Below are 112,036 nucleotides of genomic sequence, written 5' to 3' on the forward strand. Positions count from 1 at the left end.
AAGCGGCGCTTGTCGTTCTGGGCGACGGCCTCGTCGAGCTCCTGCCTGGTGATCGGGAAGTTGTGGGCCGCGGCGGCGGCCAGGAACGTGCCGATATCTGTCCAGCCGTGGGGGTCGAGCTCCAGGCCGATCCGGCCGGGCTCGTGCCGCAGGTGCTTGGACAGGTACTTCGAGACGCGCACCAGCCGCCGCTCGTCCATCAGCGCAGCCCGGCGAACAGGTCGTCCTCGTGGTCGGGGGCCTCGACCGTGGAGCTGACGCGGATGAAGGCCTCGTGGGAGAAGGCCATCCTCTGCGCCTCGTCGGGCATCTGCAGGACGAAGATGCTGTCGCCCTGGCTGGCGTGCGCGCGCAGCGCCTTCAGCTTGCGCTCCACCACCGCGGAGGCGTCCACGACGGAGGTGATGAGCTCGTCGGGGGTGCCGAAGTCGGCGTCGGGGTCGAAGTCCTCGCCGAAGTCGACGCCGGCCGCCTTCATCTGCTCGAACATCGCGCGCATCCGCGCGCGGGGGATGGCGGTGTAGTAGAACTTCGCCGGGATGCCGGTGCTCTTCGCCGCGGCGACCGCGACGCGGTGGGCCTGGATGTGGTCGGGGTGGCCGTAGCCGCCGTTCTCGTCGTAGGTGACGACGACCTGCGGGCGGTACCGCTCGATCAGCGCGCTCAGCTTGGCCGCGGCCTCCTCGACCGGCACGTTGGCGAAGGAGGAGGCGTCATGGTTGGCGTCCCAGCCGTCCATGCCGGAGTCCTGGTAACCGAGCAGCTCGACGTGGGTGATGCCCAGGTGCCCGGCCGACTCGCGCAGCTCGGCCAGCCGCTGCTGGGCCACGGCGGCGGCGTCGTGGCCGTCCTGGCCCGGCTTCACCCCGCCCACGCCGTCGCCCTGCTCACCGTTGGTGCAGGTCACGAGGACGGTGCGGATGCCCTCGTCGGCATAGCGGGCGAGGATGCCACCGGTGCTCAGGACCTCGTCGTCGGGGTGGGCGTGTACGGCCATCAGCGTCAGTTGGTCCATGAGGGTGGAGCCTACTCGGCAAGCCCGACAAATCCCGCGCCGGTCTCACACGGCGGCCGGTACGGCAGGCCGGGGAAGTGCACCGCCCATTCCGCCGTGGTGATCCGGGGGAAGGCGGCTTCGCACAACCGGGCGGCCAGCCGTACCGTGCCGGTCTCCCAGAGCAGCGCCGTGCGGTCGTGACTGCCGGTCGCCAGGGTGTGCCCGTCGGGGCCGAACGCGACGGAGGAGACTCCGTCGGCGTGCGCGCCCAGCGAGGCCGTCTCCACGGGACGGCGGCGGTCGGCGAGATCCCACAGGCGCAGCGAGCGGTCGTTGCCCGAGGTGGCGAGCGTGCGGCCGTCCGGGCTGAAGGCGACCATGGAGACGCTGCCGGTGTGACCGCCGAGGGTGGCCAGCGCGCGGGCGTGCGCGGGGTCGGCGACGTCCCAGAGGCGCGCGGTGCGGTCGAAGCTCGCCGTGGCGAGCGTGCGGCCGTCGGGGCTGTAGGCGAGGGAGTTGATGCCGTCGGCGTGGCCGGTCAGCGTGGACAGGGGGATGGGGCGGCTCAGGTCGGTGACGTTCCACAGCCGGGCGTCGTGGTCCCAGCCGGCGGTGGCCAGGATGCGGCCGTCGGGGCTGTAGGCGAGTGTGTTGACGCCTTCCGCGTCGGCCGTGAAGGCGCCCGCGCGGCGGGGGCGGCGGGGGTCGCGTACGTCCGTGAACCGCACGGTGGTGTCGAGGCTCGCGCTGGCCAGGGTGGTGCCGTCGGGGGAGAAGGCGACGGCGTTGACGTTGGCGGTGTGGCCGGTGAGCGTCGCGAGGGGGCCGGGGCGGGCGGCGGCGACGTCCCAGAGCCGGACGGTGCGGTCGTAGGCGGCGGTGGCCGCGACGGCGCCGCCGGGGCTGAACGTCACCGCCCAGACGGCGGCGTCGTGGCCGGTCAGGACGGCGCGCTGCCGGGTGCGGCCGGGCTCGGAGACGTCCCACAGGCGCAGCGCGCGGTCCTCGCCGACCGTCGCGAGCGTGCGGCCGTCGGGGCTGAAGGCCAGCCAGTGGACGCCGCCGGTGTGCCCGGTCAGCGCGGGATGGGGCAGGTCCCAGAGCCGGACGGTGTAGTCGTCGCTGGCCGAGGCCAGCGTGCGCCCGCCGGGGGCGAACACGGCCGAGACCGCGTTGCCGGTGTGGCCGGTGAACGCGGTCAGGGCCCGGGGCTCGTCCGGGTCGGTGACGTCGGTCAGGCGCACGGTGTCGTCGTGCCCGGCGCTGACGAGCGTGCGGCCGTCGGCGCTGAAGGCGACCGAGCGCACGATCTCCTGGTGGTCGCCGGCCCGCGCCCGCGCCCGTGCGCGAGTCCCGTCGACCTGCCAGAGGCGGACGTCGCCGTCGTTGCCCGCCGTGGCGAGCAGGCGCCCGTCCGGCCGGTACGCCACCCAGGCCACGGGCCCGGTGTGCCCGCGCAGGGAGGAAGCCGGCCGGCCGGGGCCGGCCAGATCCCACAGCCGGGCGGTGCGGTCGAAGCTGCCGGTGGCCAGCGTGCGCCCGTCCGGGCTGAATGCCACCGACACGACGGCGGCGCCGTGACCCCGCAGGCTCGCCGCGACCCGCGGCCCGGCGACGTCCCACACCCGGGCGACGCGGTCGTCGCCCGCCGTGGCCAGGAGCCGGCCGTCGGGGCTGAAGGCGACCGCGTTCACGTTGGCGTCGTGCGGCAGGACGGCCGGCGCCCGCCCGGGATCGGCGAGGTTCCACAGGCGTACCGTGTGGTCCCAGCTCGCCGTGGCGGCCAGCCGGCCGTCGGGGCTGAAGGCGGCGGCGTTGACGTTGCCGCGGTGCCCGGTCAGCACGGCCAGCCGGCGCGGCCGGTGCGGGTGGGTGATGTCCCAGAGCTGCGCGGTCCGGTCGCGGCTCGCGCTGATCAGGCTGCGGCCGTCCGGGCTCACCGCGACCGAGTTGACCCGGTCGCTGTGGCCGGTGAGGCGGGTGGCGTACGGGGTGGCGAAGACGCGCAGCAGGCTGTTGCGCGCGTCCTCGGTGGGCGACAGGCGGTAGGCGGCCAGGCTGAGCTGCGCGGACAGCGCCGGGTCCGTCTGGCGGAGCCGGTCGGCCGCTGCGGCGACCTTCTGCGACAGGGCGAGGTCGCGCTGGCGCGTGGCGGCCTGCTCGGAGCGGACGGCATAGATCGTGGTGGCCGTGGTCAGCATCACCAGTACGGCCAGCAGCGCCGTGAGCCGCCGCAGGCGCCGGGCCCGTCGCCGCGCCGCGGCCTGGTCCTCGGCCGCCGCGGTGGCGCTGACGGCCAGGAAGTCGCGTTCTCCCGGCGACAGGAGCGGACGGTGCGCGGCGGCCCATTCCAGGGCGACGGCCAGGCGGGTGCCGCGGTGCAGCGCGGCGTGGTCCCTGGACTCCTCCTCCCACGCCTCGGCCGCCTCGGTGATCTGGCGGTGGACGCGCAGGCCGTCGCGGTCCTCGGTGAGCCAGGCGCGCAGGCGGGGCCACGACTTGATCAGCGCTTCGTGCGCGATCTCGACGGCGTCGCCGTGCAGGGTGACGAGCCGGGCGCGGGCCAGCGCTTCGAGCACCTCGGCGGCCTTCGGGTGGTCGAGCTCGCCGCGCGAGATGCGGCGTCTGGTGTCCTCGGTGCCCTCGCCGAGCGCGGTGAGCCGGAGGAAGATCTGCCGGACCAGCGCCTGCCCGTCAGGGCCGAGCGCGTTGTAGACGGCCTCCGAGCTCTGGGCGACGGCGCGTTCGATGCCGCCGGTGGCCTCGTACCCGGTCAGGCTGACGGTGTTGCCGCGCCGGCGCCGCCAGGTCTCCAGCAGCGTGTGGGACAGCAGCGGCAGCATGCCCGCCTGGCCGGTGGCGTCGGCGACCAGCCGGGAGACCAGCGCGGTCTCGACCCGGTAGCCCAGGTCGACGGCCGGTTGCGTGATCGCCCGGTGGAGCTCTTCCGCCGTCATGGGGCCGACCAGGACCTGCGCGTCCTGCAGCACCTCGGCCAGGCTGGGGTGCTGGGCGCAATGATGGTAGAAGTCGGTGCGCACGCCGATGACCACGCGGGTGCGGTTGCCGGGATCGCCCGCCGCGGCCACCAGCGCCGCGATGAAGGCGGCACGCTCCGCGGGATCCTGGCACAGGGTGAACACCTCTTCGAACTGGTCGGCGACCAGCACGAAGTCCTGCTCCGAGCCCTCCTTGGCCACGACCTGCCGGGTCAGCAGGCCGAGGCCGGCGGGCCGTTCGCCCAGGTCCTTGTGCGGATCGCCGGGCGCGACGCCGAGCATCGCGCCCAGCCCGGTCGCGCACTCGCGCAGCGGATGGGCGCCCGGGGTCAGCACCAGCGCGGGCCGCCCGGCGAGCGCGGGCAGCAGTCCGGCGCGCAGCAGCGACGACTTGCCCGATCCGGACGCCCCGAGCACCGCGACGAACCGCCGCTCCGACACCATCGTCCGCACCCGCTCCACGAGCCGCTCCCGGCCGTGGAAGCGCTCGGCGTCCTGCTGCCTGAAGGCGGCCAGTCCGAGGTACGGCGCCGCCGCCTCGTCGGCCGGCTCCTGCGGGGTCAGCTCGTCGGCCAGCCCATGCCATCGGGCCTGCCATTCCTGGAGGTCCCCGCCACACGAGGCGACATAAGCCAGCGTCACCGACAAACTCGGAAGTTTACGGCCCCCGGCGGCCTCAGAAAGGGTGCTGGCCGAATAATGCGCGCGTCCGGCGAGTTCCCGGTACGACGGCGTCCCGGCCTTTTCCCTGAGTTTCCGCAGATCCGCCGCGAACCGCGATAACCCATTGTCAGCCGGGCCCAGCGGACGCTCCTGGCGAGGTATCGTCGCCCCCCTTGTCGATGGGCCAGCGGCATTCATTGTTCAGCGGTTGATGTTCGGTGTCCAGCGTGTGAGACCGAACAAGCCCTTTACTCCTATACAGGGAGGCGTCCGCGAAAGCCGGAACACCGAATCCGGAAAACGAGGGGAAACGATCATGAAGAGACTCGCGGTGGCACTCGTCGCCTTCGCCGCGCTGCTGGGGCTCGCCGCCCCGGCCCAGGCGGCCCCCGTCCGCGCGGCCGAGGTGTCGGCCGCCGCCCTGCCCACGAAGTGCGACAACATCGGCTGGGGCCCGAGCCTGGTGTGCATCGACATCAATGCCGGGGAGCGGTGGATCACCGTCTGGTACGACCGCAGGGACGGGGTCGGCCGCCAGTGGGTGCACGGCCTGTCGTACACGGGACCCGATGGAAACCACCAGGACGAGGGCGGTTTCTCCATCAACCCCGGTGAGCTCAAGGGATACCGCTGGTACAACGTGCCCACCGGCTCCGGTGGCTACGTGGGTTTCGTGCGCACGGACGCCGGCACGGACGACACCGGCACGCTCTGGATCTAGCGGCCAGGGGGCGGGGTTCCAGGAGGGGCCCCGCCCCGCGCGGTCAGCGGGCGCCGACCGTGGCGGCGAGCACCAGGCAGGCCGCGCCGATGGCGTGCGCGCTGTCGTCCCACGGCCGCACCGAGATCTCCAGGCCCGACAGGACTCCGCCCTCCACCGCGGGGCGGAACCCCGGCTCCAGATAGGGCCACAGCACATGGCTCTCACCGATGACCGTGAGGGCCCGTACCGCCAGCACGTTCACTATCCCGGCCGCCGCCCTGCCCAGCGTGGATCCCGCCTCGGCCATCAGGTCGCGGATGCCGGGCGTGTCGGCCAGCGCGAGCGCGTGCAGCTCGTCCACGGCCACCGCCCGTGAGGTCAGCCCCCGCTCCAGCGCCCGCGCGGCCAGCGCGTAGTCCGCGGCGTAGGTCTCCACGCAGCCGCGCCGCCCGCACACGCACGGCGGGCCGAACGGGTCGACGGGCACGTGCCCGAACTCCCCGGCCACGCCGTCCGGTCCCCGGTGCACCCGCCGGCCGAGCACGATGCCCATGCCGACGCCGCCGCCGACGGCCAGCACGAGGAAGTCGTCGTGGTCGCGCCCGGTGCCGAACAGCAGTTCCGCCGTGGTGCTGGCGCGCGTGTCGTTGTCGATCAGCACGGGCACCGGCAGCAGCTCGGCCAGGCGGGGGCGCAGCGCCAGGTCCGACCAGCCGAGGTGGGGCGAGAGCCGTACCACGCCCTTGGCGGGGTCGATCACGCCGGGCACGGCGAGCCCGACGCCGCGTACGCGCTCGCCCATGCCCGGCTCGCCGAGCACCTCCAGGCACATCTTGGCCAGCTGCTCCACGGGCTCGTGGCGCGGGTCGAAGGGCTGGGTGAAGCGGCGCACCTCGCTGCCGTTGAGCCGCATGAGCACGCCCACCACGTGGGTGTGGTGCACGCGCAGCCCGAGCGTGTACGCGGCGTCCGGCAGCACCTCCAGCGGCACCCGGGGCCGGCCGCGCCCGCTCACCTGGGGAGCGAGTTCTCGCAGGTAGCCTAGGTCGATGAGCCTCCGCGTGTGCTCGGTGACGGTGGCCGCACCGAGCCCAAGGCGGGCCGCGATCTCCGAGCGGTTGAGCGGCTCCCGCCCGAGCATGGCCAGGATCTCCGCCCTGACCAGATCTTCGCGCAATGTTCCTCCTGCCCCTTGACGTCCTCGGCCGACCAAGCCTAGGGTCCACGACCATAATAATTTCGTCGCCGAAATTAAGGAAACCACACATGAAGGGCTTTCTGGCAGCGGGGCTCGCGCTCGTCCTCGGAGCCACCGCCTGTGGCGGTGGCGGTGCATCTGGTACGGCGGGCGGCGCCAAGCAGGACGACGGCACGATCACCCTCGACTGGGAGATGTGGGCGGGCAGCGAGGACGAGAAGGCCCAGCTGGACCACCTCGCCAAGCTCGTCACGCAGCAGAACCCCAAGGTCAAGATCGCGCTGCGCACCGCGCCGTTCAACGACTACTTCACCAAGCTCCAGACGGAGTTCGCCGCCGGCAAGCAGGCGTGCATCGTCTCCATGCAGAGCCTGCGCCTCGGCGCCTACGCCGACCTCATGGAGCCGCTGACCGCTCCCGACGGGTTCGCGCCGGCCTCGCTGGAGGCGCTCAAGATGGGCGGCAAGCAGCTCGCCCTGCCGTACGACCTGGCCTCGATGCTCGTCTATTACAACAAGGACGCCTTCGCGAAGGCCGGGCTGCCCGAGCCGAAGGCGGGCTGGACGGTCGCCGACTTCGAGAAGGCCGCGAAGACCCTGTCGAGCGGCGGCAAGGCCGGGTTCGGCATGTCGTTCTCCGACCTGCACACGCTGTCGCTGCTGTTGTCCTACAACGGGGCCGCGCCGGTCACCCAGGACGTCAAGCTGCAGCTGGACAGCCAGCCGATGGCCGACGCCCTCACCTGGTACGCGGGCCTGGCCAAGAGCAAGGCCGGCAGCGTGCCCGCCTCCTCGGCCGAAGGCGGCTGGGGCGAGACGCAGTTCGTCAACGGCAACGCGATGATGGCCGTGGACGGCTCCTGGAACCTCGGCTCCCACATCAAGGACGCCAAGTTCGCCGTCGGCCTCGCGCCGCTGCCCGCCGGGCCGGGCGGCTCCAAGACCTATGTCGCCGGCTCCGGCTTCGGCGTGGCCAAGAGCTGCCCCTACAAGGCCGAGGCGATCAAGGCGGTCGAGACGCTGACCGGCAAGGACGCCCAGGCCTACCTCGCCGGTGTCGGGCGCGGCTTCCCCTCCCGCACCGAGCAGCAGGCCGGCTACGAGGAGTTCCTGGTCAAGCAGGACGCCGGCAAGGCCGCCGACGTCAAGGCCGCCATGGGCGCGGTCAGGGAGGGCCTGGCCGGCGGCACCCCGCTGTTCACCACCAAGAACTGGGACAACGTCAACAAGCTCATGGCCCAGTACTTCCTGCAGGTCTACACCGGGGCCCAGGCGCCCAAGGACGCCCTGGCCACCATCCAGCAGCAGGGAGCGCGCGGCCAGTGAGGACACGGGAGACGTGGAGCGCGCTCGGGTTCGCCACCCCGAGCGTGCTCGGCCTCGGGCTGTTCACGCTGTTCCCCGTCGGCATGGCCGTGGTCATGAGCTTCTTCGACTGGCCGATGCTGGGCGGCAGCGAGTTCATCGGGCTCGACAACTTCCGCTACCTGTTCGGCGAGGACCCCGACTTCCTGGCCGCGTTGCGGAACACGTTCGTCTTCACCGGCCTGTACGTGCCGCTGAACATCCTCCTCGCGCTCGGCCTGGCCTTCTGGATCAGCAACTCGCGCTGGCAGAACCTGTGGCGGGTGCTGTTCTTCATCCCGGCGATCACCCCGATGGTGGCCAACGCGGTCATCTTCAAGCTGCTCTTCCAGCTCGTCGGGACCGAGCCGAACCTGCTGGCCGACGGCCGTACGGCGCTGCTGTCGGTGGTCGCGATGAGCGTGTGGCAGGGCTTCGGCTACAACATGATCGTGTTCTCGGCGGCGATCAACGAGATGCCCAAGCCGGTGCTGGAGGCGGCCTCGCTGGACGGCGCCACCGGCCTGCGCCGCCTGGTGAGCGTGCAGCTGCCGCTGATCTCGCCCGCGCTGTTCTTCGCCACCACGATGACGGTGATCACCGCGCTGCAGGTGTTCACGCAGCCGTACATCCTCACGGCCGGCGGTCCCGGCAACGCCACCGAGACCCTCGTCATGAACGTCTACCAGGCCGGCTTCCAGTCGCGTGACCTGGGCCTGGCCGCCGCGGCGGCGTGGGTGCTGTTCGCGATCATCCTGGCCGTCACGTTCGTGCAGTTCCTCGGCCAGAAGCGGTGGGTGCACTATGAGAGTTAAGAGCCCCCTGAAGAGCGCCGTCTCGCACGCCCTGCTGGCCGCGGTCACGCTGGCCTTCCTCTACCCGCTGATCTTCGCGGTCGCCACCGCGCTGAAGCCGGCCGGGGAGACCTTCTCCGACCCCGGCTCGCTCGTGGGCTCCTCGATCCGCTGGCAGAACTTCGCCGACGTCTTCACCTACGTGCCCTTCCAGCGCTACATCCTCAACGGGGTGCTGGTCGCCGGCGTCGGCACGCTCGTGGTGCTGACCGCCTCGGCGCTGTCGGCCTACGCCTTCGCCGCGCTGCGCTGGCGCGGGCGCGACGGCGTCTTCCTGATCTTCCTTGCCACGCTGATGGTGCCGCAGGAAGTGCTGGTCGTGCCCATGTTCATCCTCATGCAGTCGCTCGGCTGGGTGGACACCTACCAGGCGCTGATCTTCCCGTGGGCGTTCACCGCGTTCGGCACGTTCCTGCTGCGCCAGTTCTTCCGCTCGGTGCCGCGCGAGATGCAGGAGGCCGCCCGCATCGACAGCGCCGGAGAGCTCCGCATCTTCACCCAGATCATGCTGCCGATGGCCCGGCCGGCGCTCGGCGTGCTCGCCGTCTTCACCTTCATCAACTACTGGAACAGCTTCCTCTGGCCGCTCATCATGATCAACGACGTGAGCGCGCGGGGCACGGTCCCGCTCGGCCTGCAGCTGTTCTTCGGGCAGAACGGCAACCAGTGGCACCTGGTCATGGCCGCCTCCATCGTCTCCATCCTGCCGACCCTGCTGCTGCTCATCGCCCTGCAGAAGCACCTGGTCAAGGGCATCGCCACCGCCGGCCTGGCCGGCCGCTGAAAGGATCGGTCTTGCTGCAGTTCGACCGCCGTGTCGGGCCCGACCTGGGCGTCACCTACCCGTCGCGGGAGGTTCCCGCGTGGTTCAGGGACGCCAAGTTCGGGGTGTTCGTCCACTGGGGCCTGTATTCGGTGCCCGGATGGGCCAGCCCCCGGCTGCCGGGGCAGAACGTGCCGGCGGAACTCGAATACAGCCATCACCAGTACGCCGAGTGGTACGCCAACACCGTCCGCATCCCCGGCTCGCCCGCGCAGGACTTCCACGAGCGCAGGTACGGCGTGGGCGTCTCCTACGAGGACCTCGCCGACGTCTGGACCACGGAGGCGTTCGACCCGGCCGGATGGATGCGCCTGTTCGCCGAGTGCGGCGCCCGCTACGTCGTGCCCACGGCCAAGCACCACGACGGCTTCTGCCTGTGGGACACCGCCACCACCCCGTTCAACAGCGCCCGCCGCGGCCCGCGCCGCGACCTCATGGCCGCCATGGCCGAGCAGGCCAGGGCCGCCGGGCTGCGGCTCGGCTTCTACTACTCCGGCGCGCTCGACTGGCACGTCTCCCACTTCCCGCCGATCCGCTCGCTCACCGACCTGTTCACGCTGCGGCGCAACGACGAGGCCTTCGCCCGCCACTCCTTCGAGCAGGTGGCGGAACTGGTCGAGCGGCACGCCCCCGACCTGCTGTGGAACGACATCGACTGGCCTGACTCGGCCAAGGCGGGCGGGCCGTACGGGCTGAGCGAGCTTTTCGAGCGCTACTACGCGCGCGTGCCCGACGGCGTGGTCAACGACCGCTGGGGGGTGGCGCACCTCGGCTACCGCACGCGCGAGTACCAGTCGGAGTCGCGCACCTCGCCGTGGGTGTGGGAGGCGACGCGCGGGCTGGGCCAGTCGTTCGGCTACAACCGGGCCGAGGACGAGCGGCACCTGCTCGGGCGCGAGGAACTCGTGCACCTGCTGGCCGACACCGTCTCCAAGAACGGCAACCTGCTGCTCAACATCGGGCCGCACGCCGACGGGTCGCTGCCGGGGGATCAGGTGGAGCGGCTGCGGTTCCTGGGGGAGTGGCTGCGGGTCTTCGGGGCCGCGGTCTACGGCACCCGTCCTTGGGTACGGCACGCCGAACCGGCCGGTCAGCCGGTGCGCTACACGCTGCGGCCCGATGGCACGCTCAACGTGATCGTCCTGGACCCGGGGGCCGGGGTGCTCACCCTGGCCGGGGACCTGGTGGAGACGGCGCGGGCCACGGGGTCGTGGGGGGAGGGGCCGGTCAAGGTGGACTCATCCGGAAATATCGAGATCCCCGGGGGTTTGCGGGGGTTGCCGGCGGCCGTTCTCACCGTGCGGGCGCCCTGACGTCAGGCCTGCCGTACCAGCTGCTCGGCCTTGAGGCGGGCGGCGGCCGCGGCGGCGCGCTCGCCGAGCTGCTCGGCCAGCGCGCCCTGCTTGAGCCAGTTGAACGGGCTGCACGGACGCACCCCGATGCGCTCGCTCAGCAGCACCCTGGCCACGTCCCTGCGGCCGCCGCGCAGCGCCGCCTCCAGCAGGGTCTTCTGCACGGCGTCACGCTGCGCGTGGCTGCCGCCGAACTCGTTGATCCGGTGCCGGATCGGATACAGCAGGTCCACCACCGTCTCGTACGCGCCGCGGCCGAAGGCGGCGATCGCCCGGCAGACCGGCAGGCCCACCCGGGCGGTCATCTCCTGGTTGGTGACCCCCGGGCGCGGCTCGGCGAGGTAGCGCTGCCGGTCGGCGATCAGCTGGTCAGCCTCCCGATAGCGGCCCGAGCCGGTGTAGGCCATGACGGCGTGCATGTCGTTGAAGGCGTAGAAGGCCTCGCCGGCCTTGGGCGTCCAGGCGTCGGCGAGGGCCTGCCAGCGCTCGTGCCGTACGTCGCCTTCGAGGTAGAGGCGCCACAGCAGCGCCGCCGCGTCCAGCAACTCCATCGCGCCCTGGCCGCCGGCGAGCACGGCGTCGTAGATCTCCAGGGCCCGCCCGGTGTCTCCTGCCTCCAGCGCGTACAGGGAGTAGTGCCACCAGTTGTGCACGTTGAAGAACGTGCCGGTGGACCAGTCGTCCAGCCGGGCGTCCATGTAGCGCACGCCCTGGCCGAAGCGGCCCTGCATCTCGTAGGTGTGCACGACCGCGTGGATGCCCCAGACGTCGCGGGCGTTGAGCTCGACCGCGCGCAGGCCCACCTCCTCCGAGCGGTCGTAGTGGCCCGCCTCCTCCAGCCCGAAGGCGTACATGCCCAGCACGTGCCCGTAGTGCCGGTCGTCCTCCGACCAGCCGGTCAGCGCGCCGCCGATCCGGTCGCGCAGCGAGCGGGCGTCGCCGGTGAAGAAGTCGACCTGATGACCGGCGGCCAGGGCGAGCGCGTCGCGCGGGTGCGCCTCGGTGATCGCCTGCAGCCGGGCCCCGCAGGTGCGGAAGTCGCCGTCCAGCAGGGCCTGCACCGCCTCCACGTGGGCCCGCTCGCGGGGGAGCAGGAGGCCCTCTCCGGCCCGCGCGCGGAAGGACGCGAAGCGCTCGCGGGCCGCCCTGGCGTCGTCCGCCTCGGTGGTGAGCAGCCCGAGGTAGGCCTGGAGCACGTGGCCCATCGCGAACCCGGGCTCCGCCTCGACGGCGGCCGCCGCGTGCCCGTCCACCTCGATCTGGAAGTGGAGCAGCGCGTCGACGGCCTGGTCGTAGTGCCGGACGGCGGCGCCGGAGCCCGTCGTCGCCAGTCCATGCTGATCCGTGGTCATGTCCCCTAAACTAGTGGGTATTACGGCGGGCAGAGCGCCAGGCCCGCGCCGATGTCGGCGAGGTCGGCGTCCGGCACGAACCCCGCGCCGGTGGCCGCGGCCAGCAGCCGGTTGGCGACCATCGAGGCGCGCGCGACGGAGGCGGGCGGCAGCGCGTCGCGCAGTTCCTCCCACCACAGCGCCGCGACCCCCGCCACGTGCGGAGCCGCCATGCTGGTCCCGTTCTTGGCCGACAGCCCGCCGCCCAGCCGGGCCGAGAACACGTCCTTGCCCGGCGCGCACACGTCGGCGAAGGTGTTGGAGAACCGGGTCACGTCCAGCAGCCCGTCCACCTTCTGCAACGCGCCCACGGCCAGCACCCCGTCGGCCGCCGACGGCAGCTCGGCCCCCACCTCGAACGCCGGGTTCACCTCCCGCATGCTCGAGTTGCCGGAGGCCGCGATGACCAGCGTGCCCTTGTCCACGGCCGAACGCTCGGCCAGCATCCGCATCAGCGAGTCGAACAACCGCAGGTTGGCCCGGTAGGCCTCCAGCGCCCGCGCCGTGGCCAGGAAGACCGGCAGCCCCTCGGCCACGTCCTCCTCGACGGCCTTGGTGAACGCGAACGACACCGACATCGTGATCACGTCCGCGCCCTCCCGCGCCGCCCACAGAATGGCCTCGAGCAGCGCGTCCGTGGTCCCGCCCCCGGAGTCCCTGATGACCTTCCCGATGAGCGCCCTCCCGATGCCCGGGGCGACGCCGATCCTGATGCCCTCCACCGGCCGTCCGAACACGGTGCCCGCCACGTGCGTACCGTGGCCGCGTTTGTCGCCGTTCCCGTCGCCGGTGAAGTCCTTCTGCACGAACTCCATCCCCGCGAACGCCGTGTGCCCCGCGTCGATGCCCGAGTCCAGCACCGCGACCAGCGACCCCTCGCCGGTCCTGCTGGAGCCCGGCGCCCCGACCGCCGCGACACCCCACGTGACATCGGTGGGGGCGGGCGGCTCGTCGCCGTCCACGTCGATCGGCAGGCCGATCGGCATCGTCGGGGCCAGAGCCGCCACACCCGGTTCCGCCGCCAGCGCGCGGGCCTCCCGCTTGCTGAGGTCGAGCGTCTCCAGATGCGGCTCACCGGGCCCGCCACCGGTCCGCCGCGCCTCCAGCGGACCCGCGGTGAACGTCCGGGTCAGGTCGCGCAGCACCGTGTATCTGTCGCCCATCACTTCCGCCTTTCCGAAGGTATGGGCACAGCCTGGGCGAGGACGGCGGTGGCGGCATGAGTAGCCCCTACTCAGCCCTCGTCAGGGGGGTTGCGCCGGTTTTCCGCCTACCTCGACGTCACGCGGGTGCTCAGGTCGGTGACCAGGCTGGTCACGCCCAGGGAGCCGAGTGCCTCCTCCACCGATCCGGCCGGGCGCAGGTCCCGCAGGTGTTCGCGCCACACCCGCAGGTCCTCGCGCCAGGCGTCCAGGTAGCGCACGCACAGCTCCGGCGTGATGCGGGTCAGCCGGCCGAGCGCCGCGCGCAGCGACTCCTCCATGGGCGCCCGCTTGGCCGCGTCCGCCTGGTCCAGGCGGGCGTGGATGTGCTCGATGAAGCTTCTGCGCCTGCGCAGGAACGTCCGCCAGTGCTCCAGGTCCGCCTCGCTCACCGGACGCCGGTCGTCCAGGAGCCAGAAGATGCCCTCGGCCAGCACGTCCCCGAACTCCTCGTCGCGGGCGCGCTCGGGGCTCTCGTAAGGATCGTACGGCGCCTGCCACATCTGGCCCGTCACCCCCAGCCGGGGCACTTCGAGGACGAAGAACCAGTCCTCGTTGTACACGTCGGGAAAGAAGGACCGCGCCCGCGCGGTGTCCACGACCAGCGCGCCGCTGCCGACGAAGGTGTCCTGGTCGCCGCCGACGTCGCGGTAGGCGTGGCAGACCACCGAGTTGTCCGGGTAGCCGGAGACCGACAGCGCCACCGCGCCGTGCTCGTCCAGCAGGGCGGCGGCCGAGCGCAGGTCGCCGGGGGAGGAGACCACGATGTCGTCGTCGAGGAAGGCGAGGTTGCGCCAGCCCATCATCCTGGCCAGCAGCAGCCCCGCGTTCCGCTTGGCCGCCAGGTCGCCGGAGCGCTGGAAGGAGTGGGGCAGGACGCGGGAGGTGGCGAAGTCGGGCAGCCGGAGCTGTTCCGGTCCGGGGAAGTCGGCGGCGATCACCCAGGGCAGGCGGCGGCGTACCGGGGCGGCGCCGGTGCGGGGGCCGCTGCACAGGGCGACCACGGGGCAGCCGAGCCGGCGGCCCAGGTCGGCGGCGTGGTCGAGGAAGGCGGGCGGGCGCGCCGTCGGGATGACGATGGCGTCGATCCGCCCCGTACGCGCGGGAGCGGTTGGGGAGGAGAGCAGCTTGCGATGTGAGCCGTGATGATCAGGTGACAAAGAAGCCTCTTTCCCACGAAGCTCCCATCATCGCAATGATGACGGGAACGGAGAAAGAGTCTTGAAGAGAATGTGACATCTGTCTGGTTTGCGCTCGCTTGTCCCGTCCTCGTGGAGGATCTCTTCGGTCGTCGGCAGCGGGGAGTGCTTCCACTTGCGGTAACCCAGGCGCAGATACAGCCGGTACGCCTGCTGGTTGTCCGGATCGACGCCGAGCGCGACGGTGGAGTGGCCGCGTTCGATGAGCTTCTGCTCGGCCACGTAGACGAGCATGGTGCCGAACCCGGTGTCGCGGTATTCGGGCAACAGGTCGAGGTGCATGAGCAAGGGCGTACCCGGAAGTCTGCGCCGCAGCCGCTTCTCCTCCGCCTTGTCCAGCCAGATGTAGACGGTGCCCACGGCCCGCTTCCGGTCCCAGGCGATCAGCAGGATGCCGTGGCCGCTCTCCTGCCTGGCCAGGGCGCGCTCGAAGTAGGGCCGCTGCCCGAAGGAGTCCACGAGGGCGGGGACGCCGGCCTCGGTGAGCGGCTCGAACCTGACCAGCCCGCCCTCGGGACGGGGGATGCGGACCGCGTACGGCGCGGCCGTACCGGGAGGGCCGCCGAGCTTGTAGGCGGCCGGACGCCGCTCGTGGTGGTGCACGGTCAGCTCCGGATGGCGCTCCCGCAACCGCTCGCACGCCCGCGCCGTCGTCAGCCCGGTCGGCAGCGTGCCGAGGTGGGCCTGCCAGCTTTTCCTGGCGTCGGCCCAGTCCTCCACGAAGCGGTGGCAGGCGCGCGCCTTGATGTTCTTGAGCTGCTCGCGGGCGGCCAGGAGCGCGGCCCGCGCCGCCGTCCTGCGCTCCCTGTGCAGGAGGTCCTCGACGAGCCTGCGGCGCCGGCGCAGCACCTCCCGCCAGTGGTCCACGTCCGCGGCCTGCCAGGAGATGCCCGAGTCGAGCAGCCACATCAGGCCCTCGCCGAGCACGTCGCCGAACTCCTCGCGCCTGGCCCGCTCCGGCGTGCCGTAGGGGTCGTACTCCCGCTGCAGCGCGGCGCCGACGCTCGCCGTGGGCCGGAGCGCGCCGTCGTCGCCGAGCAGATCGAACCAGTCCTCGTTGTAGACGGCCGGGTAGTAGGCCGGAGCCTTGGCCGCCGCCACGGCCATCGCGCCCGCCCCGGCGAAGGCGGCCTGGTCGGCGCCGCCGTTGTCGCGGTAGGCGTGGCACACCACCGAGTTGTCGGCAAAGCCGCCGAGCGTCAGCGCCACCCGGTCGAAGGAGCCCAGCAGCGCGGCCGCCACGGACAGGTCGGCCGGATCGGGCACCACGACGTCGTCGTCCAGGAAGACGACATTCTCCCAGCCGGTCATGGTGGCCAGCGCCATGCCGACGTTGCGCTTGGCGGCGGTGTCGGCGCGGCAGTCGAGCGGGGTGGAACGCAGGAACTCCGGGCCGTGGAAGGGAGAGGGCAGCGGCTTGTGCCGCGACAGCTCGATGGCGACCAGTTCCACGCCCATCTCGCCCAGCCCGCGCATGGTCCGCGCCGCCGAGGTGTAGCGCCCGCTCGACAACGTGACCAGCGGGCAGCCGAGCCGCTCCGCCACCGCCGCCGCGTCCCGCAGATACGCCGGCGGCCGCACGGTCGGCACGATGATCGCATCGACCCGCGCGGTCCCGGCGGGCCGCGGGGGAGACGCCAGGAGGTGCCGGTGTGAGCCGTGGTGGTGACGGCTCACCCCGCGTCCTCCGGCCACTCGTGGAGCACGTTGCCGGACAGGCGCCAGTCGGGGGTGAGCACGGCGCCGCCCATGACGAGGACCCGGGTGATCAGGCTGAAGCTCTCCTGCCCGGCGAAGCGGGTGTTGAGGTACTCGCTGTTGGCCTCGGCCAGGGCCGGATCGGTCAGCGCGCGCACCGCGCCGAGGGTGCCGCGCCCGAACATGCCGTTGCACATGGTCAGCGTGCCGCTCTGGTAGAGCGGGTTGGGGCCGCGGTAGAAGTGGGCCACGTCCTCGAGCAGGATCTCCCGCCCGTCGGCCCCCCGCTCCAGCGTCGGCGGGTAGTGCTCCTCGCCGACCTCGAAGTAGACGCGGCCCGCGTCCCACTCGGCCACCTGCTTGACCGGCATCGCGGGGTCGGCCAGCACGTCGGCGGTGCGCGGGTTGAAGTCGACGCCGCCGAGCAGCACGACGTGCCCGGCGAAGTCCTCGGTCGGCGAGACGGTGTCGACCCTGCGGCGGCGGACCGTGCTGGCCGGGTTGAGCGCGCGCAGGTGGCCGTGGAGCTCGAACAGGGCGTCGATGTCGGCGTAGGTGTAGAGGTCCATGTAGTCGGGATCGTCGGGGTCGACGTACTTGCTCAGGCTCGCGGTCAGGTCGGCCGGCAGGCTGCCGCAGATGATGGTGATCGGCCGCTCGTCGCGGAAGTCCCACGGGTTGGCGGTTGCGCCGGCCGGCTCGTGCACCGCGTCGTTGCGCAGGCTGAGCAGGTCGGCCCGGATACGCCCGCGCTCGGCGAGCTCCTCGGCGGTCAGCTCGGAGACCGGCAGCAGGCGCAGCGCGCCGTCCTTGATCGAACGCGGGGTGCAGAACAGGGTGGCGTAGTCGTCCAGGCGCGCCAGCGGAGGCGTCTTCGGCGTCGTGCCCGACTCCCAGGAGCTGATCAGCCCGGAGCTGAGCGGCCGTCCGCCCTTGGCCAGGGCCTCGCCCAGCATCGGCTGCGTGATCTTCACCTCCGGCCAGCGCCGGGTGCGGAGCGACTTCAGCCGTTGCGCCAGAACCCGGACGGCGTCGTCCATCGGTTCCATCAGGAAACACCCTTCATCTGAACTTCAGTCTCCAAGTAAACATCTACTGGCGTCCAGATGCGAGTAGTTCGTTTGGGCAGTTCACTGGCGTGCGCGTCATCGTAGAGCCATCGACCCCGCACGCGCAGGTTTTTCGCGCCGTCAGCAGGGGAATTCTCCCTTCAGGAGAAGAAGTGAAGATTAGGTAAAGGTTAACCATGAACACGTCACGCGCACCGCCCCGCATCGGTCAGACGCGGGCACAGCACCCCCTGCGATCACGCAGGCACTCCCGGGCCGGGGCAGACGATCTCCAGGAGTGCCCGCACTCGTAAGGCCCCATCGGCGCGTCAACCACCGGGGAACTCCATGACAACCGTAATCCTCCTCACCACCGCCAGCCCAGAGGGAGTGGCAGCGGCCCGCGGTCTGCTCTCACTCCTCGCGATAGCGTCCGTCTGGGCGATGCTCTTCGCCGTCCGCCAGGTGGCGAAGGCAGTCTCCTTCCTCCTGCGCATCGTTCTCGTCCTCATCGCCGCCGTCGCGCTGGGCGCGCTGGCCGTGGTGCTCCTCGCGCAGGTAGCCCTGGCCCTCGGGCCGTGAACCAAGGAGATGGGCGCGACCCCGCAGCGCCCATCTCGGGTGACGCCTACAGGCGCGCCAGCCTCGTATAGGAGTCGAGACGCTCGTCCAGGTCGTAGGTGTTCATCGTGACCAGCACCTCATCGGCCCCCGACCGCTCCACCAGGTCGTCGAGGGCCAGCGCCACCTCCCCGGCCGTCCCGTGGATCTGCCCGGCCCGCGCCTCCTCCAGATACCCCCGCTCCCGCTCGCTCATCTCCGAGGCGAGGATCTCCGCCGCCGGGGCAAGGGGCGGGAACGCGCCGCGCGTCCGTGACACCGCCGTCGCCCAGGCCTCCGGCACCTGCAGGTACGCCGCCGCTGCCGCCGTCTCGCCGACCGCCACGTTCGCCGCCACCATCACGTACGGCCGCGCCGCCCACTCCGACGCCCGGAACGCGGCCCGGTAACGCCCGGCCGCCTCCGTCATCCGCGCGCCGTTCCCGATCACCATGGGCAGTCCGTGCTCGGCGGCGATGTCGGCGCCGGCCCCCATCGCCAGCACGAACACCTCCGGCCGCAGCCCCTCCGCCGGCTGCGCGTGCACGCCGGGATGGACCTGCTGCTTGCCGGTGAAGAAGCCGAGCAGTTCCTCCAGTCGCTCGCCGAAGTCGCCGGCGTCGGCCAGGCCGTGCCCCAGCGCCCTGCGGATGCCGCCGGTGAACCCCACGGAACGGCCGAGCCCCATGTCGACGCGCCCCGGATACAGCGACTCCAGCACGCCGAACTGCTCGGCCACGACCAGCGGCCGGTGGTTGGGCAGCATGACGCCGCCGGTGCCGACCCTGATGCGCGAGGTCGCCGCCGCGACGGCGGCGGCCAGCACGGTCGGCGCGGAACCGGCCACTCCGGGCACGCTGTGGTGCTCGGAGACCCAGAAACGGTGGTAGCCCAGCTCCTCCGCCTGCCGGGCGAACTCGATGGTGTCCCGCAGCGCCCGCGCCGGTTCCTGTCCGGCGCGGACGAGCGAGCGGTCGAGGATCGAGTAACGAGTCACCCTTGCTGTAACACCTGACGGCCGGAAAGATTTCCTACTTGCCGTACACGCCCACCGACCAGCGGACGGGCCGGTTGGGGTGGGAGCCGCCGTCCATGTGCAGCTTGAGCGTGACGGTCGAGGTCTTGCCCTTCGGCAGCGTGTGCAGCCCCATCGCCCAGGGGAAGTCACCCTGCTTCCAGACGGCGCAGCTGCCGTTGACGCCGGGGTCCTTGCCGTTGACGGACACGCTGAACCTGAGCCGTGAGGCCAGATCGCCGGTGCAGATCTTCTCCAGGCCGATCGCGCCGCTCGTGCGGAAGGTGACGGTGTCCTGCTCCGGCCAGGTTCCCGACTCGGTCTTTCTCAGCTTCATCTCGCCCAGTCGTCCGGGCAGGGCGCGCGGCTCTTCGGGGATCACCGGACGCGCGGGCGGGATCCACTCGTAGAAGGCGAGCGACCAGACGCTCCGCTCGATCTTCGGCTGGTCACACGGCCCGTTCTTCTTCGTCTGGACGCAGCCCTTGCCGGCGACCACGGGATCGATGACGACCTCGGCCTTGCCGGTGCCCTTCGGGACCTGGAGGCCGAGCACCTGCATCTCCTTGGAGCAGGCCACCAGGTCGTGCTGCGCGGGCAGGCCGGCGGCGGCGACCGACGGCGTGATGCTCCCCCGGACCGCGCCCGTGCAACTGGCGGCCAGGTCGATGGGGTTGCCGGTCAGCGGGACGGTCACGGTGACCTTCTTCTTGCCCGGGGTGACCACGGTCGTGGCGGCCACCTTGCGGTACTCGGTGCCGTCGGCGGCGACGAAGGTGCCGGGCAGCGTGGGCTTGGTGGCCGCCGTCTGGTCGGGCGGTTGCGCCGTACCCGGGAGAAGGGTGGCCGCGAGCACGACGGCGGCCGCGATCGCGCCGCCCGCCACCGCGGTCCTGCGCAGCCGCCTGCGGCGGATGCGGGCCTCGACCTGGGTACGGCGGGCCGGGTTGGGCGGGGGCGCGGCGGCACCGCGCTCCCGCAGCACCTTGCGCAGGTCCTGCACGGTCATCGCTGCAACTCCTTCACGATCGATTCGTCCACCCGCAACTTGGCCAGGGCCTTGGCCGTCTGGCTCTTGACCGTGCCCGGTTCGCAGCCGAGGGCCCGGGCCGTCTCGGCGACCGGCAGGTCCTCGTAGAAGCGCAGCACGATCACCGCCCGCTGCCTGGCCGGCAGCCGCCCGATCGCCCGCCACAGCGAGTCGTGCTCGTCGAAGCCGCCGGTGGCGTCGGGGTGCGCGGTCTCGGGCAGGTCGTGGCTGGGCAGCTCGCGCCGCCAGCGCCGCCGCCACCAGGAGGTGAAGGTGGTGACGATGACGCGGCGCACGTACGGCTCCGGCTCCTCCACCCTCGGCCAGGCGAACCACGCCTTGGCCAGCGCCTCCTGCAGCAGGTCCTCGGCCAGCGCCCAGTCGTGGGTCAGCAGGTAGGCGGTGCGGAGGAGGTGGTCCGAGCGCGCGGCCACGAAATCATGAAATAACGATCTGTCTGCCACCTGATGGCCTCTCGGGTCGTCGCCTGTCGACCGTACTGACGCATCGGGCGGCGGGCCCGGTTGCCCTGGGGCAGGATGGAGTTCATGGCGGTTCCGGCACGGCTGACATGGGCGGTGGACACCCTCGACGTGCGCCCGGGGGAGCGGATCCTCGAGATCGGGTGCGGCCGCGGCGTGGCCGCCGAGCTGCTCTGCGACCGGGGCGCGCGGGTGACCGCGCTCGACCGCTCCGCGACCGCGATCAAGGCGGCCGAGCGGCGCAACCGGCGCCACCTCGACGCCGGCCTGGCCGTCTTCCGCCTCGGGGCGCTCGAGGACGGCATCGGCGACGGCGGCTACGACAAGGTGTTCGCGGTCAACGTCAACCTCTTCTGGACCCGCTCACCGGCAGGCGAGCTCGGCCTCATCGGGAACGCCCTCACCGGGCGGGGCGCGCTCTACGTCTTCTACGAGCCGCCGGGACGCGCGGAGGAACTGGCGGAGAAGGTGGGCGGCGCGCTGGCCGCGGGCGGCTTCTACGTCACGACGATGCGCGAGGGCGACCTGCTGTGCGTGAAGGGCGAGGTCACAGCGCCCGCTTGACGGTGAACGGCACCAGCTCGCCCAGCCCGCGCACCGTGAGCCGGTCGACCGGGACCAGCCGGAAGGCGCGGTCGCCGGTCAGCTCCTCGGCGATGTCCGGGTCGGCGAGGATCGTCCCGGGGTGCGCCAGGGCGGTCAGCCTGCTGGCGAGGTTGACCGTGGTGCCGAACACGTCGCCCATGCGGCCGATGACCGGCCCCACCGCCAGGCCCACGCGCAGCTCCGGCATGCCGCGTACCTTGGCGTGGGCGGCCAGCAGCCGCAGCGCGATCTCCGCGGCGTCGTGCGCCTTGCCCGAGACGAACAGCACCGAGTCGCCCAGCGTCTTGATCACCCGGCCGCCGGTCGAGGTGACCACGTCGGCCGACCTGCCCTCGAACTCGTCGACCAGCGCGGCCAGCTCGATCTCGGAGATCTGCCTGCTCAGCCGGGTGAACCCGACGAGGTCGGCGAAGCCCACCGCCAGGCGTACCGCGGTCTTCTCCTGCTCGACCATGCGGCCGGCCGCGGCGGCGAGCTGCCTGCGCCAGGCGTAGACCAGCAGTTTCTCCAGGTCGGGCACCACCCGCCGGGCGCGGCGCGTCCACGCCCGGGGCCGGTCGGCCAGCGGGACGCCCGCCTGGTCGAGTTCCTCGGCGCCCAGCTCGGCCTGCGACTCGGCCAGCCGCGCGGTCGCCCGGCCCAGCGAACGGGCCATGAGCAGCACGTGGCCCTCGTCATACAGGCCCCTGCTCACCATGCCGAGCAGCGTGCGCAGGGCCTCGACGTCGGAGTCGGTGAACTCGACCGCGTCGTCGGCGACGTTGGCGAAGCCGAGCGCGCGCCAGAACTTGCGCGCACGATAGACGGGCACCCCGGCCATCTCGGCGACCTGGTGGCTGGTGTAACGACGGTGCTCGCGGAGGAACGCCTCCGTCAGCCCGTCCTCACTCGTCACGGCTGCAACCTAACACCCTGCCGGGCCGCTGGTCAGTCCAGGAGCGCGCGCAGGGCGGCGCGTTCCGCGGCGGGCACATAGCCGACGTAGTAGTCGTACATGGTCTGCCGCGACAGGCGGGCCGCCAGCGGTCCGTCGCCCGCCCGCACCGCGGCCAGGACCTCCTCGTGGTGGCCGATGCTCTGGCGCATCAGCCCGTCCTGGTCGGGCGCGGCGGCGATCTTCTCCTCGATCAGGTTCAGCACGATGGAGCGCACCACGTCGGTGCAGATCTGGATGAGCTTGTTGCCGCTGGCTCTGGTCACGGCGTCGTGGAAGGCGACGTCGGCCGCGCTGAACGCGTCGTAGCCGGTCTCGGCGGCGGCCCGCATCGCGGTGATCGCCGCGTCCATCTCCGCCAGCTGCGCCTCGGTACGCAGCCGCGCGGCCAGCAGGTTGGCCGCGGAGTCGAGCGTCATGCGGAACCCGACCAGCTCGCCCAGCGACAGCTGGTCCACCCGGGCCAGCGTGGTCATCGACTTGTGGAGCGCGGCCGGGGTGAACGGCAGCACCTCGGCCCCGTTGGGGTCCCCGGGCCGGGAGCGGACCAGCCCGCGGGCCTGCAGCACGCGCAGCGCCTCGCGCACGGTCGAGCGGCTGACGGAGAACTGCGCCATCAGGTCCCGCTCGCTGGGCAGCCGGTGTCCCGGGGTGAGCGTGCCGGTCTCGACGGCCTCCTCGATCTGCTCGACGACGCGCTCGTACGCGCGGACGGTGCGCACCGGTTCAAACCGCGGTCCGCCCATGGAAGAGCCCCCTTGACCCGAGCAGTTGAGGACTGGCAGTGTGCGTAGCCTACTGGTCCGACCAGTGCACTAGCCAGGAGGCTGTTGAACATGAGGCGAATCGGGACCATGATCGCCGCCGGCGGTCTCCTGCTGGCCACTGCCTGCGGAGGCGGCGGCCAGACGGGCGGGAACACGGCGGCGAAGCAGGAGTCGCTGTCGGTCGGGTTCGTGGCGGAACCGGCCAACCTCGACTTCACCGCGACCGAGGGCGCCGCGATCCCGCAGGCCCTGCTGGTCAACGTCTACGAGGGCCTGGTCAAGCTCGACCAGGACGGCAAGATCGTCCCCCTCCTCGCGGAGAAGTGGGAGATCTCCCCGGACCGCAAGACCTACACCTTCACCCTGCGCAAGGGCGTCACCTTCACCGGCGGCGCCCCCTTCACCGCCGACGACGTCGTCTTCTCCTTCGACCGCGTGAAGTCCGACTGGAAGCTGAAGATCAAGGCCCAGCTCGACGTCATCGACAAGGTGGAGAAGAAGGACGACACCACCGCCGTCGTCACGCTCAAGCAGCCGAGCAACGGCTTCCTCTACGCGCTGGCCACCCGCCTCGGCGCCATGTTCAGCAGGACGGGCGTCGCCGACCTCGCCAACAAGCCCGTCGGCACCGGCCCCTACCAGCTCGGCAGCTGGAAGCGCGGCGACTCCATCCAGCTCACCGCCAACGGCACGTACTGGGGCACCAAGCCCGCCATCCCCGGCGTCACGCTGAAGTACTTCAAGGACGCCACGGCGATGAACAACGCGCTGCTGACCGGCGGCATCGACGTCATCTCCAGCGTCCAGGCCCCCGAGTCGCTGCAGCAGTTCGCCGATCCCAACCGGTTCCAGACGGTCGAGGGCACCACCAACGGGGAGGTCGTGCTCTCCCTCAACAACGGCCGCCCGCCGTTCAACGACAAGAAGGTACGGCAGGCCGTACGCCACGCCATCGACCACAAGGCGCTCCTGGACACCGCCTGGGCCGGAAGAGGCCAGCTCATCGGCACCATGGTCCCGCCCACGGACCCGTGGTACGAGGACCGCACCGGCGACTACCCGTACGACGTGAACAAGGCCAAGGAACTGCTCGGCGGCAAGACCCACAACGTCAAGATGCGCATCCCCAACCTGCCGTACGCGGTGGCCGCCGCCCAGGTGGTCAAGTCGCAGCTCGCGCAGGTGGGCATCAACGCCGACATCGAGCCGCTGGAGTTCCCGGCCCGCTGGCTGGACGTGGTGTTCAAGCAGGGCGACTACCACCTGTCCATCATCAACCACGTCGAACCCCGTGACATGGGCATCTTCGCCGACAAGTCGTACTACTTCCGCTACGACAATCCCGAGTTCGGCAAGCTGCTCGCCGAGGCCGACAAGGGCACCGAGCAGGAGCAGAGCGACAAGCTCAAGCAGGCGGCCAAGCTGCTGTCCGACGACGCCGCCGCCGACTGGCTCTTCCTCTTCCCGAACCTCATCGTCGCGAAGAAGGGCGTCACCGGCCTGCCGAAGAACGCCATCGCCGAGTCCTTCGACTTCACCGGACTCGCCAAGCAGTGATCGTCTACCTGGTCAAGCGGCTGGCGGTGCTCCTGGCGAGCACCGCCGTCGCCGGCGTGGTCGTCTTCGCCTTCATGGCGCTGCTGCCCGGAGACCCGGCCGAGATCGCGCTCGGCGTCAACGCCACCCCGCAGGCCGTGGCCGAGCTGCGCGAGCAGTACGGCACCGACCGGCCGCCCGTCACCCAGTTCCTCGACTGGTTCGGCGGCCTGGTCACCGGCGACTTCGGCACCTCCTACGTGACCAGCTCGCCCATCGGCCCGCAGATCGGCGAGCGGCTGGCGGTCACCGCGGTGCTCGTGACCGGCGGCATGGTCATCGCGCTGCTGGTGGCGGTCCCGGCCGGCACCTTCGCCGCCGTGCACCACCGCAACCCGCTCGGCGCCGCGATCAGCGCCTTCAGCCAGGTCGGCATCGCCATCCCGGCGTTCCTGGCCGGCATCCTGCTGGTGTTCGTCTTCGCGGTGAAGGCCCAGGCGCTGCCCTCGGGCGGCTACGTGCCCATGGCGGAGGATCCCACGCGATGGCTGCTCGGCCTGCTGCTGCCATGGTTGTCGCTGGGCCTGGTGCAGGGCGCCGTCCTGACCCGCTACGTCCGCTCGTCGGTGCTCGACGTCATGCGCGAGGACTACCTGCGCACCGCCCGAGCCAAGGGCCGCGGCCGTATGGGCGCCTTGTGGCGGCACGGCCTGCGCAACGCCTCCATCCCCGTCGTCACCGTGCTCGGCCTCCAGCTGGCGACGCTGCTGATCGGCGCCGTGGTCGTCGAGCGCGTCTTCGTCATCCCCGGTCTCGGCGACCTGCTCCTGAACGGCGTGGCCGGCCGCGACCTCCTGCTCGTCCAGGGCGTGGTCATGGTGCTCGTGGTCGCGGTGCTGCTCATCAACTTCGTCGTCGATCTGGCCTACGCCGTCCTCGACCCCCGGCTGCGAGGCGCACGATGAGGGGCAGGATGAACGCCGGGCTGATCGTCGGCGGCACGCTGGTCGCCCTCGTGGTGCTCGCCGCGCTCGTCTCGTTCGTGTGGACGCCCCACGACCCGACCCTGGTCGACGCCGCCAAGAAGCTACGGGAGCCCGGCGGCGGCCACCTGCTCGGCGCCGACAAGTTCGGCCGCGACACCTTCAGCCAGCTCATGGTCGGCGCCCGCACCACCCTGTACGTCGGCATCGTGGCCGTCGGCATCGCCGCGCTGATCGGCGCCCCGCTCGGCATGGTCGCCGGGATGACCCCGCGCGGCTGGCTGTCGGAGCTGGTCATGCGGGTCAACGACCTCGTCTTCGCCTTCCCCGCGCTGCTGCTCGCGGTCATGCTCGGCGCCGTCTACGGGGCCGGCACGCTCACCGCGATGATCGCCATCGGCGTGGCCACCGTGCCCGCCTTCGCCCGCGTCGCCCGCGCCGCGACCATGCAGGTCATGGTCACCGACTACATCCTGGCCGCGCGGGCCGCCGGGCGTGGCCGGATGGCGATCGCCGGGCGGCACGTGCTGCCGAACATCGCCTCGATGCTGATCGTGCAGGCGTCGGTGTCGTTCGCCATCGCGATCCTGGCCGAGGCGGCCCTGTCGTTCCTCGGCTTCGGCACCCGCCCCCCGACCCCGTCGTGGGGGCGCATGCTCCAGGAGTCGCAGGAACTCCTCTTCTCCACGCCCCGCCTGGCCCTGTGGCCGGGCCTGGCGATCGCGCTGGCCGTCCTCGGCTTCAACCTCCTCGGCGACGGCCTGCGCGACTACCTCGACCCGAAGCTGAGGAGGATCAGGGAGCGGTGAGCGACCCAGTGAAACTGCTGAGCGTTGAGCGGCTCTCCGTGCGCGCCGGGGACCTCGAACTCGTGCGGGAGGTCTCCTTCGACATCGCGCCAGGCGAGCGGGTCGGGCTCATCGGCGAGTCGGGCTCGGGCAAGTCGCTCACCGCGCTGTCGCTCATGGGACTGCTCCCGGAGGGCGTCAGCGCCTCCGGCACCGCGGTCCTGGGCGGGCACCGGCTGCTCGGCGTGCCGGAGAAGCGGCTCAAGGGGCTGCGCGGCCGTACCGTGTCGATGGTCTTCCAGGAGCCGATGACCGCGCTCAACCCGCTCATGCGGGTCGGCGCGCAGGTGGCGGAGGTGATGACGCTGCACGGCCGCGACCGCGCGGCCGCCCGCGCCCGCACGCTCGACCTCCTGGACCGGGTACGGCTCCCGCACCCCGCCCAGATCGCCCGCGCCTACCCCCACCAGCTCTCCGGCGGCCAGCGCCAGCGCGTCATGCTGGCCATCGCCCTCGCCAACGAGCCCGGCCTGCTCATCTGCGACGAGCCGACCACCGCGCTGGACGTGACGGTGCAGAAGCAGATGCTGGACCTGATCGCCGAGGTGGCCCCGGCGCTGCTGTTCATCACCCACGACCTGGCCGTGGTGGCGGCGATGTGCGAGCGCGTCCTGGTCATGTACGGCGGCCGCGTCGTCGAGTCCGGCCCCATGCGCGAGGTCTTCACCCGCCCCCGCCACCGCTACACCGAGGGCCTGCTCGACGCCTCCCGCCTGACCCCGCGCGGCACCCGGCTGCCCACGATCAAGGGCAGCGTGCCGTCGGCCGGGGCGTTCCCCGAAGGCTGCGTCTTCCGCAACCGCTGCCCCTACGCCGACCCTCGGTGCGAGACCGAACCGGCGTTGACAGGAGAGGCCCATGGCTATGCCTGCTGGCACCCCGGTGATTGAGGCCCGCGACCTCACCCGCGTCTACCGCCGCCCGCGGACCTCGCTCACCAGGCCGGGCGAGGCCGTGCACGCGCTGAAGGGCGTCTCGCTGAGCGTCGCCCGCGGCGAGCGCTACGGGATCGTCGGCGAGTCCGGTTCCGGCAAGTCGACGCTGCTGCGGCTGCTGTGCGGGCTCGACCGGCCCACCAGCGGCTCGATCAGGTTCGCCGGGCAGGAGATCGTGGGCCGCCGCGACCTGCGCTTCCTGCGCAACGACCTGCAGATCGTCTTCCAGGACCCGATGAGCTCCCTCGACCCCCGCATGCGGGTCCACGACATCGTCGCCGAGCCGCTGGTCGCGCAGGGACTGCCGGTCGGCGCCCGGGTCGCCGAACTGCTGGAGGAGGTCGGGCTCCCCGCCGGTGCGGCCGAGCGCTACCCGCACCAGTTCTCCGGCGGCCAGCGCCAGCGCGTCGCCATCGCCCGCGCGCTCGCGCCCGCCCCGAAGGTGCTGGTCGCCGACGAGGCGGTCAGCGCGCTCGACGTCTCGGTACGCGGCCAGATCCTCAACCTGCTCGCCGACCTCATCGACGCGCACGGCCTCACGCTGGTCTTCGTCTCCCACGACCTGTCCGTGGTCAGGCACGTCTGCGAGAGCGTCGCGGTGATGAGCGAGGGGGAGATCGTGGAGAGCGGGGCCGTGGACGAGATCTGGGCCGGGCCCAAGCACCCCTACACACGCACGTTGTTGCAGGCCGTACCCACCTTGGAGGGACTTCTGTGATCGAGATCGACTCTGCGGGCGTGGTGGAGTTCACCCAGGCGCTGGTACGCGTGCCCAGCACCAACGACCCGGCGCGCGGGCGCAACGAGCTGCCCGCCGCCGAACTCGTCGCCGCGAAGATGCGCTCGTGGGGCTGGGAGCCGCAGATCTCCGAGGCCGCGCCCGGCCGCCCCAACGTGGTCGCCGTGGTCGAGGGCGGGCTGCCCGGACCGACACTCATGTTCGAGGGCCACACCGACGTGGTGACCGAGGGCGACCTGGCCGAATGGACCGTCGACCCGTTCGGCGGCGAGATCCGCGACGGCCGGCTGTGGGGGCGCGGCAGCGCCGACATGAAGTCCGGCCTGGCCGCCACCCTCTACGCGGTCCGCGCGCTGCAGCTCGCTGGACCGTTCCCGGGCCGGGTGAAGGTGTGCGCGCTGGCCGACGAGGAGGGGCTGATGCTCGGCGTCCACCACTTCGTGGACTCCGGCCTGGCCGCCGACGTGGACGGGGCGATCGTGGCCGAGCCCGAGGCAGGCGAGATCTGCGCCGTGGCCAAGGGCGCGCTGCGCCTGCGGGTGGACTTCACCGGCAAGATGGCGCACGGCGCGATGCCCCAGCACGGCCGCAACCCGATCCCGGCCGCCGGCGCGCTCATCGTCGCCCTCGGGGCCTACCAGGACGAACTGCAGAAACGTTTCCCGGAGCACGAGCACCTCGGCCAGGTGTACGTCACGCCCACCGTGGCCCGCGCGGGCAGCGAGGAGCAGGTCAACGTCATCCCGGTGGCGGCCGCGGTCTTCGTGGACGTACGGACCCTGCCGGGCATGTCGCACGCCGAGATCGCCGCCCGGGTCGGTGAGCTGGCCGCGTTCACCGGGATCGCCGCGGAGGTCGCCATCCTGGTGGACCGGCCCGCGGTCGAGGTCCCCGTGGACGACCCCGTCGTGGCCGCCCTCGCCGCGGCCCACCGCGCCGTCACCGGGCAGGAGCCGGTCTACGGCGGCGTGCCCGGCTCCACCGACGGCACCGTCCTGACCCACTGGGGCGGCGTCCCCTCGGTGGTGTACGGCCCCGGCGGCAAGTGGATCGCCCACCAGGCCGACGAGTTCGTCGAGGTGGCGGAGATCGTCCGGTGCGCCCGTGTGTTCGCCGAGGCCGCCCGCCGCTTCCTGACCCGGGAAACCGCGTGAAGCCGCTCACCTGGGAGACCCGCGTGAAGCCGGGGCTCGCCTGGGAGACCCGCGTGAAGCCGGGGCTCGCCTGGGAGACTCGCGTGAAGCCGGGGCTCGCCTGGGGGGTGGCGTGAAGCCGGGGCCGCTCAACGCGCTCACCGACGTTCCGGGCATCCGGGTCGGGCACGCGCAGCGCGTCGGCGGCGGTTATCGCACCGGGACCACCGTGATCCTGCCGCCGGTCGAGGGCGCGGTGGCCGGGGTGGACGTGCGCGGCGCCGCCCCCGGCACCCGCGAGACCGAGCTGCTCGACCCCCGCAACCTGGTCGAGCGGGTCCACGCCGTCGTCCTGACCGGCGGCAGCGCGTACGGGCTCAGCGCGGCCTGCGGCGTCATGGACCGCCTGGCCGACGCCGGGACCGGCTTCCCGGTGGAGGGCGGCGTCGTCCCGATCGTCCCCTCCGCCGTCATCTACGACCTGGGCCGGGGCGGCCGCTTCCGCGCCACCCCCGCCGCCGAGCTGGGCGCCGCCGCCTACGACGCCGCCTCGGCGGAGGAGGCGCGCAACGGCTCCATCGGCGCGGGCACCGGCGCGGTGGCCGGCGGGCTGGCCGGTGGCGTCGGCACCGCCAGCGCCGTCCTCGGCTCCGGCGTCACCGTGGCCGCCCTGGCCGTGGTGAACGCGGCCGGATCGGTCCTCGACCCCTCCGGCGGCCTGCTGGCGGGCGCCCGCTACGGCCTGCCCGGCGAGTTCGGCGGCCTCGGGCCGCCGTCCGCGCGGGAGGCGGAGGCCTGGCGGCCGGTGAAGGTCACCAGCTTCAACACCACCATCGGCGTCGTGGCCACCGACACCGCGCTGTCGAAGGCGCAGTGCGGCAAGCTCGCCGGAGTGGCCCACGACGGGCTGGCCCGCGCGATCCGCCCCGCCCACACCATGGTCGACGGCGACACCATCTTCGGCCTGTCCACCGTCGTCCGATCAGAACCGTCGAGCGCGGAGCTGCAGGACGTCCTGGCCGCCGGGGCCGACGTCTTCAGCCGCGCCGTGGCCCACGCCGTCCTGGCCGCCACCGGCCGCCCGGAGGCGCCCGCCTACCTCGACGTCTTTCCCAGTGCCCGGCTCGCGCAGGAGGAACGACCATGAACTGGCCGAGCGGACTGCCGGTGGGGGCGGGCTGGGCGCCCGTCCGGGACACCACCGAGATCGTCTTCCCCTACGACGGCAGCGTCGTGGCCGCCGCGCCGCTGGGCACGGCCGAGCTGGCCGCGCGCGCGGTGGAGGAGGCGCTGGCCGTGGCGCCCGCCATGGCCCGGATGCCCTCGCACGCCCGCCGTAGCGCGTTGACGGGCGCGCACGACGCGCTGGTGGCGCGGCGCGCGGAGTTCGAGCGGCTGCTCGTGCTGGAGACCGGCAAGCCACTGGTCGACTGCCGGGTCGAGGTGGCGCGGACGATCGTCACGCTGGCCACCGCCGCCGAGGAGGTGGCCAGGCTGCACGGCGAGACCGTCCCGCTGGACCTGCTGCCCTCCGGCGAGGGGCTCACGGGGTTCTGGACCCGGCGCCCGATCGGCGTCGTGGTCGGCATCACCGGCTTCAACTATCCGCTGCTCCTGGCCGCCCACAAGATCGCCCCGGCGGTCGCGGCGGGCTGCCCGGTGATCGTCAAACCGGCGCCCGCCACCCCGCTGGCCACGCTCTGGCTGGTCCACCTGCTGCGGGAGACCGGCGCGCTGCCCGCGGCCGCGGTTCAGCTGGTCACGGGTGACGTCGAGGTCGGCCGTACGCTCGTCGAGGACCGCAGGATCGGCGCGGTCTCCTTCACCGGCTCGGCGGCGGCCGGGCACGCCATCGCCCGCAACGCCGCACCGACCAAGGTCGTGCTCGAACTCGGCTCCAACGCCGCCCTGGTGGTGGCGGCCGACGCCGATCTGGAGGCGGCGGCGGACGCGGTGGTGCGCGGCGGCTACTACGCCTCGGGGCAGGCGTGCATCTCGGTGCAGCGGGTGCTCGTCGAGGAGCGGGTCAGGGACCGGTTCCTGCCCCTGCTGGCCGAACGCATGAAGAACGTGGTCACCGGCGACCCCCGCGAGCCGGAGACGCGGGTGGCGCCGCTGATCGACGAGCGTTCGACGGCGCGCGTGCTGGAGTGGGTGCGGGCGGCCGTGGACGCGGGCGCGAGCCTGGTGACCGGCGGGCGGCGCGCGGGCCTGGAGATCGTGCCGACGCTGCTGGCCGACGTTCCCGATGGTGTGGCCGCCTGGGAGGAGGAGATCTTCGGCCCCGTGGTGTGCGTACGCGCGGTGGCGGACCTGGACGAGGCCTTCGCCACCGTCAACCGCTCACGCTACGGGCTGCACGCCTCCGTCTTCACCACCTCCCTGGCCACGGCGTTCGCCGCGATCGACCGGATCGAGGCGGGCGGCGTCGTGGTCAACGAGGTGCCGGGCTTCCGCGCGGACAACATGCCCTACGGCGGCGTCAAGGACTCCGGCATCGGCCGGGAGGGCCCGCGCTTCGCGATCGAGGAGTTCACCGTCACCCGGATGGCGATCATCCGCCCCTGACCGTGCGGGCCGGGGGAGAACCCGGCCCGCACGGCTCCAGCCGTGTTCTAGCCGTGGGAGTCGGGGGAGGTGCGGGCCAGGCCGAAGCAGGAGGGCCCGTTGGGTCCGTCGAACCTGACGGAGTTGAAGAAGTCGCGGAAGGTGCTGAAGAAGTTCCCCTTGTCGCGGGGCCGGGTGACCGCGGAGCAGCCGCCGTAGCCGTCCTCGGAGTAGAGGTGGATCCACGAGTCGGTGCGGTTCCAGTCGGACTTGCCCCTGCTGCCCATGCCGAGGGCGGCGAGGCTGGGGGTGTCGCCCTGGATCTCGATGATGTCGCCGGTGCCGTCGAGCCCGGAGAACATGCAGTAGTAGCCGTCGCGGCAGCGGTCGTAACCGTCGGCCGCCTGGGCGGGGGTGCTGGTCAGGGCGGCCATGGCCACGGCCGCGATCGGGAGCGCCAACAGGTGAAGCTTCTTGCCCACTGTCCCTCCATACCTGAAACTTTCCTTCGACCCTACAGGCTGCGATCTTGGCGGTGAAGAGGGATCTTGCGGCGGGTAAGGAATTCCTGTCTAGGCTGGCGCATGATCACTCACGCGGTCTTAGCCGTGGCCCTGACGGCCACCCTCGTCCCCGCCGGCGGCGCGCCCGGCCCCCGCCTGTTCCGCAACCGCGACTCCGGGCTCTGCCTGACCTGGGGCACCCAGGTCTCGACCGGCAAGACGGTCGCCGCCACCGGCGACTGTGACCCCCGCTCCCGGTACACGCTGTGGAAGCGCACCGCACGCTCCCAGCTCGCCAACCGCACGACCTGCCTGTCCTCGCCGACCGGGCCCCAGGACGACCGCAGAGTCCTGGTACGGCGCTGCGGCAAGGCCGACCGGCTCGCCTTCACCCGCGTCCGCCAGGGCATGGACGGCGAGCACCTGCGGATCTCCTGGAAGAACGGCATGTGCCTGGCGAGCAACTACAAGGGCCACGTCTACCCCGGCCCCTGCTCGACCACCGCCGCCGAATGGGTCGTCGTCCGCTGGTCCATGGACTAGCGGACCGGGTCACCTGGTGCACTGGTCGGACCAGTCACTAGAGTGCTGACCATGACGAGCTACGAGAGGTTGTTCCGCCTGGACGGACGGCGGGCGGTCGTGATCGGCGCCGGCAGCGGGATCGGCAGGGAGTCGGCGCTGGCCCTGGCCGCCCAGGGCGCCGAGGTCGTCTGCGCGGACCGGGACCTGCCGGCCGCCGAGCGGACCGCCGAGCTGTGCGGCGCGAGCGCGTACGAGGTGGACGTGCTCGACGCCGCGGCCGTGTGGACGCTGGCCGCCCGGGCGCCCGCCGACGTGCTCGTCTTCACCGCCGCCACCAACGTGCGCAAGCGGCTGCTCGACTACTCCGGTGAGGAGTTCGCCCGCGTGGTGGACCTCAACCTGCGCGCCTCCTTCGAGGTGGTGCGGGCCTTCGGCGCCGGCATGGTGGAGCGCGGGCGCGGCTCGATCATCGGCTTCGCCTCCATCCGCGCCGCGGTCACCGAACCCGGCCAGGGCGTCTACTCGGCCACGAAAGCCGGGCTCGTGCAGCTTCTGCGCACCGCGGCGGCCGAGTTCGGGCCCTCGGGGGTACGGGTCAACGCGGTCGCGCCCGGCGTGGTCGAGACCCCGCTGACCCGCCAGATCAAGGAGAACCCGGCCTGGTACGACGCCTACGCCGCCAAGTCGGCCCTGGGCCGCTGGGCCCGCCCCGAGGAGATGGCCGGCGCCGTCGTCTACCTGGCCGGTGACGCCGCGAGCTTCGTCACCGGCTCCGTCCTGTACGTGGACGGCGGCTGGACCGCCGTCGACGGCCGCTTCGACCCGCCCACCTGAACCCTCGGACCCGCTCCGGTCAGACCCGTTCCAGCCGGGCCTGCAGCGGCCGCCCGTGCACGGTCTCGAACTCGACCACCGTGCGCGCTCCCGCCGGCCGCACGCGGCACGGCTGCCCGCCGGAGGCGCGCCAGCGGCCCGACAGCGTCACCCGCAGCAGGTGCGGATGGCTCGGATCGTCCAGCCAGCGGCGCGACCACGGGCTGTAGTGGCCGACGTAGCGGCCCCGCTCGTACTGGTCGGGGTCGATGCCGCCGTACAACCGCAGGTCGGGGTCGCACACGGCGAGCACGAGGCCATCCGCCTCCTGCCTGGTCAGCAGCATGGACGGTGTGTCGACCGCGCGCACCAGCCCCTCCCCGGCCGTCAGCCGCTCGAACAACGCGTACCCGGTGATGCCGCTCGCGCGGTCCGTCACGATGTGGGCGCCCTCGTCCGCCCGGTGCACGGTGTACGGCGCGCGCCCAGGATCGGCCATCTCGGCGGCGAAGGCGGCCATGCGCCCGGCGGTGGTGTCGACGACCATCGCGTACTCGTAGCGGGCGCCCCTGGGCGCGGTGCCGTGCCTGATCCAGGCGGTGGAGAAGTCACCGCTGGTCGGCGCCTCGGTGGCGTTGTGCCGGGAGGACTGGGTGGTGCGGGTGAGCGCGACCCGCTGGCCGGGGGCGAGGTAGTAGCCCACCCCCTTGTCGTCCAGCAGCCAGCGCGGCGACAGGTCGCGGGCGTCGTGGCCCCAGGGAACCTCGGCCCCGTCCATGAGCAGGGCGCCGGTGGTGCGGGTGGTCTGGAAGAGCGTGGTCTCGGTCTCGTCGCGGGCCTCGTCGTTGCCGATGCCGGTGCCGATCGCCACGATCCGGTCGCCGAACAGGAAGACGGACTTCCTGGCCCGGTGCGAGCCCTCGTACTTCGGATGCTCGCGCAGGTCCATCGCGAACATCCCGTCGCGGTCGTCGATGCTGTGCGCCCCCGCGAAGCGGGCGTCGGTGAGGAGCATCTCCTCGATCGCGCCGGTCAGGTCGCCCTTGAGGTCGTCCCAGGACCTGTGGATCGTGGTGGTGCCGGGGCGGCGGTTCCAGTCGTAGCCGTTGTGCGCGTAGCCGCTGGCGAGGTTGGTGCCCTTGTTCACCACCTGGATCTGGCCGTAGGTGTTGTAGCGGCCGTACCAGTTCGCGCCGACGTAGATCTCGGTGCTCCACAGGTAGCGGTTGTGGCCGCGTACCGTCACCTGCCACTCCTCGCGCCGGTGCACGGCCAGCGCGGCGTAGTTGAGCGCCCACGTTCCCGTGGGCGCCGCCTCGGGCTTGACGCCGCGCGCGGCCAGCCGTTCGGCGATCGCCTTCTGCTGCGGCGTCGGTACGGCCGGCAGCAACCGCAGGAACGCGGCGCCGATCTCGTCGTCCACCTGGGCCAGCCACTGGAAGGGCACCACCGACAACGCGGTCAGCCCGCTGGGGTTGCGGCCGCTGCACGAGATGGGCCACTGGGTCCTGCCCGCGTGGACGCGCTGGGCCAGCAGGGCTTTCTTGAGCCAGCCGTACGCCTGCGCGGACAGGCGGAAAACGCCGCCGTGCAGCAGGTAGACGATGGGCGCCAGGCCCGCGAAGCCGTCGCGCACGTAGTCGGGGAAGAAGCCGACGTGGTGGAAGGCGGTGCCGTCGACCTTGATGCCGTCCTGGATGCCGTCGGTGGGCAGGAGGGTGGCGCTGAGCCAGTCGCGCAGGACGCGGAGGTAGGCGACCTGTTCGGTGTCGCCGTCGCGCAGCAGGATGGTGGCGAGCATGCCGCGCACGGTCGTGTTGTAGAGGTCCATCATGCTGCCGCGGGCCATCCGGAAGCCGAAGCCGCGAAACATCCGGCCGAGCCCGGTCAGCCAGTCGAGGTCGGCGCGGATCTCCTCCAGCAGTCCGGCCTCGCGCAGGGCGTCGCGCATGAGGTAGGCGGAGTCGTAGTAGCCGCGCACGTCGTAGCCGAGGTGGTGGATGGTGCCCTGGCAGCTGCCCCGGGTCCAGCCCTGCTCGCGCAGGTGGCGCAGCAGCTTGACGTACAGGGCGGCGAGGGCGGGGCGGTCGGGCGGGCTGGCGTGGTGGGCCAGGGCGACGGCGCGCAGCAGGTCGGTGACGGCGCGCAGGGTCGCCGGGTTGACGAACGCCTTCAGCTCGGCGGCGATCTCGGCCGGGTAGATCTGCGCCTGGTAGGCGTGGACGGGCCGGCCGAGCAGGGCGGTGGCCTGGGCGGTCAGGCCGGGCACGTCGACGGTGACCGGGGCGACCAGGTACTCGTCGAGGTAGCGGGCGCGCAGGGCGTGGAGGTCGGCGGTCTCGGCGGCGGACGGCGGCGACATGTCCGGCTTTTTCGTCTTCAGTAGCTGGTCGAAGCGGTAGAGCGCCTGCCAGTGCTGGTTGTCGTACTCGTCGCCCTCGGGGGCGATCTCCGGCAGCTGGTGGTCGCGGCAGGGCGCGTCCGGGCGCAGCGGTACGTTGAGCATGAGCTGGTCGAGGTGCAGCACCCCGCTGCGCCGGGGCGCGACGATCCGCAGCGTGTCCATGTCCGGGTGCGGGCGGCCGCGCATGTCGTAGGCGTGGCGCAGCCAGGCGGTACGCCAGCCGGTGAACCCGAGCCGGAACTCGAACCAGACGTCGGTGCGCGCCCCCCGCCCGAACTCGAAGCGCACCACGTCGTCGGCCGGTTCCGTGTTGTGGATCCAGACGCAGAAGGCGTCCACGAGCCCCTGCCAGGCCTGGTCGTCGCCGAGCCGGTAGGGGTCGGGCCGCCAGCGCAGCGGGGCGCTGACCGTGATCACGTCCCGGCTGCCGTGCTCCCAGCGCAGGGAACGTGTGCCGCAGACCGCCACCTCGCCCGACAGGCTGAGCCCGGCTCCGGACAGCTGCGGCGGCACCGCCGTCTCCAGCAGGAACACCGGCGGGTCCATGGCCAGGGCGCGCTGTTCCAGATCCTGGAGCCCGGTGCCCGTCCGGGCGGCGGCGGGGAGGTGGGGGAGGAGTAAGGCGCTTGCCGCACCGGCCGCGATGGCGGATCGGCGGGTGATCTCGGGTGCCATGCGCGTATCCAATGCGAAATTTTTCTTCACGTAAAGCCCTGGCGGCGGCACATTCTGCCGCCGCGTGGCCGGGTAGTTGGGACCCCAAGTCGGGGACGAATTGACGGTGAGTTGGGACCTGTGGTCGGCTCGTTACTTATGTTTCTGATGGGATGATGAGAACCGTTTCCGGGGGATAGCTCTTCGATGTCGTGGCGTGTCCACACCACTACCGCGTTCCTGGCCGTCTGCGCGCTGGTCGTCGTACCGGTTCCGCCTCCGGCTTCCGCGCAGGTCAAACCGGTGATCACGCCGGTGCCCGAGGTGGTCCCGCCTCAGGACGCGGGCGGGAACGCCGTGAAGCGGCAGCCGTCCCCGGCCGTCGCGGCGGTTCCCGGACGGCCCGTGGGACCGGCGGCCCCCGAGGTGACCACACCTGCCGGGCCCGCGCTCATCGACGAGCTCAGCGCCGCCGCCGACCGGCGCCGCCATGCCGTACCGGATCTGATCCCGGACACCCGCCAGGCCGGGACGCTCACGCTGTCGCGCCCGCTCGCCTCGGTCACGAAGCTGTTCGACGGGCTCGATCCGCTCAAGGGCGTCCCGCTGCTCACCTACCGGCTGTGCGTGAAGACCGCCGAGATCGCCTGCTCGGCCACGCAGCCGCTGGTCAAGCCCGTGGTCGCCGACGTCACCGGCGACGGCGCGCCCGACCTGGCCGCGAACCTGGTGCCCACCGCCGGCGCCGAGGGCACGGTCGGGCTCGGCTTCACGACGCGGCGGCTCGGCGAGGAGCCGCTGGAGGCGACGGTCTGGGCGGAGTACGACGGCCGCGTGGCCATCGGCTTCTCCGGCGACCTCTCGCGCGCCGACCAGGGCACGTTCAGCGTCGACCTGGACGGCAAGAGCGTCAGGGCGAGCGTCAAGCGCACCGAGCCCGGCGACCGCGTCGCCACCATCGCCGGGTTGCCCGGCAAGAGCGCGGTCCGACTCACCCAGACGCCCGCCGCCACCCGCTTCACCGCCACCGCGCGGCTCGACCGCCCGCGCCTGGAGGTGACCAGCTCGGCCCCGGCCAAGCTGGAGGCGCTGGCCGTCAGCGGCGGCCAGACCACCCAGGTGGTCCTGGACGAGCTGCGCTCCCGCACCACCGTCGAGCTCGCCAGGGGCGCCGCCACCGAGGCGCGCTTCCGCTCCGGCGCCGCCATCGGCCGCGCCGAGCTGCGCACCTACGCCTACCGCGACGGCCGCCTGGCCCGCCTGGCCGAGATCGCCGTCGACCGCGTGCCGCCCACCTTCACCGCCCGCTACGGCAAGCAGCGCCTGTCCGTCGCCTCCGGCACGCCGCGGGCCCGCTCGGCGACGATCACCTACTTCGACCGCGCCGCCGACAAGACCGTGCTGAAGGCGGCGCTGCGCGGGCTGCCCGCGAGCGTCACACTCCAGCACGACCTCGCCGCCCACCGCGTCACCCACACCTCCAGCTCGGCGCTCGGCCGCTTCGAGGTCCTGCTGCAGCGCAACGAGGGTGCGATCGCCACCCCGCGCGGCGGCCACGTCACCATGATCAAGAACGGCGCCGCCGTCGGGGTGTCGGCCCTGATGAGCGGCCTGTCCGGCTTCGACGTCACCTACGGCGCCGCCCCCCGTGCCCACCTGAAGACCGGAGCGGGCGGCAACTCCTTCACCGGCGCCGCGAGCATCGACGGCACCCACCTGGCCCGCCTGGAGATCTCCAACACGCCCGCCGAGGTGGACGTCGCCCTCGACCCCGCCGCGCGGACCGCCGAATACACCGCGAAAGGCGTCATCGAGACGCTGCGGGCCGCGTACACGAACGTGAAGACCGGCCCGACCGTCGAGGGGACCGTGCGCGGCATCCGGGACCGGGTGAAGGCCACGTGGGAGCTGGGCGAACGATCGAAGGTCGAGGTCGGCACCGCCTCCAGCCTGCGCGGCATCACCCTGTACGCCAACCGGGCGCACGTCACCAAGACCCTGTCCCCGGACCAGAGCGCGAAGGGCGGAGCCGAACTGCGCGCGGCGGTCGCCGGGCTGCGCAAGCGGGTGACGCTGACGGCCGGCCCCACGTCCCTCACCTGGGACGCCGACGCCTCCGTCCGATCCGTCTCCGCGAGCGCCAGGGCCGCGGTGGGCGGACGGGACTTCCGCGCCGCCGCCGAGGTCAAGGACATGCCCGCCCGGTTCGAGGCGTCCTGGGGCCCGGACGGCTACCGCTTCGACGGCACCAGCGGTCCCGTCGGCGAGGCCGCCCTGGCGGTCACCAACCACGACGGCGCGCAGGCGCCCTCGGGACCCCACCTGGCCGCCCACTACGACCAGGCCACCGGCGACCTGGACGCCAGCGTGCGGATCAAGGGACTGCGGACGGCCACGTTCGCCCCCTCGGGCGAGGGCTTCGCCGCCGAGGTGCGCGGCGCGCCCCAGACCCTGGCCCTGGACGCCGACCTGTCCGTGGCCGACCTCCGCTACGGCGCCCTGGGCACCGTGGGCCCGTTCCCCGGCCGGCTGGCGGTCTCGGCGGGCGGCGGCAAGATCACCTACGCGGGCACCCGCCTGGACGTGAAGGGCCAGGTCTGGCTCGGCAAGTCCGCCGCCCTGCGCGCCCTCCGCCCCGCCCCCGTGCTCAAGGACGGACTCTCCCTGACCGCCGCCGGCGCCACCGGGGACGGGGCGTTCTGCGTGCCGGGCAAGGGGTGCTTCGGGGTGCGGGCGCATCTGGACCTGACCGGGCTGCCCGAGCAGGTCACCGTGGACACCGCCGCCAAGACGTTCGCCTTCTCCGGGTACCGTCCCAAGAGCCGCACCCTGCGCCTCTACCTCCACAGCACCGCCCTGGCCCAGGTCACGGCGTCGGCCACCCTGCGCGGCCTGCCGGAGCGGATCACGAAGCTGGACCTGGGCCCGTTCGAGGCGGGCAACGCGGCCTACCGGATCGAGCCCGCGGCCACGCTGGGCTCGCTCGACCTGCGGGCCGAGTCGGGTGACCTCAGGGGGAGCCTGTCGATCGATCCGGTGCCCGCGGCGGTGGCCGTACAGGGGACCTATGGGGCGCAGACCCGCGTCCGCGTGCGGAACTCCGCGGCCGTGCGGCGGCTCGCGGCCAAGGTGACGGTCAAGGGCAAGGGCAGCGGCGAGCTGCGGCTGGGCGACGTGCCGAAGACCTTCTCCGTGGACGCCGACGCGTCGGCCGCCGGGCTCAAGGTTCCCGCGGTCACCTACAAGGCGGACGCGGGGACGCTGGACGGCTTCATCGGGGTGGAGCGCGGGCTGGCCGATCCGAGCGGGAAGCTGGGTGACGTGTCGCTGTCCGTCAAGGACCTGGCGGCGGACACGACCGTCCGGCTGAACCCGGACCAGTCGCTCGACCTGGTGTCGCGGCCGAAGCCGACCGGGCTGCTGAAGGTGCGTGCCGGGCTCACCGTCGAGGCCGTGGCGCCGCAGCGGATCGCCGTCAGCAAGGAGGTGCCGCACGCGGCCGGGTTCCTCAGCTACCACGTCGGCGGCGCCTTCGGGCTGGGGCGCAGCACGGTCGACGACCTGTCGCTGGGCGTCAGGGGCCTGTCGTGGCTGAAGATCCGGCCGGGGAAGGTCCCGTTCGGGCTCAAGGCGCCGCCCGCGCTCGGGTACGTGACGCCGGGCTTCGAGGGCCAGTACGCCCGCCTGGACCTGCGGGCCGACGGCGTCGACCTGCGCCCGGACGTACGGCTGGACGTCAGGCTGAGCCGGAAGATCGGCGAGGACCTGTTCAAGGAGAGCGTGCGCCTCGTCCCGACCGGCGACCTGGCGCTGCGCCGCTACGACCAGCGCATGCGCCGCATCGGCGCCAAGCAGCGCATCAGCACCGCCGGGGTCCAGCTGGCCTGCCTGACCCTGGACGCCAAGCCGGGCTTCGCCGCGGGCGGCGCCAACGCCATCACGCTGCGCGGCGCCGACGGCCCGCAGATGGTCTCCCTGCTCGACCCCGGAGGCCGCGCGCCCGACTACGCGGTGGACCTGCTCACCCATTTCATGTCGCCGTTCCCGGGCGCGGACTGGCAGGTGGCCGGGGTGAAAGCCGGGAAGTGTGGCTGAGGAATGCCGGTATCTGACTTACTAGAGGGGGATGTGTCGCTGAGTCGCGGGAGCTGACCGATGAGCGAGCCGCTGCGCGTGGCCGGACGGGTCGTGCACGTGCTCCTGGACAAGCAGAAGGTACGGCTGGCGCGCGAGCTCGTCTCCGGCTTCGTGGCCGAGATCCCCTTCTACCGCGAGTTACCCGCGGAAGAGCTCAGCGACGACATCTTCCGCATCACCGAGGAGAACCTGCGCCTGGTGTCCAGACTGTTTCGCGAGCGGCGCCTGCCCAGGCCGGAGGAACTGGAGCCGTCCTGCGCCTCGGCCGCCCGCCGGGCCCAGGAAGGGGTGCCGCTGGAGGCCATCCTGGCCGCCTACCACCTCGGCGCCGGCCGCATATGGGACCTGGTGACGACCGACGCGCGGCCGGAGGAGGTGTCCGACGCGCTGGCCGCCGGCCGGATCATGCTCGGCTACACCGAGGCGGTGACCACCGCCGTCTGCGCCGCCTACCAGCAGGAACGCGAGAGCATGGTGAGCCAGGACCAGCACGCCCGGCACGCCGCCATCACCGCGCTGCTCAGCGGCGAGACCCAGGCAGGGGCCGGCATCCGGCTGGCCGCCCGCTACCTGGTGCTGGCGGTGACGCTCGGCGCCCATCCCGACGAGCGGTTCGGCGCGGTGGCCGGGCGGCGCAAGCTGCACCGCGTGCGCGACGCCGTCCAGAAGCACGCGGCCGAGCCGGTGCTGTCGCTGCTCGAACCCGCCGGCGGGCTCATCCTGGTGCCCGACCTCGACTGGTGCGCCGCGGCCGCGCTGGTCGCGGCGATGGCGCAGGCGGCCGGGGTCGAAGTGCGGGCGGCGGCCGAGGTCGCCGCGCCCGAGGGCGTGGCCGCGGCGGCGCGGCTGGCGCAGGAGGTGCTCGACGTGGTCCACCTCTTCCACCACCCGGCCGGGCTCTACCGGCTGGCCGACGTGCTGCTGGAATACCAGCTGACCCGGCCGAGCGAGGCGATGAGCGGGCTGGCCACCCTGCTCGACCCGCTCACCGACAACCCCGACCTCCTGCAGACGCTCACCGTCTACCTGGAGACCGGCCTGGACCGCAGGCGCACCGCCGAGCGGCTGCACGTGCACCCCAACACCGTCGACTACCGGCTGCGCCGGGCGGTCACCCTGACCGGTCTCGACCCGGTGGACCCGGCGCAGCTGCAGAGCATCGGGGCGGCGCTGGCCGCCCGGCGCGTCACGAACCGGCCGGGACCTCTGCCGGACTCCGCCGCCTGAGCAGGAAGCCCGCCGCGGCCGCGGTGAAGAACATGATCACCCCGTAGGTGGCCGAGGGGACGGCCATCTGCGGGATGGCCAGCAGCCCCATCGCCACCGTGATCGACAGGGTGGCGTTGTGGATGCCGATCTCCATGCAGGACGCGATCGCCTGCTCACGCCCCACCTTGAACAGGCGCGGCGCCCAGTAGCCGATCGCCAGGCTGAGCACGCTGAAGACCAGGGTGATGAGCCCGACGTCGCGGATGTAGCCGCCGATGTTGGCGCGCTCCTGCAGGACCACGCCGACGACGACCAGGAAGAGGATGATCGCCGAGGCGATCTTGACGGGCTTGTGCATGCGCTCGGCGAACACGCTGAACCGCGCCCGCACGAGCATGCCGATCGCCACCGGCACCAGCACCAGCGCGAAGACCTGCAGGCTCTTGTCGAACTGCAGGCCCAGCGCGCCCGATTCCGCGCCGAAGTAGCCGATGGCCAGGTTCGTCACCAGCGGCATCGTGAACACCGCGAGCACCGAGTTGATGGCGGTCAGCGTCACGTTGAGCGCGACGTCGCCGCCGAACAGATGGCTGTAGAGATTGGCGGTCGTCCCGCCGGGGGAAGCGGCCAGCAGCATCATGCCCACCGCCAGCACGGGCGGCAGGTCGAACAGCAGCACCAGGCCGAGGCACAGGGCCGGGAGCAGGAGGATCTGGCACACGAGCGCGATCACGCTCGCCTTCGGATAGGCCAGCACGCGGCGGAAGTCCGCCACGGTCAGGCCGAGCCCCAGGCCGAGCATGATGATGGCCAGGGCGATGGGCAGGAAGACGCTGGCAAGGCTCATAGAAGCGGGGTCCTGACTGTACGGGTGACGATGGCCGCGAAGTTCCGCATGCCGAGGGCGTTCGGATGGAACGGCGTGGCCGCCGACGCGGGGACGTAGGGCTCGATCCAGCGGACGCTGGATGACTTGCAGGGATCGTGGCCCTCACTCGGTGTCTGGAAGTCGACGAAACCGACTCCCTGTGCCGCCGCCTGCTCCCGGAGGGCCTGGTTGAAGTAGGCGATGGTGGCGCGGATGTAGTTGGCGTCGACGGCCAGCACCGGGACCCGGGGCCAGCAGCCGTTCCTGGGGGCGTAGGTGCCGTAGCCTACGACGAAGATCCGGGCTTGGGGAGCGCGGGCGCGGATGTCGCGGATCAGCTGGTCGAGGCGGGGGCGCAGGGCGTCGGTGCCGTCGCGGAAGCGGTCGCGGCCGTTGTCCTGGTACTCGTCGTGGCAGGGGTCGCCGGGCAGCAGGCTCAGGCAGTCCTCGATGAAGCCGGTCAGGTCGAGGTCGTTGGCGCCGATCTGGACCGTGACCAGGGTGGCGTCCGGGCCGACGGCGTCGAGCTGGGGCGGCACGCTGCCCAGGTCGGTGCGCTGCGACTCGTACATGTCCTGGATATCGGCGCCGGAGCACGTGACGTCACGCAGGGAGCCGCCGAGATCGCGCGATGACAGGTGGGCGTAGTTGCGGTCGGAGCGGAAACAGCCGAGCTGGGGCAGGATCTGGTTCGGGATGAGCGGGCCGGAGGCGGCCGAGTCGCCGAGCGCCACGTACACCTCGGCGGCCGCGTGCGCGGGCGGCGCCACGGTGAGGACGAGGGCGGCGGCCGTGCACAGGGTGAGTAATCGACGGATCATCGTGCGCTCCCTAGCGTCGGAACGGACCGGTGACTTCGTAGGTGATGCCGCCCGTGCCCGCCGTCTCGCCGCTGGTGCCGCGCTGGGAGGAGAAGTACAGGCGGCTGCCGTCCGGGGAGAAGGCGGGGCCGGTGATCTCCGAGCGCGACTGGCCGTCCAGGCGCATGATCGGGGCCACGACCCGGTCGGGCGTGATGACGTTGATCTCCATGTTGCCGCCGTCCTCGGCGACGTACAGGTCTCCGGCGCTGCTGCCGGTGATGTTGTCGATGCCGTCGAGCGAGCCGCCGCCTTCGTAGACGGTGCCGAGCACGTTGCGGCCGGCGTCGTAGAACCACACCTTGCGGTCGCCCTTGGCGGTGAAATAGCAGACGCCGCCCGCGTAGTGGCAGCCTTCGCCGCCGTTGAAGTGCAGGGCGTCGCTCACCTGGTGCCTGGTCTGACGCTCCAGTACGGCAGGGCCGGGATCGGGCACCCGCTTCCAGGCCGGCCCGGCGCAGAGCACGTCGAGACGGCCGCTCGACAGGTCGCCCCAGGTGTTGGGGACGAACCGGTAGAAGCAGCCGTCCGACTCGTCTTCGGTCAGGTAGATGACCCCGTGGTCGGGGTCGCAGGCGGCCGCCTCGTGCTTGAAGCGGCCCATGGCGTTGCGCGGCTGGGCGGAGCGCACGCCGTACGGGTCGGTCTCGTAGACCCTGCCGCGGAAGATCTCTTCACACGACAGCCACGTGTTCCACGGCGTGGCCCCGCCGGCGCAGTTGAGGTTGGTGCCGGACAGGATGCGGTAGGCGCGCTCCACCGACCCGTCGGCTCGGAACTTGAGGGCCGAGGCGCCGCCGGCGAGCGGGATCTCGGAGTTGGAGACGTAGATCCAGCCGGTGGCGTCGGGGAAGCAGGCGCCGCCGTCGGGCGCGGGATGCCATCGGGCGCCGCCGACGGTCTGGCCGGAGCGGGCGATGATCCGGCCGGCGAACCCGGCGGGCAGCGCCATGCCGTTGGCGTCGGGCGGGCCCAGCGGGCCGTAAGGACTCAGCCCCGCGGAGGCGTGGGCGGCTTGTTGCCAGAGTGATCCGGAGAAGGCGGCGGCGGAGACGGCGAGGAGGAACGTGCGTCGCTGCATGGCACACACCATGAGGCGGGCTCGCGGATCTGTGAATTGGGTGGGGCGGCAAACCTGGGGCGGGTTTCCTGTGACCCATCACAAAGGCCCTTGACGCCGGTGAAGGCCGCCTGGTCAGTCGACGCCGGGCGCGAAGAACCCCATCGACATCTCCTTGCCCGCCGCGACCTCTTCCGGGGTGGCCGTGCCGGACGCCGTGATGGCCGTCTCCCAGGCCAGCACCGACGCGAGGGAGTAGCGCTGGGCCTCCTCGGAGTTCGCCGCCTCGACCGGGTCGTCGCTCTCCTTGACCTCCCCGGCCAGGAACAGGGCGAGGCCGAGCAGGGCGCCGTCCCAGCCGGGGCCGACGGTGAACGCGCCGGCGCCGCTCTGGGCCATGGCCAGCGGGACGGTGTGCTCCAGGACCAGGTCGGTGCGCTCGTCGCCCGCGGGGCTGAGCCGTACCTCGATGACGCTGGTGGCGTCGCCGAAGGTGACCTTGTAGCGGGCGGGCGGCTCGCACTCCAGGATCTCGCCTCCCGCGTTGCCCTCCAGCTGGAACGTTCCGCCGACGCGCAGGTCGCCGCTGATCGGCATGAGCCAGCGCTTGATGCGGTCGGGGTCGGTCAGGGCCTCCCAGACGTCGTCCACGGCGGCGTCGTAGGTGCGGCCCATGATGACGGACACGCTCTCCTCGTCGCGGGTGACGTCGCGGCGGGTGGCGTTGATGTGGGCGGCGATGTCGATCATGATTCTCTCTTCTCGTCGGTTTCTTCCGCGGTCTTGCGGCGCTCCCGCTTGCCGCGGGCGAGTTCGGTGGCCAGGGCGTCGAGGTGCTGGGCCCAGAACCTGCGAAACGGCTGCAACCACACGTCGACCTCCTGCAGGGGGGCGGCGTTGACGGCGTAGAGCCGCCGCACGCCTTCTGCCCGCACGGTCGCGAACCCCGACTCCCGCAGCACCCGCAGATGCTGGGACACGGCCGGCTGCGAGATGCCGAACTCCGCCTGGATGACGGCGGTCAGCGAGCCGGAGGTCTGCTCGCCGCCGGCGAGCAGCTCCAGGATCCGGCGCCTGACCGGGTCGCCGAGGACGTCGAATGCGTGCACGCCCCCACTGTTGCAGCAACCGCTTATATTAGTCAACTCTTATATAAGCGGGTTAATTCGGTGGCGCCGCGCCCGTCCGCCGCGTACCGTCGATCACCTCCCCACCTACCACACGACCCGGACGGAACCGTGTCTCGTCGCCGTCCGATGGCTGCCCGGTCGCCGATCCACGTCGGCTCGACCGGCAGGGCCCGTGGGCTTTCGCCGCGACGGGCACTTTTGCCGTTCAGCCGGTCAGCAGCCGCCTGATCGCCTCGGGCGGCTGCACGCCGGAGACCGGCCGGGCGCCGTCGATCACCAGGGACGGCACGCCGGTGACCCCCTGGGCGGCGGCCCTGCGCTCGTCGTCGCGCACCTCCTCGGCGTAGGCGCCGCCGGGCAGGGGCACGCCGGGCAGCACCTCCTCGCGCAGCGCGTCCAGCACGCCGGGGTCGGCGACGTTCGCGCCCTCGGTGTGGTACGCGCGCAGCAGGCGCTCCACCATCTCCTCGCCCTTGCCGTGATCCTGGCCGAGCTTCCAGAGCCGATGGGCGTCGAAGGTGCTCACCGGCCTGGCCAGGTGCAGGTTGAGCTCCAGCCCGTCGGCCGCGCCGGTCGTCCTGATCAGCTCGGCCCGGGACGCGGCGCGCTCGCCCCACCACTCCCGCAACGCCTCCTCGGCCGTGGGCCCGGGAGTACGGCCCGCCCCGGGGTCGAGCTCGAAGCTACGCCACACGATCTCCGGCGGATCGGCCGGCCCCTCCAGCGCCCGGGACAGGCGGCGCTTGCCGATGTAGCACCAGGGGCAAAGGATGTCGGCGTAGATCTCAAGTTTCATGACGGCATCCTGCAACCTCAAGTGCGGTTGAGTTCAAGCCGGGCCGAGGTAGCCGGGCGGCGGCCGGTCACCGGCGGGCGTACCCGTCCGCCGCCCGGCCAGGAAGGAACGCAGCGCCTTCAGGTACGGCCCCGGCCGATCGGCGTAGACCGCGTGCCCGGCGCCCTCGACGTAGACCAGCCCGCCCGGCGGATAGTCCCGGATCGACGACCACGGCTGGAAGTCGCACGACCCCTTGACCACCAGCACCGGAACGCCGCTCGCGCCCGGCGGCTCGACGTCGCGCGGCGCCAGGCTCGCGTACCCGCCCGACCCGCCCGATCCGTGTGGCCGCGCCGCGGGCTTGACTCCGGGGCAGTGGTGGGAGGCGGCGGCCAGCGCGCGGGCGCGGTCCAGGCGGGCGTCCAGCTCGCCGTCGCCCGCGAAGGAGAGCGCGGCCCTGGGCTCCACGCGCAGCAGCGCGTGGGTGACCAGCATGCGGGCGTCGACGTCCGCCATCCGCAGCGACTCGCCGGGGGCCGGGAAGCCCAGCACGGTCGGCGCGGGACGCAGTGGGGCGGGGGAGGAGAAGACCACGCGCTCCACCCGGCCGGGGAAGGCGCCCAGATAGGCCGCTGCCAGCCGGGCGCCCTCGCCGTGGCCCACCAGCACGAGGCGCTCGGCGCCCAGCTCCTCGCGGATCGCCTCCAGGTCGGAGACGTCGCGCGGCAGGCCGTACCCGCGAGGGTCGAGCAGGTGCTCCGAGCGCCCGGTGCCGAGCGCGTCGTAGACGTAGACCTCGCGCCCGCCGCCCGCCAGCCGCCCGAAGAACGCGGCGTCCCCGGCCAGGTCGCCGCGTCCCTGCAGCACGACCACCGGCGCCGCGTCCGCCTTCCCGGCCGCCACCCGCACGTACGCCAGCCGCGAGCCGGTCGGCAGCTCCCACTCCCGCTGGCCCTCCACCCGGGCGGCGGGCGGCGGCGTGCCCGGCGGCTCGGTCAGCACCTGCGCGCAGACGTGCCAGACGACCACCGCCTCCACCGCGAGCAGCGCCACCGCCCGCACCCACCGCGCCCATCTGTGCGCCGGTCGCGGCACGCACAGCAGCAGCCCGAGGTAGAACACCGAGGCGAAGACGGCCAGGCCCGTGACGCTGAACACCTGCGGCCCGGCCATCACCGTCGCCATCCCGGCCAGCGTGGCCAGGCCGAGGACCGGTGACAGCAGCAGCACGGCCAGCCCGCAGACCAGCCGTCCCGCCACGCGTAACAAGCGCCTCACACCAGCCGAAACTACCGACTCGCGGCCGCTGTGGTGGGTGGGATAGCGGTTTCCGGGGTGAATGCGGTGAAATATCGGGAAACTCTACGAGAGGTTTGGTGACCCCCCATGCCGCTGTTCGACCTGCCGCTGGAACGCCTGCGCGACTACCGCCCCGAGCGCGACGAGCCCGCCGACTTCGCCGGCTTCTGGACCCGGACCCTGGAGGAGGCCCGCGCCTTCCCCGCCGATCCCGTCTACACGCCCTATGACCTCCCGCTCGCCGGAGTGGAGGTGTTCGACGTCCAGTTCTCCGGCTGGGGCGGGGACCGGATCAACGGCTGGTTCATCGTGCCGCGCGGCGCCGAGGGGCCGCTGCCGTGCGTCATGCACTACATCGGCTACAGCGGCGGGCGCGGCTTCCCCCACGACCATCTCCTGTGGCCGAACGCGGGCTACGCGGTGTTCGTCGTGGAGACCCGTGGCCAGGGCGGCGCCAGCCTCGGAAGTCCGGGCGCCACGCCCGACCCGCGCGGCGGCGCCTCCGCGCAGGCGCCCGGCATGATGACCCGTGGCATCCTCGACCCGGACGACTACTACTACCGCCGCGTCTTCACCGACGCCGTCCGCGCCGTCGACGTGGCGCTCGCCCACCCTCTCGTGGACGGCGCCCGCGTCGTGGCCTCCGGCGGCAGCCAGGGCGGCGGCATCGCGCAGGCGGTCACCGGGCTGCGCGACGACGTGGCCGGGGCCCTGATCGACGTGCCGTTCCTGACCCACTTCCGGCGCGCCCTGGAGATCACCGGCCGCGACCCGTACCAGGAGATCGTCCGCTATCTGGCCAGCCTGCGCGGCAACGCCGACCAGGTCTTCCGCACGCTCTCCTACTTCGACGGACTCAACTTCGCCGCCCGGGGGAACGCTCCGGCCCTGTACTCGGTGGCGCTCATGGACGACGTCTGCCCGCCGTCCACCGTCTTCGCCGCCTACAACCACTGGCAGGGCCCCAAGGAGATCACCGTCTGGCCCTGGAACCAGCACGAGGGCGGCGGCGGCTTCCAGCGCGAGGAGCAGGTGCGCTACCTGTCCAAGCTCTTCACGTCCTGAGGACGGGTGGGGCCCCGGCGGGCGGGGCCCCGCCCGCGGATCAGGCGGGCTTCTCCATCACGACGAAGGAGACGCCGCCCTGGTCGTCGGCGCCCGCGTCCAGGGACTTGTCCTCCAGGACACTCGCGGCCACCGGGTCGAGGTAGACGCGGGCGCCCTCGGTCTCGACCACCTCGTCCAGCGGCTCGGGCGCCGAGGCCAGCGTCAGGGTCAGCGATCCCGCGCTCTCGCCCTTCGACGAGATGCGGACGCCGCTCTGCGCCGGCTCCGGCGTGGTCGCGGTGAGATCCCGGATGGCCTGGGCTGCGGTAGGTGTCAGGGTGAGCACGACGGCTCCTCCTCGTTCTCGGCGTGCATGAGTTGCCTGCCCTTCCCGTTATCGCGCGGCCCAATCATCCTGACGAAAATTCTTTGCGGGTTGTGACTTCCGGGATCACGGCCGCTCAGCGGCCCCGTAGGAGATCAGCAACCGGGTGTCGCGCTTGTCGATCACCAGGCGGCCGGCGGGCGGCGCGGCGGCCGACGGCAGGTCCCAGGCCTCGACGCGCAGGCCGTCCGCGGCGGGGCGGCCCGCCTCCTGCCAGGCGGCGACGTGCGCGGCCAGGCCGTCGGCGAGCTCGGGCCCGCGCGGCCCGAAGCCGAGCGCGGCCAGCTCGTCGGTGAGCACCGCCAGCCCGCCGTCCACGGCCAGGCCCGAGGTCATCCTGACGCCCCCGTGGGCGACCGGCGCGGACGGCAGCAGCTTGGAGTCGCCGTAGAGCGTGCACCAGCGGGGATCGCGGATCGCCAGCCAGAGGCTCAGCCCGACGCTGACCTCGCCCATCCCGGCGCGCACGCCGGTGCTCACCTCGGCGACGGGCTCCGCCGCCAGGGTGCGTGCCACGTCGCCCACCTCGCGCGGCTGGGGCAGGAACAACGTGAGCCCGTCGGCCACCTGCCACAGCCGCTCCGGTCCCGCCGCGGCCCCACGCATCCGCATGAACCCGGCCGGCACCACCGAGACGCTGCTCCAGTGGCCCGGCGCGCGCTCGAACGCCGCGGAGACCTGCACCCCGCGCAGGTCGAGCGGGGCGACCAGCCGCCCGTCCGGCGCGAGCTGCGCCGCCCACGCGGGCGCGAGGTCCCAGACGCCGACGGTCGCGATGATCCGGTCGTACGGCGCGCCGCCGGGGAAGCCGGCCGCCCCGTCCGCGCACTCCACGCGGACCTCGGGGAATCCGGCCCCGGCCAGGTGGTCGCGGGCCCGCCGTACCAGATCGTCGTCGATGTCGACGGTGATCACCTGGCCGCTCGGCGCGGTCAGCGACCACAGCAGGGCGGCGTTGTAGCCGGTGCCCGCGCCGATCTCCAGCACCCGGTGGCCGGGCTGCACGCCGAGCTGGTCGAGCATCGTGGCCATGATGGCGGGCTGGGAGGAGGAGCTGATCGGCAGGCCGTTCTCGTCGCGCTTGGTGACGATGGGCTCGTCGCGGTAGGCCTCACGCGGGTCCACCTCCGGCAGGAACAGGTGCCGCGGCACCGTGCGCAGGACCCCGGCCACCCGCTCGCTCATCTCCACATGCTGCAGCAACTGCCGGACCATGGCCTCCCGCGCCTGCCTCATGGCTTGATTATCACGCCTGTCGCCCCTTCTGCTAGGAATGCGCTCGTGCTTACCGGAGACCGCGTGCGCATGCGCGCCATCGAACCGTCGGATGCCGTCTTCCTGCTGCGCTGGCACACCGATCTCGAGGTGATGCGCTGGCTGGAGGACCCGTACCCGCCCTCGCTTGCCGCGCTGACCCGGCAGCTTGAGGAGCGCAAGCCCGACTCCTACGAGAGCCTCACCCTGATGATCGACGACCTGGACGGGCGGACGGTCGGCATCTGCGCGCTGCGCGGCGCCGAACCCGAGACCGGCAACGCCACCCTGGACATCTACCTGGGCGAGAAGGACACCTGGGGGCAGGGTTACGCGACCGACGCGATGCGGGTGATCTGCCGCTACGGCTTCCAGAAGATGCGCCTGCACCGGATCGGCCTGACCGTCGTCGCCGAGAACACCGCGGCCCGGCGCGTCTACGAGAAGGTGGGCTTCGTCGAGGAGGGGCGCCGGCGCGAGTCGTTCCGGCGCGACGGAAAGTGGCACGACCAGGTCGTCATGGGGCTGCTGGAGGGCGAGCTGCGCTGAGCCCGAACGCGGCGGCGTTCTGCCGGGCCCAGGTGGCGAAGGAGCGCGGCGCCCGGCCGAGCACCCGCTCGACGTCCGGGCTGACCTTCTGCTCCTCGGCCGTCGGCTCGCCGAGGATGTCCAGCGTGCCGTCGGCCACCGCCTCGGGCATGAACGCGAGCATGCGGGCCCTGGCCTCGGCGCGGGTCAGCTCGGTGAAGGCCAGCTCCTCGCCCAGCGCGTCGCCCAGGGCCGCGGCCATCTGACGGGGCGTGATCAGCTCCGGCCCGGTCAGCACGTACGTCCGCCCGTCGTGGGCCGCGTCGCGCAGCGCGGCGGCCCCCACCTCGGCGATGTCGTCCGGATGGACGACGGGCAGTGGCACGTCGGCGAACGGCGCGAAGACCTCCCGCCGCGCGCGCACCGTCTCGGCCCAGGCATAGGCGTTGGAGGCGAAGCCGCCGGGCCTGATCACCGTCCAGCCGAGGCCAAGGGCCATGGCCTGGTCCTCGAAGTGCCGCATCCGCAGGCCGTGGCCGGGCGACTCGGGCCGGGTGGCGGCCGACTGCGAGGTCAGGACCACGATCCGGTCTACGCCCGCCGCCTTGACCGCCGCCATCACCGCGGCGTCGGCCTCCGGCGCGAGCACCGGCGGCGCCAGGAGGAACGCCGCCCGCGCGCCCCGCAGCGCCGGGCCGAGCGTGGCCGGGTCGGTCAGGTCGGCGGCGACCGTGCGGACACCCTGGGGCGCGTCGGCGGCGGTGATCCGGCGGGCGACGGCGGTGACCTCCGCACCCGACTCGCGCAGCGTGCGTACCAGCGCGCGGCCGACGTTCCCGGTGGCTCCCGTGACAACGAACATGAGGTTCTCCAGTGAGTTAGTTGGCTGACTGAAAAGAACCGTAGCACAGGCTCGCCGCTATAGTGAGTCAGGTGACTGACTCGAAAGGTTCCACGCGGGTGCGGGCCGCCGGCGCCAAGCGGCAGCGGCTCATGAGCGCCGCCGCCGAGGTCGTGCACCGGCAGGGCGCCGAGCGGACCACGATCGCCGACATCGCCCGCGCCGCCGACGTCCCCGTGGGCAACGTGTACTACTACTTCAAGACCAAGGACGAACTCGTCGCCGCCGCGCTGTCGGAGCACGCCAGGCGGCTGGGCGAGCTCACCGGCCGCCTGGACGAGCTGCCCGATCCGCGGGCCCGGCTCAAAGGGCTGGTCGAGGCCTGGGTGAGCCAGCGCGAGCTCGCCGCCCGCTACGGCTGCCCCACCGGCACCCTCGCCGCCGAGCTCGACAAGCGCGCGGAGGGCGGGCTCGACGCCGAGGCGGGGCGGGTGATCCGGCTGCTGCTCGACTGGGCGGAACACCGGTTCCGCGAGCTCGGCCTGCCTGAGCCGGACGGCCTCGCCCTCACGCTCGTCGGCGCCTACCAGGGCATGTCGCTCCTGGCCAACGCCCTGCGCGAACCCGCCGTCATGGACCGCGAAGGCGCGCGACTGCTGGCCTGGCTGGACTCCCTGTAGCCCTGGAGGCCCCGCCGTACCCTGCCCTCCACGGTACGGCGGGGCGCCGGCCTCAGCTCTCGAAGGCGGGCATGATCCGGTCGTGGATCAGCCGGAGCTGGGTGTCCACGTCGGCCACGTCCGGCAGGTCGCGGCCCATGAACTGCTTGACCAGCGTCGCGTCGGTCACCGCGAGGATCATGTGGTTGACCCCGGCCGGCTCGATCTCCCGCTTGATCTTGGCCACGCACTCCTCGGGCGTCCCGGCGATGGACAGGCGCTCGCCGATCTCCGGGGTGGTGAGCTCGATGGCGCGGGCCAGGTCCCCGGCGCCGAGCGCCTCCACCACGGGCTTCATCGCGTTGGGGTTGACGCCGTTGCGCTCCAGTTGCTCGGCCGGCATCGACGAGGCGTACAGGCCGACCATGCTGCGGGCGGCCTCCTTGGCGACGGCCGAGTCGGGGCCGGTGGCGAAGACGACCCAGGCGCCGATGTCCAGCGTGGACGGGTCCTTGCCCGCCTTCGCGGCGCCGGCGCCGAACTGCTCGACCAGGTAGTCGTAGGCCTCGCGGGTGTAGCTGAGGGCGTGGTGGACGCCGTCGGACAACTCGCCCGCCGCCTGGAAGGAGCGCGGGCCGCGCATGGCGCCGAACTTGACCGGCACCCGCTCCTGCACCGGCCGGGCGAAGGTGAACAGGCCGTTGTAGGTGAAGAACTCGCCCTGGTGGGTGATGGCGCCGGTGTCGAGCAGGGTGCGGACCACGTGGGCCGCCTCCTTGACCCGCGACAGGGGCTTGGAGACGGTCCAGTCGATGCCGTACTGGGCGAGGAGCCCGAAGTTTCCGCAGCTCAGCACCACTTCGGCGCGCCCGTCGCTGAGCTCGTCGAGCGTGGCGGCGGCCTGGGCGATGAGGGACGGCTCGCGCAGCACGACCGAGGAGACGCTCGGCCCGAACCGGATGCGCGAGGTCTGCCCGGCGGCGGCGGCGAACAGCAGCCACAGGTCCTTGTGCCAGGTCTCGTCGGCCGCGTAGCAGGCGTGGAAGCCCAGGTCGTCGGCGAGCTTGATCGAACGCAGGGAGTCGGTCAGCGGGTAGTCGGGGAGCATCACGTAGCTGAACTTCATGGGGAACCTGCCTTCTGGGGGATGGCGTCGCCGGCGGGGGCGGCGCCGTGCTCGTACGGCCGGGCGGCCACCAGATAGACCAGCCCGGCGGCGACGACCGCCACGCCGGACAGCAGCACGAGGTAGTCGTCGTACCAGGGCGCCCCGGGTGTGCGTGGCCAGACCATGTTGAGGATGGCCAGCGCGCCGTACACCAGGGCCGCGATGTTGACCGCGAGCCCGGCGGCGCCCAGCGTGAAGGGCCCGGACGGACGCCAGCCGCGCAGCCGCGCCCGCAGCGCGGCGAGGACGACCATCTGGAAGCCCAGGTAGATGCCGAGGACCGCGAATGAAATGATCTTCACCAGCGCGTCGGCGGAGATGACGGAGCCGAGCACCACGAGCGCGGGCACGACGGCCGCCACCAGCAGCGCGTAGGGCGGGATGTGGCGGACGGGGGAGAAGCGCTTGAAGATCCGGCTGCCGGCGATCATGTCGTCGCGGGCGTAGGAGTAGAGCAGGCGGCCGGCGGCGGCCTGAAGGCTGAGCGCGCACGACAGGAACGACAGCAGCACCACGCCGAGCACCACCCGCAGCCCGCCCTCGCCGAACGCGGCGGTGAGCACGCCGGTCACCGGGTCCGTGCTCGTGCCGCCGATCACCGCGGCGAAGTCCGGCACGGCCAGCAGCAGCGCCAGGCAGACGAAGGTGGCCGCGGCGCCGCCCACGTAGATGGTCATGCGCATGGCCTTGGGGATGCGCCGGGTGGGGTCGGGCACCTCCTCCGCGACGTCACCGCAGGCCTCGAACCCGTAGTACTGGAAGATCCCGATCAGCCCGGCGGCCAGGAAAGCCGTGAAATATCCTGACCCGCTGCCCGCCCCGAACGTGTCGAACAGCACCCCCAGCCCGTGATGGCGCTGCGTCAGCAGCAGCCAGCCGCCCACGGCCAGCGCCCCGGCCAGTTCCGCCGCGAATCCCACGATGGCCGCGACCGCCAGCGCCCGCGTCCCGGCCAGGTTGATCGCCAGCGCCACGCCGATGATCACCACCGCGCCCAGGATCGTGTTCCAGGTGCTCACCCCGACGCCGAGGAAGGCCGACAGGTACGGCCCCGCCCCGTAGGCCACGCTGGCGATCGTCACCAGGAGCGCCACGAGGTAGACCCACCCGGTCATCCACGCCCACCGCCGCCCCCACAGCCGCCGTGCCCACGGGTAGATGCCGCCGGTCAGCGGGTACTGCGAGACGATCTCCCCGAAGACCAGCGCCACGAGGAACTGCCCGGCGCCCACGAGCACCAGGCTCCAGATCATCGGCGGCCCGCCCGCCGCCAGCGAGGTGGCGAAGAGCGTGTAGATCCCGACGACGGGGGAGAGATAGGTGAACCCGAGCGAGAAGTTCGCCCACAGGCTCATCTCCCTGCGGAACTCCGAGGTGTAGCCGAGGTCGGCCAGGCGCCGGTCATCCGTCGAGCTCATGGAGCAGCTCCTCGCCCGATACCACCGTGTGCGCGAAGTGGCGGTGCATCCAGGCCAGGTGGCCGGCCCGGGAGTGGACCAGCCGCAGGGTGTCCCAGTTGGGGAACTCCTGCTGGAGGACGTGCTCGGTCATCAGCTCCGGCGCGACCTCGTAGACGTGCTCGAACCGGGTGATCGCCACATCGGTCGCCGGTACGGCAGGCGGTGGCGACATTTCATCCGACCGGCGATATTTCATGATGGTGCTCCGTATGCCTGGTCGAGCAGGTACTTGCCCGGGTTCATGATGTTGTTGGGGTCCAGCGCCCGCTTGATCTGGAGCATCACCTCGAAACCGCCGCCGAGCTCCTGTGGCACCAGGTCCACCTCGCCCTCGCGGCACGAGCCGTGGCAGGCGCTGATCGACCCGCCGTGGGCCAGGGCCACCGCCGCCAGGTCCCGCTTGGCGCGTACCCAGGCCGCCCACGCCCGGTCGTCCAGGCGCTGCTCCCAGATGCCGATGTCGATCTCGGTCAGGTAGTCGGCGCCGGTCGCGCCGTTGGTGTAGGCGAACATGCCCCAGTCGTCGAAGACGTCGCTCTCGCGCCGCAGCCGGTCGGCGATCTCGTGCCAGGCCAGGCGGACCGAGGGGAGGTTGGTGTAGTTGATCGAGGCGTCCTCGCAGTGCCAGCTCATCGGCGCCACCTGGCCGGACTTCGTGCGGCCGTGCAGCGGGGTGGCGTAGCGGTCGTGGCGGGCCGCCCAGTCGCCCTGGGAGATCTCGTCGCCCAGGTAGCGGGCGCCGGCGTCGCGGGCGATGCGCATGAGCCGCCTGCCGCCCGCTTCCACCTCGTCGGCGTAGCCGTACAGGGCGGCGCAGACCAGGGCCTTCACCGACGACGGCTGCGGGATGTAGGCCTCGTCGTCGCGGCGCAGGTAGGCGACCTTCCACTCGTCGAACAGCACCGCTCCGGCGAACGTGGCCACCCCGGCGCGGGCCAGCAGGCCGACGCAGCGGTAGGCGTCGGCGTAGTCCGCGAAGGCCCAGAAGGGGGAGAACTCGGCCTCCGGCTTGGGGAAGAGCTTGAGCGTCGCCTCGGTGGCGATGCCGAGCGTGCCCTGATGGCCCATGAAAAGGTGTTTGAGCTGGTAGCCGCTAGACGATTTCGTGATTTTTCGGCCTATGCCATCCCCTACGTGGATGACCTGTCCGCTCGGCAGCACGTGGTCGAAGCTCAGGACCAGGTCGCGCGTGTGCCCGTAGCGGGAGCCGATGAGCGACCAGCCGCTCGTGCCGATCCGGCCGCCCACCAGTGAGCACGGGTAGGAGGCCGGGTCATCCGGATAGATCAGATCGTGGACGGCCAGCCGTTCGTTGAGCTTGAGGGCGTTGATGCCGGTGCCGACCGTGCAGGTGCGGTTGTCCAGATCAAGATCCTTGATGTGGTTGATCCGCTTCACGTCCACGAGGATGCCGCCCCGCAGCGGCACCGCCCCGTCCGTCAGCCCGGTGCCGCCGTCGCGCGGCACCACCGGGATCCGCAGGCGGCTGGCCAGCTTGAGCACCTCGGCCACCTCCTCGGTGCTGCCGGGCAGGACGACCAGGTCGGGCAGCCGCTCCGCCCAGCGGTGCACGGGGAACGGCGCCGGCACGCGAGCCCGGTTCAGCCGGTCGGCCTTCCCGGTGAGCACATGCCCGTCGCCGAGGATCTGGCGCAGCTCGCCGAGCACAGGGTCGCTGAGCGCGGTGACGGTCATGACGGCACCGCCCGCCGTACCGGAAAGAGGGTGATCACGGCGCCACCCCCAGGGAGAGCGCGAGCAGCTCGAACAGGTCCACCACGTCGATCGAGCGGGCCCTGCCCGCCTCCGACAGCGGCCGCTCCGACCACGGGCAGGCGCTCACCAGCGTGTCCACCCCCAGCTCGGCGGCCTTGTCGATGCGGCTCGCGCTGATCCGCGCGGTCAGCTCCGGCTTCTCGATCGGCAGCCCGCCGCCCGCGCCCGAGCAGTACGACCATTGGGTGACCCGGTCCACGTCGGTGAAGGTCAGCCCGGGGATCGCCCGTAGCAGCTCACGCGGCTCCCGCCAGACGCCCTTGCGCTTGTTGAGGCGGCAGGGGTCGTGGTAGGTGACGCTGCGCTCGACGGGGACGTGCGGCGTGAGCCGTCCCTCCCGGACCAGCTCCGCGAGCAGCTCCACGACCAGCACGATCTCGATGTCGTAGTCGTCGCCGAAGTACGTGGGGTAGTCCTCGGTGAAGGTGATGTAGTCGTGCGGGTCGAGCACCAGCACCCGCCGCACGCCCGAGGCCCGCCAGTCGTCGAGGTTGTGGCAGGCGAAGCGTCTGGCCTGCTCCTCGTAGCCCATCTCGGCGGCCGGTCCGCCGCAGCACCACTGCTCGTTCATCAGCCCGAACTTGTATCCGGCCAGGTTGAGCATGCGGGCCACGGCGCGCGGCACGCTCGTCCGGTGGAAGGCGGCCTCGCAGTCGACGAACAGGATCGTCTCCCCGCCGATGGCCAGCTCCAGGCCCTCGGCCCAGTCGCGCACGCGCTCCTGCCCGGCGGCCTCGGTGACGGGCTCGTGGGAGCGCTCGTCGGTCTCGGTGTTCCAGCGTCGCCAGGCGTCCTGGTGGACGTCCTGCGAGACGGCCAGCGCCCGCGCCGCCTTGACCAGGTCGACGGTCCGGGTGCGGAAGCGGTAGAAGTCGCCGGTGAACAGGGAGTTGGGGCAGCGCAGCTCGCAGGCTCCGCAGCCGGTGCAGTTGACGTAGTCCGCCGCCACGTCGGAGATCTCCAGCTCGCCCTTCTCCATCGCGACCACGTTGGCGTGGAAGGCGGTGGGGCTCCAGGACTCGTTCCGCGTGACCTGCATGACCGGGCAGACCTCGCGGCAGAACTTGTGGCCGGAGGAGAAGCAGTTGTAGGCGGCGTCACGCCACTCTTCCGCAAACCTCTTGTCGGGGAACCTCTTGTCGGCGTCGGGCACGGGGGCCTCCCAACGATTCGGGGTTGCGCTTAAAACTATGAGTTCATATTTCAAAAGGCAATATGCTGGTGCCCGTGACCCAGCTGCCGGTGTCGGCCGTCTTCGCCCCGCTCGACGACGGATCGGGCCGCGTGGAGGTCGTCGTGCGCCGCCTGGCCGAGGCCATCGCCCTCGGCCTCGTCGCCGACGGTGACCAGCTCCCCTCGGAGCTGGAGCTGGCCGGAGCGCTCAACGTCTCCACCGTCACCCTGCGCGCCGCCCTGGCCGCCCTGCGCGAGCGCGGCCTGGTCGAGACGCGGCGGGGCAGGGGCGGCGGCACGTTCGTCCGCGGCCCCGCCGACCCGTCCGCCGCCCGCCTGCGCCAGCGCCTGCGCGAGCTGAGCAGCTCCGAACTCCGCGAGATCGGCGACTACCGCGCCGCCATCGCCGGAACCGCCGCCCGCCTGGCCGCGCTGCGCGCCTCAGGGGAGAACGTCCAGCGCCTGCGCCAGGTCGTCGTCAAGCTGGAGGAGGCCACCACGATGGGCGAGCGCCGCCGCGCCGACGGCCGCTTCCACATCGAACTCGCCGCCGCCGCCCAGTCCGTCCGGCTCACCCGCGCCGAGATCGACATCCAGGCCGAGGCGGGCGAACTGCTCTGGCTCCCGTACGGCGAGGCCGTCGACCCCGCCGAGGTCGTGCACAGCCACACCGCGGTCATCGACGCCGTCGCCGCCCGTGACGCCGAGAGCGCCAGACGCCTCACCGAAGCGCACATCGACAAGGGCGTCCAGCGTCTGATGGAGTTCCATTGGCGGCTCGTCGCGACAGCGGGAGGTGACGATGGAGGATCCACGCGTTGACCGGGTGGCCGACCGGGTTCACACGATCATCGAAGACATCTTCAGCTCCCTGGAGGAGATCAGGACGGCCGCCGTCGCCTGCTACCGGCCGGAGCTGTCCACCTCCGACCTGGTCGCGATCCGGCCGCAGATCTTCGGCTGCCTGCGCCGTTCACCGGACGTGCTGGCCGGAGCCGGGCTCATCCTGGCCCCCGGCGTGCTGGCCGACCGGCCGCGCTGGCTGGAGTGGTGGCAGGCGCCCGACCCGACCTTCCTCGACGTCGATCTCAACCCCGACAGCCTCGACTTCTACGACTACACCGCCGCCGAGTGGTTCGCGGTGCCCGAGCGCACCCGCCGCCGCCACGTCGTCGGCCCGTACGTCGACTACGGCGGCACCGACACCTACATGCTCACGCTCACCACGCCCGTCGAGGTCGAGCGGCGCTTCCTCGGTGTGGTCGGCGCCGACGTGCGAGCGGCCCGCTTCGAGGAACTGCTGCTCGGCGTGCTGAGCGCCTGCTCGGCCGAGGTGGCCCTGGTCAACGCGGAAGGCCGTGTCGTGGCCGCCAACTCCCCGCGCCGCCCGTCCGGCTCGCTGCTGCCGGTGACCGGCGGCGACCCTCTGCCCAGCCTGCCCTGGCGGCTGATGTCCCTGGAGACGATCACGCACGCGGGGTAGCAGAGATTACACCTGGAGGGAGATTATCGCTCCGGTACATAAAAAATAGACGTTAGCGGTTTTCGGGTTTTACCGCCGCTGCGTACCATTGCCGTTGGAAGGGCCTCCTGCCTGCAGACGTGTGCACCGCTCGGCCGACAGGAGGCCCGACCACCGCTAGAGGGAATGGATCACCCAGACGATCCAGACGACCGCTCGGGCCGTAGACCAGGTGATCCGGCCGATGGCGAGAATGTCCTTATATCTCGACGGGCGACCGTGACGTCCCATTTTCCACCTCCCTTCAGGATAAGAGCACACTCAAGGGAGATGGTAATGCCATCTAGGCGGGTTTGAATGCCTCTCGGGTGAGGATTAATCCACCCCAATAAAGTGGCTTTCTGATGGGCGTGGTGAATGCGCTCAATTCCCGCGAGAATCGTGAAACGCGGCATATATCCACAATTCCGCCATCAGACCCCGGACGCCCGGCACCGTCCTCGAAGCCAGGGCGCGGCGGATCACCTGGCGAAGGGTCACCGAGGCGGTAGGCATGGGCGGACGCGCGTCCGCCGGGCGGCGGGCCGGGCGGTTCGTGCTCAGGACCGGCGGCTAGGGCGCAACTTCCAGGTAGTCGAGGTTGGGGCCGCCGTTGGGTGTGGTGGCGGTGGCTCGGATGACGTTGGAACCCGCGTTCAGGGGCAGCGTGAGCGTCTTCGTCTGCCAGGTGGTCCACGCGCCGGTGCCGGGGAAGTCGTGCACCGTGCCGGCCACGTTCATGCGGCGGTTGGCGGTGGTGCCGTTGGCGTAGCGCAGGCGGACCGTGGCCGGGCCCGTCGTGGCGGCGGTGACGGTGAACTCGACATAGCCACCGGTGGCGTTGTCGTAGTTGACGAACCCGGTGCCCGAGTATCCGGCGTGGTTGGACTCGACCACGCCACGCGAGATCACCGCGTTCTCGGCCTCGTGGCGGCCCTGCGGCGGGGTGCTCGCCCACGAGACCTGGGGCGAGCGGTAGAAGCCGACGCCCATGACCGCCCAGCGTGGCGCCTGCGCGCCCAGGCGGGCGCGGAAGGCGGTCCAGCTGTGCGTCGACCAGGGCGACCAGCCCAGCTCGGCGATGGCGGGCAGGCGCGGGAAGGCCATGTACTCGATGTGCTCCTCGGTGACCAGCGTCTCGGTCCACAGCGGCGCCTCGACGCCGAGCACGGCGGAGGCGGGCACGCCGCTGAGGTGGCTGCCGGGGTTCCACTCATAGGCGGTCTTCACCTCGATGAGCGCCGCCCAGTCCTGCCCGAGCGGCGTCGAGGCGGTGTACTTCATGTCCAGGTACGCCTTGTTGGCCGGAGACATGATCACCTTGGCGCCCTTGGCCACGGCGTTCGTGATCAGGGAGTCCGACGTCGTCGTCCCCCAGTACTGGGCCACCCGGCCGGGAGAGTGCTGCACCGCCGGCGCGCCGATCTGGTGCCAGCCCACAACCGCCTTGCCGCGCCCGGCCACCATCGGCTGCACCCGGTTCATGAACGTCGCGTACTGCGCGTCCGGCGTCGCGTCCGCCTCGTCGCCCCCGATGTGCAGGTACGGCCCCGGCGTCAGCTCGGCCAGCTCCCTGACGAGGTCGGCCACGAAGGTGTAGGTGACCTCCTTCGTGGCGCACAGCGAGCTGAAGCCCACGCCCGTCCCGGTGTACAGCGGCGGCGCGACGCCATCGCAGTTGAGCTCGGCGTAGGAGGCCAGCGCGGCGTTGGTGTGGCCGGGGACGTCGATCTCCGGCACGACCGTGATGTGCCGCTGGGCGGCGTAGGCGACGATCTCCCGGTACTGGGCCTTGGTGTAGTAGCCGCCGGGCCCGCCGCCGACCTGGGTGCTGCCGCCGTACGTCGCCAGGCGCGGCCAGGAGTCGACGACGATGCGCCAGCCCTGGTCGTCGGACAGGTGCAGATGCAGATAGTTGATCTTGTAGAGCGCGATCCTGTCGATGTGCCGCTTGACGGTGGCGACCGGGTGGAAGTGCCGGGCGACGTCGAGCATGGTGCCCCGGTAGGCGAAGCGGGGATGGTCCACGATGCGCCCGCCCGGCACCGTCCACGGCCCCGGCCGAACGCTCGCGCTCTCCACCTGGGGCGGCAGGAGTTGCCGCAGCGTCTGCACGCCGTTGAACAGCCCCGCCGCCGTCCGTGCCCGGATCGTGACGCCGCTCGTGGCGACGTCGAGCTGGTAGCCCTGCTCGCCGACGCTCGGGTCCGCGCCGGACAGCAGCAGCGACACGCTGCCCTGGCCGCCGCTGCGCAGCGGCAGCGCGTACCCCGTGGAAGGCCGTAGCAGCCCCGCGAGGTAGCCGCCCACGCCCGCGTCGTCGCTGGCGATCGTCGCGTCCGCGGCCAGCGTGTACGGCGTGGCCGCCGCCTGGACCGACACCGGCGCCGGGATCACGTCCCCGAGCGCCTGGGCCGCGCTCACCGAGGCGACCAGGCCGCCCGTTCCGGCGGAACCGGTCGGCAACGTCCCCAGCGCGGCCAGCAGCACCCCCGCCAGCAGGGTGCGCGTGGCCAGCGTGCCGATCCTGGAACGGCCCATGACGGTCCTCCGCGGATGCTCCCGGTTAATTGTTAGTAAGCTTTACTTCCCCGAGTCGTCCGGTCAAGACACGAACCCGCGCCCGGCACGGTCGGCCCGCAGCGCGTCCAGCCGCTCGAAGTCCATGACCCGCACGCCGGCGCCCCGGGCGTAGTACTCCGCCGGCCGCGCCGGATACGGATCGGCGAACCCCGTCACCCCCGCGCACGGCGCCCCGTGGTAGCTGGCGCCGTGCTGCCAGTCGCTCACCGCCACGTACGTCATGAACTCATACGCCCTGGCCACGCTCATGTGCTGCCACAGCGCCCGCGAGGGGTCCGGCGAGCCCCACTGCGTCACCGAGAAGGCCGGCACCAGCACCGCGTCCACCGGCGCGGCCAGCCGGGCCGAGTACCACAGGTCCGCGCACACCAGCACCCGCACCCGCCGCCCCGCCAGCTCGAACGTCTGCGACGGCCGCCCCGGCAGCACTCCCGCCCGATGCTCGACCCCGTAGGGATGCGCCTTCTCGTACTCGGCCACGACCCGCCCGGCCGGATCGGCCACCACACCCCGGTTGACGCTCCCGCCCTCGACGGCGTCGTAGTGCGACCCGCCCACCACGTACGCCCCCGCCCGCCGCGCCAGCCCGGACACCCGCTCCAGATACTCCGCCCTCGGTAACCGCGACCCGGCCAGTTCCGGCAGCACCACCAGGTCGCTCTCCTCCAGCAGCTCGTCCGCGGCGTCGAAGTTGTCGTGCCCGTCGGGCGACCAGGCGGCGGGCGCGATCATCAAGACCTTCACCCCGTCATCGTCGCAGCCACCCACACCACGGGTGCCGCGGGGTGGCGTCTGGGAAGCTGGGCGCATGACGGAATTTCAGGAAGTGGTACGGCGACGGCGCATGGTCCGCAACTACGACCCCGGCCGCCCCGTTCCGGCCGAGATCCGCGAGCGCATCCTCGGCAACGCGCTGCACGCGCCCTCCGCCGGGTTCAGCCAGGGCTGGGCGTTCCTGGTGCTGGAGGAGCCGCAGGACATCGAGCGGTTCTGGAAGCTGTCCAGCGACGAGGCCGACGAATGGGGCAAGGGGCTGCGCCGCGCCCCGCTCCTGATCATCCCGCTCTCGCACAAGCAGGCCTACCTCGACCGCTACGCCGCCCCCGACAAGGGCTGGACGGACAAGGACGAGAACCGCTGGCCGGTGCCGTACTGGGACATCGACACCGGCATGGCCTCTCTGCTCATGCTTCTCACCGCCGTGGACGAGGGACTCGGCGCCTGCTTCTTCGGGGTCCCGCCGGGTGAGCGGACGGCGCTGCTGAAGGAGTCGTTCGGCGTGCCCGACGCGTACACCCCGATCGGTGTGATCAGCGTCGGCTACCGGGCACAGGACAAGGCCTCGCCGTCCTTGAAGCGCGGTCGCAAGCCCACCGGCGAGGTGGTGCACCGCGGCGCCTGGGGCCGCCACTGACCCGGGTGCCCTCCCCGGGCCCGCCCGGGGAGGGCACCGGAGAGCTTTCAGCGCTTACGGCGGCGCTTCACGAGCGCCCGGATGGTCAGCAGCAGCACGACGGCCACGATCTGGCCGCCGAGCACGATGCGGTTGACGTCGACGACCGGCTGCCAGCGCACCTCGCCGTCCTTGATCACGAAGACGCCCGCCGGGGCGGCCCCGAAGCCGAAGCCCCCGCCGGAGCCCTGGCCGGGGTGCTCGCCGCCCTCGGAGGTGCCGGATCCGCCGCCCCCGCCCTGGCCGACCTTGGCGACGGGGATGACGGTGACGTCGCCGTGCCGGACCGGCTCGCCGAAGACCCGCTTGACGGTCGCCGCGTCCTTCGTCCTCTCCACCAGTTCCATGATGTCCATCCGCCCAGACTCTCACCCGGTCGCGGAAGGTCAATCGAAGGTGGTGGAGATCTCGTGCCAGCGCACCATGCCGGCCGCCGCCGCGGGACCCCACGTGCCCTTCTCGTACGGCAGCGGCGCCTGCGGCAGGTCGAGCACCGGCTGCACGATCCGCCACGACTCCTCGGCCAGGTCGAAGCGGACGAAGCGCCGGGGGTCACCCGACACCGCGTCGGTGAGGATGCGCTGGTAGGCGGCCTCCATGGGCCCGAGCACCTTGGTGAAGTCGACGCTCACCGGCACCTGCCGGGTGGCGTCGCGGCCCGGCTCCTTGGCCAGCAGGTCGAAGGTGACTCCCGCGTCGGGCTGCAGCCGGAACCTGATCAGGTTGGGCTTGACCTCGCCGTGGAACAGCGTGACCGGCGGCATGCGCAGCTCGGCGACGATCTCCAGGTCGGTGGTGGGCAGCGCCTTGCCGGAGCGGATGTAGAAGGGCACGCCGGCCCAGCGCCAGTTGTCGATGGCGGCGCGCATGGCCACGAACGTCTCGGTGGTGGAGCCGGGACGCACGCCTTCGGTGGCGAGGTAGCCGGTGTACTGGCCGCGTACGACGTCGGCGGGCTGGATGTCCTGCACGGCGCGCAGCACGCGCCACTTCTCGTCGATGAGCGCGCGGGCGTCCTTCGAGGGCGGCGCGTCCATCGCGAGGATGGCCAGCAGTTGCATCAGGTGGTTCTGGACGACGTCGCGGATGGTGCCGTTGGCGTCGTAGAAGGCGCCGCGGTCGGACACGTCGAAGCTCTCGGCCATGGTGATCTGGACGTTGCGCACGTAGTTGCGGTTCCAGATGGGCTCGAGCAGCATGTTGCCGAGCCGGAAGACGAGCAGGTCCTCCACCGGCTCCTTGCCGAGGAAGTGGTCGACGCGGCGCAGGTGGTCCTCGTCGAAGTACTTGAGCAGCTCGGCGTTGAGCTCACGGGCCGAGGCCTGGTCGTGGCCGAACGGTTTCTCCACCACGAGCCGCGCGTCGCGGTGGAGCCCGACGCCGGCCAGGCCCTGCGCGACGGCGCCGAACAGCGCCGGCGGCACCGCCAGGTAGTGCACGAGGAAGCCCGCGCCGTCCACCTCGTCGCGGATGGCCGCGAACGTGGACTCCTCGCGGTAGTCGCCCGCCACCAGCCGCAGGTTGCCGGCGAACTTCTCGAAGGCCGCGTCGCTCGCCCCGCCGCAGGCCTGGCGGGCCCGCTCGCGCAGGCCCGCCAGGTCGAGGTCGGTCTTGGCGACGCCGACGATGGGCAGGTCGAGCACCCCGTCGGCGGTCAGCCGGTAGAGCGCGGGCAGCAACATCTTGTAGGCCAGATCACCGGTGATCCCGAACAGGACCATCGCGCCCGCACGCGTCATGTCAAATGCGCCTTCCTCTAAGTTCCCGGTACTTCTTTACCAGCTGGGCGGTGGAAGCGTCGGGGAACGCCACAGGCGGCTCCTCCGAGGTCAGAAGGGGCTCCAGGCCGAGCGCCATCTTCTTGCCCAGCTCGACGCCCCACTGGTCGAAGGAGTCGACGCCCCAGATGACGCCCTCGACGAAGACGATGTGCTCGTAGAGGGCGACGAGCTGACCGAGGGTGTACGGGGTGAGCTTCGGCGCCAGGATCGTCGAGGTGGGGCGGTTGCCCGGCATCACCTTGTGCGGGACGACCTCGGCCGCGGTGCCCTCCGCGGCGATCTCCTCGGCGGTCTTGCCGAAGGCCAGCGCGGTGGTCTGGGCCAGGAGGTTGGCCGTGAGGATGTCGTGCATGCCCGCGGCGTCCTCGAACGGCTCGGCGAAGCCGATGAAGTCGGCGGGCACGAGCCGGGTTCCCTGGTGCAGGAGCTGGTAGAAGGCGTGCTGGCCGTTGGTGCCCGGCTCGCCCCAGAAGATCTCGCCGGTGTCGGTGGTGACCGGCGTGCCGTCGGCGCGCACGGACTTGCCGTTGGACTCCATCGTCAGCTGCTGCAGGTAGGCGGGGAAGCGGTGCAGCCGCTGGCTGTAGGGCAGCACGGCCCGGGTCTGGGCGTCGAAGAAGTCGTTGTACCAGATGCCGAGCAGCCCCATCAGCACCGGCATGTTCCGCTCGAACGGCGCGGTGCGGAAGTGCTCGTCGATCGCGTGGAAGCCGGCCAGCATCTCGCGGAAGCGCTCGGGCCCGACCGCGATCATCAGTGACAGGCCGATGGCGCCGTCGTAGGAGTAGCGGCCGCCGACCCAGTCCCAGAAGCCGAACATGTTGGCGGTGTCGATGCCGAACTCGGCCACCTTCTCCGCGTTGGTGGAGACGGCCACGAAGTGCTTGCCGACCGCGTCCTCGCCCAGTGCCGAGACCAGCCAGTCGCGCGCCACGCGGGCGTTGGTCAGCGTCTCCAGCGTCGTGAACGTCTTCGAGCTGATCACGAACAGCGTCGTGGCCGGGTCCAGGCCGCGCAGGTTGCCGTGGATGTCGGCCGGGTCGATGTTGGAGACGAACCGGGCCGTGATCCCGGCGTCGGCGTAGTCCTTCAGCGCCTCGTAGGCCATCGCCGGGCCCAGGTCGGAACCGCCGATGCCGATGTTGACCACGGTGGCGATGGGCTCGCCGCTCGCGCCGCGCCACTCCTTCGCGCGCACCCGGCCGGCGAAGGCGCTCATCTTGTCCAGGACGGCGTGCACGTCGGCCACCACGTCCTGGCCGTCGACCACCAGCTCCGCGTCCGCGGGCAGGCGCAGCGCCGTGTGCAGCACCGCCCGGTCCTCGCTGACGTTGATGTGCTCGCCGCGGAACATCGCCTCGATGCGCTCGCTCAGCCCGGCGCGCTCGGCCAGCCGTAGCAGGAGGTCGAAGGTCTCGTCGGTGGCGCGGTGCTTGGAGTAGTCGAGGTAGAGGTCGCCGGCGCTCACGCTCAGCCTCTCCGCCCGGCCCGGGTCGGCCGCGAACAGCTCGCGCAGGGTGGTGCCCGCGATCTCCTCGTGGTGCTTGGCCAGTGCCGTCCACTCCTGGCTCTGGGTGATGTCGCCGCTGTTCATGTGTCCTCCTCGGGCCGTCAAACCGATCACATCGTCCCGTAACGCCGTACCCAGCCTGACCATTTCCGCGCATGGCGCAGAAGACTCTTTGCCGTGCTCAGTGCGACTCCCTGGCCACGGACGAGCCACTCGAACCGGTGAGGAAGTCCAGGTCGCAGCCCCGGTCGGCCTGCAGGACGTGCTCCACGTAGAGCTTCTCCCAGCCTCTGGCCGGGCGGGCGAAACCGGTCGTGACCGGCTCGCGGGCGGCCAGGTCGGCGTCGGGCACGTCCACCCGCAGCGTCCTGCCCGGCACGTCGAGCACGATCGGGTCGCCGGTCCTGACCCTGGACAGCGGCCCGTCCGCGGCGGCCTCGGGCGCGACGTGCAGCACGACGGTGCCGTAGGCGGTGCCGCTCATCCGCGCGTCGCTGACGCGCACCATGTCGCGCACGCCCTTGGCCAGCAGTCTGGCGGGCAGCGGCAGGTTGCCGACCTCCGGCATGCCCGGGTAACCCTTGGGGCCGCAGCCGCGCAGCACCAGCACGGAGTCCTCGTCGGCGTCCACGGTGTCCAGGCGCGTGTGCAGGTCCTCGACGCTGTCGAAGACGATCGCCCGGCCGCGGTGGCGCAGCAGTTCCGGCGAGGCGGCCGCGGGCTTGATCACCGCGCCGTCCGGGGCCAGGTTGCCGCGCAGCACGGCGATGCCCGCGTCGGGCAGCAGCGGGTCGGTGCGCGGCCGGATCACGCCCGCGTCCCAGATCGGCGCGTCGCCGAGGTGGTCGGTGAGCGGGCGTCCGGTGACGGTGCGGGCCGCTGGGTCGAGAAGGTCCTCCACCTGATGGAGTACGGCCCGCAGCCCACCCGCCCTGAACAGGTCGTCCATGAGGTGCCGCCCGGCCGGCCGCAGGTCGGCCAGCAGCGGCACCCCGGCGCCGGTCCGGTCGAAGTCGTCGAGGCTCAGCTCCACGCCGAGCCGCCCGGCGATGGCCAGCAGGTGCACGACCGCGTTGGTGGAGCCGCCGATCGCGGCCAGGGTGACGATCGCGTTGAGGAAGGAGGGGCGGGTCATGACCGTACTGGGCCGCCGGTCCTCCCGGACCAGCTCGGCCGCCAGCGCGCCGCTCGCGTGCGCGCGTTCGAGCAGGCGGCTGTCGGCGGCGGGGGTGCCCGCGGTGCCCGGGACGGTCATGCCGAGCGCCTCGGCCACGCAGGCCATCGTCGAGGCGGTGCCCATGGTGTTGCAGTGCCCGCGGCTGCGGATCATGGAGGACTCGGACTCCAGGAACGACGCGCGGGTCAGCGTGCCGGCCCGCACCTCCTCGCTGAGCCGCCACACGTCGGTGCCGCAGCCCAGCGGCACGCCCTGGAAGTGGCCGGTCAGCATCGGCCCGCCGGGCACGACCAGCGCGGGCAGGTCCACGGAGGCGGCGGCCATGAGCAGCGAGGGGATCGTCTTGTCACAACCGCCGAGCAGCACGACGCCGTCCACGGGGTTGGCGCGCAGCATCTCCTCGGTGGCCATGGCGGCGAGGTTGCGCCAGAGCATGGCCGTCGGGCGGACGTTGGTCTCGCCGAGCGAGACGACGGGCAGGTTCAGCGGTACGCCTCCGGCCGCCCAGATGCCGGCGGCGACGCTCTTGGCCACCTCGTCGAAGTGGGCGTTGCAGGGGGTGAGGTCGGAGGCGGTGTTGGCGATGGCGATCTGGGGGCGTTCGAAGGCGTCGGCCGGGGTGCCGCGCCGCATCCAGGCGCGATGGATGTAGGAGTTTCTGTCGTCGCCTGCGTACCACCGAGCACTGCGGAGAGGCATCCCGGCAGCTTAGCGCCCACATGATCGGGATATATAAGACATATCCCCCCTTAAGGGGAGGTATGTGATGCGCCGGTTCATCCTGTTCGTGGCTTCGCTGGCCGCCGCCGCACCGCTGTCGTTGTTCGCCCTGGCGCCCGCGTCCGCCGCCTCGTCGTGCGTGTACGAGGTGGCGCCGCCGTACCCGGCCAACCTGTGGATCAGGTCGGGTCCTGGCACGCAGTACGAGCGCGTGGGCGCGGTGCGTTACGGCGAGACCGTCGAGGGCTCCTGCGGAGGCGGCCGCGCCTGGATGCGCGTGTGGACCGGCGACTCCGAAGGCTGGGCCTACGGCCCGTACCTGGAGCCGGTCGACTACGACTACTAGAGCGCCTCCAGGACCGTCGCGTTGGCCAGCCCGCCCGCCTCGCACATCGTCTGCAGGCCGTAGCGGGCGCCGCGCTCGCGCATGGCCCCGACCAGGGTCGTCATGATGCGGGCGCCGCCGGCCCCGAGGGGGTGGCCCAGCGCGATCGCGCCGCCCTTCACGTTGACCTTGGCCGGGTCGGCGCCGGTCTCCTGCTGCCAGGCCAGCACCACGCTCGCGAACGCCTCGTTGACCTCGAACAGGTCGATGTCGTCCAGGCGCAGCCCGGCCCTGCGCAGCACCTTGCCGGTGGCCGGGATGACGCCCGTGAGCATGAGCAGCGGATCGGAGCCGGTCACGGCGAAGGAGTGCAGCCTGGCCAGTGGGCGCAGGCCCAGGCGGGCGGCGTTCTCGCTCGTGGTGATGAGCAGGGCGGCGGCGCCGTCGTTGATCGGGCTGGAGTTGCCCGCGGTGACCGACCAGTCGATCTGCGGGAAGCGCTCGGCGTGGCCGGGGTCGGCGAAGGCGGGCTTCAGTCCGGCCAGGATCTCGGTCGTGGTGGCGGGCCGTACCGACTCGTCGTGGGCGAGGCCGGCGATCGGGGCGAGCTCGGCGGTGAAGTCGGCGGCGGCGGCCTTGGCGTGGGAGACGGCGGAGAAGGCGTCCATCTGCTCGCGGCCGAGCGACCACTTGGCGGCGATCAGCTCGGCGCTGACGCCCTGGGGCACCAGGCCGCCGGGGAACCGCCCGGCCACGCCGGGGCCGAACGGGTCCTTGCCCGGCGGCACGTTCGACCACATCGGCACCCGGCTCATCGACTCCACGCCGCAGGCCACCACCAGGTCGTAGGCGCCGGCGATGACGCCCTGGGCGGCGAAGTGCACGGCCTGCTGGGACGAGCCGCACTGGCGGTCCACCGTCACGGCGGGAACCGAGTCGGGGAAACCCGCCGACAGCCAGGCGTGGCGGGTGGTGTTCATGGCCTGCTCGCCGACCTGGTCGACGGTCCCGCCGATCACGTCGTCGACCAGCGCGGGGTCCACTCCCGAGCGCTCCACCAGGGTACGCAGCGTGTGGGCGAGCAACTCGACCGGATGGACCCCGGCCAGGGCGCCGTCCGGCTTGCCCTTGCCGATGGGGGTGCGCACGGCCTGCACGATGACGGCGTCACGCATGGAGCCCTCCCGCTGTTAGTTGGAAAACTGGACTTACTGTAGACCGGGTTCGTCTGGTTTTCCAACGCACTGCCGTACCCTGGGATGATGACGACGGCACGGCCCTGCACGATCGCCGACGCCCTCGCGGTGGTCGGCGAGAAGTACTCCCTGCTCATCCTGCGCGAGGTCTTCTTCGGCGTGCGCCGCTTCGACGCGATGGCGCGCAACATCGGCGCGCCCCGCGACATCCTGACCGCGCGGCTCAAGCGCCTGGTCGAGGCCGGGCTGCTGGAGAAGGTCGCCTACAGCGAGCGCCCGCCGCGCTACGAGTACCGGCCGACGGCGGCCGGGGTGGAGCTGCAGGGCGTGCTGCACCTGCTGCGCCAGTGGGGCGACCGGCACCTGCCCGGCAACCCGCCGGTCGTCTTCTCGCACACCTGCGGGCAGGAGCTCGACCCGGTCGTGACCTGCCGGGGCTGCGGGGAGAGCGTGGCGCCGGGCTCGCTGACGGCGGACTTCAGGGCGCCCGGATGGGGCGCGTCCGGCGCCCGCTGACCCCGCCGGAACGGGCCGGAACTCCGAGCGGCCGTCCGGACCGGCCGTGCTCGCCCAGACCGCCGAGGACCTGGCGCTCGACCTGTTCACGCCGGCCTTCGTCACTACGCTGACGGCGGATCCGCGCCCGGCGTAACGCCTGTCCCGGCCGTCCGCCCCGCCAGTAGCGTCGGGCGCATCATGATCGAGCTCCTCAAGGACGGCACCTACCTGCGCTACTGGCTGGCGGTGGTCATCTCCTTCCTCGGTGACGCGATGACCCGCGTCACGCTGATCTTCCTGGCCGGCCGGCTGACCGACAACCCGGTCGTCATCTCGCTGGTCGTGCTGTCACAGCTGCTGCCCTCCGGGGTGCTCGGCGCCTTCGTCGGCCCGCTGGCCGACCGGCTGCCCACCCGGACGCTGCTCATCGGCGCCGACCTGGCCCGGGTCCCCGTCGTGCTCGCCATGATCCCCGCGCTCGACTCGATGGGGCTGCTGCTCGCGCTCATCCTGCTCGAAGGCGTCGGCAAGGCGTTCTTCGAGACCGCCAGGATCACCGCCATCCCGAGGGTCGTCGGCGGACACGACATCGCCTCGGCGGTGGCGTTGTTCCAGAGCACCAACCAGACGGTCCACATGATCGGGCCCGCGCTCGGCGGCCTGCTCGTCGCCCTGGGCAGCGTACCGGTCGTGCTGGGGCTCAACGCCGCGACCTTCGTGGTCTCGGCCGTGCTGCTGGGCAGCCTCGGCGTGCTGCGCGAAGGGCCGGTCGCGCGGGCCGCGGCGGAGCCGTACTGGCAGGCGCTGCGGGCCGGGGTCAGCGGCGTGCTCGCCATCCCGTCCCTGCGCTTCCTGCTCGCCTTCCTCGTCCCCGTCACGCTCGTGACCGGCCTGTTCACCACCGGCTTCAACGCCCAGCTCCTCACCGTCTTCGACCTTCAGGCCATGGAGTACGGCACCGCCCAGGCCCTGTTCGCCGGCGGCTCGATCGCCGGAGCGCTCCTCGGCCCCGCCCTGATCCGACGCTACGGCTCGACGCCCCGGACGCTGGTGGCCACCGTCACCCTGTTCGGCCTGGCCCTGCTCACCCCCGCACTCCTCGGCGGCAGCCCCGGGCTTGCCGTGATCGTCGGCTGGTGCCTGGTCGTCGGCCTCTTCGCCAGCCTCTTCCAGGTGCCGCTGGCCAACACCATGCTCAGCGACCTGCCCGAGGAGCTGCGGGGCAGAGGCGTGGGGCTGCTCAACACGGTCATGGTCAACTTCATGCTGGGCGGGGTGGCGCTGGGCGGGCCCGCGGCGAGCGCGTTCGGGGTTGCGGGGTCGCTGGTCGCCTCGGGGGTCGTGCTGCTGATCGCCTGCGCGGCGTTCCTGCCCGCCGCCCTGCGGGCCCGGCCCGCCGTACCCCGGGAGGGCTGAGATACCTTGACCGCCGTGACGGAACCCCTCCTCGACCTCGTCCGCCCGCACCCCGTGCCTCACGCCGGCTCCGAGGGCGGCGCCGCGCTCCGGCTGGTCGTGCGGGTGCCCTGCTGGGCCGGCCGCCTGGGCCTCGGGGGAGTGGCGGAGATGGAGGCGGCCGTCCCCGCGTACGGGAGACTGGGATGATGATCGACCTGCTGACGGCCGCGCCGGGGCCCGAGTTCCACATTCCCGGCTCCACACTGCCGGTCCGCCTGGCCCGTCTGCACGGCGCCACGTCCGTGGTCCGCTTCCCGGCCGGGTGGGAACGCCGCCCGCGCGGCCACTATCTGGCGGGGGAGGAGTTCGTCATCCTGGCGGGCGCCCTTCACGTCTCCGGCGTCACCTACGCGCCCGGCCACCACGCCTGGCTGCCCGCCGGCACGCTCCGCCACGACTCCGCCGCCCCGGAAGGCGCGGTGGCGCTGGCGCGCTTCGCCGGCCCGCCCACGTGGGTGCCGAGCCTTCTGGACGAGGCCGACGGTCCCACGGTGCGCACGCCGCTGGAGAGCGTGGTCATCCCGCCGGGCGGGCTGGCGCTCTCGCCGCTGTCGTGGCTGCGGGACTCCCCGGTGCCGCTGCAGGGGAGCGCGGAGATCGTCACGGTGGGCACGTGGACGTGGCAGCTGTCAGCTTTCATGCCCGAGGGACGGGTGCTGGTCCGCGCCTGAGCCGTGGAGCCCCAGCGCGTGGCGGAGGAGGGCGCGGATCTCGGAGTAGGGGATCGGGTTCTCTTCGAGCAGGACCCCGGCGCAGACGCCGTCCGACGCCGCGACCAGGGAGCGGATGAGGATCGGGTCGTCGGTGTACTGGCGGGCCACCTCGGCGACCGTGGCCCGCCAGTGCCCGGCGACGGGGCGCAGCGCCGGGCGGCGGGTCGCCAGCAGGGTCAGCTCGCGTTCGGCCAGCGCGCGGGCGCGGCCGGGGCCCGCCGCGTCGGAGATGAGCTGGGCCAGGCCGTCCACGCCGTCGCGGCCGTCGTCGATGATGGCGCGCAGCTGGCGGGCGTACTCGCCGGAGGCCGCGGTCAGCGCCGCGACCAGCAGGTCGTCGAGCGTGGCGAAGTAGTAGAGCGCCAGGCTCGGCGGCGCGCCCGCCTCGGCCGCGACCGAGCGATGCGTCACCCCGGCGACGCCCTCGCGCTCGATCACCCGGAGCGTGGCCTCGATGATCTCCCGCCGGCGCCGCTCTCCTCTGGCCTTGCGCCCGTCCGTGCCGGCCACGGCCTCGTTCAATGCCGTCCTCCCGTGTTAATTGAACGTGCGTACAACAAGTTACCGTAGGCTGGTCCCCATGGAAAACGTGATCATTGAACCCCAGACCGGCCGGGCGCTTGAGGTGGCGCGCGGCAGCCTGATCGAGGTCGTCGACCTGGAAGGCCGTCAGGTCGGTGACATGTGGGCCGTCGACGGCGCCGCTCCACACCGCTGGCTGTCCACGGCCCACACCCGCGACCGGCTGGAGCGCCTGTTCCCGAAGACCGGCGAGGCGTTCAGAGACCAGGCCGGCGAGCCCATGCTCGAACTGGTCGCCGACACCTCGCCGGGCCCGCACGACATGCTCTACCCGCCGTGCAACGCCCCGTTGTACGAGGCCGAGGGGCTGTTCGGGCACCCCAACTGCCACGACAACTTCCTGGGCGCGGTGTCGGCGGCGGGCCTGTCGCTGCCGGTCGTGCCCGATCCGGTCAACCTCTTCCAGAACTCCCCGCCGCGGCCCGACGGCTCCCTGCCCGTCGGCACGGCGGCCTCGAAGGCGGGAGACAGCGTCACCTTCCGCGCGCTGCGGGACCTGTGGTTCGTGCTCACCTCGTGCTCGGTGGACAACTGGCCGACCAACGACTACGTCTGCACGCCGCTGGCCGTACGGGTCACTCGCTGATCGGCGGGCCGATCGGCTCGGTGTAGCAGAAGAAGACGATCGGACGGCGCTCGGCCGGATCGTCCCCGGCGTTCTCGCCCAGCGACTGGTAGCGCATCACCAGGTCGTCGAGTTCTTCGTCGAAGCGGCTCAGCTCCCGCGCGGTCAGCCGCATCGGGCCCTTGCGGGCGAGGGTCGAGGCGTCCTGCCACTCGGGGGGCCAGGTGTGCATGCCGTTCACCCACTCCCGCATCCGCTCGGCCGTGGCGTCGATGAGCTGGAGCATCGTGGCCCGCGAGGCGACGCGGCCGACCGGGTCGTCGGCGAACTCCGAGGGCGTCATCGACACGCTCTCGGTCGGCACCAGGCGCCACCAGCGCTCGCGCCGATCGCGCGCCAGCTCGGGCACCTCCGTCACCAGCCCGTGCAGCGCGAGCTGGCGCATGTGGTAGCTGACGACGCCCACGGGCTGGGTGAGCCGCTCGGCGAGCATGCCGACCGTGGCCGGGCCCGCCTCGTGCACCAGCAAGAGCAGCCGCATCCGCAGGGGGTGGCTGAGCGCCTTGAGCGTGCCGGCGTCCTTGGGACCTAGGTGGCGGCGAGCCTGTTCCATGCCGTCACCCTACTGGAAAGGTTGTACAAGGATTCTTGTACAACTATTGTCGTCGACTGTGCAGCCGTTGAGAAAGAACCTCCGCTTCCAGCTGTTCTGGCTGGGCTCGGCCGCCTCGGGACTGGGCTCGACCCTCACCCTGCTGGCCTACCCCCTGCTGGTCCTGGCGCTGACCGGCTCACCGGGCCAGGCCGGGCTGATCAGCGCGGTCAGCCTGGCGAGCGGGATGCTCTTCGCGCTGCCCGCCGGCGTGCTCGTGGACCGCTGGGACCGGCGCCGCGTCCTGCTGGGCGCCGACCTCGTCCGCGCCGCCACGATGGCGAGCGTCGCGCTGGCCGCCGTGAGCGACAGCCTGGTCCTGCCGCACCTGGTGGCGGTGGCCATCGTGAACGGCGCCGCCGGCGCGATCTTCGAACCCGCCCACGCCGCCTCCCTGCGGACCCTGGTGCACAAGGAGCAGCTGCCCGGCGCCTACGCCCAGGAACAGACCCGCCAGCACGCCGCCGAACTGGCCGGGCCCCCGCTCGGCGGCCTCCTGTTCGCCGTCGGGCGGGCGTTGCCCTTCGTCGTCGACGCGCTCACCTACGTGGTCTCCTTCGTCTGCGTGGCGCTCGTGCGCGTACCCCGGCGGCCGGAGGAGCAGGCCCCGCGCCAGAGCATGTACCAGGGGATCGCCGAAGCCGTCCGCTGGATGTGGGAGCGCCGCCTGCTGCGCGCCGTCTGCGGCCTCGTCCTGGCGGTCAACCTGGCGTTCAACGCGACCACGATCCCGCTGATCGTCCTGGTCGGTGCCCCGGAACAGGTCGGCGTCGTCATGGCAGCCCTGGGCGTCGGCGGCCTGATCGGTGCCGCGATCTCCGGCCGCCTCATCAAGTCGCTGCCCACCGGCGCGCTCATGCTGGCCGGGTGCTGGTTCCTCACGGTCGCCCTGCCGTTGATGGTGCTGCCGCTCGGCTGGTACTGGCCCGCGAGCGTCCTGTTCGTCACCGGCCTGGTCGCGCCGGCGCTGAACATCGCGCTGGTGGTCGAGGTCGCCAGATCTGTCCCCGACCACATGCAGGGCCGCGTCCAGTCGCTGCTCAACGTCGCCACCATGGGCGTCACGCCGCTGGCCCCGCTGCTCGGGGGAGTCCTCACGCAGTACGCCGGGCCCGTCACGGCCATCCTCGTGATCTGCGGCTACCTCGCCGTCTGCTGCGCCGTGGCCACCCTCTCCCCGACTCTCCGCCGCACCCCGGCCATGACCGAGTGACCACCCCGCGGCGCGGCCCCCGGCCTCACCGCCCCGGCCATGACCGCGCCGCCCACGTGCCCAGGGGCGGCACGGGCGCCCGGGGGCCCGCCACGCTGCCCGGAGCCCGTGATGGTGATCCCCGGGACACGGTGCATGGGGGTCACCATGCCCCGGGGGAGCTGGGCGGGAGCAGTACCGGCTAGGAGACCGTGACGCCGAGCAGATGTCCGAGGCCGAACGTGACCGATGCGGCCGCGACGCCCAGGGCGAGCTGGCGCAGGCCGCCCAGCCACCACGGCCGGGCCGTCATCCGCGCCACCACCGCCCCGAACCCGAACAACCCCAGCAGGCTCAGCACCACCGCCACCACCATTCCGGAAGCCCCGAACAGGAACGGCGCCAACGGCACCAGCGCCCCCACCGCGAACGCGCCGAACGACGAGGCCGCGGCCAGGTACGGCGAGGGAAGATCGTCAGGATCCACGCCGAGTTCCTCACGAACATGGACGCGCAGGGCCTGCTCCGGGTTGACCGACAGCCCGGCGGCCACCTTGGCGGCCAGATCGGGTGCGAGGCCGCGGGCACGGTAGAGGGCGGCGAGCTCGGCCTGCTCGCCTTCCGGGTCGCGGGCCAGCTCACGGCGCTCCACGGCGATCTCGGCACGCATCAGCTCGGTCTGGGACTTCACCGACGTGTACTCGCCCGCCGCCATCGAGCACGCCCCCGCGACCAGGCCCGCGAACCCGGCCAGCACCGCCCCACGCCCGGCCCCCGCCGCGCCGACCACTCCGGCGATCAGCGCGAAGTTGGACACCAGCCCGTCCATCGCCCCGAACACCGCCGGTCGCAACCACCCGCCGGTGACATCGCGGTGGTGACGATGTCTCTCTGGTGAGTACGGCGCGGCCAGCTCGACAGTCATGATTTCCTCCACATGATGACACCTTGTCGCCAAACCTAGGCATATTTCAGGAAGATCCGCAACGAAGGGGAGGCTAGCCTGACCTGCGGGAAGACCTGATGGTGCCACCATGACGCGAACATCTTCCCGAAAACCGGCACACCCGGCGCACGGAAGGGGAAGACCGCGAGCCCGCGACGCCGGGTGCAACCCGCAGGACTTTCGGGGCGCGGAGAGGCGGTCACGGGGCTGCCTGGCCCGGAAGCGAGCTCGCCCCCATCGCGCGATACGGCGATGAGGGCGAAGGCGCGTCGAGCGGGCCCGGGGCCGCCGAGGGGCGGGCCCGGGGGCGTGGGGGTGGGTCAGGCCGGGGCGGGGATGGCGTGGAGGTGGGGGCCGGGGGTGGGGGTGGGGATGAGGCGGCGGCAGTCCGCTATGGCCGACTCCAGCAACGTTCGCAGCACCTGGTCGGGATGGGGGATGCACGCCTGCACGATCCCCACCACCGACAACTGCACCGCGTTCGGCGCCGCGTACCGGCGGAAGCCCTTTTCGGTGATCCGCGCCGCCCGGCTGAACCTGCGTGCCTCGCGCGCCGTCTGCGGGACCTGGTCCATGGCCCGCCGGCTCGCGGCCGACAGCTGACCGGCCGGCCGCCCGTCGAGCCGGGCGAGCATCTCCTCGGCGGCCAGCACGGAGACGGCCAGCGCGAGCTGGCGTTCCGCGGCGGCCACGGGCAGGGCGGTGGTCGCGCAGCGCAGGGCGATCGTGGCGTCGACCCGCAGGTCGTCGCTGGACAGCCCGATGATGGACGGGACGAGTTCGGCGAGGCCGTTGCGGTTCTCGTCGCCGGTGTTGTCGTTGACGAGCCGGGCGAGCGCGGCCAGCAGCGGGTGCGTGCAGGCCGGATGGTCGCTCCAGCGCTCTCCTGCCAGGTAGGAAGCCAGTTCCATGAAGCACGCGCCGCGTTTCGGATTGCGGTGCCTGCCTCGCGACAGAACCGGCATGTGGTCGAGGTGGTTGTCCACGGATGCTCCACTACTCCACGTTCGCCTGTCTTTCCAGTCTGCGCTCCTGTCGCGCGAGATGCCAGTGGTGGGAGGTCTTGGCAACGGAGTCAACTCGCTTGACAGTGATGGTGGGGAGTGATCCCATCAATACGAGTTAGGAAGTTTTCCTAACTATCACCCCCCATCGAGGAGGATCCATGCGCGTGTTAGCCGGCGCGCTTGTGGTGGCGTTACTGATGAGCGTGGTGGCGGCCGTGCCTGCCTCGGCCGCGCCGACCCGCCACGAAGCGGAGAACGCCACCATCTCTCAGGGCCTCGTGGAATCCAACCACGCGGGCCACTCCGGTGCCGGGTTCGTCAACGGCGACAACGTGGCCGGAAGCTACACCGAGTTCACCGTCACCGCCGCGGCCGCGGGCCAGGCCGAGATCGCCATCCGCTACGCCAACGGCACCGCCGTCAACCGGGCCGCCGACGTCGCCGTGAACGGCACCGTGGTCTCCGCGGCCCGCGCGTTCAACGGCACCGGCGCGTGGTCCACGTGGGCGACCTCCACGCTCACCGCACCCGTGAGCGCGGGCGCCAACAAGATCCGGATCACCTCCACCACGGCCAACGGCAACCCCAACCTGGACTACGTCGACGTCGAGGTGGCCGCGCCCAGCTCCGACCTGCAGGCCGAGGACGCCACGATCGTCCAGGGCGTGGTGGAGTCGAACCACGCCGGGTTCACCGGCACGGGCTTCGTCAACTACGACAACGTCGTCGGCTCCCACGTGGAGTTCACGGTCAACGCGCCCACCGCGGGCAACTACGAGGTGAAGTTCCGCTTCGCCAACGGCACCACCGCCGACCGGGCCATGGCCATCACCGCCAACGGCGGCGCCGCCCAGAACGTGAGCTTCCCCGGCACCGGGGCCTGGACCACGTGGGTGGAGAAGTCCGTGACCGCCTCGCTCATCGCGGGCGCCAACAAGATCAGGGCCACCGCCACCACCGTGAACGGCGGGCCGAACCTCGACCGGATCAGCACCACCGTGCCGCCCGACCCGGAACCGCCGACCGCGCCGGGCAACCTGCGCGTCGTCGGCGAGGTCCGCCCGAGCGCCGTGGACCTGGCCTGGGACGCCTCCACCGACAACGTGGGCGTCTCCAGCTACGTCATCTACAACGGCGGCAACGTGATCAAAACCGTGGGCGGCAACCAGACCACGGCCACGGTCACCGGCCTGACGCCGAACACCGGCTACGTGCTGAGCGTGCTGGCCTACGACGCGGCCGGGAACGGCTCGCCCGCCAGCAACAACGTCCCCTTCACCACCCCGCCGAGCGACGACCACCAGGCGCCGACGGTGCCGGGCAACCTGCGCGCCACCAACGTGGCCGCCACCAGCATCACGCTGGCCTGGGCCGCCTCGACCGACAACGTCGAGGTCACCGGCTACCACGTCTACCGCGACGGCACGAAGTTCGCGACCGTGCCCGACCTGACCGCCACCGCGGACGGGCTCACGCAGAACACGCAGTACTCCTTCCAGGTCGAGGCCTTCGACGCCAACGGCAACATCTCGGCCAAGAGCCCCGCGCTGAACGTCAGGACCTCGACGCAGGCGACCGGCGGCGACCCGGTCTTCGACCGTGACGTCACCCAGCTCGACCTGCCGTGGGGCATCGCCTTCCTGCCCGACGGCAGCGCGCTGGTCGCCGAGCGCGACCGGTTCGAGATCGTGCGGGTCACGGCCACCGGCCAGAAGACCGTGGTCGGCAAGATCACCGAGGCGGTCGGCACCGTCGGCGAGGGCGGCCTGCTCGGGCTCGCGCTGTCGCCGAACTTCGCCACCGACCGCTACGTCTACGCCTACCACACCGCGTCCGGAGACAACCGGGTCGTGCGCTTCACGTACGAGAACAACGCCATCGGCGCCCGCGAGCCGGTCGTGACCGGCATCAGCAAGGCCAAGTTCCACAACGGCGGCCGGATCAAGTTCGGCCCGGACGGGATGCTCTACATCACCACCGGCGACGCCCAGACGAGCAGCAGGGCGCAGGACCTCAACTCGCTCAACGGCAAGATCCTCAGGGTCACGCCGACCGGCGCCGGCGCTCCCGGCAACCCGTTCCCGAACGCCCCGCGCGTCTACAGCCTCGGCCACCGCAACCCGCAGGGCATCGCCTGGGACTCCCAGGGCAGGCTGTGGGAGTCGGAGTTCGGCGACGGCACCTGGGACGAGCTCAACATCATCCAGGCGGGCAAGAACTACGGCTGGCCGACCTGTGAGGGCACCTGCGGCGACAGCCGGTACGTCAACCCGGTCAGGACGTGGAGCGTCTCCAGCGCCTCCCCGAGCGGATTGGAGATCGTCAACGACTGGATCTACATGGCGGCCGTGCGCGGCTCGCGCCTGTGGGTCATGAAGATCACCGGCAACACGACCGACACCCCGCGCGCCTTCTTCAACGGCAACTGGGGCCGGCTGCGCACCGTGGTCAAGACCCCCGACGGCGGCCTCTGGCTGACCTCGACCAACAACGACAAGAACGGGGGCACCCCCAGCACCATCGACAACGACATCGTCAGGCTGAAGTTCGCCGGCCCGCCGTTCGCGCTGACCAGTACGGCCTTCGCGAACAACGGCACCATCCCGGCGCGGTTCACCTGCGCGCAGGACGGGGTGTCGGGCAACGACATCTCGCCGCAGCTGGCCTGGTCCGGTTCGCCGGCCGGCACGCAGAGCTACGCGATCACCTTCATCGACACGGCCAACGGCGGCAAGCACTGGGCGATCTGGGACATCCCCGCCGCCAAGTCGTCGCTGCCGGAGGGACTCGGGCTCGGGTTCGAGGTGCCGAACCAGGCTCCGGCCAAGCAGAAGGCGATGAGCAGCGGCAACAAGTCGCTGCAGTACTTCGGGCCCTGTCCCGGCGGCTCGACCCACACGTACGAGTTCACGCTCTACGCGCTGGACACCGCGACGCTGCCGGGCGTGACCTCCGGCTCGTCGGTGGCGGCGGTGGAGACCGCGATCCTGGCCCGTGACCTGGCTTCGACCAAGCTGGCGGGCAACTCGAACGCGTCCACCCGCTGACCTGAGCGACAAGGAGGGGCCGGAGGCACTCGCCTCCGGCCCCTCGAAACATCGGAGGAGTGGGAAGCGATCTCACATAAGAGATCCCATCTTTCGCGGGAAAGGGTCCCCATGCACAGAACGACGCTGGTCATGATCTTAGTGGCCGGCATGCTCGTCTGGCCTGGCCAGACGGCATCCGCGGCCTCGGTCGTCTACGAGGCCGAGAGCGCGGCCATCGGCAACGGCGTGGTGGAGAGCAACCACGCGGGTTTCTCCGGCACCGGTTTCGTCAACAGCGCCAACGCGGCGGGCGCGTACGTGGAGTTCACGGTGAACGGCACCGGTGACACCAACCTGGCCTTCAGGTACGCCAACGGAACGACTGCCGCCCGTCCGGCCACGCTCACGATCAACGGATCCGCCATCGAGACCTTGCGGTTCGAGGGCACCGGCGCGTGGACGACGTGGAACAACGAGACCGTCGCCGCCGGCCTCGCCCAGGGCGCCAACAGCGTCCGTCTCACCGCCACCACCGCGGCGGGCCTGCCCAATGTCGACGCCCTGACCGAGGGCGCGCAGGACGGGGGCGGCACCGGCCCCATCGCCGACCCGATCCCGCAGAACCCCATCCAGTCCGGCCTCGGCCTGGTCCTCACCGAGTACGCCCAGTTCCCCAAGACCGACCCCGTGCCCTCGCCCACCGACTCCCGACTGCGCCGCCATGCCCGGATCAACCACCTGGGCCAGCTCGCCGACGGCCGCAGGTACGTCCCCGACCTCAACGGCAGGCTCTACACCCTGCCCGCGGGCGGCGGCGCACCCGGCGTGTACCTCGACCTCAGGGCCGCGGTGGGCGGTGACTTCTTCTCCGGCCGCGGACTGGGCAGCGGGTTCGGCTTCGTCGCCTTCCATCCGGACTTCGCGGCCAACGGCCGCTTCTACACCGCGCACAGCGAGGCGTTCCAGGCGCTGAGCACCCAGCGCGCCGACTGGACGCAGTCCGGCGCGGTCGTGCAGAGCGTGGTCACGGAGTGGACCGCGAGCGACCCCGCGGCGCCCGTCTTCAGCGGCACCCGCAGGCAACTGCTCCGCCTCGGCTTCGGCACCTACATCCACGGGATCCAGCAGATCGACTTCAACCCCAACGCCGCGCCGGGCAGCCCCGACCACGGCCTGCTCTACGTGGCCGCCGGCGACGGCGGCAGGGGCACGAGCGGCACCGTGCCGCAGGCCCGCAACCAGCCGTTCGGCAAGATCCTGCGCATCGACCCGCGCGGGAGCGACAGCGCCAACGGCCGGTACGGCATCCCGCCCGGCAACCCGTTCGCCGGCCGGCCGGGCACACTCGGCGAGATCTACGCCCTGGGCATGCGCGACCCGCACCGCTTCAGCTGGGACCGCGGCGGCAGCGGCCGGATGTTCCTCGGGCACATCGGCGAGCACGACATCGAGGCCGTCTACGACGTGCGGGCGGGCGACAACTTCGGCTGGAGCGAGCGCGAGGGCGCCTTCCGCTTCGACCGGAACGAGCCCTGCTACCTCTACCCGCTGCCCGCCGACGACAGCCGGTTCGGCTACACCTACCCGGTCGCCGCCTACGACCACAACGGCCCGCCCGGCTGCACCGGCGACCTCGGCCGGGCCATCGCCGGCGGCTTCGTCTACCGCGGCGCCGCGCTGCCCGCCCTTCAGGGCAGGTACCTGTTCGGCGACCTCGTGCAGGGCTGGATCTTCGCGACCAGCGAGACCGAGATGACCCGCGGCGGCACCGACCTCGCGCCGCTGCACCAGCTCAAGATCTACAACGCCGCCGGCAACCAGGTCACCATGCAGACCCTGGCCGGCACCTCCCGCGTGGACCTGCGCTTCGGCATGGACCGCGCGGGAGACCTGTTCGTGCTGTCCAAGGCCAACGGCAAGATCTGGAAGGTGACCGGCACCCGCTGATCACCAGACCAGATGGAGCGCCTCCGGGGCGCGGTGGATCAACGTCGGCGCCATCGTGACCTCGGGGCTCTCCAGCCGGATCCCCGGCAGCCTGCGGATCAGCTCCTCCAGCGTGATCCGCAGCTGCTCGCGGGCCAGCTGCGAGCCTGGGCAGCCGTGCACGCCGTGGCCGAAGCCGAGGTGGCGGGCGGGCGGCCGGGTGATGTCGAACCCTCCGGCGCCGTCGCGGCCCGCGGAGCCGTAGGAGACGAAGACCGCGTCTCCGGCCGTCAGCTCGGTGCCGGCGAAGGTGAGCGGGCGGGTGACCGTACGACGGAAGCCCTGCACGGGCGCCTCGAAGCGGGCGGTCTCCTCGATCGCGGCCGGGATGAGCTCCGGGCGCGCGCACAACGTCTCCCACTGCGCGCGGTCCCGCAGCAGATGGTGTACGGCGGAGCCGATCAGCGCGGTCGTGGTCAGGTGCCCGGCCAGCAGGAGGTTCTGCAGGTTGGAGACGATCTCGTTGCGTTCCTCGGTGGTCAGCAGGGCGGTGCCGGGGGCCAGCGCCCGCACCATCTCGGTCGTCAGATCGTCGCGCGGCTCCTTCCTGCGGGCGCGGGCGTAGTCGTCGAGCAGGTGCTGGAGCCGGACGATGTCGCGGGCCGCCGCGGCCTGCTCGTCGTCGGTCATGGGCTGGAACAGCAGGTCCTCGGCCCGGTTCCCGGCTTCGACGGCCGGGCGTACGTCGGCGGGGTCGAGGCCCATGAGGTGGCCGATGACGTCGGCGGCGAGCGGCCGCGCGTACGCCGACATCCACTCCACGCGGCCGTCGGCGGCGAAGGCGGCGACGAGCTCGGCGGCGCGGCGGGCGATGAACGGCGCGGCGGTGGCGACCCGCGCGGGCGACAGGCCGCGCGCCAGCGGCTTGCGCAGGCGGCGGTGCTCCTCGCCGTCTCTGCTCAGCACCGCGGGCCGCCCACCGAAGCCCTTGACCAGCTCGCTCAGCGCGGCGCGGCGCGGCAGGTGGTCGGGCCGGAGCGCGCCCTCGGAGGAGAAGTCCTCGGGGCGGCCGAGCACCTCGCGCACGTCCTCGTACCGGGAGACCAGCCATGCCTGCAGCTCGGGGACGAAGGTGAGACCCGGTTCGCGCCGGGCGGCTTCGTAGGTGGGGAACGGGTCGCGGTACAAGGCCTGGAGATCCACAGGCCCCATCTTCGCCCAGACCTCCCCATCTCGGACGATGAAATTTTCTTTTAGTTCACCCCTGGGTCTTGAAAGTTATATCCGCGAGCGATTGAGTTCGGGGCGTGATCACCCTCAATGTCGTGGCCGCCGCGGCCTTGGTGTTAACAGCGGCGCTCGATCCCCAAGCCCCCATCGAGGACGCGCCCCCCGCGTCGTCCTACCCGCCCGCCTCCACCCTCCTCGCGGCCCCCGCCCCGAAGCACCTGGAGACGGCCAAGAAGACCCGGCCGGTGGCGCCCGGCATCACCTTCACCGCCTTCGACCGCTACGACGCGGCCGGCTGGCTGCGCGCCGACGCGCTGTCGGCGGACCTGTCCGGCGGCGTCAAGGCCGGCTACCTGAACTCGGGCGAGGTCTCCAAGACCGAGCCGCTGTCCGGCCCCGCCAAGCGCGCCCGCGCGGTCGCGGCGGTCAACGGCGACTTCTTCGACATCAACCGCTCGGGCGCCGCGCTCGGCATTGGCGTCCAGAAGGGCACGCTCGTCCAGTCGCCCACCAGCGGCTGGAACAACGCGGTCGCCCTGACCGGCGAGGGCGTCGGCCGCGTGCTCAAGATGTACTTCGAGGGCAGCGCCACCCCGCAGGGCGCGAGCTCCGGCAGCCCGATCGCCCTCACCCAGTTCAACCAGCTCATCCAGAACGACGGCGTGGGCCTGTTCACCCCGCTGTGGGGCAGCCACCCGCGGGCCCGCGCGGTCGAGGGCGCGGCCAAGGTCACCGAGGTCGTCCTCACCGGCGGCGCCGTCACCGAGGTCCGCACCACCGCAGGCGGCGGCCCGATCCCGGCCGGCACCACGATCCTGCTCGGCAGGGACGCCGGGGCCGACGCCCTCGCCGCGCTCAAGCCCGGCGACAAGATCGACGTTCGGTACCAGCCCAAGCCCTCCGACGGCGGCCAGGTCGAGACCGCCATCGGCGGCAACTACGTCCTGGTCAAGGACGGGGCCGTCCAGAACTCCACCGACCAGGCGGCGCACCCCCGCACCGCGGTCGGCTTCTCCGCCGACGGCAGGAAGATGTACCTGCTCACCGTCGACGGCCGCCAGGCCGACAGCCGCGGCGTCACGCTGAACGAGCTGGCCGCCATGATGATCGAGCTCGGCGCCCACAACGCGCTCAACCTCGACGGCGGCGGCTCCTCCACGATGCTCGCCCGCGAGCCCGGCGCCGCCGAGCCCCAGGTCGAGAACAGCCCCTCCGACGGCGGCGAGCGCCCCGTCCCCAACGGCCTGGCCCTCTACGCCCCCGAGGGCAGCGGCAGGCTCAAGGGTTTCTGGCTGGAGACCGCGAGCGACCCCGCCAAGGCGCCCGGAGTCGGCCCCGTCGCCGGTGGCCGCCCCGACCGCGTCTTCCCCGGGCTCTCGCGGCGGCTGAGCGCCGCCGGTTTCGATGAGACGTACGGCCCCGCCACCGGCACCCCGAGCTGGCGCTCCAAGCCGGCCGTGCACGGAGTCGTCGACCACAAGGGCGTCTTCCGCGCCCTCGTCCCCGGCCAGACCACCGTCACCGCGGCCCGCGGCGACGCCAAGGGCACGCTGGAGCTGACCGTGCTCCAGCCGCTGGCCCGCCTCGGCGCCACCACCGACCGGGTCGGCCTGGCAGCCGCGCAGGCCACCGGCACGTTCGGCCTCGTCGGCTACGACCGCAACGGCAACTCCGCGCCCATCGAGCCGGGCGACCTGTCGCTCGGCTACGATCGCGCGCTGTTCGAGGTCACGCCCAGCCCCAACGGCTTCTTCACCGTGAAGGCCAAGCAGGACAAGGGCGCCGGGCTCATCACCGCCAAGGTCGGCCGCATCACCACCGCCGTGCCCGTGACCGTGGGCACCGAGGAGCAGAGCGTCGCGACCTTCGACGACGCCGGCTCCTGGGCCTTCGCCGCCGCACGGGCCACCGGCTCGCTGTCGGCCGCGCCCGGCCAGAGCGGCGGCGGGCTCAAGCTGGCCTACGACTTCACCCAGTCGACGGCCACCCGGGCGGCGTACGCCAGCCCGCCGCAGCAGATCGTGGTGCCCGGCCAGCCGCAGGCGTTCGGGCTCTGGATCAACTCCACGGGCAAGGGGGAGTGGCCCTCACTGGAGTTCTACGACGCCCAGGGGCAGTCGCAGATCCTGCGCGGGCCGTACCTGACCTGGACCGGGTGGAAGTACGTGGAGTTCCAGGTGCCGCCCGGGGTGTCCTACCCGCTCAAGCTGCGCCGGTTCTACGTGGCCGAGACGAAGGCGGACGCCTCGTACACCAACGAGATCCTCATCGACGGGCTCGTGGCCAAGGTGCCGCCGCCGGTGCAGGCGCCGCCGGCGGAGAAGATCGCCGATCCGGTGGTGAAGGCGTCGGTCGAGGCGATGCCTTGGCGGTTCGCGGTCATGTCGGATGCCCAGTTCGTGGCGCGCGACCCGGACAGCGACATCGTGCGCAACGCCCGCCGTACGCTGCGGGAGATCAAGGCGGCGAAGCCGGACTTCCTGCTGATCAACGGCGACCTCGTGGACGAGGCGTCGCCGGCGGACTTCGCGCTGGCCAAGAAGATCCTCGATGAGGAGTTGGGCGGGGAGCTGAAATATCAGTACATCCCGGGCAACCATGAGGTGATGGGCGGCAAGATCGACAACTTCCGGGCGGTCTTCGGCGACACCTACCGCAGCTTCGACCACAAGGGCACCCGGTTCGTCACCCTCGACACCTCGCGGCTGAACGTGCGCGGCGGCGGGTTCGACCAGGTCGCCCTGCTGCGCGAGCGGCTCGACGCCGCCGCGAAGGACCCGGCGATCGGGTCGGTGGCGGTGCTGTTCCACGTGCCGCCGCGCGACCCCACGCCGGGCAAGGGCAGCCAGCTCGGCGACCGCAAGGAAGCGGCGCTCGTGGAACAGTGGCTGGCCGACTTCCAGCGCGAGACCGGCAAGGGCGCCGCCTACATCGGGGCCCACGTCGGGACCTTCCACGCCTCCCGGGTGGACGCGGTGCCGTACTTCATCAACGGAAACTCCGGCAAGAACCCGGCCACCGCGCCCGACGACGGCGGCTTCACCGGCTGGTCGCTGTGGGGCGTCGACCCCGTCACCCCGCGCGAGGCCGAGCACGTGCGGCGCAACTGGTTCGTGGACGCGCCCGCGTGGATCGGGACCCAGGTACGCCCGCACGTCGACGAGCTCACGCTGACCGCGCCCGCCACCGTGGCCGTGGGCCGACCGGCGGCGGTCACCGCGGCCGTCAAGCAGGGCGCGCGCCAGGTGCCCGTGGCCTACCCGGTCTCGGCGTCGTGGAGCGGCTCGCCCGCGCTGCACGTCGGCGCCCGCTCCGGCGTCCGGCCGTGGCACAAGGCCGTGCTCGACCCCGCGACCGGCACCCTGACCGCGCTGCGGGAAGGCTCGATCGTGGTGGCCGTGACGGTCAACGGCGTCAAGCGCGAGGCCACGATCGCCCTGACCGCCAGAGCCGCCGCCTGACCCCTGACCTGATCTCGACCTCTGACCCCGACCCCGATCCCGGCCTCTGACCCCTGATCTCTGACCCCTGATCTCTGACCCCGACCCCGTTCTCGACGGCGACAAGAACGCCCGGCGGCCGCGGCCGCCGGGCGTTCTCCGCTGTTTCGTGACAGTGCGTATCAAGCGATCATCAATCGCGATTCGCTAGGTTAACCGGCCATGACCCGACTGAGTCCGCGTCTGGGACCGCTCACCCCCCGCCAGCACTGGCGCAGAGCCCGGCTCCAGGCCTACTCGTGGCTGCTGACCGGCGCCTACCGGCTCGGCGCCATGCACCCGGCGGTGTGGAAGTTCGTGGCCCGCTCCTACCATCCCGCGCTCGACCGGCTGGCCGCCCGGCACGCCCGCGTGGCCTGCCAGTTCGCCGCCGTGGACGTGCCCGCCTACCGCGACTTCCTGCGCGAACGCGGGGCCGGGCAGGCCAGGCGCCTGGCCGACTTCCCCGAGACCACCAAGCAGAACTACGCCGGCGCCTACGACGAGCGCAGCCGCTGCCAGGAGGGCCGCCTGCACCGGCCGGGCGTGATCGTGGACGAGTCATCGGGTTCGAGCGGCAAGCCGTACAACTGGGTGCGCGGCCCGCGCGAGCTGAAGGGCATCTACCGCAACGCCGCCGGCTACATCGAGCTGGTCTTCCCCGGCCGCCGCCTGTTCGTGATCAACGCGTACTCGATGGGCGCCTGGGCCACCGGCACCACCACGGGCACCGCGATGGCCCGCATCGCCATGGTGAAGAACACCGGCCCCGACCTGGAGAAGATCGCCGACACCCTCGAACACTTCGGCCCCGGCTACGACTACGTGGTGGCGGCGTACCCGCCGTTCCTGAAGCACCTGCGCGACCGCCTGGACGCGGACGGCTTCCCCTGGACGGACTACCGCATCCGCGGCATGGTCGGCGGCGAGGGCATGACCGAGGCGCTGCGCGACTACCTGGAGGAGCGCTTCGAAGAGGTCCGCTCGGGTTACGGCGCCAGCGACCTCACGATCGGGATGGGCGCGGAGACCGGCTTCACGGTACGGCTCCGCAAACGCCTGGCCACCGACCGCCACCTGCGCGAGACCCTGCTGGGCCCGGACGAGCAACGCCTCCCCATGATCTTCCACTACAACCCGCTGGAGACGTTCCTGGAGGTCAACGACTCCGGCGAACTCCTGTGCACGATCAACACCAAGAGCTGCCTGCAGCCCAAACTCCGCTACAACGTGGGCGACGAGGCCCTGCTGAGAACGCTCCCCGAGGTCAAGCGCGCCCTCGGCGCCGACTACGCGGGCATGTGGACCGACGAGCGCATGAACCTGCCGCTGCTGTTCCTGTTCGGCCGCAAGGACTCGACCATCTCCTACATGGGCGCCAACCTGTACCCGCAGGACGTCGAATACGGCCTCTACCAAGGCAACCCCTACGCGGCCTCGATCGCCCGCTTCTGCCTGTCACTGGAAGAACTACCCGGCCTGGAATACCGCCCCGTCATCAACATCGAACTCCGCGAGGACGCCACCACCGACCACGAGGCGCTGACCGACATCTGCCGCAAGGGCGTCGTCGCCCACCTGAGCCACGTCTCCCGCGACTTCGCCGAATCCCTCAAGGAGGACCCGACCGCGGCCGACCTCCGCGTAAAACTCTTCGAACCCGGCGAAGGCCCCTTCGCCGGCTTCACCAAGATGAAGAACGTCTACCTCGTCTGAGCTTGTCGACCTGGATGGCACCCCAGAAGCGCTGCCCCGGGTGGCCGGGTCGCCGGCCGTCCAGCAATTGCTGCCGTTGTGTCGAAACACGGTGCCCCGTCCTTCTCCCGCTTCGGCGGGGAAAGGCGGGGCGTCTTCGCGTTGTACGGCTACGCTTCCAGTACCACGGTTATCCGGACCATTAGCATGACCGGCCAGACCCAACATGACGCCCTTAGACTCCCCCCAGGAACGCCTCCGCCCGACACCTGGGGGCCGCTGAATTCCTCGCAGGAGCTCTTGGGAAATCAGGGTCTGGCGAACGCGTGCAGATTCCCGTTCGTGCCGCCGCAGTACGTGGTGCCGAAATCCTTGACCTGGATGCGGTCATTGACCACGGTCATTGATCCAGGGAAGGATCGGTGCACGGGATATACGACGGTCGAGTTGGCGAACAGCTCGCGCGCCGGGAAGTACGTCTACTGGCCGTTCGCCCCGACCATGGCATGGTGGATGGTCAGCGAATTCTGTCTCCAACTCGCACCGCCTTTGATAGGCGGTCGGTCAGTGTGCGCGTGCAGCTTGCGGATGCAGGGTCAGTTGTAGGACACCCACAGGTCGTATCCGTTGGCGCGCGGCCTGCAGGAATACCCGCTCGCCCCGTTATGGCGGACGTAGTCCTGGCCCACCGCCGAGCAGTTCTGCCGGGTGGAGAACCATCCCACGTACTCCTCGGAGATCACGGCTTGTGCGGAGCTCGTGTCGTTGCCCTGCGCCGAGGCGGGAAGCGCGGGGGCCAGGGTCAGGCTGAGGCCGGTCAGGAGCGCGGCCAAGTACTTCACCAGGTGCGGTTGCATGATCTTCTCCTCGGGCTCGATGAATCACGTAGATGGTGCGCCGCTCGGCCACGAACACGGGGGTCGGTGTTGTGGAGCTGATCGATCAAGCGCTGATCAATGAAGCGTTCACGGTCCACGCTAGGAAACGTCACCTGGCCGGCTCGACGTCTTTCACGCGTGCTTGAAAGACCCGCGTCATAGCAGTTCTGCCGTTCGTCTCGGCAGGGTGTGTTGTGGGTGTCCGGCCGACGGCTCTGCGCCCCGCGACCGGACATGGCCCTCGCCTGCGCATCATGGGCTGCCGCAAGATGCGGAGTTTCACGGTGTGCGGTACCCACCTCGGGTTCGTCACGAGCGAGAAGCAGTGCACGCAACTGCTGCAGACGGCCAACACCTGGGCCTCCCGGGGGCCGCTGATCATCTCAGGCGACATGAACCTCAGGTGGGACAACGACGATGAGCAGCGGAAACTCAAAAACTGCATGCGTAACGTACCCGGCTTCACTCGCAAGAGCGACGGCAACCGGCAGCACGTGTTCACCCGCAACGGCGGCTGGGGCTTCCTCGCCACCGGTGCCACCGGGACGGTCTCGATGGGCCCATGGAGCGATCACGATGCCTTCTGGGCGGACCTCAGGCCGTGAGGATGAGCCCTCCGAGTGAGGGGTACGCCGGCCGTTCACGCAGCCGTGAGGAAGAGCCCGCCCCCAGTGGGGACGGGCTCTTTTGACGTCGGTCAAGTCCGACTTCGATCACGCCCTCCGGGACCCTGGAGGGGTCCATAGGGCACCCCCTGAGCCAGTGAGGCCGCGGTGAGCGCGGCCTGCGAGCCTCACGGCCATGGACCTGGTGACACAAGACGGTGTGACCGGGAAAGACGATCGGAGAACTCATGTCCATCTGGAAACGCGGTCTCGCCCTCGCGGGGACGGCCTTCACCATCGCCGCCGGCCCCGCCCTGCTGGGCTCGGCACCGGCCGCCGCGGTGCCGGCCACCGCCCCGTCGAGCAGCGCCGCAGGGCACTGGAGCTACAACGGGTGGTATTACCCCGACATCTTCGGTGAGCGCGCATGCCACAGGGACGGTCGCCGATCCGTCCACCCCTACGAGTGCAGGTTCGTCGCTGGGAGTGTCCCCCAATGGCAGCTGTGGATGTGGATCAACTGGTAATGCCCATCACTGTGGTTCTGGTGGTCCCGGCGGGATGAGGCGTACCGTGACTGGGCCTGGCTAGCGAGTGCCCGCCCCTGATGCAATCGAGGTGGGCGCTCGGCTATCGCGGTGCCCGCCCACATCATCGAAACCTATCGAACGCACATTCGATATGTGTGTACGGTGACCTGCATGGAGGGCACCCACCCGCCTCGACGTCATCGCCGCGCTTCACCCCGTGCGCGTGGCGGCCGAAGGCGTGAATGACGTGAGCCGGCAGGCCATGGGCGACCTGCCCGGCCGGCCCACCCTCGAAGCCGTGCGCGAAGCGCTGGCCCGAGTGCAGCGCCTGGTCGACGAGGGCGCAAGGACTGAGACGGACACGGCCTGGCGTCTCGCCGTGTCGCTTAGCTTGTCGGTTAACCTCTCGTCGGCCAGCTGTGATCGTCATCATCCTTCGTGGTGCGCGGAGTCCTAAGACCCAGGGGGAGCGAGAGGTCCGATTCACGCCAGCAGGGATCCGGGATGCCCGAAACACTCGGATCATGAGCACGATAAGGACGTCAGAGGTCCAGGTCGGCGAGGATCAGTCAAGGTCGCCGCGAGCTGCGGACGCGTGGACGGTGATGGAGAGGTTTTACGCGGCCGAGGCCGCGTACGTGGCTGCGGGTGGTTTCGGTGAGGCCGGCTATGAACCCGTAGCTGCTCTGCTGGACCCGGAGGTGGTGCTTCACCAGGCTCCAGGACTGCCGTTCACCGGGACCGGGATCTGGCGTGGACATGAGGAGATGGAGCGATTTCTGGCCGTCTTCAGTGAGGTCTGGGAGTCGATGGAGTTCCTGGAGCAGGAGCATTGGGGGGATGCGAACACCGTCGTCGTGCGGAATCGGGTGCGGTTTCGGGCCCGATCCACCGGCAAACAAGTCGACACCTTGATCGTGCAACTGATCACCGTGCGGGATGGACGCATGCTGGAGTGTCGTCCGTTCTACTGGGATCCCCAGGCCATCGCTGAGGCTTGTCAGCCCGATAGCGATGACACGTGACCAGGACGGGCGATCCAGAGGGGTTCACCACTCCCTGAGCGTCTCGCCCGATCTTCGCGTTTGCCGCATCCGGCAGCTCAGGTAACGTATCGCGCATAGCGGATTGTGGCTATCGCGATACGGTGTGTCGCCGTGACGTGGGAGGGTCACCGTCTCATCTTCGGGCTCGTGCAAAGTCTCCGAGGCGAGGCGGTGACCGCGATGTCCACTCTGGCACGCGTGACGGCAAGTCGAGCGGATAGCCCCGCTACCGGCTCCGACCAGGGCGGCCTGACCACGCTGTCGGGCTTCCGCCAGGAGTTCTACCAATGCCTGACCGCGGGCGCCGATGAGCTGTTCGAGCTGGCCGAGGCTGTGCTGTGCACCGACGGGCCAGTCAAGACGCTGGTGGACCCGGCATTGGCGCCGGAGCACCGGCGTGGCCACGGTGCCCTGTATGACGGGGCCAACCACGGCCGCATCGAGATCGGCCGCTTGCGCCGGTCGCTGGCCGCGCAGCCGTTACCACGCGCTGCCGACGGGCGGATCGTGCTGGCCGCCGACGTCAGCCCCTGGCTGCGACCAGACGCCGCGACCAGCCCGGACCGGTCGTTCTGCCACACCTACGGCCGCAGCGAGAAGACCAAGCACCAGATGATCCCCGGCTGGCCGTACTCCATCGTCGCCGCTTTGGAGATCGGTCGCACCTCCTGGACCGCGCTGCTGGATGCGAGCCGTCTGGAGCCCGGCGCCGACCTGGCGCAGGTCAGCGCCGACCAACTGCGCCAGGTCGTCGAGCGCCTGATCGAAGCGGACCAGTACACCGACGGCGAACCCGCCATCCTCATCGTCCTGGACGCCGGCTACGACGTTCCCCGCCTGGCGTTCCTGCTGGCCGACCTGCCCGTGGAGATCCTCGGTCGGATGCGCTCCGATCGGGTGATGCGCCGCCTAGCTCCCTCCCGCGAAGAGTTCGACCGGGCCCACCCCTATGGCGGCCGCTACCCCAAGCACGGCGCCGAGTTCGTCTTCGGCCACCCCGCCACCTGGGGCGATCCTCACGCACAAACCGTCACCGACACCACCCGATACGGCAGCGCGACCGCGATGGCCTGGGACCGGCTGCACCCCATCCTGACCCACCGGGCCGCCTGGCAGGACTCCCCGGCGACCTGCCCCTCATCGAGGGCCCCGTTATCCGGCTCCAGGTCGACCACCTACCTTCCGCCGCGACCCCAAGCCGCTGTGGCTGTGGTGGTCGGGCACCGCCGTCACCGAAGCCGACGTCGACCGGCTCTGGCAGGCGTTCCTGCGGAGATTCGACCTGGAGCACACCTTCAGGTTGCTCCAGCAGACCTTCGGCTGGACCAAGCCCCGCCTGCGCAACCCACGCGCCGCCGACACCTGGACCTGGCTCATCCTGGCCGTCCACACCCAGCTCCGCCTGGCCCGCGGCCTGGTACACGATCTCCGCCGCCTTTGGGAGAAGCCTCTGATGGAGACCAGACTGACCCCGGCTCGGGGTTGGCCGGGGGTTTCGGAACCTGCGCACGAAGACACCGCTGATCGCCCGTGCGCCCAAACCCTCCAGCCCCGGCCGTGGACGACCACCCGGCTCCAAGAACCGGCCCACACCTCGCCACGGGGTCGGCCTGCTCCTGGTCACCGGCGAGCTCTACAAACGCCCAGCTCACCACCGCAAAGGCACCAAACCCCGCCGCTCCACCTGACTGGCTACGCTCAGTCACAGCCCGGCATGTCTATGAAGTCCCAAACGCGAAGATCAGGGGTTAAACGACAAGCTTAGCTTGTTCTTTGTCCTCCGGATTGTTGTGCTGGGCAGGGTTTGATCGTTTCGCGGACAGCAAGACGGCCTTGAGTGATCATGTGCGGTGTCGAGTGGCTGCTGATCACTACAAGGCCGTGAGGGTGAGTCTGCTGAACGATGCCGCTGGTGTCGAGTCCTCCAAGGAGCTGTCCCGCTTCCGCAACGACGTCTACGCCTGCCTCAAGGCGCGAGCCGATGCGTTGTTCGAGCTGGCTGATGCGCTGTTGTGCGAGCCGGGGCCGGTGCGCTCGCCGGTAGATCTGACCTTGTCGCCGGAGTACCGGCGCGGGCATGGCGCCTTATACGGCGCGCTCAACCACGGCCGGATTGACGTGGCACAGCTCCGTGAGGTGCTGGCCGGGCTGCCGTTGCCGCGCTGGCCGGACGGGCGGATCGTGCTGGCGGTGGATGTGTCTCCGTGGCTGCGCTCGGACGCACCTTGCTCGGCCGAGCGGCTGTTCTGTCACGTGTACGGCCGGGCCAAGAGCGCCTCGCAGTTCATCCCGGGCTGGCCCTACTCCTTCGTGGCGGCGCTGGAGATGGGCCGCACCTCGTGGACGGCGCCGCTGGACGTGGTGCGGCTAGGGCCGGCCGACGACGCCACCGCCGTCACCGCCAACCAGCTCCGCGGCGTCATCGAGCGACTGATCACCGCCGGTCAATGGCGCACCGGGAACCCGGACGTGCTGATCGTGACCGATGCCGGCTACGACATCACACGCCTGGCCTACGTCCTGCGCGACCTGCCCGTCGAACTGCTGGGCCGTATCCGCTCCGACCGGGTGATGCGCCGCTCGGCACCCTCACGCGAGGAGTTCCTGCTAGCCCACCCCCGCGGTGGGTGCCCGCCCAAGCATGGTGGCGAGTTCGCCCTGGCCGACCCCGCCACCTGGCCCGAACCCGCGGTGAGCACGCTCACCGACACCACCCACTACGGCAAGGCCGAAACCCGCGCCTGGGACCGGATCCACCCCCGGCTCCACCGCGCCTGGCTCGACCACGAGGGTGCGCTGCCGCTCATCGAGGGCACCCTGATCCGCCTGAAAGTCGAGCACCTGCCCGGTGACCGTGACGCTCCGCCAGTCTGGCTCTGGTCCTCCAAGACCGGAGTCACCAGCACGGGCGTGGATCGATGCTGGCAGGCGTTCCTGCGCAGATTCGACCTGGAACACACCTATCGCTTTTGGAAGCAAACCCTCGGCTGGATTCGGCCCAAGCTTCGCGCCACCCAGGCAGCCGACCGCTGGACCTGGCTGCTCGTCATTGCCCACACTCAGCTACGCCTCGGCCGCCACCTGATCGAGGACCTGCGCCACCCCTGGGTGAGACCCGTCCCGCGCGGCCAGCTCACACCCGCCCGCGTCCGGCGCGGGTTTCGGAACCTCCGCCCGCTCCTCGCCCAACCTGCCAGCGCACCCAAACCCTCCAGACCCGGCCCGGGGCGCCCACCCGGCGTCCCCAACCGCCGCCCCGCGCCCCGCTACGGCGTCGGCAAGACCGTCAAACGCGGCCGTACTCTCGCAGCACTACAACAATCCGGACAATGAAGAAGAAGTTAGGCGTGTGAACATCCCGGCGCAGCCGAGTCGATTTCGTGCTCGGCCGCGCCGACGTGCCTGTGAGGTAGCGATCAGTCGGCCCGGTTGTCGGGGTCGGACCTCGTTCCCGTGTCGAACCTCGCCGTCACGGGCATGGTGCTCCAGTCGCTCACCTCATCGCCCCTGTCGACGCGCAGCAGCTGTGCCTGCATGGCTTCCATCAGCTGGTCGGCGCCGGGCAGGAACTCCGGGCCGTTGACGAAGTGCATGACGGCTCCGACGACGTCCTGTCTGTCGTCCTCGTCGAGGTCCTCGGCGTCGAACGGCCTCCAGCCCGTCGCGGTGGCCGCCGCGAGAAGGCGAGCGGGGTCGTGGACGTGCACCTCCAGCAGGCTGATCGTGCGTACGACCGGCCCTGGGAAGGCGTCGAGGCGGGCGTCGTGCGGTGTGCGGCTCTCAAGGTCGCCACCGAGGCCGGCCGAGTCGCGGCGGCCGCGCCGCAGGGACTCCCACGTGGCGGCGAGTTCGGGGGTGTCGGCCCAGGTCCCGTTCACGACATCGGCCAGCGTGCGTCGGAAGGAGGCGGCGGGCGCGTCGGGCAGAGCCGCTGCGATCCGCTCCGACTCAGCGCGGGCGGCGGGGCCCAGGCCGTTCTCCAGCACCGAGGAGAGAAGGTAGGCGGCGTGCTGAGCGAGGGCGGGGTCGGTGCAGGTCAGTACGGCATGCAGGGTCGCGGGCTGGCGAGAGCGCTCGACGAGGGCGTACACCCTGCTCTTGGCGCGGGTGTGCTCGCAGTGGAAGGCGCGAGGGACGGCAGAGGTCATGACGGGTTCTCCATCAACGTGAGGTACGTGGGAAACCGCTGGTGGGCGCGGTACGGCCACGCCCCCTGACGGAGAAGTCCTGCCCGCTGGTGCTGCTGGTACGGCCAGCTGCCCGGTTCGGTGTTCGCATCGTACCGCTTGGGTGTTGTTTCGGGTGAATACGCGTCGACTGGACCACCCGGGGTTGAATCGGTCGCAGGGGTGGGCTCGTGCGGGTGAGCGCGTCGCTCAAACGAATCGAACCACAAGACCTCGCAACAGGGAGCTGAGCAGGTCGACCACCCAAAGGCGTTGTTCGTTGTCCAGACGAGCGCAACGGTTTGGTGGATAAAGAACAAGCTTAGAGCCTGTTCCCAAGCTTTTGATCTCGGGGTTGTGCCGGTCCGGCTGCCGGCAACCGGAGTTTTGGATGATCGGGGATCCCGTCAGGGTGGTGCTGGCTATTGTCGTGGCATGTCCGATTCCTTCGATCAACTGTTCTTAGTTCCCGGCGATGGCGTAGCGGAGCAGCCTTCAGATTCGGTCCCAGGCTTGCGATACATCCCCGATTGGCTGGCTCCACCAGCCTGTGAGTCCCTGCTGTTGATCATTGACGCCACCAGCTGGTCGACACATTTGCGGCGTCGGGTACAGCATTACGGCCATCACTACGACTACGTCCGACGTGGCATGGCTCGGAACTCCGCGAGCGCAACCGCCCCAGCACTGCCATCCTGGGCAGGAGAGCTGGCTGCACGCCTGGTCCGCGAAGGAATCATGGATCAGGAAGCAGACCAGGTGATCGTCAACGACTATCAGCCCGGGCAAGGCATCAGCCCTCACGTCGACTGCGTGCCATGCTTTGGCCCAGTCGTCGCTGCCGTATCCCTGGGCTCTCCTTGTCTTATGGACTTCACCCACTCCGCGGAGAAGAAAAAGGTCTCGGTAGGTCTTGCCCCGGGCAGCCTCTGTGTCATGACGGGACCCGCCCGATACGCCTGGCGTCACAGCATCGCGGCTCGCAAGAGCGATCCAGGCCCTACTGGACGGGTCGCTCGTGGACGACGTGTGTCAGTGACGTTCCGGACGGTGATATCGCCTCCCATCTGAGAGCGGGTCGCCGAACCTGGAAGTGATCGCGTAGCCTCGACGGCGGCTATAAGCCCGGAACGCTGGGAGCAGGATGTGGCGCTGTCCGGACTGGTGGCCATGGTGAGCGTCGCGTCAGTGTGGGGGTGTGACGGTCGGGGAAGAGCGTTACTGCCCGACCTGCGGGACGTCGTTACCAGGGTGGATGCGGCGGGATGCCCGTTTCTGTTCGGACCAATGTCGAGCTCGACAGCGGTGGTTGCGGGTGCGCACTCGGCGTCGGGTTGAGGCGATCCGGGACCCGTCGCCGGCGCGGCGGGTGGTCTGCCGGGAGTGCGCGGGATTCTGGGTTGAGGGCGTGGATCATCCGGTGGGGACGATCTACTTCTCGGCCGCGTGTCGGACGCGGGGGTGGCGACGCCGCAGAGCCGATGAGGAAGGCGTCACTGTGACGGCCTTCTCGTCGGATCGTTGATCACGCATTGTCCGAGTATGGCGGGGCGGCGAGAACTCTCTTTCCAGGGTATTGTCACGCACTGTGGTGAGGTGGAAACTTCGCGCTAGTGGCCGGTTGAGGCGCTGGAGCGAGGAGGGACGCGAGGAGCACCATGGTGGGAAGGTTGACCCGCGAGCGCTATGACGAGCTGGTCGCCGACGGCCTGAAGCAGATCGCGGCCCAAGGCCAGATCCAGCTTCGCCTGGGCGACTACGCGCTGGAAATCGAGCCGATGAACCCGCACGGCGGACAGGCCAGCCCGGACGCGGACTGGATGTCGGTACGTGACTCGCTGGCGCTCTACGCTGAGGACCTCGACATCACGGTGAGCACCCTGCTGAACCACCGGTGGGTCGCCTCCCGCTGGCCCAAGCCGCATCGCCAGGACGATGTCTCCTACAGCGTGCATAAGGCGTTGGCCGCCATCCAGGACGAGGCCGAACGCTACGCGCGGATCCTCCATCCGGCCTCTGCATGAGCGCAGCGGCCGCCGGCGCTGGACCCAGGACGCCGCCAGACGCGTAGTCGGCCAGCGGGTCAACCACCCGGTGTCGGAGCAGGAGAAGGTCAACAAGGTGCCGGACCTGCTGGCCGATGGGCAGGTCGCCGCCCAGGTGGCTACCGACCTGCTGCGCCAGCCCACCGTGGTGGCCCGGTTCGTCGAAGACAGCACCGCCACGCACCTGGTCAACCGCGCCCAGGTCGACCGCTCGCACCGCGTCGCCCAACGAGCGGCGACAGGAGGTGCCCCGCCAGACCCGCTCGGCGATCGAGCACGCCCGCCAGAGCGTTCGTCACCAACAAAAGTACATCGCCTGTGGTGGTCGCCTGCGCGGCGTTCGTGGCGGCCGCGGGCAGGGTGGTCCCTTGCTCCGCGACCAGAGCTTCACGCCCGAAGAGGTCGAGCGGGTGCACGCCAACCTGGCCCGGGTGCGCGGCGCGACCGACTGGATCGAGACCGCGCTGGACACCGGCAACCTCAGCATGGACGAGGGCTTGGCCGCGCTGTTGCGAGGCGAGTGAGCGGCGATGACCTCCTCCGGCCGCGGGCAGGTCAGGCTGCCCAAGAACGTCTGCGGTGAACGCGTCAGGATGGCGCTAGTCGAAGCCCGCCCGGCCGGGCTGAGCCCCTACCAGGTCCTCAAGGGCATCTTGTGGATCAAAGAGGTCGCCGCGCGCGAGCACCTGACTCCGTTGATCTATACAGTCAGGGACGGTTACCGCTTTCCCACCGACCCCGCTGACTGGATCTCCTACGAAAAGGCCAGTTCGCCACCGCGCTGACCCGGATCAGCCGCCTGCTGGACGGGACGATCACTCCGCACGCGATGAAGTATCCCGACGACAAGTGGGCCAAATTCGTGCTGGCCCAGGCCTCCAGCATGGTCTCCACCCTGGACATACTGGCCAACGGCACCGCCCCCGTCGGCAGCTGAGGCGCCGATGATGCGACGGCGCCGCTACCCCTCCGACACCAGCGCGGCCGAATGGGCGCTGCTGGAACGCCTGCTGCCGGTTCCGGCCTGCCAGACCCCCAGCAGTGGCAGGCCGGAAAAGCACCGGCGCCGCGACATCGTCGACGCGATCCGCTACCTGGTGGCCAACGGCTGCACCTGGCAAGTTATTGAGAATGTTCGATAACGATGATGATGGCGACGCGCTCGGACCTGGTCGTCGGTCCTTCCGTAAGGTGATCGTGCTGGTTGGGTGCGTCGGTTGATGACTGGTGGCTGACGTGATCGCCGATAGGCTCGGCCCATGTCAGAGGCTGAGGCGGTGAAGCGCAGGCCGCGGGAACTTGGTGAGCTGAGTGATGTCTTCGATTTCCTTGAGGAGGTTCGGCTCCGTCCGGGGACGTGGGTGCGCTCGCTCGAGGACCTGGGCTCCGTCTTGATCGGGTATCAGGTCGCCGTCAAGGTTCACGGCGTCACCGAGCAAGTCGACTTCTGGCCGAGTGGTCCCTTCGCCGAGTGGCTGTGGACGAAGCTTGGACGACATAGTTCTCTTGGCTGGGCGGTCGAGATCCAGCGTGAGGCCGAAGCGGCGAACGTGAATCCGATGGAGCTGTTCTTCGCTTTCGTGGATGACTACCGGATCGAACGCGAGCACCCTGTGTCGAAGGCGCTGTGACGGGTTGGCTCAGGGATTCTCCTTGCCGTCGGGGCGTGGCGGGCGGTTCGGGGTTTCAGCGGCTTATGACGGTTTCTTGTTCTACGCGGGACAGTTTGTCGGGGTTGCGGACGTGGTAGGCGCCGGTGACGTGGCCGTTCTCCATGCGCACCGCCACCACGCCGTCGATCTCGCCGTCGATCCGGACGAGCAGCCCCGGGCCGCCGTTGATCTGCACCACCTCGACCGATCTTTCGCCGTCGTGTTTCCACCAGCCGACGGCCAGCAGGCGGGCGACGCCGGCGGCCCCCACGATGGGACGTAGCAGGGCGTGCTTGACGCCGCCGCCGTCGCTCAGGGCGACGACGTCCGGCGCGAGGACATCGAGCAGGCTCTGCAGCTCGCCGGTTTCGACCGCTCGCTGGAAGGCGTGGAGCGCGGCGCGGGTCTCGGCCGGGGAGACGATGCCACGTGGACGGCGTGCGGCGACGTGCGCCCGTGCCCGGTAGGCGAGCTGGCGGACCGCGGCAGGGCTCCTGCCGACGGCTTCGGCGATCTCGTCGTAGTCCAGGTCGAACACCTCACGCAGCACGAACACGGCCCGCTCGACCGGCTGGAGCGTCTCCAGCACCAGCAGCATCGCGATCGAGACGCTCTCGGCCAGTTCGACGTCCTCGGCCACGTCGGGCGCGGTCAGCAACGGCTCCGGCAGCCACGGCCCGACGTAGGACTCCCTGCGCCGGCCGAGCGTACGCAGGCGGTCCAGTGCCTGCCGGGTGACGATCCGCACCAGGTACGCGCGCCGCTCCCGCACGGTGGCGAGATCGACGTCCACCCATCGCAGCCAGGTCTCCTGCAGGACGTCTTCGGCGTCGGTGGCCGAACCGAGCATCTCGTAGGCGACGGTGAACAGCAGGTTGCGGTGGGTCACGAACGCCTCGGTGGCCGTGTCCACGGACTCCGCACGGCCGCCGGGATCGAACGGCCCGGCCGCCTCCGTCCGCCGCTCGCTGTGATCACTCATCCCCGGCTCCCTTCCCAGTACTGCCCCACGCACAGGACGCCGCTCCCCACCCCCGTGTAACACCCACGATCGGTGGTCTATGTCACATGGCCTCGTCCGTTACGGGGCCGGGGGCGCGGGCGTCTCGTGTTCGCCAGGAGGCACGACAAGAAGGGAACACCTCATCATGTCCACACCCGAGACGACCGAACTCCGTTCACGCATGCCCAACCCACTCCCCTTCGTTCCCGAGATGGCGGAGGTCGGCGCGGGCCTGCACAAGGTCATCGAGAACGGCTCGGTTCCGCAGGCCACCATCCACCTGCTGCAGTTGCGGGCCGGTCAGATGCTCGGCAGTACCTACTTCACCATCAGGGAAACCGGCAACCTGCGCCGGGCAGGGGAGCCGGAGGAGCGCATCACCGCCGTGGCGACCTGGCGGGACGCCACCCTGTTCACCGGCGCGGAACGGGTCGCGCTGGAGCTGGTGGAGGCGGTCCTGACCCCGAACCCGTCCGGGGAGCGCGTTCCCGACGAGCTGTATGCCAAGGCGTCCGCGCACTACGACGACAAGGCGCTCTGGACGCTGATCATGGCGATCGCCCATATCGGCTTCTTCACCCCGGCCGCGCTCATCGCCAAGCCGATCCCCGGCATGCCCCCGGGCCAGAACTACAGCGACCGGGAAGGGAGCCCGGCATGAGCATCACCACGTGCGCGGTCGCAGGGGCGACCGGGCGGCTGGGACGCCACGTCGTGGACGTCCTCACCGAACGGGGGCACCAGGTCGTGCCGATGTCACGAGCCACCGGCGTGGACCTCGTCACCGGTGAGGGCCTGGCCGGGGCGCTCACCGGAGTGGACGTCATCGTCGACGTCGCCTCGTGGCACACCTCCGATCAGGAGGCGGCGACGGAGTTCTTCCGTGCGTCGGCCCGGAACCTGCACGCGTACGGGCAGGATGCGGGGGTCGCCCGGATCACCGTGGCGTCCATCATCGGGGTCGGCAGGGCCACCGCCGGGTTTCTCGCCGCCAAGAAGGCGCACGAGGAGTATCTGCTGTCCGGGCCGCTCCCCGTCCGTGTGCTGCGGGCGGCGCAGTTCCACGAGTTCGTCGGTCAGCTTCTGGACTGGCGGCAGGGCGACGTCGCCTACATCCCGGCCCTGCCCTCCCAGCTCGTGGCCTGCCGTACCGTGGCCGAGGACCTGACCGGTCTGGCCCTCGACCCCGGCGAGATCGCTCGGGGAACGCCGATCCCCGAGATCGCCGGGCCCCGGAGGGAGATCCTCTCGGAGGCGGCCGCCCTCCTCGGCGCCCGCCGGAACATCAAGGTCGTCGGCGTCGACGGCTCGGGCATGCCCGATGCCGAGATCGCCGCCGAGGGCGGGTTCCTGCCCGGCCCGCACGCCAGGCTCGCGGGTCCGGCCTTCCGGGAGTGGCTCGGCGGCCTGCCCTGAGCGGGCGCGGTCCTGGCGGGGGCTCCAGGCCGGTCATGACCAGGCCCGCCGTCAGCGCGAACGCGAGGAGGAGTTGGTGAGATCGCATGCCGTTCTCCCTCCGTTGACCCGCGTTTCATGCCGAAACGTCGGCATCTCAGGGTGCGGCCGGCGGCGACGGCCGCCACGACCAGCCCGGTGAACGCCACTGCGGCGAGTCCGGCGAAGGCCACCGCGGCGCTCAACGAACGCTTCATCACGACGCGGGCGGGCAAGATCGTCGCCCGGCTGAAGGCCACCCGCTACCAGCGGGCACCTGGCACCCGGCCTCGACCTGGCGAGGGCGATCCTGTCGGATCCGCTGTACCTCAAGCTCCTGATCACCCGGGAACCACTGATCCGCGACTCCGTGGACCGGGTGATCGAAGCCGTCTTCGCCGAAATGCGACTCGACCGGTCGCATCGATCAGGAATCGAGAAGCGCCGGCCGATCGACTCGCCCTAGCGTGACGCGGGTAGTCACGAACAAAAGCGGCGAGGAGTCGATGCGATATGGCGAAGACACGAAGGATCGTTTACTGGGTTTCCACCCTTGTGCTCGCATCGGGGCTCGTCGGTTCGGGAGTTCAGCAGATTCTGAGGATCGAGGGCAGGGAGGCGCTGGCGCCTCCCTATGCCTGGGGGATCGTGGAACTGGGTTATCCCGTCTACATTCTCACCCTCCTGGGCGGGTGGAAGCTCCTGGGAGCGCTGGCTATTCTGCTCCCCAAATATCCGCTGCTCAAGGAGTGGGCGTACGCGGGCATGTTCTTTCTGTTCACCGGAGGGATGTTCTCGCACATCGCCACGGGCGACGCCTGGTATCAGCTGCTTCCGGCGCTCTTTCTTCTCCTTCTCGCGACAGTGTCGTGGCATTTCAGGCCGGAGGGCAGGAGGCTGCCGGCGCGCTAGGCCGTTTGCCGCCCGCGGTGCGGTTCAGCAGCCGCCGATCCGGCAGAGCTTGGCGGCCATCCGCTCGGCGTCCTCGCCGTGCTGGGCGAGGGTGCGCAGGGCCTTGGCGTCGTTGCGCAGGTCCCAGTACAGCGCGACCGCGGCACCCTTGCGGACCGCCACGAACTTCTGGACCTGCGTGACCGCGCCCGCCTGCCTGACCGTGCGCGATCCGCCCACCGCCCCGTCGCCGATCGCCGCCAGGACGACCTTGACGCCCTCGCATCGCGCCATCCGCTCGCGCATCTGCTTGATCATCTTCTCTGCCCCGGGAATGCCGGCGAAGAGGAAGACCTGCTCGCCGCGCGAGGAGTGGGTTTTCTCGTTGCCGTCGTTCTTCGGGTTGAAAGTGATGTCACGCCGGTCGGCCCAGCCTTTGAGCCTGGCGTTGGAGCACTGAATGTTGTTGACCTCGGCCAGTTCGCGTCCCTCGCCCTCGTTGACATACCAGTGCTTGTTCTTGACGTCCTGGCGCGCCTGCTTCTCGTAAAGCAGGAAGTCTTTCGGAATCGACCGGCTTTCGGCCACCGCCGCCTGACTCGTGAGCATTCCAGTAACCGCTGCTCCGGCTATCACCCATGCGATCCGCACGTATATCAGCCCCCTTCTCATGTGGATCTTTCCTAGGGTTGGATGGCAGCCGCGCGATAAAGGTTCGGACTTCATCGAGAATTCGGTCGGCGTTTTGAAGGCCCAGGCGGTCTTGGGCGATCAGGAACGGCGGCGCTGTTCGCGGATCAGCAGCCACACCAGGTAGCCGCCACCGGCGATCACGGTGACGACGCCGACCGGGAGAACCCGCGGCATCAGGTGCTGGGCCGCGTGATCGGCGAGCGCCAGCAGCAGCGCTCCCGTCAGCGCCGAGGCGCTCAGGGTGACTCCGGGGCCGCGGATGAGGCGGCGGGCGATCTGTGGTGCGGCCAGGGCGATGAAGGCGATCGGCCCGGCCGCGGCGGTGACGGCGGCGGTGATCACGACAGCGGTGAGCAGAAGGGCGAGGCGGCTGCCTTCGACGCGGACGCCGAGGGCCCGCGCGGTGTCGGCGCCCATCTCCAAGATGCGCAGGGACGGCTGGAACCGGCTGAGAACGATCAGCAGGGCGAGGGTCGCGAGGCAGGCCGGAGCGGCGCGGTCCCAGCCGATGCCGTTCAGCGATCCGGCGCCCCAGACCGCCCCCGCGATGGCGGTCTCCAGTTGCGCGCGCAGGAGCATCCAGGTATTGGCCGCGGTGAGGAGCGCGGAGACTCCGATGCCGACGACGATGAGCCGGAACCCTTGGACGCCCCGGCGGAAGGCGAGCAGATAGACCACGACGGCGGTGGCCAGGCCGCCGGCCAGCGCGCCCGCGGCCACGTCGAGGTAGCCGCCGCCGGCGCCGATGATCACTATCAGCGCGCCGGTGTAGGCCCCGCTGGAGAATCCGATGACGTCAGGGCCGGCCAGCGGATTCCTGGTCAGCGACTGAAAGACCGCGCCCGCCACGCCCAGCCCGGCGCCGAAGACGATGGCCGCCACCGCGCGGGGCAGGCGCCACGTGAGCACGACCGTACGGGTGACGCGGTCCTCCCCTCCGGTCAGGGCGGCGGCGACCTCGTCGATGCCGAGCCGGAGATCACCCGTGGTCAGCGACCATAGGACGACCGCGCCGCACAGCAGCAGGAGCGACAGGTTCACGGCCATGGCTCGCACCTCGGTCACAGCCGGCTCGCCCTCGCGCGCCGGGCCAGGACGACGAGCACGGGCGCGCCGACGAAGGCGGTGACGATGCCGACGGGCACCTCGCCGGGTGCGGTCACGACCCTGCCGATCACGTCGGCCACCAGGAGCAGGATCGGCGTGAGGACGATCGTGTGCAGGAGGATCCATCGCTGGTCGGGACCGGTGATCCACCGCGCGACGTGGGGCGTCATCAGGCCGGCGAACGCGATCGGGCCCGCGATCGCGGTCGCCGAACCGGCCAGCAGCGTCACCGCGACGATCACGAGGGCCCGCGTGCGCCCGACCGCCACCCCGAGGGAGGAGGCGACCTCGTCGCCGAGGGCGACGCCGTTCAGCGATCGAGCGGCCACGAGGGCCAGCAGCAGGCCCGCGGCCACGAAGGGCAGCGTGGGGAGCAGCACGTCCGGGCCGCGGCCCGCGAGCGTGCCCGCGTTCCAGCCGCGCATGTGGTCGAAGACGCGAGGCTGAAGCAGCATCATCGCCGAGGTGACGCCCACCAGCACCGCGCCCATCGCGACACCGGCGAGCGTGAGCCGGATCGGATCGGCGGCTCCCTTCCCCGCCGACCCGATCAGATAGACGCCGAGCGTCGCGGCCAGCGCGCCGGCGAAGGCGAACCACAGGTACCCGCCGGCCGAGCCGGCCCCGAACACGGCGATCCCGATCGCGACGGACAGCGCCGCCCCGGCGTTCACACCGAGCAGTCCGGGGTCGGCGAGCGGATTGCGGGTCAACGCCTGGATCAGCGCGCCCGACGCGCCGAGCGCGGCGCCGGCCAGCAGCCCGGCGGCCGTGCGCGGAAGACGGAGGTCACGCACGATGTGGTGGTCGCCCGACCCGTCGAAACCGGTGAGCGCGCCGGCGATCGCCGCGACGTCGATCGGCCTGGCCCCGACGGCGACACTCAGGATCGCCACAACCACCAGCGCGAACACGGCCAAAACCAGCCACAACACCCGTGCCGCCCGGGACCGTGCCGGACCTGGGCTCATGAGGCGCCGGTGACCTGGGCCCACAGCGCCGGCCCGTCCGCCGCGCCGGCCACCCGCCCGTCGCCGAAGAGCAGCGCGTCGAGGTCGCGGAGCACCCAGACCTGGTTCAGCGGGCCGACTCCGAACCACGCGGAGAAGTCCACCTCGCCGGTCCGCGATCCCGAGGTGTCGAGCAGCCGGTTCTCCAGCGGAGACGGAGCCCCGAAGGAGACCGAGCCGGCGAACGCGACGATGATCTCGGCCTTGTGCTCGCCGAGGTTCTCCGGCGAGAGGTTCTCGTATCCCCACTCGTTGCCCTTGAGCGCCTGCCGGGCGGGACGCCTCAGGCCCAGTTCGGTCAGGATCGGGCCGAAGCCGCGCGCGTTGCCGTACACGCAGAAGGTGTTCTCGCCGCACGCCGACAGCGCCGATACGGCGGCGCCCGCGAACTCCGAGCCCTTGACGCGGCGCGCCAGATCGGTGCGTGCCGTTGTGAGACGCCGCGCCACCGCGGCGGCCTCGGCCTGGTGTCCCGTGATCGCGCCGAGGGTGCCGAGCGTGTCCTCCAGCACGGGCAGGCCGGGCAGGATCACGACCGGCGCGATCTCGCGCAGTTGCGGGACGATCGTGTCGCTGCCGGTGTTCGGCAGGCCGACGACGAGCTCCGGCCCGGCGGCGGCGACGAGTTCGGCCTTGCCGGGCTCGACCAGCTCGACCCCGGCCTTGGTCAAGATCGTGTAGGCGGCGGACACGAACGGGTCGGTGTCGTAGCCGTACTTCCCGGCGTGCGCCGGGACGACGCCCAGCGCCAGCAGGTTGAGCGCGGTCTGGTAGTCCAGCGCCCAGATCCGGGAATCGGTGACGGGTACGGTGACCTCGCCGTTCGCGGACGTCACGGTCACCGTTCCACGGGCCGGTTCGGGCGCGGAAGGCGAGGCGGTGCCGCAGGCGGCGAGCGAGAGCGCCACCGCGAGCACGATGGCCGGCAGGCGCGTCCTCACGACGGGTGTCCCTTCTGGGCGATGCGCCAGTGCCGTGCCCGCTCGTACTGCCGGGACAGCCGCGCGAACGCCCCGCCCGTGCGCAGCAGTTCCGAGGGCGTGCCGGTCTCGGTGACGCGGCCTTCGTCGAGCGAGACCACATGATCGGCCGCGGCCAGGGTCGCGGGGCGGTGGGCGATCACGATCACCGTGCGGCCGGGGTCGTCGCCGAGGTTGGCGATGGCCTGGGTGATCGCGGCCTCGTTCTCGGGGTCGAGCGCGGAGCTGGCCTCGTCGACGAGCACGATGCGCGCCCGCTTGAGTATCGCCCGCGCGATCGCGACGCGCTGGCGTTCGCCGCCCGACAGCTGGGCGCCGGCCTCGCCCACACGGGTACGCCAGCCGTCGGGCAGCCGCTCGACCACCTCGTCGAGCCGTGCCGCGGCGGCCGCCTCCTCCAGCTCGTGCCAGGTCGCCTCCGGGTGCGCCAGGCGCAGGTTGTTCTCGATGGTGTCGTCGAACAGGTAGACGTCCTGGAAGACGATGGCGATCTCGTCGAGCAGGGCGCCCGGATCGAGGTCGCGGACGTCGACGCCACCGACGCGCACGTGTCCCGAGTCGACGTCGAAGAACCGGGCGATGAGCCGGGTCACCGTCGTCTTCCCCGAGCCCGAGGGGCCGACCAGCGCGGTGGTGGTGCCCGGCCGGCAGCGCAGCGACACCTCGCGCAACGCGGGGGCCTGGCCGCCCGGGTAGGTGAAGCTGACGCGCGAGAGCTCGACGTCGGCCGCCTCGATGCCGCGCACCGGGCGGGCCGGCACGGGCAGCGCGGGCGTGGCCAGCAGCTCCTCGATGCGTGTGATCTTGTTCGTCATCGCGCGCAGCGCCCCGATGAGGTCGATGAGGTTGCCGAGCGGCTCCAGGAAACGGGCGGCGAGCACCAGCAGCGCGATCGCCTCGGGGACCGAGACACGCTCGCTGAGCACCAGCTCGGCCGCCAGCGCGAGCACCGCGACGAAGCCGCCCATGATCACGCCGGTGTAGACGAAGAACGGCCGGCGGGCGCGGCGCATGCCGTCACGGTAGGTCTCGCGGTGGTCCACGAGCGCCGCGCGCATCCTGGGCGTGCCGTCGGCGTACCCGGCCGCGCGCAGGACCGGCTGGGCCTGACCGAGCTCGATCGCCCGGCCGGCGACCCCGGCCGACGCCCGTTCCAGCTCGATCTCGGCGATCTCGGCGATGCGCGCGGCACGCCGTAGCGCCCAGAAGGCGACGAGCGCGATCGCGCACAACAGCAGCGCCATCCGCCAGTCGACGGCGAACGTCACGGCGACGATCGTCGCGGGCAGCAGCGTCGAGGTGATCGCGGGACCGGCGACGGTCACGGCCAGGTGCGCGGAGTCGCCGACGTCCGCGGTCACGCCCCGGGCGAGCCGCGCCTTGTGCTCGGCGGTGAACCACCCCAGCGGCAGCGCGCTCACGTGCCGCATCAGCCCTCGCCGCAGTTGCGCCGCCAGCGCGCCCGACGCCGCGAACCCGACGGGGGTGGCGATGACGCTCAGCACCGCGTACGCCACCGCGCCGATCGCGCCGAGCACGAGCCAGGGGGTGGCCGCGGTGAGGTCGGGCTCCGGCCGTACGACGGCGTCCAGGATCGGGACGAGCAGACCGAGCAGCAGACCTTGCAGGACGGCCTGCGCGGCGGTGAGCAGCCACAGGCGGGCCAGCAGTTTCGGCTCCGGCCACAGCCGGTACAGCCGCCGGATCATGCGAGGGCCCCTTCCTGCGCGGCCCACATCCTGGCGTACAGGCCGCCGCTCGCGAGCAGGTCGTCGTGGTTGCCGCGCTCGGCCAGCCGTCCCCTGTCGAGCACGAGGATCTGGCCGGCGCCGGCGATCGTGTGCAGCCGGTGGGCGATCACGATCACCGTCTTGCCGATCGCCAGGGTGGCCAGCGCGTCCTGGACCGCCGCCTCGCTGTCGGCGTCGAGCGCGGCCGTCGCCTCGTCCAGCACGACGATCGGCGCCCCGGACAGGATCGCCCGCGCGATGGTCAGCCGCTGGCGCTCGCCGCCCGACAGGCTGCCGCCGCCCGCGTCGAGCAGCGTGTCGTACCCCTCGGGCAGGCGTTCGACCACCTCGTGGATGTGCGCGTCGGCGGCCGCCCGGCGAACCTCGGCGTCGCTCGCGCCGGGCCGGCCGATGCGGATGTTCTCCGCCACGCTGTCGCGCAGCAGCGCCACGTCCTGGAACACCAGCGACATCGACGCCAGCAGCTCGGCCGACGGGATCGAGCGCACGTCGGTTCCGCCGATCCGGATCGCGCCGTCCGTCACGTCGTAGAAGCGCGGCAGCAGGCTCGCGAGCGTCGTCTTGCCCGCGCCGGACGGGCCCACGATCGCGGTCACCTGCCCTGGCGGGCAGACGGCGCTGACGTCGTCGAGCGCGTTGGTCGCCCCGTCGTAGGAGAACGTGACGCGGTCGAACTCCACGCCGTGCCCCTGCGGCCTTTCCGGGCGCGCGGGCTCGGGCAGCGGCGGGCGCGACAGCAGCCGCTCGATGTTGGCCGCGCCCATCCGGCCCTTGCGTACGCCCTGGGCGGCGCTCACGGCCGGGAGGATCGAGTTCGGCAGCCCGACCGCGACGACCAGGAACGCCACGAGGTCGGCGACGGCGAGCGACCCGTGGCTGAGGAAGGCCAGCCCGGCGGCGGTCACGACGGCGAGGACGGCCATCTCCGAGCCGAGCAGCCGTGACGTCGCCGAGCTGTAGCGCACCTCGGCGACCCACGCGGCGAACGCCTGAGTGTGCTCGTCCACGGCGTCGTCGAACCGGCGCAGGACGCGGCCTCCGGTGCCGAACGTCTTGACCACCTGGATCCCGTCGGCGTACTCGACACTGGCCGCGCTGATGCGGGCGTCGGCGGCGATGAGCCGGTTCATGTGGGTCGTCATGGAACGCATGGAGACGCGGTAGACGATCGCCATCAGTCCCAGCACGCCCAGCGCGATCAGCGCCATGGGGACGTCGACGAGGAACAGGTATCCCGCGCCGACGACCGTCACCGTGACCGCTCCGGTCAGCTGACCCAGGGCGTGCGCGATGACCTCGTGCATCTCCTCCAGATCGCCCGTCATCGCCCGCTTGACCCGGCCGGAGCCCGAGGCGCGGAACCAGCCCAGCGGCAGCGCGCCGAGGTGACGGACGATCCGCACCCGCAGGTCGTGCAGGATCGCCGCGTCCGCGTAGTGCCCGACGCGCGAGGACTGCACGAGCAGCAGCAGCCACAGGGCGGCGCCGGCGGCGCCGACGCCCACCCAGGTCCAGATGGCGGCGGCGGCCCCCGCGGGGTCGCCGAGCATGACGCGCGCGATCTCGGCGACGGCGATGTACGGCACGATGCCCGCCGCCGCGCTCAAGGCCGACAGGATCGCGCACACCACGAGGTGCGTCCGGACCGGGGCGAGCAGCCGCGCCAGGGCCCCGGCCTTCGCGAGCGCGGCCGGGGGATCTGCTGTTGTCGTGCTCAAGACGTCGTTCCTCCTGGGGACCACGGTGGCTTAGGTATGCCTAACCTCATTTCCAGCTTGAGACGTGAAGGTGACTTGATGTCAAATGGCCCTATGGATGAGCCTCTCGGCGTCTCGATCGGCCAGGCGGCCGCCCTCTACGGCCTCGCCCCCTCGACGCTGCGATGGTGGGAGTCCCAGGGGGTGCTGCCCGAGCCGCCGCGTGTCAACGGGCGCCGGGTCTACACCGAGACCGGGCTCCGCCGGATCGGGCTGGCGTACCTGTGCTGCGTGACGGGGGCGATGCCGCTCGAACAGGCGTCAGTCGTCACCGCGGGCAGCCGGAACCGGCACTGGCAGGACACGGTGAGGCGCCACGCCGGGCTGATCGAGGAGAGGATCAGGCACCTGCGCAGCGCGCAGGACTATCTGCTGCACCTGTTGCTGTGCCCGGACGACGACATCGCCGGCGAATGCCCGGATCTCGACGGCGAACTGGTCAGGCACACGCCGCGGGGGCTCGTCCCGGCACAGAATCTCGTCGCCGCGGCCCGGTCGGCCCGTGATGAAACACCGTCACCGCGTGACGAAATAGCCGTGCCGGCGGATCGCTGCGCCGTCTGCGGAGAGCCCTTCGCCCAGCCCGCGCGCGGACGCCGCCGGACGTACTGCTCGCCCGCGTGCCGCCAGAGGTCCTACCGCCGCAGCCGCGGCCCGCAGACCTCCGGTGACGCCTGACCCGCCTTGATCGGGGTCCCGGCGACGACTAGCCTGAGCGCCGTGTTGCCGGGAGGCGGGGGCCGAGGCGATCGCATCACCGGGAAGAGCCGCTGCCATGGAGTTGGGGATCGACTGACGATGAGCGCGGAAGAGGATTTCGAGCAGGTCGGCGCCGAACTGGCCGATCTGGGCGTGCGGATCTCCGGGATGATGGGGAGACCGGCGCTCAAGGACCGGGCGGGGAAGGTGTTCGCGAGCCTGCAACGTGACGGCGCGATGGTGTTCCGGCTGGTCAGAGATACCGCCGAGCACGCGACCGCGCTCAAGCTGCCCGGGGCGTCGCTGTTCGACCCTTCGGGGCACGGCAGGGAGATGAAGGACTGGGTGGTCGTGCCCCACTCCTCGGCCGGGGAGTGGACGGATCTGGCCGAGGCCGCCCACAGCCGCCCCCGC

The 112,036-nt window shown here is 71.4% G+C and carries 103 protein-coding genes and 2 pseudogenes (2 of these 105 only partly in view); 53 read left to right on the top strand and 52 right to left on the bottom strand.

The genetic code is table 11. From position 1 onward, the window contains the following. The 3 genes in view from ACIBHY_RS06795 to ACIBHY_RS06805 are tightly spaced (at most 11 nt apart) and all read right to left on the bottom strand, a layout consistent with a single transcriptional unit that may run on beyond the window. Nucleotides 1–200: the start of an RNA 2'-phosphotransferase gene (locus ACIBHY_RS06795; protein WP_397256845.1), read on the bottom strand. The gene continues 343 nt to the left of window position 1, outside the view; the window shows 200 of its 543 coding nt (coding positions 1–200); the start codon lies at nt 198–200; its stop codon lies beyond the left edge, outside the window. Next, entirely contained in the window at nt 200–1,015 is an 816-nt protein-coding gene (locus ACIBHY_RS06800; protein ID WP_397256843.1) for a PIG-L family deacetylase, read from the bottom strand. The genes ACIBHY_RS06795 and ACIBHY_RS06800 overlap by 1 nt, the downstream gene beginning before the upstream one ends. An 11-nt stretch (nt 1,016–1,026) precedes the next feature. Then, nucleotides 1,027–4,638 (bottom strand): hypothetical protein, encoded by a 3,612-nt coding sequence (locus ACIBHY_RS06805; RefSeq protein WP_397306250.1) that lies wholly within the window; start codon nt 4,636–4,638, stop codon nt 1,027–1,029. Between the two features lie 337 nt (nt 4,639–4,975). Here ACIBHY_RS06805 and ACIBHY_RS06810 point away from each other — a divergent pair, with 337 nt between their 5' ends. After that, nucleotides 4,976–5,380, top strand: a complete 405-nt coding sequence (locus tag ACIBHY_RS06810; RefSeq protein WP_397256841.1) for a hypothetical protein — start codon at nt 4,976–4,978, stop codon at nt 5,378–5,380. Between the two features lie 43 nt (nt 5,381–5,423). Here the strand turns inward: ACIBHY_RS06810 and ACIBHY_RS06815 are convergent, their stop codons facing one another. Further along, nucleotides 5,424–6,539, bottom strand: coding sequence for an ROK family protein (locus ACIBHY_RS06815; RefSeq protein ID WP_397256839.1), 1,116 nt, complete (start codon nt 6,537–6,539; stop codon nt 5,424–5,426). A gap of 215 nt (nt 6,540–6,754) precedes the next feature. On the opposite strand from ACIBHY_RS06815, the pseudogene ACIBHY_RS06820 reads away from it, so the two are divergent. From ACIBHY_RS06820 to ACIBHY_RS06835, 4 genes and pseudogenes are all read left to right on the top strand, one after another. Beyond that, nucleotides 6,755–7,591: pseudogene (locus ACIBHY_RS06820) on the top strand (ABC transporter substrate-binding protein); the annotation flags it as partial. Between the two features lie 290 nt (nt 7,592–7,881). Beyond that, entirely contained in the window at nt 7,882–8,718 is an 837-nt protein-coding gene (locus tag ACIBHY_RS06825; protein WP_379617868.1) for a carbohydrate ABC transporter permease, read from the top strand. Beyond that, nucleotides 8,708–9,541: a carbohydrate ABC transporter permease gene (locus ACIBHY_RS06830; RefSeq protein WP_397256837.1), complete on the top strand. Its 834-nt coding sequence runs from the start codon at nt 8,708–8,710 to the stop codon at nt 9,539–9,541. Before ACIBHY_RS06825 ends, ACIBHY_RS06830 begins: the two co-directional genes overlap by 11 nt. Before the next feature lie 11 nt (nt 9,542–9,552). Continuing rightward, nucleotides 9,553–10,893 carry an alpha-L-fucosidase gene (locus tag ACIBHY_RS06835; RefSeq protein WP_397256835.1) on the top strand — a complete coding sequence of 447 codons (1,341 nt, stop codon included), beginning with the start codon at nt 9,553–9,555 and terminating at the stop codon, nt 10,891–10,893. Nucleotides 10,894–10,895: 2 nt separating this feature from the next. Here the strand turns inward: ACIBHY_RS06835 and ACIBHY_RS06840 are convergent, their stop codons facing one another. From ACIBHY_RS06840 to ACIBHY_RS06860, 5 genes are all read right to left on the bottom strand, one after another. After that, nucleotides 10,896–12,284, bottom strand: a complete 1,389-nt coding sequence (locus tag ACIBHY_RS06840; protein ID WP_397256833.1) for a tetratricopeptide repeat protein — start codon at nt 12,282–12,284, stop codon at nt 10,896–10,898. Nucleotides 12,285–12,304: 20 nt separating this feature from the next. After that, the gene (locus ACIBHY_RS06845) at nt 12,305–13,486 is read right to left on the bottom strand and encodes a S8 family peptidase (RefSeq protein ID WP_397306164.1); all 1,182 of its coding nucleotides are present in this window, start codon (nt 13,484–13,486) and stop codon (nt 12,305–12,307) included. 107 nt (nt 13,487–13,593) lie between these two features. Further along, on the bottom strand, nt 13,594–14,685 hold the full coding sequence (locus tag ACIBHY_RS06850; protein WP_397306165.1) for a hypothetical protein: 1,092 nt from the start codon (nt 14,683–14,685) through the stop codon (nt 13,594–13,596). 27 nt (nt 14,686–14,712) lie between these two features. After that, a complete protein-coding gene (locus tag ACIBHY_RS06855) occupies nt 14,713–16,401 on the bottom strand; it encodes a GNAT family N-acetyltransferase (RefSeq protein WP_397256827.1) in 1,689 nt (562 codons plus the stop codon). After that, entirely contained in the window at nt 16,398–17,471 is a 1,074-nt protein-coding gene (locus ACIBHY_RS06860) for a hypothetical protein (protein ID WP_397256825.1), read from the bottom strand. The genes ACIBHY_RS06855 and ACIBHY_RS06860 overlap by 4 nt, the downstream gene beginning before the upstream one ends. Nucleotides 17,472–17,819: 348 nt before the next feature. On the opposite strand from ACIBHY_RS06860, the gene ACIBHY_RS06865 reads away from it, so the two are divergent. Next, nucleotides 17,820–18,053: a hypothetical protein gene (locus ACIBHY_RS06865; RefSeq protein ID WP_184963631.1), complete on the top strand. Its 234-nt coding sequence runs from the start codon at nt 17,820–17,822 to the stop codon at nt 18,051–18,053. A gap of 46 nt (nt 18,054–18,099) precedes the next feature. Here the strand turns inward: ACIBHY_RS06865 and ACIBHY_RS06870 are convergent, their stop codons facing one another. Genes ACIBHY_RS06870 through ACIBHY_RS06880 form a run of 3 tightly spaced genes read right to left on the bottom strand, consistent with a single transcriptional unit; the run spans nt 18,100 to nt 20,580 of the window. Then, nucleotides 18,100–19,068 (bottom strand): LLM class flavin-dependent oxidoreductase, encoded by a 969-nt coding sequence (locus tag ACIBHY_RS06870; protein ID WP_397306166.1) that lies wholly within the window; start codon nt 19,066–19,068, stop codon nt 18,100–18,102. Between the two features lie 34 nt (nt 19,069–19,102). Then, complete coding sequence (locus tag ACIBHY_RS06875; RefSeq protein WP_397306167.1) at nt 19,103–20,095, bottom strand: hypothetical protein; 993 nt, start codon at nt 20,093–20,095, stop codon at nt 19,103–19,105. Further along, a complete protein-coding gene (locus tag ACIBHY_RS06880) occupies nt 20,092–20,580 on the bottom strand; it encodes a SigE family RNA polymerase sigma factor (protein WP_397256819.1) in 489 nt (162 codons plus the stop codon). Before ACIBHY_RS06880 ends, ACIBHY_RS06875 begins: the two co-directional genes overlap by 4 nt. An 84-nt stretch (nt 20,581–20,664) precedes the next feature. Between ACIBHY_RS06880 and ACIBHY_RS06885 the strand changes: the two genes are divergently transcribed. Beyond that, complete coding sequence (locus ACIBHY_RS06885; RefSeq protein ID WP_397256817.1) at nt 20,665–21,162, top strand: SAM-dependent methyltransferase; 498 nt, start codon at nt 20,665–20,667, stop codon at nt 21,160–21,162. On the opposite strand, the gene ACIBHY_RS06890 is transcribed toward ACIBHY_RS06885, so the two are convergent. Both ACIBHY_RS06890 and ACIBHY_RS06895 read right to left on the bottom strand, forming a co-directional pair. Continuing rightward, nucleotides 21,146–22,099: an adenylate/guanylate cyclase domain-containing protein gene (locus tag ACIBHY_RS06890; protein WP_184963621.1), complete on the bottom strand. Its 954-nt coding sequence runs from the start codon at nt 22,097–22,099 to the stop codon at nt 21,146–21,148. The two genes, ACIBHY_RS06885 and ACIBHY_RS06890, sit on opposite strands and share 17 nt — an antisense overlap. Nucleotides 22,100–22,131: 32 nt before the next feature. Further along, nucleotides 22,132–22,860: a FadR/GntR family transcriptional regulator gene (locus tag ACIBHY_RS06895; RefSeq protein ID WP_397256815.1), complete on the bottom strand. Its 729-nt coding sequence runs from the start codon at nt 22,858–22,860 to the stop codon at nt 22,132–22,134. Between the two features lie 114 nt (nt 22,861–22,974). On the opposite strand from ACIBHY_RS06895, the gene ACIBHY_RS06900 reads away from it, so the two are divergent. The 8 genes from ACIBHY_RS06900 to ACIBHY_RS06935 all read left to right on the top strand — a co-directional run bounded on the left by ACIBHY_RS06900 (nt 22,975) and on the right by ACIBHY_RS06935 (nt 31,647). Beyond that, a complete protein-coding gene (locus ACIBHY_RS06900) occupies nt 22,975–24,462 on the top strand; it encodes an ABC transporter substrate-binding protein (RefSeq protein WP_397306168.1) in 1,488 nt (495 codons plus the stop codon). After that, complete coding sequence (locus ACIBHY_RS06905; RefSeq protein ID WP_397256811.1) at nt 24,459–25,406, top strand: ABC transporter permease; 948 nt, start codon at nt 24,459–24,461, stop codon at nt 25,404–25,406. The genes ACIBHY_RS06900 and ACIBHY_RS06905 overlap by 4 nt, the downstream gene beginning before the upstream one ends. Nucleotides 25,407–25,414: 8 nt before the next feature. Further along, the gene (locus tag ACIBHY_RS06910) at nt 25,415–26,233 is read left to right on the top strand and encodes an ABC transporter permease (protein WP_397306169.1); all 819 of its coding nucleotides are present in this window, start codon (nt 25,415–25,417) and stop codon (nt 26,231–26,233) included. Continuing rightward, a complete protein-coding gene (locus ACIBHY_RS06915; RefSeq protein ID WP_397306170.1) occupies nt 26,230–27,162 on the top strand; it encodes an ABC transporter ATP-binding protein in 933 nt (310 codons plus the stop codon). The genes ACIBHY_RS06910 and ACIBHY_RS06915 overlap by 4 nt, the downstream gene beginning before the upstream one ends. Continuing rightward, nucleotides 27,131–27,925, top strand: coding sequence for an ATP-binding cassette domain-containing protein (locus ACIBHY_RS06920; RefSeq protein WP_397256805.1), 795 nt, complete (start codon nt 27,131–27,133; stop codon nt 27,923–27,925). The genes ACIBHY_RS06915 and ACIBHY_RS06920 overlap by 32 nt, the downstream gene beginning before the upstream one ends. Further along, on the top strand, nt 27,922–29,100 hold the full coding sequence (locus tag ACIBHY_RS06925; protein ID WP_397256803.1) for a M20 family metallopeptidase: 1,179 nt from the start codon (nt 27,922–27,924) through the stop codon (nt 29,098–29,100). The genes ACIBHY_RS06920 and ACIBHY_RS06925 overlap by 4 nt, the downstream gene beginning before the upstream one ends. 112 nt (nt 29,101–29,212) lie before the next feature. Continuing rightward, nucleotides 29,213–30,226, top strand: a complete 1,014-nt coding sequence (locus ACIBHY_RS06930; protein ID WP_397256801.1) for a P1 family peptidase — start codon at nt 29,213–29,215, stop codon at nt 30,224–30,226. Then, complete coding sequence (locus tag ACIBHY_RS06935) at nt 30,223–31,647, top strand: aldehyde dehydrogenase family protein (protein ID WP_397306171.1); 1,425 nt, start codon at nt 30,223–30,225, stop codon at nt 31,645–31,647. Before ACIBHY_RS06930 ends, ACIBHY_RS06935 begins: the two co-directional genes overlap by 4 nt. Nucleotides 31,648–31,694: 47 nt before the next feature. Here ACIBHY_RS06935 and ACIBHY_RS06940 read toward each other — a convergent pair whose 3' ends face one another. Continuing rightward, on the bottom strand, nt 31,695–32,108 hold the full coding sequence (locus ACIBHY_RS06940; protein WP_397306172.1) for a peptidase inhibitor family I36 protein: 414 nt from the start codon (nt 32,106–32,108) through the stop codon (nt 31,695–31,697). Nucleotides 32,109–32,210: 102 nt separating this feature from the next. Here ACIBHY_RS06940 and ACIBHY_RS06945 point away from each other — a divergent pair, with 102 nt between their 5' ends. Then, the gene (locus ACIBHY_RS06945; RefSeq protein WP_397256795.1) at nt 32,211–32,672 is read left to right on the top strand and encodes a ricin-type beta-trefoil lectin domain protein; all 462 of its coding nucleotides are present in this window, start codon (nt 32,211–32,213) and stop codon (nt 32,670–32,672) included. 51 nt (nt 32,673–32,723) lie between these two features. Further along, complete coding sequence (locus ACIBHY_RS06950) at nt 32,724–33,488, top strand: SDR family NAD(P)-dependent oxidoreductase (RefSeq protein WP_397306173.1); 765 nt, start codon at nt 32,724–32,726, stop codon at nt 33,486–33,488. A 19-nt stretch (nt 33,489–33,507) separates the two neighbouring features. Here the strand turns inward: ACIBHY_RS06950 and ACIBHY_RS06955 are convergent, their stop codons facing one another. Beyond that, on the bottom strand, nt 33,508–36,546 hold the full coding sequence (locus ACIBHY_RS06955; RefSeq protein WP_397306174.1) for a chondroitinase family polysaccharide lyase: 3,039 nt from the start codon (nt 36,544–36,546) through the stop codon (nt 33,508–33,510). 186 nt (nt 36,547–36,732) lie between these two features. On the opposite strand from ACIBHY_RS06955, the gene ACIBHY_RS06960 reads away from it, so the two are divergent. Together ACIBHY_RS06960 and ACIBHY_RS06965 are read left to right on the top strand one after the other, a co-directional pair. Further along, the gene (locus ACIBHY_RS06960; protein ID WP_397306175.1) at nt 36,733–40,620 is read left to right on the top strand and encodes a hypothetical protein; all 3,888 of its coding nucleotides are present in this window, start codon (nt 36,733–36,735) and stop codon (nt 40,618–40,620) included. A gap of 60 nt (nt 40,621–40,680) precedes the next feature. Further along, complete coding sequence (locus tag ACIBHY_RS06965; RefSeq protein WP_397306176.1) at nt 40,681–41,889, top strand: PucR family transcriptional regulator; 1,209 nt, start codon at nt 40,681–40,683, stop codon at nt 41,887–41,889. Here the strand turns inward: ACIBHY_RS06965 and ACIBHY_RS06970 are convergent. The 7 genes from ACIBHY_RS06970 to ACIBHY_RS07000 all read right to left on the bottom strand — a co-directional run bounded on the left by ACIBHY_RS06970 (nt 41,849) and on the right by ACIBHY_RS07000 (nt 47,845). Next, nucleotides 41,849–42,718 (bottom strand): bile acid:sodium symporter family protein, encoded by an 870-nt coding sequence (locus tag ACIBHY_RS06970; RefSeq protein ID WP_397306177.1) that lies wholly within the window; start codon nt 42,716–42,718, stop codon nt 41,849–41,851. The two genes, ACIBHY_RS06965 and ACIBHY_RS06970, sit on opposite strands and share 41 nt — an antisense overlap. Further along, complete coding sequence (locus ACIBHY_RS06975; protein ID WP_397256784.1) at nt 42,715–43,560, bottom strand: SGNH/GDSL hydrolase family protein; 846 nt, start codon at nt 43,558–43,560, stop codon at nt 42,715–42,717. The genes ACIBHY_RS06970 and ACIBHY_RS06975 overlap by 4 nt, the downstream gene beginning before the upstream one ends. Before the next feature lie 10 nt (nt 43,561–43,570). Next, the gene (locus tag ACIBHY_RS06980; protein ID WP_397306178.1) at nt 43,571–44,680 is read right to left on the bottom strand and encodes an alkaline phosphatase PhoX; all 1,110 of its coding nucleotides are present in this window, start codon (nt 44,678–44,680) and stop codon (nt 43,571–43,573) included. Nucleotides 44,681–44,794: 114 nt separating this feature from the next. Then, nucleotides 44,795–45,409 (bottom strand): SRPBCC family protein, encoded by a 615-nt coding sequence (locus ACIBHY_RS06985; RefSeq protein WP_397256780.1) that lies wholly within the window; start codon nt 45,407–45,409, stop codon nt 44,795–44,797. Beyond that, nucleotides 45,406–45,768, bottom strand: coding sequence for an ArsR/SmtB family transcription factor (locus ACIBHY_RS06990; protein ID WP_397256778.1), 363 nt, complete (start codon nt 45,766–45,768; stop codon nt 45,406–45,408). The genes ACIBHY_RS06985 and ACIBHY_RS06990 overlap by 4 nt, the downstream gene beginning before the upstream one ends. Before the next feature lie 226 nt (nt 45,769–45,994). After that, on the bottom strand, nt 45,995–46,585 hold the full coding sequence (locus ACIBHY_RS06995; protein WP_397306179.1) for a DsbA family protein: 591 nt from the start codon (nt 46,583–46,585) through the stop codon (nt 45,995–45,997). A gap of 33 nt (nt 46,586–46,618) precedes the next feature. Then, nucleotides 46,619–47,845, bottom strand: a complete 1,227-nt coding sequence (locus ACIBHY_RS07000; RefSeq protein ID WP_397306180.1) for an alpha/beta fold hydrolase — start codon at nt 47,843–47,845, stop codon at nt 46,619–46,621. 108 nt (nt 47,846–47,953) lie between these two features. Here ACIBHY_RS07000 and ACIBHY_RS07005 point away from each other — a divergent pair, with 108 nt between their 5' ends. Further along, nucleotides 47,954–48,931: an acetylxylan esterase gene (locus ACIBHY_RS07005; protein ID WP_397306181.1), complete on the top strand. Its 978-nt coding sequence runs from the start codon at nt 47,954–47,956 to the stop codon at nt 48,929–48,931. 40 nt (nt 48,932–48,971) lie between these two features. Here the strand turns inward: ACIBHY_RS07005 and ACIBHY_RS07010 are convergent, their stop codons facing one another. After that, complete coding sequence (locus ACIBHY_RS07010; RefSeq protein WP_184963581.1) at nt 48,972–49,259, bottom strand: iron-sulfur cluster biosynthesis family protein; 288 nt, start codon at nt 49,257–49,259, stop codon at nt 48,972–48,974. Nucleotides 49,260–49,364: 105 nt separating this feature from the next. Then, nucleotides 49,365–50,534, bottom strand: coding sequence for a methyltransferase, FxLD system (gene fxlM, locus ACIBHY_RS07015; RefSeq protein ID WP_397306182.1), 1,170 nt, complete (start codon nt 50,532–50,534; stop codon nt 49,365–49,367). 45 nt (nt 50,535–50,579) lie between these two features. Here fxlM and ACIBHY_RS07020 point away from each other — a divergent pair, with 45 nt between their 5' ends. After that, entirely contained in the window at nt 50,580–51,101 is a 522-nt protein-coding gene (locus ACIBHY_RS07020) for a GNAT family N-acetyltransferase (protein WP_397306183.1), read from the top strand. Here ACIBHY_RS07020 and ACIBHY_RS07025 read toward each other — a convergent pair. Then, entirely contained in the window at nt 51,070–51,942 is an 873-nt protein-coding gene (locus tag ACIBHY_RS07025) for an NAD(P)H-binding protein (RefSeq protein ID WP_397256766.1), read from the bottom strand. The genes ACIBHY_RS07020 and ACIBHY_RS07025 overlap by 32 nt on opposite strands. Before the next feature lie 71 nt (nt 51,943–52,013). On the opposite strand from ACIBHY_RS07025, the gene ACIBHY_RS07030 reads away from it, so the two are divergent. Further along, complete coding sequence (locus ACIBHY_RS07030) at nt 52,014–52,601, top strand: TetR/AcrR family transcriptional regulator (protein ID WP_397256764.1); 588 nt, start codon at nt 52,014–52,016, stop codon at nt 52,599–52,601. Between the two features lie 52 nt (nt 52,602–52,653). Here the strand turns inward: ACIBHY_RS07030 and ACIBHY_RS07035 are convergent, their stop codons facing one another. Genes ACIBHY_RS07035 through ACIBHY_RS07055 form a run of 5 tightly spaced genes read right to left on the bottom strand, consistent with a single transcriptional unit; the run spans nt 52,654 to nt 58,137 of the window. Beyond that, nucleotides 52,654–53,706: an LLM class flavin-dependent oxidoreductase gene (locus ACIBHY_RS07035; RefSeq protein WP_397256762.1), complete on the bottom strand. Its 1,053-nt coding sequence runs from the start codon at nt 53,704–53,706 to the stop codon at nt 52,654–52,656. Further along, the gene (locus ACIBHY_RS07040) at nt 53,703–55,166 is read right to left on the bottom strand and encodes an APC family permease (RefSeq protein ID WP_397256760.1); all 1,464 of its coding nucleotides are present in this window, start codon (nt 55,164–55,166) and stop codon (nt 53,703–53,705) included. Before ACIBHY_RS07040 ends, ACIBHY_RS07035 begins: the two co-directional genes overlap by 4 nt. Then, nucleotides 55,150–55,404: a hypothetical protein gene (locus ACIBHY_RS07045; protein ID WP_397306184.1), complete on the bottom strand. Its 255-nt coding sequence runs from the start codon at nt 55,402–55,404 to the stop codon at nt 55,150–55,152. The genes ACIBHY_RS07040 and ACIBHY_RS07045 overlap by 17 nt, the downstream gene beginning before the upstream one ends. Continuing rightward, nucleotides 55,401–56,903, bottom strand: a complete 1,503-nt coding sequence (locus tag ACIBHY_RS07050; protein WP_397256756.1) for an FAD-binding oxidoreductase — start codon at nt 56,901–56,903, stop codon at nt 55,401–55,403. Before ACIBHY_RS07050 ends, ACIBHY_RS07045 begins: the two co-directional genes overlap by 4 nt. Nucleotides 56,904–56,937: 34 nt before the next feature. Continuing rightward, nucleotides 56,938–58,137, bottom strand: a complete 1,200-nt coding sequence (locus tag ACIBHY_RS07055; protein WP_397306185.1) for a (Fe-S)-binding protein — start codon at nt 58,135–58,137, stop codon at nt 56,938–56,940. 74 nt (nt 58,138–58,211) lie between these two features. Between ACIBHY_RS07055 and ACIBHY_RS07060 the strand changes: the two genes are divergently transcribed. After that, nucleotides 58,212–58,979, top strand: coding sequence for a FadR/GntR family transcriptional regulator (locus tag ACIBHY_RS07060; protein WP_397306186.1), 768 nt, complete (start codon nt 58,212–58,214; stop codon nt 58,977–58,979). After that, nucleotides 58,960–59,640: a cache domain-containing protein gene (locus ACIBHY_RS07065; protein WP_397256750.1), complete on the top strand. Its 681-nt coding sequence runs from the start codon at nt 58,960–58,962 to the stop codon at nt 59,638–59,640. Before ACIBHY_RS07060 ends, ACIBHY_RS07065 begins: the two co-directional genes overlap by 20 nt. 591 nt (nt 59,641–60,231) lie before the next feature. Here the strand turns inward: ACIBHY_RS07065 and ACIBHY_RS07070 are convergent. Together ACIBHY_RS07070 and ACIBHY_RS07075 are read right to left on the bottom strand one after the other, a co-directional pair. Beyond that, complete coding sequence (locus tag ACIBHY_RS07070) at nt 60,232–62,199, bottom strand: family 20 glycosylhydrolase (protein WP_397306187.1); 1,968 nt, start codon at nt 62,197–62,199, stop codon at nt 60,232–60,234. Nucleotides 62,200–62,262: 63 nt separating this feature from the next. Further along, a complete protein-coding gene (locus tag ACIBHY_RS07075; RefSeq protein WP_397306188.1) occupies nt 62,263–62,985 on the bottom strand; it encodes a carbon-nitrogen hydrolase family protein in 723 nt (240 codons plus the stop codon). A 64-nt stretch (nt 62,986–63,049) separates the two neighbouring features. Between ACIBHY_RS07075 and ACIBHY_RS07080 the strand changes: the two genes are divergently transcribed. After that, a complete protein-coding gene (locus ACIBHY_RS07080; RefSeq protein ID WP_397259311.1) occupies nt 63,050–63,655 on the top strand; it encodes a nitroreductase family protein in 606 nt (201 codons plus the stop codon). 47 nt (nt 63,656–63,702) lie between these two features. Here ACIBHY_RS07080 and ACIBHY_RS07085 read toward each other — a convergent pair whose 3' ends face one another. The 4 genes from ACIBHY_RS07085 to ACIBHY_RS07100 all read right to left on the bottom strand — a co-directional run bounded on the left by ACIBHY_RS07085 (nt 63,703) and on the right by ACIBHY_RS07100 (nt 68,861). Beyond that, complete coding sequence (locus tag ACIBHY_RS07085) at nt 63,703–64,041, bottom strand: spore germination protein GerW family protein (RefSeq protein WP_397259369.1); 339 nt, start codon at nt 64,039–64,041, stop codon at nt 63,703–63,705. Between the two features lie 39 nt (nt 64,042–64,080). After that, nucleotides 64,081–65,433, bottom strand: a complete 1,353-nt coding sequence (gene zwf, locus ACIBHY_RS07090) for a glucose-6-phosphate dehydrogenase (protein WP_397306189.1) — start codon at nt 65,431–65,433, stop codon at nt 64,081–64,083. Nucleotide 65,434: 1 nt separating this feature from the next. Beyond that, the gene (gene pgi / locus ACIBHY_RS07095; protein WP_397306190.1) at nt 65,435–67,069 is read right to left on the bottom strand and encodes a glucose-6-phosphate isomerase; all 1,635 of its coding nucleotides are present in this window, start codon (nt 67,067–67,069) and stop codon (nt 65,435–65,437) included. A gap of 97 nt (nt 67,070–67,166) precedes the next feature. After that, nucleotides 67,167–68,861: an IlvD/Edd family dehydratase gene (locus ACIBHY_RS07100; protein ID WP_397306191.1), complete on the bottom strand. Its 1,695-nt coding sequence runs from the start codon at nt 68,859–68,861 to the stop codon at nt 67,167–67,169. Between the two features lie 67 nt (nt 68,862–68,928). On the opposite strand from ACIBHY_RS07100, the gene ACIBHY_RS07105 reads away from it, so the two are divergent. After that, the gene (locus tag ACIBHY_RS07105; protein WP_397259319.1) at nt 68,929–69,228 is read left to right on the top strand and encodes an SH3 domain-containing protein; all 300 of its coding nucleotides are present in this window, start codon (nt 68,929–68,931) and stop codon (nt 69,226–69,228) included. On the opposite strand, the gene ACIBHY_RS07110 is transcribed toward ACIBHY_RS07105, so the two are convergent. Beyond that, nucleotides 69,225–70,382, bottom strand: coding sequence for a thiolase family protein (locus ACIBHY_RS07110; RefSeq protein ID WP_397259321.1), 1,158 nt, complete (start codon nt 70,380–70,382; stop codon nt 69,225–69,227). The genes ACIBHY_RS07105 and ACIBHY_RS07110 overlap by 4 nt on opposite strands. A gap of 87 nt (nt 70,383–70,469) precedes the next feature. Between ACIBHY_RS07110 and ACIBHY_RS07115 the strand changes: the two genes are divergently transcribed. The 4 genes from ACIBHY_RS07115 (at nt 70,470) to ACIBHY_RS07130 (ending at nt 73,030) form a co-directional block, all read left to right on the top strand. Further along, nucleotides 70,470–70,919 carry a winged helix-turn-helix transcriptional regulator gene (locus ACIBHY_RS07115; RefSeq protein WP_397306192.1) on the top strand — a complete coding sequence of 150 codons (450 nt, stop codon included), beginning with the start codon at nt 70,470–70,472 and terminating at the stop codon, nt 70,917–70,919. 180 nt (nt 70,920–71,099) lie between these two features. Next, entirely contained in the window at nt 71,100–72,317 is a 1,218-nt protein-coding gene (locus ACIBHY_RS07120) for an MFS transporter (protein WP_397306193.1), read from the top strand. 15 nt (nt 72,318–72,332) lie between these two features. Continuing rightward, a complete protein-coding gene (locus tag ACIBHY_RS07125) occupies nt 72,333–72,506 on the top strand; it encodes a hypothetical protein (RefSeq protein ID WP_397259329.1) in 174 nt (57 codons plus the stop codon). Beyond that, a complete protein-coding gene (locus tag ACIBHY_RS07130) occupies nt 72,503–73,030 on the top strand; it encodes a hypothetical protein (protein ID WP_397259331.1) in 528 nt (175 codons plus the stop codon). The genes ACIBHY_RS07125 and ACIBHY_RS07130 overlap by 4 nt, the downstream gene beginning before the upstream one ends. Here ACIBHY_RS07130 and ACIBHY_RS07135 read toward each other — a convergent pair. Next, nucleotides 72,989–73,594, bottom strand: coding sequence for a TetR/AcrR family transcriptional regulator (locus ACIBHY_RS07135; protein ID WP_397259333.1), 606 nt, complete (start codon nt 73,592–73,594; stop codon nt 72,989–72,991). The genes ACIBHY_RS07130 and ACIBHY_RS07135 overlap by 42 nt on opposite strands. 58 nt (nt 73,595–73,652) lie before the next feature. Here ACIBHY_RS07135 and ACIBHY_RS07140 point away from each other — a divergent pair, with 58 nt between their 5' ends. Beyond that, nucleotides 73,653–74,240, top strand: a complete 588-nt coding sequence (locus ACIBHY_RS07140; RefSeq protein ID WP_397259335.1) for a DUF1989 domain-containing protein — start codon at nt 73,653–73,655, stop codon at nt 74,238–74,240. Here the strand turns inward: ACIBHY_RS07140 and ACIBHY_RS07145 are convergent. Further along, entirely contained in the window at nt 74,230–74,832 is a 603-nt protein-coding gene (locus ACIBHY_RS07145; RefSeq protein WP_397259337.1) for an ArsR/SmtB family transcription factor, read from the bottom strand. The genes ACIBHY_RS07140 and ACIBHY_RS07145 overlap by 11 nt on opposite strands. Between ACIBHY_RS07145 and ACIBHY_RS07150 the strand changes: the two genes are divergently transcribed. Next, entirely contained in the window at nt 74,831–76,084 is a 1,254-nt protein-coding gene (locus tag ACIBHY_RS07150; RefSeq protein WP_397306194.1) for an MFS transporter, read from the top strand. The genes ACIBHY_RS07145 and ACIBHY_RS07150 overlap by 2 nt on opposite strands. 181 nt (nt 76,085–76,265) lie before the next feature. Here ACIBHY_RS07150 and ACIBHY_RS07155 read toward each other — a convergent pair whose 3' ends face one another. Then, nucleotides 76,266–76,988, bottom strand: a complete 723-nt coding sequence (locus ACIBHY_RS07155) for a VIT1/CCC1 transporter family protein (RefSeq protein WP_397259341.1) — start codon at nt 76,986–76,988, stop codon at nt 76,266–76,268. A 341-nt stretch (nt 76,989–77,329) separates the two neighbouring features. Then, nucleotides 77,330–77,995, bottom strand: coding sequence for a hypothetical protein (locus ACIBHY_RS07160; RefSeq protein ID WP_397259343.1), 666 nt, complete (start codon nt 77,993–77,995; stop codon nt 77,330–77,332). Between the two features lie 179 nt (nt 77,996–78,174). Here ACIBHY_RS07160 and ACIBHY_RS07165 point away from each other — a divergent pair, with 179 nt between their 5' ends. Then, nucleotides 78,175–81,063 (top strand): YbhB/YbcL family Raf kinase inhibitor-like protein, encoded by a 2,889-nt coding sequence (locus ACIBHY_RS07165; protein WP_397306195.1) that lies wholly within the window; start codon nt 78,175–78,177, stop codon nt 81,061–81,063. A 111-nt stretch (nt 81,064–81,174) separates the two neighbouring features. Further along, the gene (locus tag ACIBHY_RS07170; protein WP_397306196.1) at nt 81,175–82,992 is read left to right on the top strand and encodes a PQQ-dependent sugar dehydrogenase; all 1,818 of its coding nucleotides are present in this window, start codon (nt 81,175–81,177) and stop codon (nt 82,990–82,992) included. Here ACIBHY_RS07170 and ACIBHY_RS07175 read toward each other — a convergent pair whose 3' ends face one another. Further along, nucleotides 82,993–84,174 (bottom strand): cytochrome P450, encoded by a 1,182-nt coding sequence (locus ACIBHY_RS07175; RefSeq protein ID WP_397306197.1) that lies wholly within the window; start codon nt 84,172–84,174, stop codon nt 82,993–82,995. Nucleotides 84,175–84,278: 104 nt separating this feature from the next. Here ACIBHY_RS07175 and ACIBHY_RS07180 point away from each other — a divergent pair, with 104 nt between their 5' ends. Both ACIBHY_RS07180 and ACIBHY_RS07185 read left to right on the top strand, forming a co-directional pair. Then, nucleotides 84,279–87,662, top strand: a complete 3,384-nt coding sequence (locus ACIBHY_RS07180; RefSeq protein ID WP_397306198.1) for a phosphodiester glycosidase family protein — start codon at nt 84,279–84,281, stop codon at nt 87,660–87,662. A gap of 201 nt (nt 87,663–87,863) precedes the next feature. Beyond that, nucleotides 87,864–89,396 (top strand): phenylacetate--CoA ligase family protein, encoded by a 1,533-nt coding sequence (locus tag ACIBHY_RS07185; RefSeq protein WP_397306199.1) that lies wholly within the window; start codon nt 87,864–87,866, stop codon nt 89,394–89,396. Between the two features lie 575 nt (nt 89,397–89,971). On the opposite strand, the gene ACIBHY_RS07190 is transcribed toward ACIBHY_RS07185, so the two are convergent. Further along, the gene (locus tag ACIBHY_RS07190; protein ID WP_397259355.1) at nt 89,972–90,232 is read right to left on the bottom strand and encodes a hypothetical protein; all 261 of its coding nucleotides are present in this window, start codon (nt 90,230–90,232) and stop codon (nt 89,972–89,974) included. Between the two features lie 275 nt (nt 90,233–90,507). Here ACIBHY_RS07190 and ACIBHY_RS07195 point away from each other — a divergent pair, with 275 nt between their 5' ends. From ACIBHY_RS07195 to ACIBHY_RS07215, 5 genes are all read left to right on the top strand, one after another. Further along, on the top strand, nt 90,508–90,858 hold the full coding sequence (locus tag ACIBHY_RS07195; RefSeq protein ID WP_397259357.1) for an endonuclease/exonuclease/phosphatase family protein: 351 nt from the start codon (nt 90,508–90,510) through the stop codon (nt 90,856–90,858). 248 nt (nt 90,859–91,106) lie between these two features. Beyond that, on the top strand, nt 91,107–91,385 hold the full coding sequence (locus ACIBHY_RS07200) for a hypothetical protein (RefSeq protein ID WP_397306200.1): 279 nt from the start codon (nt 91,107–91,109) through the stop codon (nt 91,383–91,385). Between the two features lie 527 nt (nt 91,386–91,912). Further along, complete coding sequence (locus ACIBHY_RS07205) at nt 91,913–92,413, top strand: nuclear transport factor 2 family protein (RefSeq protein ID WP_397306201.1); 501 nt, start codon at nt 91,913–91,915, stop codon at nt 92,411–92,413. 201 nt (nt 92,414–92,614) lie between these two features. Next, the gene (locus tag ACIBHY_RS07210; protein ID WP_397306251.1) at nt 92,615–93,958 is read left to right on the top strand and encodes a transposase; all 1,344 of its coding nucleotides are present in this window, start codon (nt 92,615–92,617) and stop codon (nt 93,956–93,958) included. Between the two features lie 363 nt (nt 93,959–94,321). After that, nucleotides 94,322–95,767, top strand: a complete 1,446-nt coding sequence (locus ACIBHY_RS07215) for an NF041680 family putative transposase (RefSeq protein WP_397306202.1) — start codon at nt 94,322–94,324, stop codon at nt 95,765–95,767. An 83-nt stretch (nt 95,768–95,850) separates the two neighbouring features. Here ACIBHY_RS07215 and ACIBHY_RS07220 read toward each other — a convergent pair whose 3' ends face one another. Beyond that, nucleotides 95,851–96,582, bottom strand: coding sequence for a hypothetical protein (locus ACIBHY_RS07220; RefSeq protein WP_397259367.1), 732 nt, complete (start codon nt 96,580–96,582; stop codon nt 95,851–95,853). 453 nt (nt 96,583–97,035) lie between these two features. On the opposite strand from ACIBHY_RS07220, the gene ACIBHY_RS07225 reads away from it, so the two are divergent. From ACIBHY_RS07225 to ACIBHY_RS07255, 7 genes and pseudogenes are all read left to right on the top strand, one after another. Further along, a complete protein-coding gene (locus ACIBHY_RS07225; protein ID WP_397306203.1) occupies nt 97,036–97,671 on the top strand; it encodes an alpha-ketoglutarate-dependent dioxygenase AlkB in 636 nt (211 codons plus the stop codon). A 599-nt stretch (nt 97,672–98,270) separates the two neighbouring features. Further along, a complete protein-coding gene (locus ACIBHY_RS07230) occupies nt 98,271–98,624 on the top strand; it encodes a DUF6192 family protein (protein WP_397306204.1) in 354 nt (117 codons plus the stop codon). Next, a pseudogene (locus tag ACIBHY_RS07235) lies at nt 98,536–98,778 on the top strand (DUF6192 family protein); the annotation flags it as partial. The gene ACIBHY_RS07230 and the pseudogene ACIBHY_RS07235, both read left to right, overlap by 89 nt. Continuing rightward, on the top strand, nt 98,741–99,169 hold the full coding sequence (locus ACIBHY_RS07240; RefSeq protein WP_397306205.1) for a DUF6192 family protein: 429 nt from the start codon (nt 98,741–98,743) through the stop codon (nt 99,167–99,169). The pseudogene ACIBHY_RS07235 and the gene ACIBHY_RS07240, both read left to right, overlap by 38 nt. Nucleotides 99,170–99,175: 6 nt before the next feature. Beyond that, a complete protein-coding gene (locus ACIBHY_RS07245) occupies nt 99,176–99,430 on the top strand; it encodes a hypothetical protein (protein WP_397255312.1) in 255 nt (84 codons plus the stop codon). A gap of 159 nt (nt 99,431–99,589) precedes the next feature. After that, entirely contained in the window at nt 99,590–99,787 is a 198-nt protein-coding gene (locus ACIBHY_RS07250) for a transposase (protein WP_397306206.1), read from the top strand. Nucleotides 99,788–99,904: 117 nt separating this feature from the next. Continuing rightward, on the top strand, nt 99,905–100,276 hold the full coding sequence (locus tag ACIBHY_RS07255; protein ID WP_397255316.1) for a hypothetical protein: 372 nt from the start codon (nt 99,905–99,907) through the stop codon (nt 100,274–100,276). Nucleotides 100,277–100,331: 55 nt separating this feature from the next. Here ACIBHY_RS07255 and ACIBHY_RS07260 read toward each other — a convergent pair whose 3' ends face one another. Further along, complete coding sequence (locus tag ACIBHY_RS07260; RefSeq protein WP_397255318.1) at nt 100,332–101,279, bottom strand: RNA polymerase sigma-70 factor; 948 nt, start codon at nt 101,277–101,279, stop codon at nt 100,332–100,334. A 202-nt stretch (nt 101,280–101,481) separates the two neighbouring features. On the opposite strand from ACIBHY_RS07260, the gene ACIBHY_RS07265 reads away from it, so the two are divergent. The 3 genes from ACIBHY_RS07265 (at nt 101,482) to ACIBHY_RS07275 (ending at nt 103,646) form a co-directional block, all read left to right on the top strand. Then, the gene (locus ACIBHY_RS07265) at nt 101,482–101,961 is read left to right on the top strand and encodes a carboxymuconolactone decarboxylase family protein (RefSeq protein WP_397255320.1); all 480 of its coding nucleotides are present in this window, start codon (nt 101,482–101,484) and stop codon (nt 101,959–101,961) included. Continuing rightward, complete coding sequence (locus tag ACIBHY_RS07270) at nt 101,958–102,716, top strand: SDR family oxidoreductase (protein WP_397306207.1); 759 nt, start codon at nt 101,958–101,960, stop codon at nt 102,714–102,716. The genes ACIBHY_RS07265 and ACIBHY_RS07270 overlap by 4 nt, the downstream gene beginning before the upstream one ends. A 531-nt stretch (nt 102,717–103,247) precedes the next feature. Next, nucleotides 103,248–103,646 carry a DoxX family protein gene (locus ACIBHY_RS07275; protein WP_397255327.1) on the top strand — a complete coding sequence of 133 codons (399 nt, stop codon included), beginning with the start codon at nt 103,248–103,250 and terminating at the stop codon, nt 103,644–103,646. A gap of 24 nt (nt 103,647–103,670) precedes the next feature. Here the strand turns inward: ACIBHY_RS07275 and ACIBHY_RS07280 are convergent, their stop codons facing one another. From ACIBHY_RS07280 to ACIBHY_RS07305, 6 genes are all read right to left on the bottom strand, one after another. Further along, a complete protein-coding gene (locus tag ACIBHY_RS07280) occupies nt 103,671–104,234 on the bottom strand; it encodes a hypothetical protein (RefSeq protein WP_397306208.1) in 564 nt (187 codons plus the stop codon). Between the two features lie 162 nt (nt 104,235–104,396). Continuing rightward, nucleotides 104,397–105,365 (bottom strand): FecCD family ABC transporter permease, encoded by a 969-nt coding sequence (locus tag ACIBHY_RS07285; RefSeq protein ID WP_397306209.1) that lies wholly within the window; start codon nt 105,363–105,365, stop codon nt 104,397–104,399. A 14-nt stretch (nt 105,366–105,379) separates the two neighbouring features. Beyond that, a complete protein-coding gene (locus ACIBHY_RS07290; protein WP_397306210.1) occupies nt 105,380–106,339 on the bottom strand; it encodes an iron chelate uptake ABC transporter family permease subunit in 960 nt (319 codons plus the stop codon). A gap of 53 nt (nt 106,340–106,392) precedes the next feature. After that, entirely contained in the window at nt 106,393–107,376 is a 984-nt protein-coding gene (locus ACIBHY_RS07295; RefSeq protein ID WP_397255335.1) for an ABC transporter substrate-binding protein, read from the bottom strand. Beyond that, nucleotides 107,373–109,124 (bottom strand): ABC transporter ATP-binding protein, encoded by a 1,752-nt coding sequence (locus ACIBHY_RS07300; RefSeq protein ID WP_397255337.1) that lies wholly within the window; start codon nt 109,122–109,124, stop codon nt 107,373–107,375. The genes ACIBHY_RS07295 and ACIBHY_RS07300 overlap by 4 nt, the downstream gene beginning before the upstream one ends. Further along, entirely contained in the window at nt 109,121–110,884 is a 1,764-nt protein-coding gene (locus ACIBHY_RS07305; protein ID WP_397306211.1) for an ABC transporter ATP-binding protein, read from the bottom strand. Before ACIBHY_RS07305 ends, ACIBHY_RS07300 begins: the two co-directional genes overlap by 4 nt. Nucleotides 110,885–110,977: 93 nt before the next feature. Between ACIBHY_RS07305 and ACIBHY_RS07310 the strand changes: the two genes are divergently transcribed. Both ACIBHY_RS07310 and ACIBHY_RS07315 read left to right on the top strand, forming a co-directional pair. After that, nucleotides 110,978–111,601 carry a MerR family DNA-binding transcriptional regulator gene (locus ACIBHY_RS07310; RefSeq protein ID WP_397306212.1) on the top strand — a complete coding sequence of 208 codons (624 nt, stop codon included), beginning with the start codon at nt 110,978–110,980 and terminating at the stop codon, nt 111,599–111,601. 120 nt (nt 111,602–111,721) lie between these two features. Next, nucleotides 111,722–112,036, top strand: the 5' portion of a protein-coding gene (locus ACIBHY_RS07315) for a hypothetical protein (RefSeq protein WP_397255343.1). The gene runs 3 nt beyond the window's last position; only the first 315 of its 318 coding nucleotides appear in the window; it begins with the start codon at nt 111,722–111,724; its stop codon lies off the right edge, out of view.

The organism is Nonomuraea sp. NPDC050547, from assembly GCF_044457345.1.
In the GTDB taxonomy this organism is placed as follows: domain Bacteria; phylum Actinomycetota; class Actinomycetes; order Streptosporangiales; family Streptosporangiaceae; genus Nonomuraea.

What these genes read in the sequence shown, in the direction of transcription:
- ACIBHY_RS06800 (WP_397256843.1), bottom strand. Translation starts at nt 1,015, where the DNA reads ATGGACCAACTGACGCTGATGGCCGTACACGCCCACCCCGACGACGAG.
- ACIBHY_RS06810 (WP_397256841.1), top strand. Translation starts at nt 4,976, where the DNA reads ATGAAGAGACTCGCGGTGGCACTCGTCGCCTTCGCCGCGCTGCTGGGG.
- ACIBHY_RS06830 (WP_397256837.1), top strand. Translation starts at nt 8,708, where the DNA reads ATGAGAGTTAAGAGCCCCCTGAAGAGCGCCGTCTCGCACGCCCTGCTG.
- ACIBHY_RS06840 (WP_397256833.1), bottom strand. Translation starts at nt 12,284, where the DNA reads ATGACCACGGATCAGCATGGACTGGCGACGACGGGCTCCGGCGCCGCC.
- ACIBHY_RS06845 (WP_397306164.1), bottom strand. Translation starts at nt 13,486, where the DNA reads ATGGGCGACAGATACACGGTGCTGCGCGACCTGACCCGGACGTTCACC.
- ACIBHY_RS06860 (WP_397256825.1), bottom strand. Translation starts at nt 17,471, where the DNA reads ATGGAACCGATGGACGACGCCGTCCGGGTTCTGGCGCAACGGCTGAAG.
- ACIBHY_RS06865 (WP_184963631.1), top strand. Translation starts at nt 17,820, where the DNA reads ATGACAACCGTAATCCTCCTCACCACCGCCAGCCCAGAGGGAGTGGCA.
- ACIBHY_RS06875 (WP_397306167.1), bottom strand. Translation starts at nt 20,095, where the DNA reads ATGACCGTGCAGGACCTGCGCAAGGTGCTGCGGGAGCGCGGTGCCGCC.
- ACIBHY_RS06885 (WP_397256817.1), top strand. Translation starts at nt 20,665, where the DNA reads ATGGCGGTTCCGGCACGGCTGACATGGGCGGTGGACACCCTCGACGTG.
- ACIBHY_RS06900 (WP_397306168.1), top strand. Translation starts at nt 22,975, where the DNA reads ATGAGGCGAATCGGGACCATGATCGCCGCCGGCGGTCTCCTGCTGGCC.
- ACIBHY_RS06910 (WP_397306169.1), top strand. Translation starts at nt 25,415, where the DNA reads ATGAACGCCGGGCTGATCGTCGGCGGCACGCTGGTCGCCCTCGTGGTG.
- ACIBHY_RS06920 (WP_397256805.1), top strand. Translation starts at nt 27,131, where the DNA reads ATGGCTATGCCTGCTGGCACCCCGGTGATTGAGGCCCGCGACCTCACC.
- ACIBHY_RS06935 (WP_397306171.1), top strand. Translation starts at nt 30,223, where the DNA reads ATGAACTGGCCGAGCGGACTGCCGGTGGGGGCGGGCTGGGCGCCCGTC.
- ACIBHY_RS06945 (WP_397256795.1), top strand. Translation starts at nt 32,211, where the DNA reads ATGATCACTCACGCGGTCTTAGCCGTGGCCCTGACGGCCACCCTCGTC.
- ACIBHY_RS06950 (WP_397306173.1), top strand. Translation starts at nt 32,724, where the DNA reads ATGACGAGCTACGAGAGGTTGTTCCGCCTGGACGGACGGCGGGCGGTC.
- ACIBHY_RS06955 (WP_397306174.1), bottom strand. Translation starts at nt 36,546, where the DNA reads ATGGCACCCGAGATCACCCGCCGATCCGCCATCGCGGCCGGTGCGGCA.
- ACIBHY_RS06960 (WP_397306175.1), top strand. Translation starts at nt 36,733, where the DNA reads ATGTCGTGGCGTGTCCACACCACTACCGCGTTCCTGGCCGTCTGCGCG.
- ACIBHY_RS06965 (WP_397306176.1), top strand. Translation starts at nt 40,681, where the DNA reads ATGAGCGAGCCGCTGCGCGTGGCCGGACGGGTCGTGCACGTGCTCCTG.
- ACIBHY_RS06970 (WP_397306177.1), bottom strand. Translation starts at nt 42,718, where the DNA reads ATGAGCCTTGCCAGCGTCTTCCTGCCCATCGCCCTGGCCATCATCATG.
- ACIBHY_RS06975 (WP_397256784.1), bottom strand. Translation starts at nt 43,560, where the DNA reads ATGATCCGTCGATTACTCACCCTGTGCACGGCCGCCGCCCTCGTCCTC.
- ACIBHY_RS06980 (WP_397306178.1), bottom strand. Translation starts at nt 44,680, where the DNA reads ATGCAGCGACGCACGTTCCTCCTCGCCGTCTCCGCCGCCGCCTTCTCC.
- ACIBHY_RS06985 (WP_397256780.1), bottom strand. Translation starts at nt 45,409, where the DNA reads ATGATCGACATCGCCGCCCACATCAACGCCACCCGCCGCGACGTCACC.
- ACIBHY_RS06995 (WP_397306179.1), bottom strand. Translation starts at nt 46,585, where the DNA reads ATGAAACTTGAGATCTACGCCGACATCCTTTGCCCCTGGTGCTACATC.
- ACIBHY_RS07005 (WP_397306181.1), top strand. Translation starts at nt 47,954, where the DNA reads ATGCCGCTGTTCGACCTGCCGCTGGAACGCCTGCGCGACTACCGCCCC.
- fxlM (WP_397306182.1), bottom strand. Translation starts at nt 50,534, where the DNA reads ATGAGGCAGGCGCGGGAGGCCATGGTCCGGCAGTTGCTGCAGCATGTG.
- ACIBHY_RS07025 (WP_397256766.1), bottom strand. Translation starts at nt 51,942, where the DNA reads ATGTTCGTTGTCACGGGAGCCACCGGGAACGTCGGCCGCGCGCTGGTA.
- ACIBHY_RS07035 (WP_397256762.1), bottom strand. Translation starts at nt 53,706, where the DNA reads ATGAAGTTCAGCTACGTGATGCTCCCCGACTACCCGCTGACCGACTCC.
- ACIBHY_RS07040 (WP_397256760.1), bottom strand. Translation starts at nt 55,166, where the DNA reads ATGAGCTCGACGGATGACCGGCGCCTGGCCGACCTCGGCTACACCTCG.
- ACIBHY_RS07045 (WP_397306184.1), bottom strand. Translation starts at nt 55,404, where the DNA reads ATGAAATATCGCCGGTCGGATGAAATGTCGCCACCGCCTGCCGTACCG.
- ACIBHY_RS07050 (WP_397256756.1), bottom strand. Translation starts at nt 56,903, where the DNA reads ATGACCGTCACCGCGCTCAGCGACCCTGTGCTCGGCGAGCTGCGCCAG.
- ACIBHY_RS07065 (WP_397256750.1), top strand. Translation starts at nt 58,960, where the DNA reads ATGGAGGATCCACGCGTTGACCGGGTGGCCGACCGGGTTCACACGATC.
- ACIBHY_RS07070 (WP_397306187.1), bottom strand. Translation starts at nt 62,199, where the DNA reads ATGGGCCGTTCCAGGATCGGCACGCTGGCCACGCGCACCCTGCTGGCG.
- ACIBHY_RS07080 (WP_397259311.1), top strand. Translation starts at nt 63,050, where the DNA reads ATGACGGAATTTCAGGAAGTGGTACGGCGACGGCGCATGGTCCGCAAC.
- ACIBHY_RS07085 (WP_397259369.1), bottom strand. Translation starts at nt 64,041, where the DNA reads ATGGAACTGGTGGAGAGGACGAAGGACGCGGCGACCGTCAAGCGGGTC.
- zwf (WP_397306189.1), bottom strand. Translation starts at nt 65,433, where the DNA reads ATGACGCGTGCGGGCGCGATGGTCCTGTTCGGGATCACCGGTGATCTG.
- pgi (WP_397306190.1), bottom strand. Translation starts at nt 67,069, where the DNA reads ATGAACAGCGGCGACATCACCCAGAGCCAGGAGTGGACGGCACTGGCC.
- ACIBHY_RS07100 (WP_397306191.1), bottom strand. Translation starts at nt 68,861, where the DNA reads ATGCCTCTCCGCAGTGCTCGGTGGTACGCAGGCGACGACAGAAACTCC.
- ACIBHY_RS07105 (WP_397259319.1), top strand. Translation starts at nt 68,929, where the DNA reads ATGCGCCGGTTCATCCTGTTCGTGGCTTCGCTGGCCGCCGCCGCACCG.
- ACIBHY_RS07110 (WP_397259321.1), bottom strand. Translation starts at nt 70,382, where the DNA reads ATGCGTGACGCCGTCATCGTGCAGGCCGTGCGCACCCCCATCGGCAAG.
- ACIBHY_RS07115 (WP_397306192.1), top strand. Translation starts at nt 70,470, where the DNA reads ATGACGACGGCACGGCCCTGCACGATCGCCGACGCCCTCGCGGTGGTC.
- ACIBHY_RS07120 (WP_397306193.1), top strand. Translation starts at nt 71,100, where the DNA reads ATGATCGAGCTCCTCAAGGACGGCACCTACCTGCGCTACTGGCTGGCG.
- ACIBHY_RS07130 (WP_397259331.1), top strand. Translation starts at nt 72,503, where the DNA reads ATGATGATCGACCTGCTGACGGCCGCGCCGGGGCCCGAGTTCCACATT.
- ACIBHY_RS07140 (WP_397259335.1), top strand. Translation starts at nt 73,653, where the DNA reads ATGGAAAACGTGATCATTGAACCCCAGACCGGCCGGGCGCTTGAGGTG.
- ACIBHY_RS07150 (WP_397306194.1), top strand. Translation starts at nt 74,831, where the DNA reads ATGCCGTCACCCTACTGGAAAGGTTGTACAAGGATTCTTGTACAACTA.
- ACIBHY_RS07145 (WP_397259337.1), bottom strand. Translation starts at nt 74,832, where the DNA reads ATGGAACAGGCTCGCCGCCACCTAGGTCCCAAGGACGCCGGCACGCTC.
- ACIBHY_RS07155 (WP_397259341.1), bottom strand. Translation starts at nt 76,988, where the DNA reads ATGACTGTCGAGCTGGCCGCGCCGTACTCACCAGAGAGACATCGTCAC.
- ACIBHY_RS07165 (WP_397306195.1), top strand. Translation starts at nt 78,175, where the DNA reads ATGCGCGTGTTAGCCGGCGCGCTTGTGGTGGCGTTACTGATGAGCGTG.
- ACIBHY_RS07170 (WP_397306196.1), top strand. Translation starts at nt 81,175, where the DNA reads ATGCACAGAACGACGCTGGTCATGATCTTAGTGGCCGGCATGCTCGTC.
- ACIBHY_RS07185 (WP_397306199.1), top strand. Translation starts at nt 87,864, where the DNA reads ATGACCCGACTGAGTCCGCGTCTGGGACCGCTCACCCCCCGCCAGCAC.
- ACIBHY_RS07190 (WP_397259355.1), bottom strand. Translation starts at nt 90,232, where the DNA reads ATGCAACCGCACCTGGTGAAGTACTTGGCCGCGCTCCTGACCGGCCTC.
- ACIBHY_RS07195 (WP_397259357.1), top strand. Translation starts at nt 90,508, where the DNA reads ATGGGCTGCCGCAAGATGCGGAGTTTCACGGTGTGCGGTACCCACCTC.
- ACIBHY_RS07200 (WP_397306200.1), top strand. Translation starts at nt 91,107, where the DNA reads ATGTCCATCTGGAAACGCGGTCTCGCCCTCGCGGGGACGGCCTTCACC.
- ACIBHY_RS07205 (WP_397306201.1), top strand. Translation starts at nt 91,913, where the DNA reads ATGAGCACGATAAGGACGTCAGAGGTCCAGGTCGGCGAGGATCAGTCA.
- ACIBHY_RS07210 (WP_397306251.1), top strand. Translation starts at nt 92,615, where the DNA reads ATGTCCACTCTGGCACGCGTGACGGCAAGTCGAGCGGATAGCCCCGCT.
- ACIBHY_RS07220 (WP_397259367.1), bottom strand. Translation starts at nt 96,582, where the DNA reads ATGACCTCTGCCGTCCCTCGCGCCTTCCACTGCGAGCACACCCGCGCC.
- ACIBHY_RS07225 (WP_397306203.1), top strand. Translation starts at nt 97,036, where the DNA reads ATGTCCGATTCCTTCGATCAACTGTTCTTAGTTCCCGGCGATGGCGTA.
- ACIBHY_RS07240 (WP_397306205.1), top strand. Translation starts at nt 98,741, where the DNA reads ATGGGCAGGTCGCCGCCCAGGTGGCTACCGACCTGCTGCGCCAGCCCA.
- ACIBHY_RS07245 (WP_397255312.1), top strand. Translation starts at nt 99,176, where the DNA reads ATGACCTCCTCCGGCCGCGGGCAGGTCAGGCTGCCCAAGAACGTCTGC.
- ACIBHY_RS07250 (WP_397306206.1), top strand. Translation starts at nt 99,590, where the DNA reads ATGATGCGACGGCGCCGCTACCCCTCCGACACCAGCGCGGCCGAATGG.
- ACIBHY_RS07255 (WP_397255316.1), top strand. Translation starts at nt 99,905, where the DNA reads ATGTCAGAGGCTGAGGCGGTGAAGCGCAGGCCGCGGGAACTTGGTGAG.
- ACIBHY_RS07260 (WP_397255318.1), bottom strand. Translation starts at nt 101,279, where the DNA reads ATGAGTGATCACAGCGAGCGGCGGACGGAGGCGGCCGGGCCGTTCGAT.
- ACIBHY_RS07265 (WP_397255320.1), top strand. Translation starts at nt 101,482, where the DNA reads ATGCCCAACCCACTCCCCTTCGTTCCCGAGATGGCGGAGGTCGGCGCG.
- ACIBHY_RS07270 (WP_397306207.1), top strand. Translation starts at nt 101,958, where the DNA reads ATGAGCATCACCACGTGCGCGGTCGCAGGGGCGACCGGGCGGCTGGGA.
- ACIBHY_RS07275 (WP_397255327.1), top strand. Translation starts at nt 103,248, where the DNA reads ATGGCGAAGACACGAAGGATCGTTTACTGGGTTTCCACCCTTGTGCTC.
- ACIBHY_RS07280 (WP_397306208.1), bottom strand. Translation starts at nt 104,234, where the DNA reads ATGCTCACGAGTCAGGCGGCGGTGGCCGAAAGCCGGTCGATTCCGAAA.
- ACIBHY_RS07285 (WP_397306209.1), bottom strand. Translation starts at nt 105,365, where the DNA reads ATGGCCGTGAACCTGTCGCTCCTGCTGCTGTGCGGCGCGGTCGTCCTA.
- ACIBHY_RS07300 (WP_397255337.1), bottom strand. Translation starts at nt 109,124, where the DNA reads ATGATCCGGCGGCTGTACCGGCTGTGGCCGGAGCCGAAACTGCTGGCC.
- ACIBHY_RS07310 (WP_397306212.1), top strand. Translation starts at nt 110,978, where the DNA reads ATGGATGAGCCTCTCGGCGTCTCGATCGGCCAGGCGGCCGCCCTCTAC.